Raw genomic sequence first — 115,343 nt, forward strand, 5'->3', positions numbered from 1 at the left:
TTTCACAACTAATTTGAACGTTTGAATATTGTCACAAGCATCAACTACATCAGCATATTTAAAGTCAATTTCATGTTGACCAGGTGCTACTTCATGATGTGAAGCTTCCACTTCAAAGCCTAAACTTTCTAACTCTAAAACAATATCACGGCGACAATTTTCACCTAAATCGGTTGGTGCAAAATCAAAATAGCCACCTTTATCATTCAAGTCAGTGGTAATTTCACCATTCTCATCTAATTTAAATAGGAAAAATTCTGGTTCTGGTCCTAAGTTAAAAGAAGTAAAGCCTAATTCTTTCATATCTGCTAAGGCGCGTTTTAAATTACCGCGGGGATCTCCGGCAAAAGGGGTACCATCAGGATTGTAAATATCACAAATTAAGCGCGCAACTTTTCCATGGTCGCTTTCCCACGGAAAAATCATCCATGTAGATAGGTCAGGGTATAAATACATGTCACTTTCTTCGATACGAACGAATCCTTCAATGGATGACCCATCAAACATCATTTTATTATCTAATACTTTATCTAGCTGACTCACAGGAACTTCAACATTTTTAATTGTTCCCATAATGTCGGTAAACATTAGTCGTAAAAAACGTACGTTTTCCTCTTCTGCAATATGTTTAATCTCTTCTGCCGTTTTGGCTTTTCTTGTCATCGGTCTGATCCCCATCCTTCATTTTTATTGGCTGCTGAAACGTTAAAGCCTTGGTACATTCGATTGGAACGGATTTTGCTGAGTAAGTCCTCCTTGCGAAAGGATTTCGTCGTATAAAATCTGACGAACATCTGCATCGGTTAACGGACGAGTTGCCTCGGCGGTGTTTTTTTGTTCCTCTAATTTCATTTCATACACACGCTTAATCCCTGCCATGTTCAATCCATCAGATAAATAATCTTTAATTTCTAACAAAACATCAATATCATTTAAAGAATACATGCGTCGGTTGCCCTCACTACGTTCTGGATGAATCAATCCCTGTTCTTCATAGTAGCGAATTTGTCGAGCGGTCAAATCCGTTAGTTTCATAACTGTACCAATTGGAAAAACTGACATGGAACGGCGTAACTCTTTTTCTCTCATCTCCATCCTCCTCTCTTAGTTATTTCTTAGAATAACAATAGAATGACAAATTGTCAAGAACTTATGTTAGATTTTCTAACATAAAACAAAAAACCTGATAAATATGGACTTTTCCATCTTTTCACGGCTGATTTTCTCCTACTAATCAAAAAAATAGAAATGATTTGTTTTTACAAATCATTTCTAATCAACTTACCATTTTTTATTCTTTTTCGGATTCAGCCAACCATTTAGACTTTTTTTTCGCAAAGCCTTTCACGATATACCGATTTTCATTTTCAGTATATTCTTCTGAAATCATTAGTGTCATCCGGCGAAGTTCACTTAATAGTTGTCCGTCAGTTGGGCTAATTTCTAATTGATAAGGCTCGAGTAATTCCATCATTTGGGCACGGATAGCTTGAACCAGTCGTTCTTTATCTTCAGAAATTTTAGTTGAGATCAATACATTGGGAAATAAGGTTGGGACAAATTCTTTACTGTCCACTTGATCTCTTTTATTATAAACCGTCAAGCACGGAATATTTTCCAACGCTAATTCTTTCATCAATGTTTGAACTGTGCGTTCATGTTGTAAACGATCTGGCGCACTTGCATCCACCACATGGAGCAGTAAATCCATCGTCCGACTTTCTTCCAATGTCGACTGAAAGGCTTCAATCAGCTGTGTTGGTAAATCTTGAATGAAGCCAACCGTATCGGTCAGCGTAACTTCCATGCCTTGAGGCAATTGCCATTTTTTGGTTAAAGGATCTAACGTTGCAAACAATTGATCCTCTGAATAAGTTCCTGCTGTTGTCAACATGTTGAGAATAGTTGATTTGCCAGCATTGGTATAACCAATCAAGCCAATTTGAAATAGTTCTGAATTTTGTCTTTTCTGGCGGCTTCGTTCACGATGAGCAGTGACTTCTTTTAACTCACGACGGATGCCTAAGATTTTATTCCGAATGTGGCGGCGGTCCGACTCTAATTTCGTTTCACCAGGCCCGCGTGTCCCAATACCTCCTCCAAGTCGGGACAACTGTTTTCCTTGGCCAGCCAAGCGAGGCAATAAATAATCCAATTGTGCTAATTCAACTTGTAACTTTCCTTCTTTGGAGCGCGCACGCAAAGCAAAGATATCCAAAATTAATTGTACACGATCAATTACTCGTACAGCTAACGCTTCAGATAACAGTTGATTTTGACGCGGTGTGAGCTCATGATTAAAAATCACAAGATCCGCTTCATAGGCATCTGTTAATTGAATTAATTCTTCCAATTTCCCCTTACCGATTACGGTTTGTCGATCGACTTGTGGTCGTTTTTGCGTTAAAACAAACACCACTTCTCCATTAGCGGTTTCCGTTAAATTCGCCAGTTCTTCCATTGATGCAGAAAATGTCTGATAATTTTTTTCCGTTTCAACTCCTACTAGAATCACTTTTTCATGAGTGGTCATCGCCTACTCACTCTCCTTCTGTTGTAGCCATTCCGCTACTTCTTTTTCCAACTTGGGCAAATCTGTTGGCTGCTGAACCAAATTCCACCAATGCGCAGCCATTCGATTTCTAAACCAAGTCAATTGACGTTTGGCATATCGCCGCGATTGCTGTTTGACTGTTTCAACCGCCATCTCTAATGATTGTTCACCAGAAAAATACGGGAAAAATTCTTTATAGCCAATACCTTGAGCTGCTTGTGCATGTGGTTGCTGAAACATCTGTTTTGCTTCTTCCAACAGCCCTTCTGTCATCATTTGATCCACCCGCTGATTAATACGCTCATACAATAAAGCGCGATCTGTTTCCAAACCTAACAAATAATAATCATAGAGACGAGCTGGTTTTTCCTTCGGGGTCAAAATACTATAACCGGTTTTATCAAAGACCTCTAACGCACGAATCACTTTTTTGCGATTATTAAAATGGATGCTGTTAGCCGCTAGAGGATCCTTTTGTTGTAATAACAGCCATAAGGCTTGATTCCCTTTTTCTTCCGCAAATAAATTGTACGTTTCTCTAATTTCAGGCGAGTCATCTATCTCACGACTTCCTAGTTGAAAATCATAAAGGAGTGATTGAATATACAAACCTGTTCCTCCAACGATAATTGGTAGTTTCCCTTTTTCAGTAATTTCTTTGATTTTTTGACGACCCTCTTTCTGAAAATCAGCGGCAGAATATGTTTCGCTGACTTCACGGCAATCAATTAAATAGTGAGGAATTCCTTCTTTTTCTGTTTCTGTGACTTTAGCGGTGCCAATGTCTAACGAGCGATAAACTTGCATGGAGTCACCGCTAATAATTTCACCATTAAATTTTTTTGCTAAAGCAATACTTAATGCTGTTTTCCCCACCGCAGTGGGTCCTACAATAACTAATACTTTCTCCAATTATGTTTCTCCTTCTTCTTGCCAATTTTGACGAGCAAATTTTGCTTCCTCAGGAAAATCAGTATGAACACCCGCCAATTTTAGCTGAAAACAATTTTCCATTTCTTCCATCCGATTAACAGTCCACGGCCGCAGCGGTTTGCCAATTGTGATAAGTTCTTTTTCATGAGCCAACACCCAAGACATTTTTGGATGTAAACTATCGACAAGCGCGAATGCCGGTCCCGCTTGACTTAAATCCTCTGCAGATTCATAAATAAAGGCAATTTCTGTCTTAGGATCAGCTTTTTTTAATTTAACTAAACTTGGAAAATAAAAACTGGAATATAAATAACGAAACGGCCAGTTTTTTTGCTTCATTTGTTGGACGATTTTTTTCTCAATTCCTTCATAATGGATAATATCGGTTTTAAGTTCAATATTCAAAAAACCATTGAATTGTTCTTCTACAAGACAATTTAAAACATCTTCCAATGTTGGAACACATTGAACAGAAGGATTTTTCTGAAACCAGCTTCCAGCATCTAGTTGTTTTAATTCGTTTAATGTTAACTGTTGGATTTCACCATGACCATCTGTCGTACGATCCACTGTTTCATCATGCATAACGATTAAATAACCATCTTTAGATAGGTGAACGTCTAATTCAATTCCTTCAGCACCAACACGAACAGCCTCTCTGAAAGCAATACACGTATTTTCAGGATGGGTGCCTTTACTTCCTCGATGTGCAATAATATCTGTCATGCTCTCACTCCAATCTTGTTTATTGTACCATTGGAGTGAGGTGGGTTCAAATAATGTAGAAAAAAGAAGCCTCTCACAAATGAGGGGCTTCTTTTTAAGATATAACAACTAACGCATTCCTGGAGCATTTTTTTCTGTAATATCAAAATTTACCGAATCAATAACTTTGTTAGTATTACTATCAATAATCACAAAGTTCAAACCTTTTTTATTTCTAGACATTTCTGTATCATTTATTTTTACAGAAGCAAATGTTTGATTTTCATAATTAGTATAACTTGAGAATACATCATAATTTAAAGCTTCAATTTTACCAGTTAGTCTCGATAATTCTGCATTTGTTTCAACTGTTTTATTATCTTTTGAAATCACTGCACTTAAAGTCCACGCATTGTTACCTTCGAATTTTACGTCTACCCCTAAGTCTTTTAAAAGCGACTCTTCCGCTTGTGAAAGATAGACTTGATTACCATAACCACTTAATAAAATAGTATATTGCGTATCAATTAATTTTTGTAAATAATCATTAAGATTAAAAATATTCATCAACTCTGGGTTTCCATTTCTATATATATTGTCCCAATCTTTTTCTGAAACACTTCGCACAGACTCCAAGCCATAATATTTTGCAACAGAACGATTAACTTGTGCATCTGAATTAGTTTTTACATGCGATAAATGATTAGAATAAGCTGAATATTTTGTTGTATTACTATATGATATATCTGGAAACACAGGATTGATATTTCCTTTTTTCTCTTGCTCAACTAAATAACTATATTGTTTTGTCAAATCCAATTTTGACAAGAATATATCACTTACACCAACCATTACGTTCATGAAGAATGTACATGCCAAAATCACATACAAAACACTGTAAATTGGAGAAAACCTGATATTTACTTTATAATTTGGCAGTGACATAGAAAAAGCGATAATCAAGAATAATACAGCCCCATAGTATGAACGTCCATAAGTTAATGCCGTTGGAGAGATGGCTAAAACTAGCATAGTAGCCATTCCAGAAACAAAATAAACAACACTTAGGTATACTCTTTTTTTATCTTGACTAATATAAGTATATAAAACAAGCAACAAAATCAGTATAACTAAAAATAATGATAAATTTTCTTTCATTTGTTCAAATATTGTAATGATTCCTGTCATGGCCTTTCTTGGTAAAGACCAAGTACTTCTAGCAAAATAAGTAGCGCGAATCTTATTTCCTGGTGCTAAAGCCATTAACGCCAAACCTATAGCATTACCAGCAACACCCGTGAACATCCATAAAGAAAGCTTTCGTTTTGTATAAAACTGCCAGCCAAGATACCCTAAAACGATAAGCAAAGCTCCTCCAGAGGTATTTTCATTACACCAACCAGCCAAAATTCCTAAAGCAAACATCAAAAAAATCATTAATTTTGTTTTCGTAAAGACGTGTTCTTCAATGATTTCTCTATGATACACATAAAGGAACGAAAGAATAATTAAACTTCCCCAAAGATAATTAGCTGAGCCTGTCTCCCACAAAAACACTTCTCCAAAGGCTGGGGTAAACAACCAAAATAGCACTTGAATAATAATAAATCTAAATGAATTATACTTTTCATCTTGCTTTTGTAAAGTAAGTCTATAAACTAAATATGTTACTATTGTGTATGCCAAAGCGTTAAAAACATTAAAAATTCCTTTTGGTAACAATAAAAATATTCTTGCAATTATATGGACCACTGAACGTCCGGTCCATGTCATGTATTGATTGTATTCATCTATCAGTATTGTCATCCAACTTTTCGTTTTATAAAGGTATTCGTAGTCATCTGCAAGTAATGGTGTTAAATTATTTAAAGTAAGCATCACCAAAAATGTAATAATAATTGAGCATATAAATATCTTCTTTTTATTTAATTTAACTTTCATCTCTGCTTACCTTCCGCTTTTAATTCATAATTAACATATTTATCCAAACCAGATTGAATACTATATTTCGGTTCATAACCAATGGCACGTAATTTAGATATATCCGCTAAGGAATCTTTGATGTCCCCAGCTCGTGCTTCTTTGTATTCAACTGGCAAAGTGACTTTCATAATATCATTTAAAGAAGAAATTAACTCATTTAAATCGGTTGCTTTCCCTGTTCCGACATTATACACTTCCCCAAGTGATTGGTCAGAATGAGCGACAAGATTCAACGCTTGAACCACGTCCTCAACAAAGACAAAATCACGGGATTGTTTTCCATCGCCAAAGATATTGAATGTCACTTCTTGATTGGCTAATAAGCGTTTGTAAGAGTCCATCACAATCGAAATAACGCCAGAATAAGGCGAATTAGGATTTTGGTTTGGCCCATAAACGTTAAAGAAGCGAACAGCGCTTGTTGGAACATCATATAAATGACAATAGTTTAAAACATATTTTTCAGAAGCAAATTTATCCACAGCATAAGGCGTTAACGGACGAATTACTGACTCTTCCTGTTTTGGTAAAGTTGGCTCATCGCCGTAAACCGCTGCAGAAGAAGCAAACACCAAACGTTTTAAATCTTTCTGGTATTTCCGAATTAATTCCAGTAATTGTAACACACTCTCAAAATTCACTTGGTGTGTTTCCACTGGACGTGCTACTGAATCTGCTACACTAGCAATCGCTGCTAAGTGAAAAATGTAATCGAACTGATACTCTTGTAGTACTTTTTCCATTAATTGTTGATCAGTCACGCTACCTTCAATGAACGTGATATTTTCAGATGCGTTTAAATTTTCAGTTTGGCCCATTGATAAATCATCAATGACCACAACTTGATTGTCTTTACTATAATAATTTGCTAAGGTTGAGCCGATAAAGCCGGCGCCGCCTGTGATTAAAAAGTTCCTCAAGTTTCCCACTCCAATTAAAATAATACATTAATTTTACCATTTTTAGATGTCAAAGACTACAGTTTGTTTTTTCAATAAAAAAGGAGAGAAAATAACGTTCTCAACCTTTTACTAAATATTTTAAATTCTTTGCGTTATTTACAAAGCTCTTATGAATGAATAAGAAATAGATAATATACACAATTGCATAAGAAATGAAACTATAAATACTACCGCCAAACCAAAGATTACTAAAGATAAACAATAATGTAACCAACGTTTCCAATGCAGTGCTATTTCCTATTTTAATATTCATATCTTTGCATAGAAAAATTTCCGCTAAATTACAACGAAATGCTAAACTTACTAATATCAATCCAACAGTTAAATTCAAGTTCCCAACAACGAAAATCACAAACAACGATAAGATTAACGACAAGGCAAGTGTCAATACGTTAACAAATAAAATTGTTTTTTCTTTTCTCAACGTTTTTAAATACGTGTTAATTAGTAAAGACATCCGGCCTTCATAAATAACTATAGGAAATAGAATTCCCATAAATTTCAAACTCTCGCTATATTCGGGTAACCACATACCTAAAACAAATTTGACGGGTACATATAACAGCAGAATTGCATACGTCAACGGAACAAAAACACCTCTTAATGTGACAAATAAAGACGGCAATCGCTCTTTATTTGTCCGTCTTAACAACGGAAACATTACAATTCCAACAGCATTAATAAAAGTTAAAAACATATTTGATAAACTTAAAGTAAAGGACAATTTACCAAAGGTTTCGATTGTCCAACGCTGTTGAACAAAAAAGCGAATGGTTCCCATTATTAGCATACTTGCTATACTACTGAGCATTAGTTTACTACCTATGTTAATATTATCAACTATTTCAGGAGTAACTTCCTTCAAACTCATCATGTTCACACGCAACATGTCTTTAACTCTAAACATTCCCCAAACCGTAATAATCAGTTTAGAAAGTATATCCATAATGATTAGCCAATAAAAATCTCGTCCTCCTAATGCAAAGTAAATTGCAATGAACAGGACATATAAATAGCGATCATTTCTGGATAATTGAGCATATTCCTTAATACGATTTGTTGACTGAAAAACATACAGAATAAACGTTTTTGCAATTGTAATTACTGAAACAATGGCCGTCAATATCAAAATAATCCCTTGATATTCTTTCGGCATGAAAAAGTAAGCCCAAAGAATGACAAAAGCAGAAATACAACATTCAAAAATCGCTAAATACCAGAATTGAGAACCGAGATTTCTTTTATCTAAATTTTCGTATTCTTCTCCCCCAATTTTTAAATAGATACCATCAATCCAGCCTAAGTGGAGAAATCCAACATATGAAGAATAAAAAACATAAAGTTGCCAATAACTGTATTCTGTAACGCCTAACAACTTAGGGACAAATAAATTTAAGAGAACCGAAATACCCAACGTTGCAAAATTTGCAGCCACAGTATAATAAAGGTTTTTAGCCACCATTTTTGCTTTTGAATTCATAGCATTATGCTCACTTTCTAATTTTATATTTCATGATATGGTAGATATCTGTGCTAAAATAAAACTTGTGATGATACTTAAAAAAGGCACATAGACTCGGGATTATTTTTTTTCTTTCTAATAAAGAAACTCGCATATTCAACTCTTTAATCAAATTTGAAAGAACTTTGTCTTTATATTCAAATTCTTCAACATGTGGTTGATTATTTAAATAATTCTTTGCAGCCTCTGTACGCTGTAATCTCCGGCGTAAAGTATTCAATCTTTCCTCAAAGTGATTTTGTTTCTTAGCTAAATCAATTTCTTTTTTAAAGGAACTTTGTCCATGTTTACGCCATCTAATTAATTCTTCCCTAACAATATAGAGCCCATCACTTAATAAAGAACTTCCCCACATCGCCATATCATGTACAGGATTTTCCATTTCAGATGCGTATAGATTAACATTGGCAATGAAGCTCTTTCTAATTGCATATACACATCCCGGGCGACGTAAAAATAAATTGTTCTCATTAAATATAATCTGTTCTGCTTTTTGATTAGGCAATTTAACTGAATCAATTTTTTTTAATTCCTCTGCTAATCCCCCAGGTTCTACTAATTCAGTATAATCACTTACTAAAACTTTAACATCAGTGTTTGCAAAAGCTTCACACATCACTTCAATTTTAGATGCATCCCAAATATCGTCTTGATCACACGTAAAAACAATTTCTTTAGTAGCAGCATTCAATAGATTAAAGAAATTTTTGCGCCAACCTAAATTTTCCGTGTTGATTTTCAAATGCCACGTTTCACCTAATTTATTTTCAGAAATAAAGTTCTCAATTATTTTAACTGTAGAATCTGTAGAGCAGTCATCCCAAATTAATACTTCATCAATTTTTTTCGACTGATTTTTTAAGGAATCCAACTGTTCTAAGATATTTTTTTCTCCATTATAGGTAGCCATAACAACAGTTGCTGTATATTGCTGCTTCATTTAAGTACGCCTTCTTTCTAAAAAACCTATAAATAATCTTTATTTTTGGTAAAAATCATAGGGATGATGAGTGATTCTTTCTTCTACTGGAGGCATTTCCATATAATCTCCATAACGTAAAGTTAAAAATTGTTTTCGGTTTTTAATGGCCATAAATTTATGTCCTTCAAACTCTACATCCTCATATTCCAAAAACCATTCATTAGGAAATACACCCCAATCTATATGAATCCATTCTAGATAACCACAATGTTTTGTTGCTCCAAATGGGGTTTTTTTTGCCTCTGTTTGATATACATCACGCCAATATTGATTGTTTCCTACTTTTTTCACTTTAAAATGATTAGGATAACGAGTTATTAATTTTATTAATGCCTTACTAAGATGAAAACTTCGTGCATAGCTTAAACCTAAAGTATCCATTAAGTTTAACCGATACTGTTCCGTTATCTTTCTTAGTTCATTTCTCTCCTTTTGAGTATCAGGGATACCATCAATTGGAAAAATATCTACAAAAACTCCTAAGTCCTTATCTTCTCCACCAAAATATTGTTTGGAATGAGCTACAGTATTAGGATCAACTAACTTTGCAAAAGGATAACGAAAATGTTTCCGTGTTTCAAAAGAAAGTAATTGATAGTTAGAATCGTTTTTAAGGATTTTAATTAACAATTCATAATCTGGCCTTGGCATAACTATATCAATATCATCATCCCAAGGAATAAAACCTTTATGACGTTCTACACCAATCAATGTTCCATAAAATAATGTATAATGCAAGTTGTTAGATCGACAAATATTATCGATATACACTAATATTTCAACAGCCTTCGCCTGAACCTCTTTTAACGTAAGTTTTTGCATGATATTACTCTCCTACTTATATAATAATCAATTGTATAGTAGAAAAAATGAGCATCATTGCTCATTTCCTCTAATCAAATCATTTTCCATGTCAGTGCGATACTGAATTTTACCTAAGTATAACCAAAAGATAACTGTTGCAAAACGTCTTGTTAAAATGACTTCAGTTATCAGTAATCCAGAAATTAAAATGACTAACACAATTTGGTTATCTAACACAAAATCCATATAATTTTTAATTCGAACGCTAAACAGCAATTTAGCAGAGTTAAACATTTTAGATAGCAAGAAAATTAGAAATACAATTGTACCTGAAATCCCTGTAGCTGCTAATAAATAGAAGAAAAAACTATGCGGTGTTTGAGCTGTCTTAGCAATATGAGATTGAGGCAATTTATCTTTAGCTATATCTGCAAAACCTTTTGGAGAAGTGCCAAATATAGGATTTAATTTCATTAAATCTATCGCACTTTGCCAAAGAGCAAATCGACTATTTGAAATATCATCTTTCCCCTCAACATCTGGTCTCTTAGTAGTAATTTTCTTATTTCCTAGAATTTCATTTTCTTTATTATCTAAAACTTTTGGTACTTCAATATTCACTGAATTTGCAGTAGCAATATACCCTTTTTCTATTAACTGTAAGCCCCCGAAAACAATAGCACCACAGAAAAAAGAAACTAATACTGCTTGCACAACTTTTTTTATAACTGCTTTGGATGTATTTTTTTGAAAGAACCAAATTGTAAAGAACATCCCGAAAATTACCATTGAAATCAACTGAATAACTCCTGATCTTGATCCAGACAATGCTACATAACTAAATTGTAGAAAAATCACCATTGCACAAACCACTTTTAACCATTTGCTATTGGTATTAATAAAATTCCGCACGCCAACCAAAATACAAACTAATGAGATGGTACATGCATAGTTAGGCTCCACAAAAACACCATATAATCGATTTTCAAAAAAACCGATTCTCATTCCGTAATACAAAGACTCTACTGGTTTTGAAAAGCTGATTCGCGCAAAAAATAAGTATAACCCAACGATGACTAATGCGGTCCAAACAATTAAAAGTACATACTCAAAAGCTTTAAAAACAGATTTATCATTCGAACGCCCTACTTCGTAAACGGAAAAGAAAAAGATACATTGCCAAATGATCAACTTAATGTTCTCTGAAAAAGCATACGTATGATTAATAAATGTTGTTAAAAATAAAATTCCTATAAAAGCAATTAGCCAGTATTCTATTCTTCTTTGTTTTTTTTCTATAAAAATTGGCAAGAAGTGACATATGAAGTAAACACCTGACAATAGCATAATTATCAAGGTAAATAATGAATCTATTTTTGTTGGTAAAGTCGAATAAATGCTAACCATTCGACAAATTAGAACTAACTCAAAAAAAACAATATATGGTATAGCTATCCTTTTTTCTATTTTTTGCATCTGCTGTGATAAATTAATAATCATCATATCCTCCAATTATTTAAAACAACTTTTAGATTACAACTTGTTAATCTATTGTTTTTTCTATATATTTTCTTTTCAATTTAATTGGTATTTTATAAAAAGGAAGACCAAACATAAGTAAAATCATTGATAGTTTACGACTTTTTGTAAAAACTTTATTTTTCATAATAAAAATAAAGTTTTCCCGAAGATAGCGAACAATTTGTTTCGTTTCTTTTTTCTTCGGAGCATTACTAATCAAAATTTTATCTAATACTAAAAAATTCGCAAAACAAACTCTTTGATGGGCAGCTTCTTCTATAACTGCTCCCTTACCTTTCAATTTAAGTTCATTTTTCTCCCAAGCTTCTATAAACTCAAATTGTTTATCTGAAAACATTTCTGTATTAATGCTACCCATTCGATGATAATAGTAATATTTTTGCGTTGAATCAATAGAGACTTTCTGACATTTAGATAACAAATCTACTATAATAAATGAATCTTCATGATACTTTCCTTTAGGATATCTTAAATCCTCAAAGAGTTTTCGTCTATATAACTTATTTACAGCATGTACGGAAATAATGTTTCCTTGTAAAATTAACAATAATGCTTCTTCTCTAGAAAAAGTTCCCTGTATTAAACTTTTTACAACAGGCTCTTTCCCCTCATAGACATCATAAATACCACAGATTGATAAATCGGCATCTTCTTTTACGATATTTGTATATAATAGTTCATACATATCATCTGCAATGTAATCATCACTATCTACGAAACCTAAATACTCACCTGTTGCTATTTCAATTCCAGCATTACGAGCATCGCTTAGCCCACCATTTTCTTTATGGATAACTTTTACCCGTTGATCTTGTTCAGCAAACTGATCACACATTGCTCCAGAACTGTCTGGAGAGCCATCGTCCACCAGAATTAATTCAAAGTCAGTAAACGTTTGAGCTAAAATAGAGCGTACACATTTTTCTAAATATTTTTCTACATTGTATACAGGAACAATAATACTAATTTTGGGCATATCAATTTCCGCTACCTTCTAAAATTTTAATTGTATGTTTTAATGGTTCTTCCATACTGTCGTACAGTGGCCGCCAACCTAATGCGTAGATTTTTTGATTGTCTAGTAGTGCTTTTGTTGCTTTAGAAAACCCTTGTTTTTCTTGGGCGGTGGCTTCTCCATGAATCACTTTTGTTCCAGCCACATTGGCTAATGTTTCCGCAAAAGTACGTAACGTAATATCGCAATGTTCGTTTGAAACATTGTAAGCTTCCCCTTTTTGCCCTTTAACTAATAAAAACAGAAGAGCAGATACAATATCTGCAACATATGCATAAGAATATAGTTGGGTCCCTGCACTTTTTAACACAATGTTTTCTTTATGGACTGCATTCATAATAAATTGAGAAGAAGCTTTACTATCCGAAAGTAACATCGTAGGCCCGAAAGTACGACTAATTCTTGGAATAACAACATCAATACCATATTTCTGAATATAGGCTTGACATAATGATTCACTTGCTCTTTTTCCTTCGGGATAACCGGCCCGTAGCGTGTTACAGTCAATATAGCCGCAATAGTCTTCCGTAAATTTATCAAGATCTCCACGATTTTCTCCATAGATTTCAACAGTTGATAAAAATAACACCTTTTCACTATTCGCTTTGACCGCATAATCTAAAATATGCTGCGTACCAGCAATATTGGTCATAATCGTTCCAATTGGATCACTGGCATATGATTTAGGATGTGTATTACTAGCACAATGCAACACATAGTCACAAGCTTCTGCTATCTGAATTTCTTCTGTGACATCTCCGATAACTATATGGAATAACGGATCTTCTAGATAACTAGTAAATCGCTCTTCTAAACGCGACAATGTTCGTCCCATCGCCCAGATCGAAATATTCGCATTTCTCGTTTTATTTTGGTACATAAGCACATCAATTAAAAAGGTCCCAATCATGCCTGAAGCACCAGTTATAAAAACAGATTTATTAGTTACTTTAGTCCAATCTGGTGTCTTCTCTAAAACTCGTTCAACGTCTGATAAATAATTATCGTCTGTAAATAACATGGTATCCCTCCACTACTCTTCTTTCATTTTCAAGAAGCCTTTAAATAACTGTAAGTCATCTTGTGTGGTTAACTTAATGTTTTTATCTGAGCCTAAAGCAAAATACAATGTTTCGCCTAAATCCACCATCATAGTATTTGTGTATGACGATTCAGAAATACCAATATTCTCACGGAATGCTTTTTCGTAAGCCCAAGTTAATTTTTCAAATTTATAGGCTTGTGGTGTTGACACGCGACGTAATGTTTCACGATTAATATATTGTCGAGTTGTTTCCTCAGTTTCTTTTACAAAAATTTGTTCATTATATGGCAACGAAGTCACTGCATTGCCGTATTCTTGACACTTAACAATTACATCAGATAAAACTAATTCATCAACTAATGGACGAATTCCGTCATGGATAACAATAGTATCTTCTGGGTTTGAATGTTCTTTTAAGAAATTAACCCCATTGTTAATTGATTCTTGACCAGAATTTCCCCCTGGGATAATCCATTGTAATTTGTCAATATGGTACTCTTTTGCATAGGCATCTAGTGTTTGTTCCCAACCTTTTTTACACACAACTAAGATTCGATCAATGAGTGGATGCTTTTGAAAAGATTCCAATGTGTAAATAATGATTGGCTTTTCCTCTACCATAATAAATTGTTTAGGAATCTCCTGCCCCATTCGTTTACCGACCCCACCGGCAATAATTAAAGCTGTAATCATTTGATACAAAATCCTTTCTCTAACTAGTCAACAACTAGTTTTATTTCAATTTTGTTTAACTTATATATTCATCAACACAGCCAAAACTGCATTCAATCTTTTACATTTTCTCATAACTAACAGTAAGTTTCAATAATTTATCGTAGACCTTAATCGAACTGTAAATATTGGCGGTGTTTTATTTTATATATTTTAATAGTCTTAGGCTTTATCGTATTTCTTTTTTTATTTAGATATTGATTGAATAAAAAGATGATTGTTATGCTTTTCATCAATTTTAACAACACTTTTAGCCCCTTTATAAATAGCGAAAATTTTTGACCAATAAAATCTTTTTCTCTATAAAAAAACACCTTTGTCGAACTCGTATAAAAATAAGTCCAACAAAGATGTCAATATATAGTTAACCTTTCAAATATTCTCTTTACTTTAATAATCAATAAGGTTGTTTATTGGCGGATAGCTTAACCCACTTTTGCTACATACCACTTATTAGCAGTTAAATACCCTTGTTTCGTCTTTAACCTTGGTATACCATTGTTTGTATATTCGATTGCTTCAACTTCAACAATCGTATTCTTCTTAACAGCCTGTCCTTTTTTAGTAAACTCAGTATTATTGTAGAAACAATCATCAATTAAGAGCTTAACTTTTTTTGGATTAGTGATAAAGTAATTGTTATTGGCATTTCCAGCAGCTGTCACATAGTTTTTATTTGCAGTAAGATATCCTCCTTCTGTCTTCAAGCGAGGAACACCTTTAGAGGAATACTCAATGCCCTTAACTGGAACAACAGTCCCAGATGATAAGGTTCTGCTACCATTACGAAACTCTACATCAGTATATAGTTTATCTGACACTCGCATAATAATTTGGTGCGGATTTTCAGTAAAGTAATTATCTGAATTTGATACCAATTTTGTAACATATGATTTGTTAGCAGTTATATAACCTTTGGCAGTCTTTAATCTAGGTAATCCGTTTTCGGTATAATCAACACTTAAAACTTTGATTAATGTATCTTTAGAAACAGACTCACCTTTTTTACTGAAATTTACATCTTGATAATAATAATCATTTGTTTTCATAACTACATACTCTGGATAATCATATAGATAATCTTTGATGTTTGGCACAACTTTTTGTGCATAACTTTTATTAGCCGTTAAATAACCATTTTGGGTAATCAAACGAGGAACTTGATTTTCACGGTACTCGATTCCCACAACAGGAACTAAACTTCCCTTGGAAACAGCTGCTCCTTTATATAAGAAGTCTGAATCCCCATAAAAATTATCACTATTTTTCATAATAATTTGCCCTGGATTAACCGTATGATAGTTAGCAATCCAAGATCCAGTAGCTACTACATAGTTCTTGTTAGCCGTGAAATAATACCCATTTGCCATCTTCAATCTAGGAATTCCTGATTTTGTTTTCTCAATAGCAGTTACTTTTAAAACACTGCCTGCAGATACTTTATTTGCTTTTGTCTTGAATTCTACATCTTTGTAATAGGTATCTTCATTTCTAGTAATTACTTGTCCAGGATTAGATGTGTAGTAAGTATCTTCTAATCCTTTATATTGTTCAACTATATTTTTATTTGCAGTCAAATATCCTTTCGCTGTTTTCAATCGAAATATACCGCTTTGAGTATAAGCTAAATCTTCAACTTCTACTATTGTTCCCTTCGAAACCTTAGACAACCTTTGCTTAAATTCTGGATCAGCATAGAAATAATCATCGCTTTTCAAACGAACTTTTTTAGGATTTGTCGTAAAATACAAATCAATATTGCTTTGTGCCGCTAATACATAATCTTTATTTGCTGTTAAATAACCTTGGTCTGTGACCAATCGAGGAATTCCTGCTGAACTATATTCAATCCCCTTAATGGTAACTAGTGTATTTTTTTTAACTCGCCAACCAGGAGTTCTAAACGCTACATCTTGGTAAAAAGTATCGTCATTTTTCATGATCACTCGACCTGGATTAGTTGTGTAATACTTACTTAAGTCAGGCCCACTACTATTACCCATATTTAAAAAATTACTATAGGTCATGGAAATATCAAACGGACGCCCTTCATAATTAGCTAAACCAGGGAAATACATTTGCGAAGACCATTGCCAAGCACCATGGTCATTATTCCACTGCATGGAACTATCTGGAGTATATGGATATTGCGCTACCCATACTCTGTCTCTTCCGAAGGCGGAGGTGTCGATATAGCCATTTGTTAACCACCATTTGCCAACATACAACGCATCATTTTTATACCCTAGTGCCTTTAATTGCTGGTTAAACGCAACAGAATTAGCATGGGCGTTTCGCCCATTGTTTGTAAGCGTTGGATCTTCCGCATCATTAAACATTATGGTATTTTTATCTAAGCCAGAGTTAGCCGCCGCCTGAGCAAAATATCTTGCTTCATCTTGTGCTGTCGCAGCAGAGACATACATACTATAGTGATATGCTGAAACTTTTAAGCCCGCAGCTTTGGCATTTCTAATTTGGCCCGCAGCATATGGATTAACATACCAAGTTCCTTCTGTCAATTTAACCGAGACACCTGTTACACCATAGCTTTTAATTTTTTGATATTCAGCTACTGAAATGTCTCCATTCCAACTAGAAACGTCAATAAAATTCTTGCCAGGCAAATTAGGATCATTCGCATAGACGTTCGCAACTGTTGCTCGCGCTACCCTAGAAGAAATGCCGTTTTTCATAGCATATGTTCCTTTTTTATGGTTCGTTCCTTCACGTGCTGCTTCTTGATAATCCGCTTCATCTTGGTCAATGGTCTTTTTTTCTACTTCAGAGCTTTGTGATGCTTCTGTTTTCCTATCTGTTGTGTTTGTTTCTGAAACAGAAGAATGTTCTTCCGTTGTACTATTTGTTGAAGAATCAAGAGACTCTTCTTTTGTGCTTGAAGCAGAACTATCTCTTTCAGAGGTATTTTCTTCTGTAACAGAAGATGTATCCTCCGTTGAATTAGTCGTTGTTTCTGACGTAGCTTGAGTGACCAAGCCAGTCTCCCCCGTTGTTTCTGTTTTTACAAGCTCTTCTCCTGATGCAATCACACTAAAACTATTTAATAATACGGTACAAATTAACATACCTGAAATGATTTTTTTCATGAAACTCTCCTTATATATTTAATAATATGTATCTTTCTTAAACACTTGCCATTCGCTCTCAAAAATGTGTATCCTATAACCTTCAACTAATTGTTTTCACATTTTAAAACTAACACCAATTATTATCTCATACCTTTATTTCAAATTCAATTACGCTTTTTTAACATTCCTATATCAATTTTTTACTTTTAAATGGTAAAAAGATGAAAACAGATCTTTAATCGATTGTTTTCATCTTTTATTTATTTTTTAAGATATTCTGTGTACGATTTTTTAGTATCAACAATTAGCGCTTCATGATGGGGTTGGCGATCTTCCTCTGGTGGCAATTGCATATAATCCCCAAAAACCTCTGTTAAGTAGCGCTTGTAGCCCACTGGTATTGGCATTTTTGTATCTTCAAATGGAACAAAAATAGCAGATTTAAAATCTTCCAAATGATAAATATTACCCATGTAGCGTGGTCCGACACATAATTCTGTAACATAAGGAGTGGAGCCGAAGGAATACTTAGTCATTCTTTTTTCAGCAAAGCGCCAAATATGATAGCGAACCTTTTTCGATGGAAAGATATTCAATAATACCCGACTCCCCGTTGCTAAAATGCCACCATGTTTTTCTGGTACCACTTGTGAACAGAATAAAGCATAAATTAATGCCCAAATTTTTTGTTTCTTCCTTTGAAAATTTCCTTTTGGCGCACCATCTAAAGGAAAAATATCGATAGGAATACCATGAGGAATCGCTAATCCATCTTGATAGGTTTTAATAAACGTTGTCTGTGCATCCCTAATTGTCATAAATGAATTATGATCATTATAAGTTTTTGAAGCAACTAACAATGGATAACATTCTGTATCTGCATATTTAGGCCAAAGCACTTTCAATTTTTCATAATCTGGTCTTGGCATAAAGAAATCTAAGTCATCATCCCATGGAATAAAACCTTGACTGCGGATTGCTCCGATACAACCGCCTCCACAAAAATAACAGGTTAGATTATGTTCTTCACAAAAAGCCACAAAATATTTTGACATGCGTAAAACGACTTGTTGAATTTCTACTAATTGCGTCTGTGTTGTTTGTTCCACTTTTCCTTTTCCTCCCTATTCATTCTTTGCATATTTAAATGTTGTATAGAATAAAAAACGCATTAAGTAGAATGAACTTTTAATAACTGAAAACTGTTCATTTTGACGCAAAATTTTCCAAACCCAACTGATTGTATTCCATTTGTTAGAAGATGTAGAGGTGGTTAGCTTACGATAAATGGCTAATTTTTCGTTAATAAAATAGACCGTATTTATTTCTTTCAAAATGTTTAACCAAGTAGCATAGTCTTCATGTTTTAAATCCGGCATTAAATGGCGTTTAAGCAGATTAGATTCGACTACGACTGTTAAGCAGCCGATAGTATTTGTTTTTAAAAGATCTTGATAGGTTTGTGGTCCCTCACTAAAATTACGCTCATGAGTAATGTTGCCATTTTCATTACATACAAAATAAGAACTACATGTAAATAAAAGTTTTTTTTCTTCCATCCACTTGACTTGAACTTCTAATTTATTAGGAAGCCATAAATCATCACTATCTAAAAAGGCAATATATTGTCCCTTTGAAGCTTCAATTCCTTTATTTCTGGTCTTTGCAATGCCCATGTTCTGTTCATTTTTCAGTAAAAAGATTCTTGAATCTTTTTCCATAAAGGCAAGTGCAATATCAATAGAATCATCTTTACTTCCATCATCAATGAGTAATAATTCCCAATTCTGATAGGTTTGTTCCAGAACGCTTTCAATAGATTTTGATAAAAATTTGCCAGCATTGTACATGGGCATAATAATTGAAACAAGTGCTGTTTCCATTTGTTCACTCCTCGTTGCATTTTATGTAAGAATGTAACAGTTTATATTATCGCATAGCTCTTTTATTATTTCAACGTTCCTTGTTTCCAAAAAAAGTTTGAGACATAAGCTTAAATAACTTATGTCTCAAACTTTTAACGGTAAATTCTAATAGCATTCTCTTTACAATAATCCATCGTCAATTCTTCACGTTCTTCAGACTCATCCAATCCTCTTGATGATACTTTATCAAAGAGAATTTTGATGGTTTGAAGCAGAATTTTCATATCCAATAGCAATGAATAATTCTTGATGTACAGTAAATCAAAGTTCAATTTACTATTGTAGTCAGAAGCATACTTCCCATAAACTTGGGCATAGCCGGTAATCCCCGCACGTACATTGTGACGTAAATAGTAATTCGGGTTTTCCTGATTAAATTGATCAACAAAGAATGGTCGTTCAGGACGTGGTCCGACAATGGACATATCCCCGCGAATAACATTGATTAGTTGTGGCAACTCATCAATACGTAAAGCACGCAAGTATTTACCAACTGTAGTGACGCGACTGTCGTTACTTGTAGATAAGACTGGACCTGATTTTGCTTCCGCTGTTGCCGACATCGTTCTAAATTTTAAAATCGAGAACTCACGTTGATCTAATGTAATCCGAGTTTGTTTGTAAATCACTGGTCCCGGTGAGGTTGCTTTGACTAAAATCGCTGCAATAAGCATTAAGGGTGAGGTAATCACAAATAGGCAAACAGAGACTAAAATATCGAATAAACGTTTAATAAAATTCTCTTCTGGTTGAATTTCAAAATTTGAGACTTCGATAATACTTTCATCTTCAAAGTTCATCATGTTTGGTTTTAACATAATTAGATTTTCAAAACTTGTATCTAAAAAGATTTTTTTCTTGTGTTTGACAATTAATTGATACAATTTTACTTTTTCGTTCTCATCAACATTACTTGAAATATAAACAATATCGATTTCATCGATAATTTTTTTTAAGTTTTCATAGTAATTGCTGACAACAACGCTCGTTACTTTATGCTTGTTATTTTTATCAGACATAAAGTTTTGAATTGACCGCATAACTTGATTTTCTTTACCTAGTAAAACAACTTTTCGCTCATTGCTGACCTTTAAGTAAAGATAATAAACAAGAATTCGCCAAAGACTTAGAACAATAATTCCGATTATAAAGGAATATCCTAAAACAGAACGCGGGAACGTAAACCAACGTCCGGCAAATGTCACAATCATAATCGTTAAAGTCATTAAAATTTGACCAATCACCGTGACAAAAATGATGTCACTAATTTTGCGATTATAAAAAATATACGAACCTAACAACAAATTCAAAAAGATAAAAAAGATTGAAATGTAAATTGCAGATTTTTCATAAGCCACAAAGTTAAATGAAGGAATTTCTCGGCCAAATTTCACCATAAACCCTAAGATGATTGATAAATTATAGAGCAAAACGTCTGCTAAAATAATTACAATTCGTCTTGCATTACTCCATTCACTTTTTGATGTCATTAAAAACTTCCTCTCTTCACTTCCAGTAATTACATTATTTGTAATAACATGCAACCCCTATATTACCATAATGTCAGCGGACAAGAAAGTTCTATAGGATGAAAATTATCTGCGATGTCTTTGGACACGACTTAATTCTTCAGGTTGGTCCCAGCCCTCTTCGTCAACAGGTGCTATCGGGCGCTCTTCATTGCTAACAGGACTTGTTTGTTTCACTCGTTTTCTTCTTTTAGGTGTCGTTGGTCTTTCATGTCTTCCTCGTTTTTTCTCTGGCCGGAAGTAGAAGGCTAGCCCAAGGAAACTATAAACAATCGGCATCCAATGAGGCGCTAATAAAATATCTTCCATAAATGAATGAATCCAGATTAAAAGGAAGCCTAAAAGTAAACTAACTTGCAAACGATCCAATGTTTTTTTGCGGAAACCAATCAATAAAATCATACTGACTAAAAAACCAAATAAAATCAGATAGCCAATGACACCAAAATTACTTAACGTAAATAGAAAAGCATTATGTGTCCCCAGCGGTTTCCATGAGGCCACAAAAGGCTCCATACCGACTTTAATATGTTGAGGATCAGATAACCATTTAGCAAAAAACTCATGCCAAATTCGTTCTCTTCCTGTAAATAAATCAACAGTATCCGATTCCGCACATAAGTAAAATAACAATGGTCCCAATGCAGCTACTCCGACAAAACCAAACAGCCAAACTTTCGAACGTTGCAAGAAACGTTTTGGTAAAAGATTATCCACCAGAATAAAACCAACTAAAATGGCAAAAGAGGTTTTTGATTGACTGACCCATGTACCTAAAACACCACCAATGTATACAGGTAAAAGCAGCAGGTTAAAAACCTTATTTCTATATGCTTTGATCAAACTACTGGCCATCATTGTTGAAAACATCAACGTTGCACCAATCGTATTGGTATTAATCCAAATACTTTCTAGTTTATTTGATTCTTTAAAAATTTCGTCTGCTGGAATCAACTGTGGCAACTCCACGGACATCCGATACAAAGTCGCACTCAAAGCAACTAAAGAGACAATTAATAAAAATGTTTGATCCACACGGTCAAAGACACAAACTTTAAAACAAAGGACCAACAAAATAATTAAAGGAATCATTGTATCTGTTTGCATTGTGCTATGACGGATTGATTCCGTAAAGTGAAACAAGAGCCAGGTGGCTAACGCCAACGCAACGGTTAGCCAGTCAATAAATTTTAATTTCGTACAATTTAATAGCAGTACAAGTATTACTGCTATTAATAATAAAATTGAACTATTGGCATACATATATTTTGTGACTGGCGCATCAATTCCTACGACCCACATCGTATACGAGCCGATCATTGTTACTAATAAAATAAGTCGACCGATTCTATTCAATACTTTTCCCATATTCAAACCTCATTCCATGAATGAATCACTAGTCGTTTATTCGATAAATATATGCCCCGTTCTGATCAGGTCCATATAATTTTTCAAAATGAATCGTTGGTGTGTCTAACGGTTCTAATGGTTTATAAACGACCGCATATTTAATCCCATATTCTTTTAATTTTTCTGGAGATAAACGAGCAATAATCGCATCTTTTTGCATCAACTCTAAAACAGGGGCCTGATTTCCTACTTCAACATTGATGTGCGCATAGCGATTATAAATAAATGTGTCTTTTCCTTTTGGATCTAATGGTTTCCAAGCCTCTAAGTCAGGTGTAAAAGCAACACCGTTAAATGTATGCACACCTAACATTGGCAAATAGCCATACATCAAGCGTTCGCCCACCCACAATTGGTTGGGGTCTTTTTTGTTAATTTCTTCCACTTCTACCGCTAATTTTTTACTATAGACAGCAGAAACGCCTCGAGAAATCGGATTAACAAAGGCACCAGAAACCATAATGATTCCTAATAAGACAAGGACAAATAACGTGCGCCAACGTTTAAATAAAGCAACAATTAAAACGGTAGCGACAACTAAGACACCAATGATGTCCATTCGTGTAACGTATAACCGTAAATTGCCCGTATATAAAACAAAGAAATACAGAACAACATTTAATCCTAGCGCCCCTAACCAGGCCATCATTGGAATTTTTGCTTGGCGATTCCATAAATAATCGATGAACCATAAACTTAACAACACAGCGGCAAACCCGAAGGATAACATCGCCCGTTGTTCTGGCACATAAGACCACAATGTCAACTTAGCAAAAATTGTTGGAAATTGCACGCTCATCCAAACTAAGTTAAATAAACAATACACGAATAAGACAAAACCGTAAATGTTTTCTTTGATTTTTTTATAAAAAATAAATGGTGAGAGCGGCAAAATAACAAAAAATAATTGATAAAAACTACTGATTTCCGAATTATTGGAATATGGAACATCTTGAAACGGCATTTTCCAATTTGTTAAAAATAACAAAATATCGCGTTTAGGCATATCGCCACCTAAACTTACCCGTTTTCCTGGATAAGCGGTATCCATTACTGCTTTTAAGGAATCCAATGAGCCATATAGCGATCCGCCAACAATAATCGCCGTCATCAAGAGTGCCCCACCTATCAGGACCCCATCCCACTTATCCAACTTAATTTTTTTACGAAATTCTAAAAAGAATAAAATTAAAAATAATAAAATCAAATAACCAAGTGGTACTTGTAACGCAGGATAAATAACTAAAACAAATCCTGAGGCCATAATAACAGCCGTTATCGCACAAATGACACGACGTCGAACACTACTATGATAATAGAAATAATTATAAATTCCCACTAAAAAACCTAAGCCAAAAAATACTAAATCTCCAACTGGCGAGACAAACCACCATTGAAGGGCCGAAGAAAACGGAATCCAAACACTTGCTAACAAAGCTAAATATTTATTCCGCCGTGTGACGATCAAGCCAATTTCAAAAGAAAATAAAATTAAGCCAATTAATTTAAGATTCCAATACCATGATAAGCCATATTCTTTGCCTAATAGTACATAGCCCCACGTAAAAGGTTTCGCTAACGTGGCCAAATTCCACGCTGGTGAATTATAGCCTACCACCATGTCTTGCCCATTTAACGTAATCACATCATTATGTGTTTTCAAACCTGTTTGTGTTTGTGAGAGGCTAAATGGGGTTTGAACGAGCCATTCATCCGAGCGAACACCTCTTGGTTCACCAGCAATTAATGAACTTTTTTGACCATCCGCATATTCAGAAACATACGCATCCCACATGTTTAATGAACTACCATGGACTTTAAAGGCGACCAGTAAAATAAAAATGACTGCCGCTAGCAGATAGCGCCAGCGTAACAAATGATCAACCAAGCGAGCACTCTGCTCAGCTTGGTTGCGTAATGGTTGTTTTTCTTTTCTTGTAGTTAGTTGTTGTTCCATCTTTTCGCTCCATTTCGTCATCCGCAATTGCATCTAGTCAATTCGTAATGAAAAGTTGGGAATATCCCTTGTCAGATTAGGATTATAAAATGGATCATTTTCAATTAAAGGTCCCCATTTTTCTTCCATCATCACTTTTTCTTGTTCAAAACGTTTTTTCTTTTTGCCTTTATCATCATATCCACGAGTTTGAGATTCAAAATGATAAAGCTCTGCTTCATGAAGCCAGACATTGTCACGTCCTAAAGCTTGGACTTTCAAGCATAAATCAACATCATTGAAAGCTACGGTAAACGCTTCTTCAAAACCACCAACTGCATCAAAATCTGCTTTTTTCATAAGTAAGCATGCGGCAGTTACTGCTGAATAATTAACATTAATAGCTAACCGACCAAAATAGCCTAAGTCACCATGGGGATAACCATAATGACCATGTCCAGCGACACCACCTAATCCTAAAATAACGCCTGCGTGTTGGACCGTATTATTTGGATACAATAATTTCGCACCTACACAGCCAATCCGTTCTTGCTGAGCAAATGAAACCATCAAGGTTAACCAATTCTCTGTAATCACTTCGGTATCATTATTTAAAAATAATAAATACTCTCCGTGCGCTTTTTTCGCTGCACGATTGTTAATAGTTGAGAAATTGAATGGAATATCGATTGATTCAACGAAAAAGCGACCAGGTAATTGTTGTTCAAATTCTGCATATAATTCGTGCATTTTTGGATCTGTACTTCCATTGTCAGCCATAATAATCTCGTAATTTTGGTAGGTTGTTTTTTCAATAATCGATGAAACACAACGTTGTACGTCTTTATAGCCATTTTTAGTTGGAATAATAATTGAGACTAACTTTTCAGATTCAATGTCATAATAAACATCGTATAAGCCATTCGCCGCCCCATGCGTTGCATGACCATTAATTCCTCGACGAACGAGCGCATCTTGCACGGCTCTTAGCCCCGCTTCAAAAGCATAACCTTTGGAGCCTTGATCCACTGCTGTTGAGGTTGGCAGCATCCGCCAATAGTAAAGAACTTTTGGAATATGTTTGATGCGTTCTTTTGTCGTTTTTTCAGTAAATCTTAAGACTAAATCGTAGTCTTGAGAACCTTCGTAACCTTTTCGAAAGCCGCCAATTTCTTCTAGAATACTCCGACGATACACGCCTAAATGCGAAATGTAATTCGTTCCTAAAAGTAAATCAGGTGACCAATCTGGTTTAAAGGCTGGATCAGAACGATTTCCATCCATGTCAATCTTATCTTCATCACTATAAATTAAATCCAGTTCTGGGTTTTCATTCAGCACTTTAACCACTTCATAAAAAGCATTGATCGCTAATTCATCATCGTTGTCTAGTAAGGCGACAAATTCTCCGGTAGCAATCGCTAAAGCAGAGTTGGTTGCTTCGGAAATATGACCATTTTGTTCACGAAAGACGACCCGAATTCGCTCATCCAATTGCTGGTACTCTGTTAAAATCTTTTTGACATTAGGATCTGTTGAGGCGTCATCGGCCATACATAATTCCCAGTTAGTATAGACTTGATTCAAAATAGAATCAATGCACAACCGAAGCCATTTTTCTTCAACATTATACACTGGCATCGCAATGGAAATTTTAGGCTGATAATGAAATGTTGCGATTTCTTGCGTCATCGCTTCTATGTCTAGTACTTCATTTCTAGCTAACCAGTTAGGATACGAAGCTTGATTTCTTAGTTTCTCAATTTTCGCTCGTTGAATGGTATGAGAAATACCATTTTTAGCCATATACTTAAATCCTTTTTTGGCTTTTATCCAAAGACGAGTTACTTTATCTTCTGTCCCTGGAATCACTGGATATTTTTTATTCAAGGGAAAATCCACCGTTATAACATGTGCTGATGATTGAAAATGAAAAGGGAGTACTTTTTTTTGTTTAATTCCTTCAAGTGTAACAACAAAGCCAGCTTCAATCGCAGGCTCTGTTTGATAAATTTGATTAACATCTTCACGTAAAACGCGCTGAATGTTATAAGCGGACACTTGGTTTTCATTATTAATTGTGAAAGTTGGGCTTTCTTTAGTGATTGTATCTAACGCCCAACCTGTAATGGTTAAATTATTTGTTGTTTTGTCGCGATAGATACTATCAAAGATCACCTTAATGTCTTCATTCATGTGCATTCTCCTTATAGATGTTTCGGATTTCGGTAGGGATCAACTAAAGCTTCCGCGGTCCATTTTTCCGCAAGTTCTTTATAAGATCCTTTTTTATCATGGTTTTGCATTTTTTCGTCTGCTTTCAAAATTGCATAGGACACATATACATTTCGTTTACCAGCGCTAGCAAATTGTAACGATAAATCGACACCCATCCATTCTTTTCCTAAGCTTTCGTTAATTCCTTCTAAATTTAGGTAAAGTTGTTTGTTGAATAGTAAGCAGTCTTCAGTTGCTGCTTGAATATTTCTTGGTAAAGCAATTCTGTAATAGTAACCTAAGCTTTTACCAGGGGTTCCTTTTTCAGGATAAAGTAATCGACCTTTGTCTGTATCAACTGATACTCCCACTGTTTCCACGCGATAGCGTGCGTCAACTACGCGGCCAGTCACTAAACCAGAGGTCTCTTGTTGACCAATGTTCATTAACTCTTTTAACCAATCATTTTTCGTTGGTACCAATCCAGCATTTAATAAAGCCACATATTCTCCCTTAGCAGCTTGAATCATGCCATGACGAGTTTCTGTTGAAACATAACGAAGACGGTCATTTTGGATATTTATTTGATTCTCGAAGCGTGCAGGCAATAGAATTTCATAATTTGTATAGGCAGTTTTTTCTAATAATTGACGTAAGTAGCTACTCATATTCTCTGTATCATTCGTAATAATCAATGATACCATCGGCACATGATCATAAAGATAGTTAATTTTATAGGAACCATAAAATTCGGCAATCTCTACTTGTGCTTTTAAGCCACGGCGTTCCGTCGCCGCTTGAACCGCTTTTTGACCAGCCACATAGGCGTAACCTTTGCTTTCAGGGTTTAGAGCAGTCGATGATTCAATGGCACGCCAATGATACATCATACCAGGAATGTGCTTGATTTTCGTTGCTTGTTCCGTTGCTCGCAATACGAAATCATAGTCTTGAGCGCCGTTATATGCTGAGTTCAATCCGCCTACTTTTTCTAATAAATCACGTTTCACAACAACAAAGTGTGTAATGTAATTATGATTTAAAATCAGTTCTGGATTCCAGTCCGATTTGTAAAACGCGTTGAAGCGACGACCATTTTCTGTAATTTTATCTTCATCAGTATAAAGAAAATCAATCGTTGGGTCTGTATTTAAAGCTTTGACCACTTCATATAATGCTTGTGGCGCTAATTCATCATCGTTATCCATGAAACCAATAAAATCGCCAGTAGCAATCGACAAAGCTGAGTTAGTTGCTTCTGAAATATGTCCGTTTTCTTCGCGATAAATAACTTTGATTCGTTGATCTAGTTCTTTATATTTTTCTAGCATTGGCTTAATATGTTCGCTTGGCGATGCATCATCTGCTAAACATAACTCCCAATTTTCATAGTACTGATTTTGTAAAGAAGAGACGCACGCTGCAAGCCATTTTTCTTCGACATTATAAACAGGCACAGCGACAGAAATTTTAGGCTGAAATTGGAACGTTTTAATTTCCGCTAAAACTGCCTCCACGTCAACAGGGGCTTCTGCTTTTTCTTGTCGTTTAAAGTACCACTTCACTGAGCCCATCAAACCACGTGTCTGAATCGAACGCCATGCTCGATCAAATTTCGTGCCTGGTTGAACCATGTTTGGACGCTCCACCACGTATTGAACCTTCTGGCCTGATTTGGTGTCAATGTTTAACGTGTAGGCTGGTAAATCTTCTGGATCTTTAATCGTAATTACAAAACCATAATCTTGATCGCCTTCTAATTCAAACATATCAATAACATCACGACGGTATTCTGTTTCCACCGTATAAGTGACTGATTCACTAGCTTCTGCAATGCTGAATCTTAGCGGATAATTTGTTTGTTTGTCATACGCCCACCCTCTGATAACAGAAACGTTATTTTCTACATCGCGAGCAATATCATCGATGGTTAAATTAATCATTTTATCAAATTTAGTTAACGTGATTCGTTTATATTTTCCAGTAGGCATAGGGGCAGTCTCCGTCTGTTTATTCATTTCTTCTAAAAATTGATTTCTTTCATCTAACAGTGCATGAATAAAGGTATTTTCACGTTCTGAATAGTTGCCTTCAAAGAAATAATCAATGTCTACTGTCAGGTCTTTGCCTGCCATTTGTGCATCGGTTACTTCGATTACAGGTACTTGCGTATCTAAGAAATAATAGATATTCTCTTGTACCAGAAAAGCATTCGTGGCTGCGACTGGGACTGTCTCGCCGTCTATCGTCATGGATAATTTAACAATTGCCCCCGTTAAACTTGGGAATAATTTTATCAGTTGGACGTCTTCTGGTATCTTCAGTTGGAACTGTTTTGTTTCAGGTTTTTGTAAATCAACTGGTTGATCCAACTCAGTCTCTTTTTCTTCGCCGCAATTAATTAAAATATGAACGTTTTTTTCATTGTATGAATTTACTGGTGTCACTCGCTCTGGCTGTTCTACTGGTTCAGCAGTCAAGGCAAAAAAGTACTGATACACTTCGCCAAAGGGACGCGCTTTAAAAGCTGCTTGCACTTCTACAGGTAACGCTTCATACGTCGTAGGAATTTCGTTGTAGCCAACTTGATTAAATGTAAAATCTTCTTTGGCAATGTATAAACCAACTTCTGCAAAAACTTTTTCAAATCCTTCTTGTAAATAGAATGATTTATGCGTAGCATCCAACAGCCCAGTTTCATTCCACGTTAAACGATTATTAAATAAATCAATTAAGACCGAATTATGCGCCAAATTAGGGAAAGTGATTAAGATTTGACCGCCTGGTTTTAAAAACGGTTTGACTTTTGCTAAGGCGCTTTGAGGATTCATTAAATGTTCCAACACATCTGCAAAAACGATATAATCAAACGTCTTACCAGCAAAGTATTCGACCCAATCATTTTCATCAATATTGCCATAAAAGGCATCTGTTGAAAATTGACTGACATGATCATAAAGTTCTTTGTCTAATTCAACAATTGAGACCTGGCACTTTTTTTCTTCCATCAAATAGCTAGTCATTCGCCCATTACCTGGACCAAATTCCAAGACATCACTATTTTCTTTGATTTGTGCTACGATTTTCCCAACACTGGTACTCTCGTCTGTTTCCATTTCAAAATCATACTTCATCTTTTGTCGTATCCTTCCATTTATGATCTAAGATGACAATTCCTTCTCCGGCATAACGACCGGTAATAAACATCGTCACGTATTTTGTTTTGTAGACTAATGGGACTGTTGCATGTTCCTCAAAGAAAGCAATATCAAAATAATATTCACCTGTTAATAATGACATTTTTTCATATTCTAAATAAAAAACATTCCGTCCTTTTTTCCAAGGAATTTGCACGCCATCTAACAACGTATTTAAGCCACAGACATAATGATTGTCCACTGTTCGAATAGCGACCCCACAAACAGGCTTCTTAATTTGGTCATTTTTGACAGTATATTCAATTTTTACAATCACTTTTTCATCTTGCGTTACCATTTCTAATGGTTCATAATCCGCATTTAAAAGTTCCGCATGATCCACTTCAATAATATCTGGTGTTGGGGTTTCATCTTTCATGGTCGCTTCGCGGTCAACCGTTTTAATTGATTTCTTTTTCAAAAAGTTTTCGTAGTTGGTCGTCACGTCCATCGTATCTCCATATTCAACGACTTTCCCGTGTTGCAACCAAAAAGTTCTGTCACAAAAACGACGAATGGAGTTTACATCGTGAGAAACAAATAAAATTGTTTTACCAGAATTTTTAATTTCCGTAAATTTTTCCATACATTTTAATTGAAACTCTAAATCCCCGACAGCCAACGCTTCATCGACAATTAAAATATCGGGATCCACGTTAATGGCTACCGCAAAAGCCAAGCGGACAAACATACCACTAGAGTACGTTTTAACTGGTTGATACAAATGATCGCCGATGTCAGCAAAATCAATGACATCTTGGACACGCTCTTCCATCTCTTCTCGGGAAAAACCCAAGACCATTCCATTTAAGAAAATATTTTCATATCCTGAATATTCAGGGTTGAAACCTGAACCTAATTCAAGCAACGCTGAAATTTTCCCATTAATCACCATGGACCCGGAGGTTGGTGTTAGTACTCCTGTAATAATTTTTAACATGGTTGATTTCCCAGAGCCATTTTCGCCGACAAAACCAATCATCTCGCCTTTTTTAATTTGCATCGTGACATCGTCTAACGCATAAAACAAATCGTGGTAGGATTTTTTGGTTGGACTAAGCGCTTCTTTAAACCGATCGGACGGCTTTTTATACATGTTGTATGTTTTGGTAATATGTTGGATATCGATTGCATATTCTGACATGTCGTTCTCTCCTTATAGTACATCTGAAAAATGTGGTTTTAAGCGTCTAAACACGGTTGAGCCAATTAATAGTAAAACAATAGTAACTCCCCAGAAATATAAGCTATATTGCCAATGTTCCCAGAACCATGCACCACCTAAATAAGATTCGCGGTATCCTTGAACAATATAATATAATGGATTGATTTTTAAGATTGTCGCAATCATTCCAGTTGGTTGCCATAAAATTGGCAATGTCCACATAACTGTTTGCATAATGATATTGATAAATTGCATAATATCAGGTAAAAATGGTTGTGTTGAAGCAGTAATCCACGTAATTGCTGTTAAAAAGACTAATAAACAAGCTAAGTAGTAAATTAATTGCAAACTGTACAGACTTGGGTAATAACCGTTAGCTGTAGTAATTACAAAACCAATTAGAATGAAAAACAAGTGGGTGTACAAGTTCGATAAAATTTTAGATGTTGGTAAAATTTGTACATTAAACACGACTTTTTTAACTAAATAACTATATTCACGAAACACATTCGTGGCTGATAATAACGAATCTGAAAAGAAGAACCAAGGTACCATCCCTGTTACTAAATAGACAATGAATGGCATATTGTCGCCAGCTCTAGAACGAAGGCCTACAGAAAAGACAAACCAATACGTCAAAACAGTTACTAATGGCGTTAAAAACGCCCAGACAATTCCTAGTGCTGAACCAGCATACTTGGCCTTAAAATCATTAAATGAAAATTGTAATAACAATTTTTTGTTCTGAAAAATATTCTTGAAAATTGAAAATGTTTCTTTAAACATATACTTATTCCTTCCGTAATAAACTATTTTTATCTAAAATTTTTGGATACAAAAATGCCATTTTAAACAACATTTCTATTTTATCGATAAACGCCTAGCTTTTCAATAGTAGACCCCTTTTTATAAAGAAAAATTTAACTGATTTCGCTATATTAAAAAATCTTGTCCAATTTTTAGGAGATTATGCTACAATAATGGAGGTCTTGCATTTTTTTGCACGGAAATTATTTTTGAGAGAAGGGAAATTATGGTTCTTTTTATTATTTACGTATTTCTGTCTTCTGCTGGTCTGGTCTTATTTAAACTAGGTTCTAGCAGTTTGAACATCCAACTCCAACAAACAATCTTTTCAATGAATATCTCACTTATATCTTTATTAGGTTTATTTTGTTATTTAATTAGTTTTATTTTATGGATGTTAATTATTAGTCGTTCCGATGTTTCTTACATTGTTCCTTTAGGCGTTGCCTGTACAAACATCGCTATTTTAATTGCTTCAAATCTTATTCTAAAAGAGACAATCACAACGAATGCCCTTATTGGTGCTGTGGTTATTATTGTCGGCATTGTGATTATGAATCTTAAATAAAACAACAAAGACCTTAAACTCCAACTTAAGGTCTTTGTTGTTTTATTTAATATAGATTTTTAAGCCAATAAAACTGTCTCAGTTCACTTAATTTAATGATAATATAACTAAAAACAATTAACAAAAAAACTTGTACAATATATGTTTTAAAGTTATCGTACGTTAACTTTTGAATCCCTAATTGACTAGCTGCATAAAATAGTAAATATTTTATCGGATTTTGCGCTAAATAAATAATAATACTAGATTTTCTTAAAAAGTCACTTCCAGGAATACGTATATTTTCTAAATTAAAACTTAAAATAACCACTAACACAGCAACTATTGGTAACGTAAAATAATTTTGTGCATCATAAAAAACACCTAATTGTTGCGCAAATTTCACTTCCTTTAGTCCTACATAAGAAAAAATAACAATACCTAAAACTAAGAATAAATTATTTAAAGGTTTTTCAAATACATAGTTTGCTAAAAAATAGCCTATAATCACATAACAAATCGTAGAAATCATCGAAAAAGATATAGAACCATAAAAAGGCACTTGTTTAATCCATTCAATGTCAAAGTACCACTTACCATAAGTAGAAGTAAATACTCCTATCAGAAAGCTAACAATTCCAATTGTTAATAATACTTTCTCACCAAAATAACTTCGGATGTAATAAATAATAAATACACTCATTACTAATGCGATTAAATACCAAGAAACACCTATTCTGGGGACATAGCCTAATAATATGCTCAGTATAAATGATATTTTTCCTCTTAAATCCATTTCCCCTTTAACAAAATTCATAATAGATACGATAAAGAAGGGAATGTAAAAGATCAACCACGAAAGATATACTTTTAAGATTCTTTTTATATAATTGAATAGTATTTTTTTATCTTTTTCTTTTTCTCTAAAAGAAATTTTTTTAAACAAAAAATATCCAGATACTATGAAAAAAAACGGAACAGAAAAGCGGGCTAATATTTTCAAATCACTACCCAAAATAGATTTAGAGGGAAAGGTATGAATTCCAACTACACTTAATGCAGCAATAAATTTGAAGGCATCCAATACATCATTGTTTTTAGTCATTTTTCCCCTCTCTATTCTCCCATTTTTCTTCAGATTTCATGATAGATAATTCTTGCAATAATGTTTTAATACGATTTTCGTGTTTTGAAATCAACACAGAATTTTTAATTTCCATGATTAAAAGGACAATCACCGCAGCTGATAATAAGAAGTTTGATGTTGTTTCAAACCCAAAGGCCATTGCTAACCATTCTGCCACATGCGGGAAAATAGCAAAAATAATTAAGACAATTGAGATTAATAACCAAATCAAAGCATTTTTTAGGAGAAAAATATTTTTATTAATCCCTCGAATAATGTATAAGAAAAAGCCAATTGCAAATAAAAATAAAGCTAGCCATAACACGGTTGGTAGCATTAATCTCCCTCCTTCATAAAGGCAGCAATCAGAATTGCTGAGCCGACTTCCAGCATATACTTCACAGAAGCCAAGGCACGAATCGAAGAAACACCACCAAGCCGTTCCATCATATTGACAGGTCTTTCAACAATCACAAAACGTTTTTTAATTAAGTGAACAATCGATTCTGGCTCAGGATAATTTGTCGGATAACGCTTTGCAAAAAAAGCAATCACTTTCCGATTTCCTGCTCGATACCCTGAAGTCACATCATAAATTGTTTTACCAGAAGCCATTCGAATGCAAAAAGATAACAAACGAATACCAAAACGGCGCATTTTCGTACTTTGAAAAGCCGCTTCGTTTCCAGGAATGAAACGAGAGCCAATCGAAAAATCACATTTACCCTCTGCTAATGGTTCCAGTAAAATAGGTAAACTATTGATATCATGTTGACCATCACCATCAAACTGAACCGCAACATCATACTCATTTTCTAAGGCATATTTATAGCCGGTCTGTACCGCCCCGCCAATACCTAAATTCAACACTAAATGAATGGCATTAATTTGGTTGGCTTCTAAAATTTGTTTGGTTCCATCTGTCGAGCCATCATTAATTACCACATAATCCAATTCATGTTGAAAATGCGTAACTTCCTGTTTAAATGTTTCAATGGAAGCAATCGTCCGCAAAATGTTTTCTTCCTCATTGTAAGCAGGAATGATTAAAAGTACCTTCATAAAGAGAAACACCTTTCCACTTTTTCTCTAACAAAACCCCTCACTTACACAAGACAATTTATTGTTGAACATTTTCTAACATTTGTGCTAAGGCTTCTTGCCAAGTAGGAATTTTAAAGCCTAACGCTTCTGTTTTACTTAAATCCATGACAGAATATTGTGGTCTTTGCGCCTTTTGTGGAAATTGAGTTGAATCCACTGGCAGTACTTCCACTTCAGTATCTTTTAAAATTTCTTTAGCAAACTGATACCAGCTACAGCTGTTTTCATTAGACAAATGATAAACACCAAATGGCGCTTTTTCTGCAATAACAAATGCCATAAATTCGGCTAACGTTCTTGTCCAAGTTGGGCGGCCAAACTGATCGTCCACTACCGTTAGTTGGTCTCTTGTTTCCGCTAATTTTTGCATGGTAAAGACAAAGTTATGACCGTATTGACCAAATACCCATGATGTTCGAATAATATAATAGTCGTCCAGGATTTCTTGGACCGCTTGTTCACCTAATAACTTCGTCCGACCATACTCATTTAAAGGATTCGGTTGATCATCAATCGCATAGACGCCTTCTTTTTTAGTTCCATCAAAAATATAATCTGTACTTACGTAAACAAGTGTCGCCCCCACTGCTTTAGCAGCTTCTGCAACATGACGTGTGCCATCTACATTCACTTTTTCATCTAATTCCTTGCCTTCGTCTTCTGCTTTATCAACAGCTGTATAAGCAGCACAATGATAAATGACGCTTGGTTGAATTTCTTTCACTTTTGCCAACGTACTATCCGCATCAGTAATATCTAATTCTGTGGAATCCGTTGAAACATACTCAATTCCTTGTTCGTCTAATAGGTGACGTAATTCTGTGCCCAATTGGCCATTTCCACCAGTAATTAAAATCATTTTTTTCGCTCCTTCTTGAAAAAAAGGCAGGGCAAAGTAGCTTTTGTACTTTGCCATCGCCTTTCGACTGTTATCTCACATGTCAGAAAAAATTACTGACCATTTTGTGCATATTTTGCTTCAACAGCTTCTTTATCTGCACGCCACCAATCTTCATTTTCTGTATACCACTTGATTGTTTCTGCCAAGCCTTCACGGAAATTCGTGAATTCTGGTTCCCAACCTAATTCTTCGCGTAATCTGGTTGAATCAATCGCATAACGTAAGTCATGTCCTGCACGATCGTTGACATGCTCATAGGCATCAACGGGTTGTCCCATTAATTCTAAAATTAATTCCATCACTGTTTTATTGTCTTCTTCACCATCGGCTCCAATTAAATACGTTTCGCCAATTTGCCCTTTTGTTAAAATTGCCCAAACAGCCGAAGAATGGTCGTTTGTATGAATCCAGTCACGAACATTTTTACCAGCACCATAAAGTTTTGGTGTAATGCCACTTAAGACATTGGTAATTTGACGAGGAATAAATTTTTCAATATGTTGATATGGACCATAGTTATTTGAACAGTTTGAAATTGTTGCTTGTAAGTTAAAAGAACGGACCCACGCTTTGACTAACAAGTCAGATCCTGCTTTTGTTGAAGAATAAGGGCTTGAAGGATTGTAAGGCGTTTCGGCAGTGAATTTTTCCCCTTCGCCTTCTCCATGTCCTGGTAAATCTTCTCTTAAAGGTAAATCGCCATAAACTTCATCAGTCGATACATGGTGGTAACGAACATTGTTTTTACGACAAGCTTCGATCAATGTGTACGTCCCAATCAGATTGGTTTGTACAAATGGGAATGGGTCGTTTAATGAGTTGTCGTTATGCGATTCAGCAGCATAGTGAACAACCGCATCTGTTTCAGCGACTAAACGATTAACTAATTCAGCATCAGCGATATCTCCTACGACTAATTCCACGCGATCACTCGGTAGACCTTCAAGATTTTTTTCATTTCCTGCATACGTTAATTTATCTAATACAGTTACATGAACTTCTGGATGATTCTTTACAACATAATGAACAAAATTTGAGCCGATAAAACCAGCTCCACCTGTTACGATGATTTTTTTCATAATTGAAACTCTCCTACTTTTTTCTTAAATTTCGCCATAGATAAACGGATTTTCCGCTTCAAATTCTTTTAAGGTTGGATGTTTTTGATCCTTTTCTGACGTAATCGCTTTTTCTGGCGCAATTGGCCAATCAATAGCTAACGCTGGATCGTTAAAAGCAATACCGCCGTCTGCTGCCGCATTGTAGTAATTGTCACACTTGTACATAAAATTCACGTTCGGTGTCAAGGTGACAAAACCATGAGCAAAACCTTTTGGTACTAAAAGCTGACGGTGATTATGTTCTGATAAAATGTAGCCTTCCCATTGACCATAGGTTGGACTCCCTTTACGAATATCAACAATCACATCTAATACCGCACCTGTTACAACGCGAATTAGTTTTGTTTGCGCAGCTTCGCCTTTTTGAAAATGCAATCCACGCAAGACACCTGCTTCTGTTGATAATGAATGATTATCTTGGACAAAGTCAAAGTCTAATCCATGTTCTGCAAATTTAGCTTTGGAATAACTTTCTGTAAAAAAGCCACGATGATCACCGAAAACATCCATTTCGATAATTTTGACATCTTGTAATTTTGTATCAATAACTTTCACGTTTCTTCGCTCCTATTCTGCTGCTAAACGTAGCAAGTATTGGCCGTAGCCATTTTTCTTCAATGGTTGTGCCAATTCTACCAATTGTTCTTTTGTAATATAGCCCATTCGATAAGCAATTTCTTCCAAACAAGCGACTTTTAAATTTTGACGTTTTTCAATTGTTTCAATAAATGTTGACGCTTCTAATAAGGATTCGTGTGTGCCTGTATCTAACCAAGCAAAGCCACGGCCCATTACCTCAACAGAAAGTTTATTTTTTTCAAGGTAGACTTTATTAACGTCTGTTATTTCTAATTCCCCACGTTCTGACGGTTTGATCCCTTTCGCAATTTCAACCACTTCATTGTCGTAAAAATACAAACCTGTCACTGCGTAATTTGACTTCGGTTGTGCTGGTTTTTCTTCAATAGAAAGCGCCCGCATCTCTTCATCAAATTCTACCACGCCGAAACGCTCTGGATCATTTACATGGTAACCAAAGACTGTTGCCCCTGATTCTTTAGAAGCCGCTCGTTGCAACATTTTTGATAAGCCGCCACCATAATAAATATTGTCCCCTAAAACTAAGCAGACACTGTCATCACCAATAAATTCTTCACCAATAATAAATGCTTGCGCCAAACCATCTGGGCTTTCTTGTACCGCGTATTCGATATGAATGCCTAAATCATGGCCATCGCCGAATAAGCTTTCAAAACGTGGTGTATCTTCTGGTGTAGAGATAATCAAAATTTCATTAATTCCCGCCAACATTAACGTTGACATTGGGTAATAAATCATTGGTTTGTCGTAAATTGGCATTAATTGTTTTGATGTTGCTTTTGTTAGCGGATATAAGCGTGTCCCGCTTCCGCCTGCTAAAATAATTCCTTTCATGAACAATCTCCTTAAATACTTCTATTTTTAGTTTCTATAAAACCAAATATCCTTCCCTATTATCGCATTAAGCATAGGGTTTGTCATGTTTTTTACGTAAATTTTACAAATCTGTAAAAGTTTAGCGTTGTTCCTTTAAACGCTGATGTAAAGCTTTTAATAAATTCACACGCCAATTTAATTTTTGTTGGAAACTTGTTTTGGTAATAATAGGGCTGACATTCGCTCCATGTCTTCGGTAAAGCACTAATGGTTCTTTAATGAGACCCGTTTGCTTTTTCCGTGCAGCTAATAAGCCAATCCACATATCATGCATAGGAACTTCTGGCGGAATGGGTAAAATGACGTTTTTCATCTCTTGACGAAAGGCCATACCTGCCCCAATATAGCCACTTTTTATCGCATTTCGCCAAAATCCTGGTTTGACTTTTCGAAACTTAAAATAAGAGGGATTGGTAACTTCTAAATCCGCATCAACAATTTTCAAGTCACTAATAACCACTTGGATGTCAGGGTGCGCTTCAAAATATTCTGTCACCGTCGTTACTTTATTTGGCAACCAAACATCATCTTGATCTGCTAAAAATATCACTTCGCCTTTCGTATGCGTAAGCGCAAATGCAAAATTAGCAATCACTCCTTGCCCTGGACCTTGTAACAATTGAATTTGGGGATAATTCGCTGCATACGTCCTCAAAATTTCCAACGTATGATCAGTAGAACCATCATCTGAAATAATTAGTTCATCTTCTTCACTGACTTGTAAAAGAATACTATCTAATTGTTCCGCGAGATATTTTTCTCCATTATATGTCGCAATACAAACTGAGATCATAGATTATCCTTTCATTAACTTGAGAAATTCTGCCAATGTTTGCCGCCAAATTTGGCGATTTTTGACAGTTAAAAATTGCTTACTACTGCGTAAAAATAAATGGCGTCGATGATGGGAAAACTTTTCTTGATCATATCGACGATAAAATAACGTTTCTGCTTCAATAATAGAGCGATAACGTTGAGGACTCATTGTACGATAATCTAAAACAGACAATTCTTGTTTTAGGTGGATTGGTAAGACTTCAATCTTTTTATTGGCTTGATTCAATTGATAAAAGAACCAATGATCTAAATAGTCCAAAGGAAATTCTTCCGAAAATCCTTCCAACCAGCGCAGTGTTTCTGCCGTAATGACTGTACCAGAATTGATAGCCATCAACGGTTGGTTGGCTATCCCTGCTGTTGGCTTTGCTCCTTTAAGTCCAACATATTGATCACTATAAACTGGCGAAATTTGTTGTCCATTTGCTTCTACAATTGGAACATAGACTGCCACAGTCGGATCTAACGGCATGATGATCAACGTATCAAAATAAGAAGCTGGCACTTCTGTGTCTTGGTCAAGGAGCAACAATAATTCACATTGATTCGTTTGACTAAAAGCAATCGCTTCATTATAAGCGGTCGCTAGGCCTGGATTATCAGGATTATGTCGATAAGTAACATTTTGTTGTAAAAATAATGCATCTTCTTGAGGAAGTGGGCTGTTGTCATAAATAAATAAGTGCAATTCGGGGTGATCTACCACTTCTTTTAATAACAAATAATTCGGCGTATCAGCCATTTTCATTTGATATAAGACGATGACTACCGCTAATCTTTGACTCATTAAAAGAACCTCCAGCCCCATTTGTTAAAAAATTTTCCCATTGATTGCATAAAGATTTTAAACAATTTTCGACTTTTATGGGCGCCCTTTTCATACATGTGAACAACCGTTTCAAAAGGCGTATAGAGAATCCGATAGCCTGCTTTGCCAAAGCGTAAACATAAATCGTTGTCTTCAAAGTACATGAAGAAACGTTCATCGAACCCACCAATTTCAACGAATTTTTCACGATCAATCAACATAAAACAACCTGAGCCCATTTTAATATCCGTTGTTTCTGTATCCGACAAATCGCGACATTCATAAATGCTCAAACGTTTATCAAAAATTTTCTTTACAAATTGAAAGGGAATAAAACGTAACATATAATCGAAGACATCTAATTTTTGACGAACTAAATATTGCGTCGTGCCATCTTCATTTAACACTTTAGGGCTAACGACTGCAATGTTCTTATCTATTTTGATACGGTCTAATAGACGATCAAGCACGTCTTTAGTAACCAAAACATCGGGATTAAAAATAATTGCATACTTTGTCGAAGCATTGAATAACACTTGATTATGACCATGACCAAACCCTTGATTTTCTTCAGCGCGATGGATAGTAATAAATGGTTCATATGTTGTTAATTTTTCAAGATACGCTGTTTCAGAATGATTGTCATAGATATGAATATCATAGATACTATCAGTACCCAGTTCGGCTTTTAATTGGTCTAGTACATTAAAAATGTAACGACTATTATAAGTGACAATCGAGATTGTTACCATTTCTTGCATGCTCATTTCTCCTTACTACTGAAACATCGTCTTAAAAAAAAAGCATATGTTTCACACATATACTTTTTTAAGTTTAATGGAATTATATCATAGGTTTACGCTCTCGCAAAGCAACCTAAAGATTTCTTTACTTTCTCTTAGAATGCTTGCCAAGTCGCTTTTTCATTTGCTCCTGACGATATTCACGATTCCCTAAAATCCGTAACAAATACATCAACGGTTGATGTCCTTCGCCAACTAGACCGATTAGTTCAATGAATAGTTCTAAGCCAATTAAACAAAAGACAATTAATAAAATTGATGCTACTGTACTTGAATAGCTGAACAATAAAGAGACAAAGGAAAAAACTAACGCTAATGCATAAATAGTCATGACCGCCCCTTTATGGGTAAAACCTAAAGATAACAAGCGGTGATGCAAATGCATTTTATCTGCTGAGGAAATGGGCTTCTTGTTCAATAGCCGTCGAATAATTGCATAAACCGTATCCGTAATTGGCACACCTAAAATCACCATTGGCGTAATTACCGTAATAAACGTAGCATTTTTCAAGCCCTGTAACGACATTACTGCAATCATAAACCCGAGGAATAACGCCCCGGTATCTCCTAGAAATATTTTAGCCGGATAAAAATTGTATGGGAAAAATCCCGCAATGCTCGCAACTAAAATAAAAATAACAATTGGGATATAGACCGTTTTAGCATGTAGGAAAAAATACCCTGTAATACCAATCGTGGTTAATCCAATAATGGATACGCCTGATGCTAAACCATCCAAACCATCAATTAAATTTACTGCATTCGTAATCGCTAAAATCCACAATAAAGTTAGTGGTAAACTAAACCAGCGCAAATCAATCATTCCAACAACTGGCAACGTCACAAAATCTATCCGAATTCCAGCAACAAAATAAATAACTAATGCTGCTAACAAAATACCGATTGTTTTTTTCATTGGAGTAATTTCTTTAATATCATCAATGAGGCCTGTCAAAACAACCATTCCACCAGCCAAAATAATCGGCCAAATATAATCTTGTGGGATAATCGAACGAAAAATCAATAAACATGAACTAGCAAAAGCAATGTAGATTGCAAGTCCTCCTGCTGTAGGCATATTTTTGGTATTGATTCGTCGCTCTCCTGGTGCATCATAGGCGCCAATCCGAAACGCTAGAAGCTTAACAAGTGGTGTTAATAGCAAAGATAAGATAAATGTCATAAATAAACGTATCAAAACTTCATAAATAAATAGTGACATAGTCGAACCCACTTTCTTCTCGTTCAGGGTATATTATACCGTAAACTGAAGCATTTACAAGCTGAAACATGTGTTCTGGCAACGGTTTAGACTTTTTTAAAGAAATCCATTTATTTTTTCTTTTTAAACCATCTAAACAAGCGTTGTTCAAAACTTGGTTGTTTTTTTTCTTTATCTCCAGATAAGTATTCATCGACGACAGCGTTGACAATTGCTCCTAAAATAATAATCGTGGCAGCAAAATTCAACCATAACATCAAGATGATAAAACTCCCAATGATTTGATAACTTGCGATTCTAGAACTAAAATATTTTACGTACAAACCAAAAATTTGTGATAATAGCATCCAACCGACTGTCGAAAAAATAGCCCCTGGCAAAATAGAACGTAACGATAATTTCCGATTAGGAACGACCGCATAAATCAAACACATAATCACTAATAAAACAACGGTCGTTAACGGCCATTTTAACGCTTGGAAAGTATCGATCACAGACGTTGAGTAATGGAAAATTGGTTGCAGTAATTCAATAATGTACTGACCCAGACCTAAAATTACTACTACACCAACAATCGCTACCATAAATAACAAAATAACTAAAAATGAGACCACTCTTACGAGAATAAAATTTTTCCTTTGTTCGACACCAAAAGCTTTATTCATCGCGTTTTGTAGTGCATTAATACTTTGACTGGCACTCCAAAATGCTGCTAAAGCGGAAACAGAAAGCAACCCGCCTGAACGTTGAGTCAGTAGTGAACGAATCGCTGGTTCTAAGTTCTTATAAACATCTTTCGGAATCGCCTCTGCAATATAAGGCAACACAGAATTAGGGTCGATTCTTAAATAAGGTAAGACATTACCTACCGCAATCAGTAATGGAAACAGCGAGAGTAATAAATAATAGGCAACAACCACTGAGCTGTTGCCTATTTCGGCTGTGACCATGTGACTTTGCGTTGTCTCAATAAAACGCATCAAAGATTGATTCTTTTTGATGTTGTCGAGAAACTTCATCACACACTCTCCTTATTAATAAGTCAATTCTTCGCCTTGTGACGTTAAGATTCTTGGACCTTCTTTCGTAATCGCTAATGAATGTTCATATTGACAACTTAGACCGCCATCTTCAGTATAAGCAGTCCAACCATTTGGGTCCATTTTCATGCGCCAAGTTCCTGTGTTAACCATTGGCTCAATGGTAATAACCATTCCCTCTTTTAAACGTAGTCCTTTACCTGCTTCACCATAGTGAGGAATCATTGGACTTTCATGGATAGTTGGGCCAATGCCGTGGCCTACAAAGTCGCGAACAACCCCATAGCCTTCTCCTTCTACATACGTTTGAATTGCATGACCAATGTCGCCAATTCTATTTCCTACTTGTGCTTGTTCAATCCCAAGATATAGCGCTTTTTTGGTTACTTCCATCAAGCGATCAATTTCAGGTGTTGATTCACCCACGACATAAGACCAGCATGAATCAGAGATTGCGCCCTTTAAGTCGACACACATATCTACTTTGATTAGGTCGCCATCTTTTAATACTTTTTTACGAGGAAATCCGTGGCAGATTTCGTCGTTGATGCTACAACAAGTAGCATATTTGTAACCTTCATAGCCAATTTGAGCCGCCACGCCACCATGACTTTCAATAAAGTCTCTCACAAATACTTCAATATCCCAGCTTGTAATGCCAGGTTTAATAAACGTCCGTAAATGACGGTGAACATCCGCTAATAATTCCCCTGATTCATCCATCATTTCAATTTCTCGTGGTGATTTTAATGTAATCATACTATCTCTCCTAAACTTGTTTCATTCAAATTATTTTATCACATTTTTTGCAAAAAAGATTGTTCAAACACCAATTTTCAAAAAGTACCTTAATAAAAGCACTCGCTAGTCTTTTATAAGAAATGCGCATCTGCTATAATAAGTGACAGAATTGTATGAGGGGGAAGAAAGTTTATGACGTTAGCTAAAATTGTGTATGCAAGCATGACTGGGAATACAGAAGAAATTGCCGACATTGTTGCAGAAGCATTTGAAGATTTAGAATTAGAGGTCGAAATTGATGAGTGTACGCAAGTCGATGCCGCTGATTTTGAAGAGGCCGATATCTGTGTAGTAGCTACATATACGTATGGCGATGGCGATTTACCTGATGAAATTGTCGACTTTTATGAAGACTTACAAGAGATTGATTTATCAGGAAAAATCTTCGGCGTTTGTGGTTCAGGAGACACGTTTTATGATGATTTTTGTAAATCGGTGGACGACTTCGAAGCAGTCTTTACTCAAATTGGGGCAAAAAAAGGCGCCGACAGCGTTAAAGTTGATTTAGCCGCTGAAGAAGACGACATCCAACGTTTAGAAGAATTTGCGAAAAAATTAGCAACTGCCGCAGAATAACTACGTTGAAATAAATAAAATAAACACCAGAAAAAAATGGCTAGTTCCCATTTTTCTCTGGTGTTTTGATATTCCTAATTTAAAAATAAAATACTGTAATTTAAAGCTGCCGCAAAAGTAACCCAAAGAATATAAGGAATCATCAACCAGCCACGCGTTATTAATTTATAACGCAAGTAGTCCCACTGTTGAACTATTAATAATAGCCATAACAATGAGATATCAATCACAGATAATAAATTATTTTGTAAAGAAAAAAAGAAAAATGTCCAGAAAAAATTCGCAATAAATTGTAAAATAAATAGCGTAATCATCCGTTTTTTCTGTTGTTTATTTGGATGAACTAAGATGAAATAAAAAGTAATGCCCATAAAAATATACAACACCAACCACACTGGTCCAAATAACCAGCCTGGCGGAGCAAAACTTGGTAATCTCAACGCTTGATAATATTCTCTCGCATTTACTGAAAATAAGCCCGACAAGAGCCCTAGTCCGGTAATTCCTACAATACTTAGCCATAAACGCTTATCTTTCACTCGGTTCATGTTTTTTGCCCCTTTCTATTTCTCTTCTTTACTGTAGCATGGTTGCGAATAATCTACCATTAATACACTTAACAAAAAAAGACCGTTCTTTTAAGAAACAGTCTTTTGCTGTAACCTCACAGAAGTTATCAGCATGAGGTTACACTTTTTTTAATTTTTATAGGTCAATATCAATTGGTTCATCTCGTTCAAGAATTGCTTCAATACTATCTTTCATTAAATGAATGATTTGTTCTTCTGAAGGATGGATAATTCCAGAAGTCATCAATGCAGCCACACCAGTAGCGACCACCCATGTTCCCATGTGTAAAGAGTCAATTTGAACATCGTTTAAATTAGCATACTCAGGATCAGCTTTTACCGCTTCAGTAAAATAGTGATAAGAGAATTCTTGCATTTTTTTGCCGCCACCATATTCTTCTAAATAAAGCGCACGGTATAACTTACTTTCACTTGTCGCAAAATGAATATAGTTTAAAGCCAAATCAACAATTGTATTCCCGGTATGTTTTACTGGAAATACTTCTTTCGCTAAGTATTTATGAATTTTTTGGAATAAAGCATCGCGTAAATCATCCATGTTTTTAAATTCCAAATAAATCGGTTGGGTGGAACATTTCATTTTATTAGCAATATTACGTGCAGTGAACTTCGAAAATCCTTCAGTGGCGACTACTTCATAGGCAGCTGTTAAAATCTGCTCTTTCGTAATGGTTTTTTTTCTTGCCATAATTCCCTATCCCCTTTATTCATTCATATACAACGCTTCCAAATAAATGCTTATGGTTATTGTAACACGATTTTTCTATTATGCAAAATTAGAACAACTCTTTGTACAAAAGTTCACTGAGCGGGAGCACGACAACTTTTACCCCGACTTAAAATAACAGTTGATAAAGGCTTTATTTCGTTGAGTTCCCTGCTCTTCCGTGTTATGATATGAGCAGTCATTACCCATCAAAATGAAGGAGGAATCACGAATGACCTTAGAGAATTTTAATGAAAATCTAAAGAAATATGCACGTTTAATTGCTGAAACGGGTGTCAATGTTCAGGACAATCATACGGTTGTTTTACAAATCAGTGTTGATCAAGCGCCCCTTGCCCGCTTAATTACGGAAGAAGCTTATCGCTTAGGTGCGGCCGAAGTAATTGTTCAATGGAGCGACGAAACCATTCAACGTGAATTTTTAGCTCATGCTGCAACTGATCGTATTGAAAATGTTCCTCAATATAAAATTGATCAAACCGATGATTGGATTGCCAAAGGCGCAAGCCGAATTAGCGTGGTTTCTTCTAATCCTGATGCATTAGCTGGCGTGGATGCACAACGTGTAGCAGCTTTCCAAGCGGCTAATGGGAAAGCATTGGTCAACCTACGAAAAGCAACGCAAGCCAACAAAGTAAGTTGGACTGTTGTAGCGGCTGCTAGTGAAGGTTGGGCAGCTAAAGTCTTTCCAGAATTAGCAACAAGTGAAGAACAAGTTGATGCACTTTGGAATGAAATTTTCAAAACAACACGAATTTATGAAGAAAACCCAGTCATTGCTTGGGATATCCATGATAAAAAATTACAAGAAAAAGCGGCTGAATTAAACGAACAACAATTTACTGCTTTACACTACACAGCTCCTGGGACAGATTTAACGATTGGTTTGCCTAAAAACCATTTATGGGAAGGCGCTGGTAGTTATAACGCGCGTGGAGAAGAATTCATGGCTAATATGCCAACAGAAGAAGTTTTCACCGCCCCAGATAGTCGCCGCGTTGATGGTTATGTCTCTAGTACAAAACCACTAAGTTATGCTGGCACAATCATTTCGGGCATGAAATTTACATTTAAAGATGGAAAAGTTGTTGACTTCTCAGCTGAACAAGGCGAAGAAGCATTGAAAAATCTCTTAGCTATTGATGAAGGTGCCAAACACTTAGGAGAAGTTGCTTTAGTACCAGACCCTTCACCAATTTCACAATCCGGTTTGATTTTTTATAATACATTGTTTGATGAAAATGCCTCTAATCATTTAGCCTTTGGTTCGGCCTATGCCTTCAACTTACAAGGCGGCACGGAGATGAGCGAAGAAGAATTAGCTGAAGCTGGTTTAAATCGTAGCCAAACACATGTGGACTTTATGGTAGGATCTGACAAAATGAATATTGATGGCATTAAGGAAGACGGGACGATTGTTCCAGTTTTTAGAAATGGCGATTGGGCATAGTCCTACCAAATGTTGAAACCAAAGTTTTTAGCTCCAAGAAATAAGAAGAAACTGCTTTTATTCAGTAGGTTCTTTTAAAATTTAGAAAGTGAGGCCTAAGTTGCAGCGATTTAGGCCTCACTTTCTTATGCTAAAAAATCAATTGCATTCGAAGGACCTTTAACGTTATAATCAAATTGAAAGCGGATTCTTTTGCACGATATAAGTTTACTTTTAAATAAAAGAATTTTTTTCAAAAAAGTAGAATTGGAGAATTAACATGGGATTATTTGATGGATTATTAGGAAATGCAACACAAAATAATAATGAAACAGCTGAAAAAGAATTACGGGATGTTTTAATCCCTAACGAAAAAGTAGATATGGCCTTCACTTTAGTAAGAGATTTAATTGTCTTTACAGATAAACGCTTAATTTTAGTCGATAAACAAGGAATTACAGGTAAAAAAGTTGATTATAAATCGATTCCCTACAAATCTATTTCACGCTTTTCTGTTGAAACTAGTGGACATTTCGACCTAGATGCAGAACTAAAGATATGGATTTCAAGTGCTGAGTTACCTTCAGTAAGTCTTCAATTTAGAAAAGATAAAGATATTGTTGCTATTCAACAAGCTTTAGCAGCTGCTGTATTATCTTGAATACACAAAAAAAGACAGGAAAGCGACCAACTTTCCTGTCTTTTTAATTTTAGATAAAATAAAAAAGGCTTCTCAGCCTTGATACGTTCCTTATTCAATCAGACACATGGCGGCACTTGCTTAGTGCTGCTTCCTTCCGGATCTGACACAATTCACTAGCCCGCCATTGTCCTAGCCTTTCGGCAAAACCTAGTATAACGTATTTTTATTCTTTTGACTAGTCTTTCTTTTGATTTTTTAAAAGTTTCTCTTCTTTTTTCTTTGCCCGTAACTTTTTAAAGAACTGAACTAGCAATAAGCGACACTCTTCTTCTAAAACGCCTGCTTCGACATAGGCCACATGATTGAAGCGTTCATCTTCTAATAAATTCATCAATGTGCCAGCAGTGCCTGCTTTAGGATCAGTTGCGCCATAATAAACTTCTGGAATTCGTGCCAAAAGCATCGCCCCACTACACATTGGACAAGGCTCTAAAGTTACAAATAATTGGGTTTCTTCTAGACGCCAATTTTCTATCCCGCGACACGCTTCTTGGATTGCATACATTTCTGCATGCGCCGTTGCTTCTTGCCGTGCTTCTCTCAGATTATGCCCGCGGCCAATAATTTCCCCTTGCCGAACAATTACAGCTCCAATAGGCACCTCAGCCAAACCTTCTGCTTTTTTCGCTTCTGCAATGGCTTCTCGCATAAAAAATTCTTTTTCTTCTTGTGTTAACGTTGTTTCTTTTTTTCCCAATTAATTTCCACCTTTCGGCTTTTTCCCACTAAACTTCTGTCTTGCTTCATGGTACAATAAATCAGTGAGGTGTGTCTATGATTATTGAAAATTTATCTCAGCTTTATCCCAAAGGCTATTTATCAAAAACAATTGGTTCCGAAGCCACCTATTCAATTCCTGTTGACGACCAATTTTTCATTGTGAATAAAGCTTTCTTAAGTATTAAAGAACAGCATTTGTTGGAAGCGCTTTTCCCAATTTCTGAAAACCCAACAATTACTGGTAACCATCCTTGGTTCAGTTACTTATTTCAACAGGCAAAATTACCTGCCGAAGGGACCTTTCGTATGTTGCAAATTCAAACGAATGTCACAAAAGAATTACAAGCTGAATGGCAATTTAATTTAACAAAGATGTTTCCAGATACAGTTGATTGTTTCAGTCCAAGTAATAATATGTATATTTTAGTTGAAGAACAGTCAAAAAATACCTTTCAACAAGAAGAAATTCAAGGGATCTTTTTAACATTAGATACAGACTTTGATTGCACTAGTGCTGTATTTGTTGGCAATTTTTATTCCTCTGAAGACATTCTCCGGCGTTGTTTCCATGAAGAACAACGTATTTTTTCAGAAGAACTTAATTCCTCTAGTCGGACGACTGTTTTTAGTTTAACTGATGTTGCCCTCCACTATTTTACCAAGGAAGCCATGAGCCAAAATGTACTTGTTGAGTATTATCGTCGTTTATTAAATAAAGACACCGATATTCAGCCAATCATCAGCGCTTTATGGAAAAATCAAGGCAATATCAGCTCCACTGCAAAAGATTTATTTATGCATCGAAATACTTTACACTATCGGTTGGAAAAGTTTTTTGAACAAACTGGCTTATCTTTAAAAAAAATGGATGATTTAATCTTTTGTTATTTGTTATTAAGAAAGTAGTACGTCCATTTTTTACTCGTATGTTTTTTATTCCCAATTAGAAAGTAGGCGTTCCAATGAAAATTACCGCATATGTCGCTAGTGCATTTAGTAAAAACCACGAAGGTGGCAACAAAGCAGGCGTTGTTTTTATGACACAGCCCTTAACGAGAACCCAAAAAATGGCCATCGCCAAAGAACTAGGATTTGCAGAAACTGCTTTTATTTCAGACTCAAAGATTGCTGATTTCCGCCTTGAATATTTTACACCAAAAGAAGAAGTCGACTTATGTGGCCACGCGACAATTGGCGCTTTCACCATTATGAAGCACTTAAATAAATTATTGCAAACAGCATATACAATCGAAACGAACAGCGGTTTGCTCGCAATCACGGCTAACGGTGAACAACTATTTATGGAACAAACTGTCCCAACTTTTTATGATACGCTCACTTTAGAAGAATTGAGCGGCTGCTTTGATTTAAACGCAGTGGCAACTGCTTTTCCTATCCAGATTGTGTCAACGGGCCTAAAAGATATTTTGGTTCCCATTAAAAATGCGCAATTATTACAGGATTTACAACCAAACTTTGAAAAAATTAAGTTACTTAGTCAAAAGTATGGAGTTATTGGGATGCATCTTTTTGCTTTGTCTGAAGAAAATATCATTTGTAGGAATTTTGCACCCCTTTATGATATCGATGAAGAAGCCGCTACTGGTACATCAAATGGTGCGTTAGCTTGTTATCTGCACCATCACCAAATTTTACAAAAAACCAATTACACCTTTGCCCAAGGTTATACCTTAAACGCTCCTTCAGAAGTCTTAGTGCGTTTGAACACTACATCCCAAAAGACAATTGATCAAGTTCTAGTTGGTGGCAGAGGCTATTATGTTGAAACAAAAGAATTATTTTTATAAAAAAAAGATGGCCTAGGCCATCTTTTTTACTTCATTGCATCTTCAATAAATGTGAAAAAGCGTTCTTTTAAAGAATCTGTATTGTCTTTAACTTTTTCGCCATATTCAGCTAATTTTGAACCGCCATCTTTCACACGATCCACAACATTTAAAACAGAATCTAATTCATCATCGGATAAATCATCGACAATCGATAATAATTTTTGGTTTCCATCAAATTTATCGTCTACAAACTTTTTAACTTTATAACGATTGGAAACATGAGATACCTTCTTAATAATTTTTTCAGAAGCGATGACTGCAACAGAGACACTTGCAACTGCAGCAATGCTTAAACCGATACCAATTTTTGTTGATGCTTTCATTTCCTTCAGCTCCTCTGTTATTTTCTACTTTAATCATAACATATTATTACTTTTATGCGTAATAGAAAGACCTTTACTAGCACTTAGTCTCGTCGGTTATTGCCACCAAATAAAATAACCAAACGTAAAAGTTGTAAAAAGGTCGAAAGCGCCGCTGCTACGTAGGTAAGTGCAGCTGCAAAAAGAACTTTTCTGGCCATTGGGACTTCTTCTTCTGTTAATAACCCACCTTCAGAAAGAATACTTAATGCACGTCTAGACGCATTAAACTCCACCGGTAAAGTCACCAATTGAAAAATCAAGGCTAATGAAAAAGCCAAAATTCCAATGTTGATTAATGTTTGATTCCAACTAAATAAAACACCAAGCAAAATTAGTGGAAAGGAAATGGTTGAACCGATGTTGGCAACTGGAACAATAGCTGCACGAAGACGTAAAGGCACATAGTTCGTATGATCTTGTACCGCATGTCCGCATTCATGAGCCGCCACGCCAATAGCCGCGACCGATGTCGATTGAGCAGTGGCTTCGGATAAGCTCAACATTTTGTTTCCAGAATTATAATTGTCGGTTAAATCACCCGCAATTTGCTGAACTCCAACATCATTAATTTGTTCTTTTTGTAAAATATATTGTGCTGCCTGCGTGCCTGTAACATGTTTACTGCTTCGTACTTGATCATATTTACGAAAGGTACTGTTAACATATGCGGAGGCCGCACCAGAAATCGCAATTCCGATAATTACCAATATATAGGTTGGATCGATTCCAAAATAAAAGGGCATCATTGTCCTCTACCTCCATCTTTTTTTCTTTATTGTAGCATGATAGTGAAAAAAAGGGAGCGACAAACGTTGTCTTTTGTTTAAAAAAATGATGAATTTTTCAAGAAAGTGCCGAAACTAACAAAATTGTCACTCAATTAACGGAAAAAAATATGGCAAATTTCCTAAAAAAAAGGCATACTATTCCTTGAGGTGAGGAAAATGAAAACATTACTAAAAATATTAATTCCCATAGTCATTTTAGCCGGTGGTAGCTGGGGCGTTTATAATTACTATTACGGTGGAGAAGCCTATTATACACAAATCACAACATCTGGTGAAAAGAAAGATGAAAAAACAAATTCTGGTGAAGCAATGACCATTTATTACTATCAACAACCTGCGTTTAATAAAAACGGTGAAGAAAAAACCGTGGAATTAAACGAATCCCGTGATCAACCTTTGCGTATGAAAGCCTATCTAAAATTGAAAGTTAATCCCCGTAAAGGCGTGATCAGCTGGAATGAAGTGACAGAAAAAGAAGTCCCTGAAAAAGCTTTAGAAAAATTAAAATAAAGAAAAAACCGTTGGCAAGCGACCAACGGTTTTTTCTTTATAATTGATTACTAATTTTTTCGATATTTTTTAGCATAATGGACACTGTGCCATCTGGATTATTAACAAATTCAATTAAATCGCCATTGCGGTAAACATCTAACGGAACAATTAATTCAATACCGTTATCCATTTTTAACTTTTGTTTGCCAAATTTCTTTTCAGAAATTTCGCGAGATTCTCTGACTGGCGGTGTTTTGTCGACAAATTTCGACTCATTCACTTCTTCTTGGTAAGCTAATTTAGCTGATACATTTTCTTTAAACACTTGTTCAGCAATTTGCTCATTGTCAATCGTTCCCGTTTCCTCAATGCTATCATATACCGCTTCTTTTACAGAAGCCATTAGTTCAAACTCATCTTCGTTAAATTTCTTTCCAATGCGTTTGACTGCCTTTTTAATTTCTTTGATATTTTCTTCCATGGAAGGTGCCGCTTGCGTCTCAATCACTTTTTCAGAGAAATACCAGATTTTTTCTCCTGAAAATTCATATCTTTTCTCTAGTAATTCAAACGCTAATGTATCTAAGTCAACCGTAATCCCTTCATCTGGTTTTTGTGATTTTGAAGACAAAATTGCTCGATTGATAATCAGTTTGTTATAAACGGATTCTTCTTCATAGTCGACGTAATGCGTGTAACTTTCTTTATAGTTTAATTTAATCATTGCGACATGTAACACCGTATCTAATTCATATAAAATGAACAAAATATCAGCACTAGGCGCATCTTCGCTTCCTGAATAAACATCATACCAATGTTGGGTAACTTCTTGGCTTTTCTTCACAAAATCACTAGGAATCCCACGTAACGTATCAACAAAGGAACTATTTTCCGCCAATGTTCCAGTCTTTGTTTGTGCAGTCGAAAGTTTTGAAATTTTTGCAGTTAAATACGTTCGAATATACTCAGTCGTTAAATCTAGTTCCTTTTCAGAGAAAACCGGCGTCCCAGTTTCTCGATCAATAATGTGTAAAATTGCTTTTTTTAAATAAATATCCATTTTTACGCTCTCCTTTTCTCAACCTTTTTAGTCTAACTGAAAGAGAGAAAAAAGCCAATAGTTTCTATAAAAAGAAGAAGAATTCGTAGACAAATGTCTACGAATTCTTCTTAACTTCAAAAAGCGATTACCCTTCTTCGCTGTATAACATCCCTGTTGCTTCATCAACTGGATCGACTTTATTAAAGATGCCTTTCTTTCTGAAAATATAAGTTAAGCCCATTGGTACGATAATCGCAATCACCATTGCGACTAAAAACGGCAAGTAATATTGTGGCACAATAGATAAAATTCCTGGCAAGCCACCGACGCCGATACTTGTCGCACGAACGCCCATTAAAGTGGCAAACATTCCGGCCATTGCCGAACCAATCATGCCCGCAACAAATGGATAAACATATTTTAAGTTGATCCCAAACATCGCTGGTTCAGTCACACCTAGGTAACAAGAAATCATCGCTGGAATCGAAACTTGTTCTTCTTTTTTATTTCCACGATGCATAAAGATAACCGCTAAAACAGCTGAACCTTGTGCAATATTTGATAGAGCAATCATTGGCCATAAGTTGGTTGACTGAAAGTCAGCAATCAACTGTAAATCAATCGCATTACTCATATGATGCAACCCAGTGATGACTAATGGTGCGTACATAAAGCCAAAGACGGCGCCAAATAACCAATTAAATGTTGACGTTAATCCTGCATTTACAATATCAGAAACCCAACTACCAATCGTCCAACCGATTGGTCCTAAAATGACATGTGCAGCCAATACTGTTGGTACTAAAGCAAACAATGGGACAAAAATCATTGAAATTGCTTGAGGAATCACTTTTCTAAAGAAAATTTCAAGATAGGCAAGCAAGAAGCCGGCTAACATAGCTGGGATAACTTGCGCTTGATAACCAATCATGTTAACTTGAGCAAACCCAAAATCCCAGAAAGGAATTTCTGCTGCTTTAGTCGTCGCAACTGAATAAGCATTCAGAAGTTGTGGTGAGACTAATGTAATCCCTAGGACAATCCCCAAGATTTGTGTGGTTCCCATTTTCTTCGTAATACTCCACGTAATCCCAACTGGCAAGAAGTGGAAAATTGCTTCGCCGATTAACCATAAGAATGAATTGACTCCATTCCAAAATTGAGAAACTTCCACGATTGTTTGACCATCAAGAAAGCCAAATGGAACCCCTTCCAAAATATTGCGGAATCCTAAAATCAATCCCCCGATAACAAGTGCAGGAATTAATGGTGTAAAAATCTCAGCTAAAACAGAAACAACTCGTTGAACAGGACTCAAATTACTTTTGGCAGCTGCTTTCCCTTCTTCTTTTGAAACCCCTTCTAAACCGGAAATTGCAGAAAAATCATTATAAAATTGTGGGACTTCATTCCCAATAATTACTTGAAACTGTCCAGCATTTGTAAAGGTTCCTTTTACAGAAGGAATATCTTCAATCACAGGTACATCCGCTTTTTTTGGATCTTTTAATACAAAACGCATTCGAGTTGCACAATGAGAAACAGCTGAAATATTTTCTTTGCCTCCTACTGCTTTCAACAACTGCTGTGCATCGCTTTGAAACTTACCCATTTTACATTCTCCTCTCAAACTTGTATATACAATTAAGTTGTATATACATCATACTTGATTATTCTTTTTTTGGCAAGCGCTTTCTTTCAAAAAAATAATTTTATTTTTTTACAAATCCCTTGTCTTTTCTTAAAGAGTCAAACAGAACGCTTTTTTAGCTGCTTCTTTATTGCTATACTACAGAGGGAAAAAACGAAAAGGAGTATGAAAAATGTTTTTTAAAGAAATTCATCACGTGGCAATCAATGCCTCAAATTATCAAGCAACTAAAAATTTTTATGTCGAAAAGTTGGGCTTTGAAGTTCTTCGCGAAAATCATCGTCCCGAAAAAAACGATATTAAATTAGATTTAAAATTAGGCAGCCAAGAATTGGAAATTTTTATTTCTGATCAATTTCCCGCTCGCCCCTCTTATCCTGAAGCTTTAGGATTACGTCATTTAGCTTTTAAAGTTGAACATATTGAAGAAGTGATTGCTTTTTTAAATGAGCAAGGAATTGAAACAGAACCGCTACGAGTAGATGATTTTACGGGTGAAAAAATGACCTTCTTTTTTGATCCAGATGGACTACCTTTAGAACTTCATGAATAATAAATAAAGGAGAGAAACAAAATGAAAGATACCTTTCGCTTAGAAAACCAGACGATTTATTTTGGTACAGAACGGGCAATTTCAGCCAGCCCTCAAACGATTTGGCGCTACCTGACTGAGACAGACAAGCTAAAACAATGGTTTCCAGAATTAGAAATTGGTGAATTAGGTGTTAACGGGTTTTGGCGGTTTATTCTGCCCGATTTTGAAGAAACAATGCCTTTCACTGACTATGCAGAGGAAAAATATCTGGGCGTGACTTGGGATACTGGTATCATCTATTTTGACTTAAAAGAACAAGCACCTCATCAGACCCTGTTAGTCTTTTCAGAATCTCTCCCAGAAAATTTTACAACACCTCGCCATAAAGATATCGCTGGTTGGTCAATTGTTCTCAACCGCTTGAAGCAAGTAGTTGAAACCCCTGATGCAGCACCAGAAAAAATAGATTTTCCGCAAATAGAAAATCATTACTTGGAAAAATTAACGAATTTAGAAAATTAAAAAGTGTGGCACAACGGGTAAATCACCCTCTGTGCCACACTTTTTAAAAACGTAAAATACGCTGATAAACAAATAAACCTAAATCAATTAAGCAAACAACAAAAATTGCCAATAATACAAAAGAGACCCGCAACTCTGCGGCGTACATCCCTCGTAAACTAATTGTTGCCAAACATAACCCAAAAATCGTTGCCATTGTCACTTGTAACACGGTTCCTGGTTTTAGGGCATAAACAAAAATGCCAATCAAACTAGAAACAATGAGGTGTGTCAGTGGCAATTGAAGCCAATTGACAACAAACAGACTAAGGAAACATCCTAAAAGAGTCCCCCAAAAACGTGTCTTAATACGCGTGTTCATTTCTGCTTTCACTGGATGCAAGAGTAGAAAAACATTCATCGGAATCCAAATTATTTTAATGCCTCCTACACTCCACATTAAAATAAAACTCAGTGTAATGGTGAAACTCATACGAATAGCTAAACGAAATCGTTGCACCCTTTCGTCAGGACTTTCTAAAAATTGTTTGAAACTTGTAATCCCAAAAAAAATCTGTTGTAAGTCGTGCCAGAAATTAATAACTGCCAATTTTTGTTGCTTCATATTTAATTGAATGCTTTTAAAAAAACGAACATGGCCCCTACTCTTTAAGCTAGTTAGCTGACGTAATCCTGTTTGCCACCAAGCGTTTAATGTTAAAGCCAATAAAAAAAGACCAATTAAAAAGGCCACAACTTGAGATTGCATCAAAAATGTATTTCCTTTAACCTGGATTAACTGACAAAACGTAAACATCATCAAATAACTATGATACCGCATCGGTGTCGCAGATGAATAAAATAAATAAACAATTAAAAATGTCACACTACTATTTAAAATAATAGACCAGCTAAAGGAACTACTAGCTATAAATGCTAAAAAACTGATCACAAATTGCCTGATACTCATTTTGAGCAGCGCTACAAACGAATAATCTTTTTTATAGTTAATTTTAAACATAATAGTAAATACAGGCACCATAATTAAATAGCTTGGGGAAAATAAAAAATCCAATGTATAAAAACTAACCAAAAAAAAGGCGATGACTGGGAAAATGGCCCAAACATACGCAAAAAATTGCTGACTTTTTGTACTAAAAAAATAAATAACAATCACTCCAATATCGATTCCTTATCCATTGTAACATGCTTGTCAATTCCCTCTTCAAATTGAATATACCAATTCGTTAAAAATAAATAAAAAAGCGAATAAATACGCTTTCATTTCTTGTTTTTTGTGCTATAATCAGCCTATATGATATATCATTTAAAACAAAGGAGCTACTTTCATGAATATTCAAGCGATTGATACGCGACACGGAACTGCCAACCAACATAGTTTTTCAAATGGAAATTGTCTACCCTATACTGGCGTGCCATTTGGGATGAACTTTTACGCCCCGCAAACAACTGACCAAAAAGGCAGCTGGTGGTTTCATCCAGAAGATCGAACATTTCAAGGCTATCGAGTAACGCATCAACCAAGTCCTTGGATGGGTGATTTTAGTCATTTATTAATGACCCCTGTCAGTGGTTCATTGTCGGAACTTTCTTTATTCCATGCCCAAAGTTCTTATCGTCCAGAAGAAAGCCTTTTTTCTCCTGTCGAAATTAACTTAACTCAATTACGCTATCAAATAACTTCTCAATTAATCCCAAGCATGTATGGTGGTATCTTAACCATTGATTATCAACAAAAAGATAATCACTTACTACTAACTCTGCCTGGACGTTATCAAGTAAAACAATTAGATGACCATCAAGTGGCTGTAAAAGTCATCAACTATTCTGGTTGTGAAGATCCAGATTTTAGTTTTTATTTTGTGCTTCATTTTGAACAGCCTTTAACCAAATGGTTTGCCCCTTCTTCAGGTGAAGATGGCAAAATCCTTCTTTCTTTTGGAAATATTGCTCAACAAGTTGTTCATTTTAGTAGTTCATTTATTTCTGAAAAACAAGCGCAGTTAAATTTAGCGCGAGAAATCTCTTTGCGTTCTACTGAGATGCTGCAACAAGGAATCGCAGATTGGCATAATTATTTCGATCGCCTTAAAGTAACGCATGAAAACCCTGAACATACTAAAACGTTTTATCATACACTGTATCGAACATTCCTATTTCCGCAAACCTTTTATGAATTGGACGAAAATCAGCAGCCGATTCATTATGATACGTTCTCGCAAACGGTTCGTCCTGGTGTACTATATACCAATAATGGCTTTTGGGATACTTATAAAACGGTCTACCCATTGTTCTCACTAATTGCTCAAGAAAAATACGAAGAGATGCTAGAAGGCTTTTTAAATAGTTACAACGAAACAGGTTTCTTGCCAAAATGGTTATCTCCAGATGAGCGTGGTTTAATGCCCGGCACCTTGATTGACGCTGTCATTGCTGATGCCGCCGTGAAAAAGATTCGTCCTGACTTGATGCCTCAGTTCCTAGAAGCGATGAAAAAAGGCGCTACACAACAAAGCGAACGAGAAAATTATGGACGTCAAGGAACTCTGGATTATCTAAAATATGGCTATGTTCCTTCAACCTATCATGAATCTGTCAATCATACCTTAGATTATGCGTACAGCGATTTCTGTATTTCGCAAGTTGCAAAAACATTGAATGATTCAGAGACCGCAACGTTTTATCGTCAACAAGCCTTGAATTATCAACAACTTTTTAATCCTGAAACTGGCTTTATGCAAGCAAAGGATACTGAAGGCAATTTCCGTCCTGACTTTTTAGATATTCGTTGGGGCAAAGATTACGCCGAAGGAAGTGCTTGGCAATCAAGTTTTGCGGTTTATCAAGATTTTGCAGGTTTGATTAAGCTATATGGTAGCGAGTTAGCTTTCGAAAAAAAATTAATTCAGCTATGCAATCAAGCGCCTAACTTTAACGTTGAAGGCTATGGTTTTGAAATTCATGAAATGAGTGAAATGGCGGCAATTGATTTTGGTCAATTAGCCATCTCAAATCAACCAAGTTTCCATTATCCGTTTCTATTCAGCTACATCGGCAAACCAGAGATGGCTCAACCACTTTTAAAACAACTAATGCAAACATTTGATGCTTCACCAACTGGCTATCCAGGTGATGAAGACAATGGCAGCATGTCTGCTTGGTATATTTTTAATAGCTTAGGCTTTTATCCCGTCACACCAGGAACTGGTGAATATGTAATCGGGATGCCTTTAGTCCAGACGGCGGAAGTAAAACTATCAAATGGTAAACAGTTAACCATTCAGACATCACCAAACAAAGTCCAACAACAATTTATTCATGAAATTCAGTTAAACCAAGAAAAACATACTGCGCCTTATTTTACTCATCAAGAACTATTAAATGGCGGGACTTTAGATTATCAATTAGGGATCGTCCCGAATCCACAAAACACAGCAGAACGACCGTTTTCATTAAGCACGGAAAAATAATAAAAAGAAAGATGTTCATAAAAATTGAACATCTTTCTTTTTATTCTTCGACACCTGCGTAATTTGATTGGTATTGCTCTCGAAATTCTTTTGGCGTAATTCCATTTAATTTTTTAAACATTTTTGAAAAATAGTTGGTATTGTTAAATCCTACTTTTTCTGAAATTTCGTTGATTGTATCATCCGTGTACAATAATAATTTCTGGGCATGCTTGGTACGCACTTGATTCAAATATTGAGAAAAACTCCGCTTGGTTTCTTTTTTAAAAATTTGGCCTAAATAACTAGGGTTCAAATGAAGCTCATCCGCCACCGTTTTTAAGTTTAATTCTTCTAAATAGCCTTGTTCAATTCTTTCTACAGCTTGGCTAACACTTTCTGAATATTTTTTTATTTTAGGTTTATTTTTCACTTCTGCCAAGACTTGCTGCATTAACGCATACAGTGTATTAAGATTGTTGCTGGCTCGAATTTCTTCCACGATTTTTTCATAGTTTTCTTCTAACACAGTTGGATACTGACGGGAAATATCTGAAAAAAGTAAGAAGACTACATAGCGTACATATTCTGGCGTAGCGTGTTGTTGACTTAACTGATTGAAAATAGCATCTAATTCCCGTTGAATGGTCTGCATATCCCCAATCATCAAGGCTTGGTTAAACGCTAGGAAAGTAAAATCTTCTGCCGAACGATTCATTTGTTCTTTTTGATTATTTGGCAGAAATTCTTGATAAAACGTTTCAATTGCTTGCAACTGTTTTACTTTCTCATAACTTTCATAAACCGTTTCCCATTCATTGACAGATTCCCCTACAAAAATCTGACCTTGACCAGCTAGAATCGCTTCAATTTCACGAATAAATAAGAACGCTTCTTGTCTGGCCCCTTTATAGATAAGTAACAATTGGTGGTACGTACTCATCCAACTTTCAATGAATAACAGTTGGCCTTTTTTCATAAATAGTTCCTTGATTGTTTCTAAAAATGACATCTCAGCTTCAACCAATAAAACGGTAAAATCACCTGGTTTTATAGTCGCAAATTGCTGCATTAACTCTTCGTATTCCCCTTCGCTGATTTCATCATTAAGCCAACGCATCAAGCCATTTTCTAGATATAGACGCACGCGGGCATGGGATTTTTTTTGTTGGTCCAATTCTATTTTAATTCTCTGGATATTGGCTAATAGTTCTTGTTTATTGACTGGTTTCAAAAGATAATCTTGGACCTGCAAAGCCATGCCTTTTTTGACGTAATCAAACTCTTGATAACCTGATAAAATTAAACTAATAAATTGATGTCCTTTTTTCTTTGCTTGCTCAATTAATTCGATCCCGCTCATTTCTGGCATCGTAATATCTGTTAATAAAACATCAATGGATTCTGTTTCTAAAAAAGCCAATGCTTCTTGCGCACTACGCGCTGTTTTAACAATTTCAAAGCCTAACTCTTGCCAAGGAATAATCCATTTTAAGCCTTCTAAAATCATATATTCATCATCAACAAACATCACTCGATACATCTTTTCACCCCTTATGCTACAAACGAAAGACGAATTGTCGTCCCTTCTCCTTCTTTCCCTTCAATGGTTAAACCATAACTCTCCCCAAAAAAGCGTTGTAAACGTTCATGAACATTTCTTAACCCAATGGATTGTTCCGTGTCTATTTCTGTTTGATTTAAACGTTCGCGAATTTCCTCTAACCGATTGGCGGTGATTCCTTTTCCATTATCCACAACAGCCACAATAATTTTTTCGCCTTCTCGGTAGGCGTGGACCTTGATAGCATTGTCTTGTCGTTGATAGTCAATACCATGCACAAAATAATTTTCGACGAGCGGCTGAATGATGAACTTAGGAATTTCAACATCAGCAATTGTTTCTTCTATTTCGAACTTATAGGCAAATTGATCGGGATAACGCATTTGATACAAATACACATACTTTTCGCAAAATGAGATTTCCTCTGCCAAGGTCGTGGTTTTTTCTTGGTTAATATTATTCCTAAGTAACGTTGAAAAAGCATAGACAACATCAGCTAGTTCTTCTTGTTGCCGACTCAAGGCATACATGCGAATATATTCCAATGTATTATAAAGAAAATGAGGATTAATTTGCGACTGTAACGCTCTCATGTGGGCATCACGTTGCTTAATTTCTAAAGTATAAATATCGTGAATGTATTGATCTAAACTGTCTACCATAAAATTAATTGCGGAAGCAATATCATTCAACTCTTCCTGAACTTGATTCGTGTCAATTCGTTCTTTTAAATTGCCATCGCCAATGGCTCGTGTCGCTTCTAAAATTAATTGGACTTGTTGAGAATAGCGTTTAAATAGGCGGTTTAAGCCCACTAATAAAATAACAATCAAAAGTAACCCAATCCCTAAAATGGCCGCATAATTCATAAACAATTGTTGAAATAAGACTCGGCGGCTTGTTAATAAGAGAATGGTACTCCGGCCACTGCTTTCTATTTCCGTAATATCGTAGCGATTATGAAAAACCTGTTGAATGTCACTATCGGTGTGCATTCTTTTATCTAGTTGCCGCTCTTCTTCTTTGGTAAATTGCGCTTTTTCAGAAAAAATTTGATTCCCAGCACTATCATAGATAAACGCATTAATACCTGATTTTTTCAATAAGTCTGCTTGGTTGCCTAGCAATTCTTGACTTGAAAACACAGTGTACAATTCTCCCAGTGGTTGTCCTGTATAAGGATCGGAGATAATTCGCATTAGTTGAAAGCCATGTTTTTTAATTGATGACATATCCATTTTTTTTCCATTTGTAGCTGTGCGATTGGCGAACAAAACCTGATCAAATTCATCTAAGCGAATAATCACTTCTTCTAAGTCAGGAAAGGTGCTAAATAATGTACTTAAATTATTTCCAAAGTGGGTACTGACCCGATCTTCCGACCATTGACTGTAAGTATAGTCAAAATACTCAGGAGGAGAAAGTTCCATATATTTTCGCATGTTTTCAATTTTACTTGCAGAGCCAGCTAATTCATTAATCATATTCGTCGCTGCATTATTTTTATTCGTTACATAGCTGTCAATTTGGGAAACGGCGTTATTTTTTTGTGAATCAATTGATAAGTTAATTGTATAAGTAACATAAACGCACAAAGCAGCCACCGTTAACAAAATAATACTTGTTAACAGTAGACTGTATTTTTGTACTAATCGATTTAATAAATATTTTTTTTTAAACAGTTTTTTGAAGATTCGCTTCATTTTGTTCCAACTTTCCATCAATAAACTGGCGATTTTTGCGCGTGACATAGGCACACCACATCATAATTAAGGCAAACGAAGCAAATAGTAGCAGTCCTTTCATTTTCCAAGTTAAAGCAACGATACTAATTACACCGAATAAGACTTTAAAAAATACACCGAGGTTTAAAAAGATACTGATAAATGAAAGCTTCATTAAATCAATAGTTGAGATAAAATAGCTTCCTTCATATAGTAGCATATAAATGTAAAAAATAACGAGTATTAGGGAAACAAAAAATAAAATAAATGTAATAATTAACCACATTATTCCGGTAAATTGAACGGCTAAATAAATATTATAAAAAACAAATCCTAAAGTGAAGAGAAAAAGTAAAAAATAACAGTTACTTCTTTTAAAATGTGCTTTCCATGATTCAAATGCTCGTTTAACGGTGATTGCTTGATAATTCATGCCCTCTTCCAAAATGAAATCAGTCATCATTTGGAGTGCTGGACCAACACCAAAAATAATCCCTCCAGCTAAACTAAATAAAACAAACAGTAAATTTAGTTTGATTACTGTCCAGGAAAGGTAAAACAACCGTTGAATCCCTGTACTTTCCATCTTCCTCTTCCTTTCTATTATGTAAAAGGCTAAGCCAAAAGCGCTCAGCTAATGCCTCAGCCTCCTGTGATTATTTTTGAGATTGGATATATTCGTCTAATTGTGTTTGCATTTCTTTTTGAACTTTATCCCAGCCAGCTGTTTTTAGGTCATCCATTAATTTTGGAAGTGTTTCTTCTGGATCAACAGTTCCTGTATTTAAGCTTGCTGCGTAACGGTTCATAACTGTAGCAACGTTAGTGATTTCAGTTTTCACTTTATCATTTACAAAAGTAAAACCAAGAATTGGTGAATCTTTTGCTTCTTCGATGCTCTTATCACGTTCTTTAACCATTTCTTCAGTGACAGATTCTTCTGGCCAAATGATTAAGTTGTTTCCTGTGTTCCAAGCACTCAAATGAGTTGTTGGTGTGTAATCTTTCAACAATTTCACACGATCATCGCCAACTTTTTCATATTGTTTGCCTTCTTCACCATAAACAAGTCCGTTTAACAATTCTGGATTGCTGTTTAATAAACCTAACAATTCAACAGATTTTTCTTTGTTTTTAGACGTGTTTGCAACAACATAGTTAGCCATTTGCGCTTGAGCTGTTGTTTTTAATGGTTCTGTTAGTGGACGAGAAACAAGTGGTTTGCCAGCAGCTTGTGTTAAGATTGTATCACCATAATCCATAGGTCCTTGTGTTTCTTGACGCATAAACCAAGTATTGGTATTTAAGTCATATGGTGTTGTACTTGTAGCAGCATCTGTTGGAATCAAGCCATCTTTATACCATTGATGCAAGACTTTTAAGTTATTAATCATGTCTTTGTCGGCATATTGGTTAATAATTTTTGGTGAGCCAGTATCAGTTGTTTTTACTGCAAATGGATATTGGTTACCAATAGGGAAGTCATAATTACCTGTTGCAAAGAATGTTTGGCCGATAGCAAAAGCAGCAATATTTGGTTCTTTTTTATGGAATTCTTTTAGAACTTCCGTTGCACTTTCATAACTACCATCGACTTTACTAATATCTAAATTGTATTTATCGACATATTCTTTATTAAAAGTTAAAACTTGTTGACCGTAAGAGTTACCTAAAATTGGAAACGCATACAGTTTTCCATTAATCGTATTTCCTTTAATATAGTTATCTGGCAATTGATCATAGGCTTCTTTGGCATATTTAGGTGCTAAATCAGTTAAATCAGCATAGGCGCCTTTTTGTGCATTCGTTGCATAATTTTGTGCTAATGAAATATCATAGCTTTCACCAGAAGCAACGATTGTTGACATTTTTTGGTCCCAATCGCCCCAACCAACAAATTCCATTTTTAATTTTGCCCCAATTTTTTTCTCGATAATTTTATTCGCATTATCGATTAATTGGTCATAATTATCTGGTTTGTCCCCAACACGATACATTAATAACGTTGGTGTACTATCATCACCTTTTGACGCTGCATCTTTTGAAGATTTACCGCACGCGCTTAGTCCTACAGCTAAAGCTGCTGCGCCAGCTACGGCTAATCCTTTTTGCCATTTTTTCATTCCTTATTTCCTCCTGTACAATTTTATTCTTTCACGCCGCCGATTGTTAAACCACCCACGAAATATTTTTGGAAGAATGGGTAAGTTAACGCAATTGGTAACGTAGATAAGACAACAATCGCCATTCGAGCCGATTCACTTGGTAGAACGCCTAAGCCTTCTTGTGCTGCTGCACCCATATCCGTACTTCTTGATAAGAACTCTAAGTTGTTTTGAATTTTCATCAATAAATACTGTAATGGTACCAAGGTATCTTTTTGAATGTAAAGTAACGCATTGAACCAATCGTTCCAATAACCCAAAGCCGCAAACAAACTAATTGTGGCAATCCCTGGAACGGCTAGTGGTAACACAATGCTGACAAAAATGCGCATTTCACTTGCGCCATCAATACGTGCCGATTCAATAATACTGTCAGGCACGGTTTTCTTGAAAAACGTTCGCATCACTAAAATATTAAATGGTCCTAAAGCTAAAGGCAAAATTAACGCCCAAATTGTATCTTTCAATTGCAATAAGTTTGTCATTACTAAATAGTTCGCAACCATCCCTGGTGAAAATAACATTGTAATTAACGCAAACAATGTAAAGAATTTTTTAAATGGAAAGTTGGAACGAGAAATGACATAGGCATATAATGACGTCATTGTTGCATTGACAATCGTCCCTGTCACCGTAATGAAGACCGTTACCCCTAAGGCATGAATAATGCGTTGACTCATTGCCCCTTGGAAAATGTAACGATAGGCCTCCAATGAAAATTCTTTTGGCCAAAACCGGTAGCCGTTTGCTGCTAATGATCCTTCACTTGTCAATGAAATCATAATAACAAAGAAAAACGGAACCACACAGGAAATAGCAAAAATAGCAATGACAATATTGAAAATCAAATTCGCTGTCGGGTTGAAGGATCGAACGTTAACGCTAGTGACTTTTTTCTTTTTCATAATCCTTCCTCCTAAAATAGTGCTGAATCTGGTTCAATTCGACGAACAACTAAATTCGCAATTAATAACAAACATGCCCCAACGACAGATTGATATAACGCTGCAGCTGCCGTCATGCCTACATCACCAGTAGCCGTTAAGCCATTGTAAATATAGGTATCTAACACACTTGTCACGTTGTAAAGCGCACCTGAGTTTCTTGGTACGATGTAGAACAAACCAAAGTCTGCTCTGAAGATACCGCCGATGTTTAAAATTAATAAAACAGACATCATTGGTAAAATTTGTGGAATCGTAACATTTTTTATTTGTTGCCATTTGTTGGCACCATCCACCATCGCTGCTTCATAGTATGTCGGATCAATCCCCATCACAGAAGCATAGTAGATAATACTGTTGTAGCCTAGACTCTTCCAAACATTTAGGAAGACAAAAATTACTGGCCACCAACGTGGATCTGCATACCAGTTAATCATTGTGCCGCCATTACCAGTAATCCATTGATTCAAAATCCCTTTATCTGGACTTAAAAAGGCATAAACAAAATAGTTAATAACCATCCAAGATAAGAAATATGGTAGCAATGACATCGTGTGATAAACTTTAACCAAGCGACGATTTCTTAATTCACTCATAATAATAGCAAAAGCAATCGCGAAGAATAAGTTAAAGGCTAAAAAGACGACATTGTACAAAATGGTGTTTCTAGTAATTAACCAAGCATCTTTTGACGCAAATAAAAATTTAAAGTTTTCAAAACCAACCCAAGGACTTTCTCTTAGACTAGCTAAGAAACCATCTGGTGAAATATGAAAATCTTTAAATGCGACCACATTGGCTAAGACTGGTATATAGAAGAAAAATATAAACCAGATAAATCCTGGTAACGCCATAAGGATTAAGGCCTTATAACGCCATACATTTTGAAAAAACCCGTTTTTCTTCTTCATTCGTTTCGCTCCTTTCATAAATATAATAGCGTTTTCATAATATCTTTTTAAGGAACAAATTATAGGATTTGAGAAACAAATTATAGATTTTGTGTCATTTTAAGGTAAAAATTTACCGAAATGACTGTTCTTTGTGAAAACGTTTATCTGATATTTTTTTTACAACTGTTTAAGAACCTTAAAAACAATTGGCTAAACCTCACTCATAAAGCGATTTTGCTAGCGTGTATTTGTTTTATAAAATCTGAGAACTTGATAGTTTCACAAAGGATATCCTCTAATTATTTTTGAGGAGGACTATTTTTGAATTTTATCCGTAAAAAACACTAGAGCAATTCGTTTAATTATAGTTTATTTTTTTGCAGTTTTAATGCAAGCTGGTTCTTTATTATTACTAGCTATTTCACTACTATTTTTCTATTTGCCTTTATGCACACACAATATGTTGGATTTCTTGTTATAAATCAAAAAGAGTTGACGACATAGGTCATTTTGACTTATGTCGTCAACTCTTAAATTTTCAGCTAATTAGTCGTTCTAAAACAATCGATTTTGTTTACTCCTCTTTTTCTTTGTTTCTCTTTATAACATAGAGAATTAATACAATTAAGATCAGTCCTACACCCAGATACGCAAATATTTTTTGAACTTTTTCTCCTGTTTTTGGTAAATAGGATGATTTAGACGTTTCTTTCTTGTTTATGGCAATTTCATTTTTACTATTTTTTGTAGGTTTGTTCTGGTCTGTAACAACTTTGTTTGTTTCCTTTTTATTTTTCGCTGGTTCTTCAGGCGTAATGGGCACTTCTGGTTCTTCTGGTGGATTGATGCCATCACCTACTTTGGCTTTGTTGAGAATTGTTTCGCCCGCTTTCGCTTCATCGTTAACGATCACTTTGAAACGAATACTCCGTTCTTTCGTATCGGTGATACTTGGGTATTCCGCTGTGATTGTGCCGTTGGCTTCTTTCAAGCTGGTTGGTTTTGGTTCATCACCGACACTTGTTAGGCTATCTTTGACATACGTCAGTCCTTTTGGTAGTTGGTCTGTGATAACTACTTTGTTTAGGACACCATTTTCGATGGTGTTGCGGAAGCTAATTGTGTACTCGATAGTTTCGCCTAGTTTTGGTTTGGCGTTATTAACGGTTTTTGTTGCGGCTAGTTTGCCTTCTTTCGCTTCTGGTACCACCGGCACCTCTGGTTCTTCGGGCGGATTAACTGTGTCATCTACTTTGGCTTTGTTGAGAATTGTTTCGCCCGCTTTCGCTTCTTCGTTAACGATCACTTTGAAACGAATACTCCGTTCTTTCATATCGGTGATACTTGGGTATTCTGCTGTGATTGTGCCATTGGCTTCTGTCAAGCTGGTTGGTTTTGGTTCATCACCGACACTTGTTAGGCTATCTTTGACATACGTCAGTCCTTTTGGTAGTTGGTCTGTGATAACTACTTTGTTTAGGACGCCGTTTTCGATGGTATTGCGGAAACTGATTGTGTACTCGATCGCTTCCCCTAGTTTTGGTTTAGCGTTATTAACGGTTTTTGTTGCTGTTAATTTGCCTTCTTTCGCTTCTGGTACCACCGGCACCTCTGGTTCTTCGGGCGGATTAACTGTGTCATCTACTTTGGCTTTGTTGAGAATTGTTTCGCCTGCCTTGGCTTCTTCGTTAACGATCACTTTGAAACGAATACTCCGCTCTTTTGTATCGGTGATACTTGGGTATTCCGCTGTGATTGTGCCGTTGATTTCTTTCAAGCTGGTTGGTTTTGGTTCATCACCGACACTTGTTAGGCTATCTTTGACATACGTCAGCCCTTTTGGTAGTTGGTCTGTGATAACTACTTTGTTTAGGACGCCGTTTTCGATGGTGTTGCGGAAGCTGATTGTGTACTCGATTTCTTCCCCTAATTTTGGTTTGGCGTTATTAACGGTTTTTGTTGCGGTTAATTTGCCTGCGTTCGTTTCTGGTACCACAGGCACCTCTGGTTCTTCGGGCGGATTAACTGTGTCATCTACTTTGGCTTTGTTGAGAATTGTTTCGCCTGCCTTAGCTTCTTCGTTAACGATCACTTTGAAACGAATACTCCGCTCTTTTGTATCAGTGATACTTGGGTATTCCGCTGTGATTGTGCCGTTGATTTCTTTCAAGCTGGTTGGTTTTGGTTCATCACCGACACTTGTTAGGCTATCTTTGACATACGTCAGTCCTTTTGGTAGTTGGTCTGTGATAACTACTTTGTTTAGGACGCCGTTTTCGATGGTATTGCGGAAGCTAATTGTGTACTCGATAGTTTCGCCTAGTTTTGGTTTAGCGTTATTAACGGTTTTTGTTGCGGCTAGTTTGCCTGCGTTCGTTTCTGGTACCACAGGCACCTCTGGTTCTTCTGGTGGATTAACTGTGTCATCTACTTTGGCTTTGTTGAGAATTGTTTCGCCCGCTTTGGCTTCTTCGTTAACGATCACTTTGAAGCGAATACTCCGTTCTTTCATATCGGTGATACTTGGGTATTCCGCTGTGATTGTGCCGTTGGTTTCTTTCAAGCTGGTTGGCTTTGGTTCATCACCAACACTTGTTAGGCTATCTTTGACATATGTCAGTCCTTTTGGCAGTTGGTCTGTGATAACTACTTTGTTTAGGATGCCGTTTTCGATAGTGTTGCGGAAGCTGATGGTGTATTCGATTTCTTCCCCTAGTTTTGGTTTGGCGTTATTAACGGTTTTTGTTGCGGTTAATTTGCCAGTTACTTGTTCGTCCGCAATTTTTGCTTCTACTATATTAGAAGTTTCGTTGACTTTTGCAGATGTTAAAATATCTACTGCCTCAACGGTTGCGCTATTAGGCACTAATTCATTTGCTTTTGCTCGTTCATTTATCCGCGCTTTAAATTCGTAAATTGTTTCAGCTGTATCAGCTTTGTAGCTACCTCCTTGTGTAGCAGTTGCACCATTGCCGACACGGACTATAATTTGTTTATTGGTTTCATCATATTCAGCTTGATCATCGCCTGAAGCATCCGTTTTTTCACCAGAATTTGGTCCACTAATAATTTTTAAAGAGCCTGGCAAATAATTTAAGCGACCATCTAGTGCATCCTTCGAGACTGAATTTATCGCTTCAGAATCAGCTTTTGTATTTTTTAGTGAGACACGATACGTGATTGTTTCACCAACTTTGTAAGTTTCTTTTGGTTCCACAATTTCTTTCTTAATTTCAAATTCAGGCGTTTCTGCGTTTACAGCAAAACCAATCGCATTCGTAGAATAATCGTCACCACTACTTGTTGTTCTAAAATTAATTTGGTTTTGTCCAGCATTTAAAACACCTTCGGGAATTGCCATACGATCGATATCAATATCTAAAAAATTAGGATGATCCGGCGCAAATTTCCCTGGATACTTGTCTACCATATGTTCATCGTTATCTGTCACAGTTGCGTTCATAGCATTGTTAACTGGATTGAGCGTGTTCGAAATATTTACCCAAGTTCCTGCGCTATTTTTAATTTGTGCGTTGTCTCCAGTCCAGTATTTATCTCCTTGAACAGTAAACCAGGTCACAATTGGATCAAGATTTCCTTGTTTTGCTGTTAAAAAGTTGCTCATAGTAAATTCATTATTGGTTCCAGCAGCATTACCACGTGCTCCATAGTAAATACTAAAAGCTCTTGACTTACTTGCCTGATCCTTTGTAACAACAAACAAACTCCAACCACTAAAGTTATAATATTGATATTGACCATTTAAACTACTTGTCATAGGAATATCTGCCAACGTATAACTCCCTGTCGCACTTTTATCCCCTTGTAAAATTGAAGTTACATCTGCATAATTAGAAAATCCAGTGTTATTGTACCCGAAACGTTGTCCTGGGTTTGTTGCATCTTGATCGATACGATGGTACCTTTGGGGCGAAACACGCTGTACGGTTCCATTTGGTGTAGTAAATTGAACTGGTGCACTAATTTCTTCATCAGAAAGATTTGTTCCGTAAGCAGGGCCTTTATATCTAGATGCACTCCAAAATAAGCCCGCCCAAGCAATCTCTTTTGCACCATTTAAATCAATATAAGCCCGACTAGAGTTATACGTATTTGGATCATTGTCAACATCTGCAAATTCTAAAGGAAAATTGTTAATTGCATAACCACTACTTGCTCCTCGTGTGTTTAAAAATGTTTGTGCAGCCGCCGTATTTTCATTCGCAATTTTTAAGTTGGTATTTCCCGTTGAAAAAAGTTCTCCTTTATGAACGCTTTGATAAATCGGTGTATTAAACCCCCGACCAGGTGTTGGTGGCACTAACGGACCAGTAGGTTGCGCCTTTAATGGAGGTTGCTCAGGACTTTCGGTAGCCTGCGTTAGTGCTGTCTCTTGAATACTTTCTATCGCCTTTCCTGCTTCAGGCTTTGTTTCGTTACTAGTAGTTGCGGTCATTTCATTTGTAGAAGAGGCTGTTTCGTTTGCCTGATTTTCTACTTTTGTTTCTGAAGTTTCCTGTTTTTCCTTCGAAACCGACTCTTTATCTGCTAGTATATCTTTACTAGGTAAATCAATTACTAGTGTTCCTTTTTCATTATCTTCTATTAGTACGCTGACCAATAACTTGTTCGACGCTTTTGTAGTTATTTGCCCATTTATGGTAATCTTTCTTGTCGAATTTGGTTGAAGGTTAAGCAGTTTAATATCGGTTGTTTGATCTTTCTCATTTGTTTCAACCTTTGCTTGTTCTTCTAAAGACGTAGGTCCTCGCTCTTCACTTAAAGTATCTAAAACAAATTTGATTGGACTATCATTGGTATTTTTTTGTTTTAAAATGAGATCTTTGATTGGTACATCTCGCGTATTTGTTACTTCGTAAGTGACCGTTTTAATATCTTCTTGAGACGATGTATCTTCTATTTTCCCTATTACTTTGAGCCCGTCTTTTTCAACAGTCTTCTCAGCATCACTTGTTACTTCTTGAGCAAATGCGTTCATCATTGGTAACAAATTTAAAATAAACAGCATGGTAATCATAAGGTAACTCACAAAATTTTTAACTGCTTTATTCATTTACATTCTCCTTCGTTCTTTTCATTTACTTAAACAAATCATCTTCAAACAACTTTTACAATTACTAATTGTTTCTCAACATCCACCTCCATAAAATACTTTTCAACCTTCAATTCTTTCTTTATTTAGCTACAACAACTTTTTTTTAACGTACGATTTTCCGTTTCTCCTTATAATCAAAAAGTAACACATTATATTAGCTAAAAAAAGAAAAAACCCGATATTTCAACAAAAAATCGTGAATTAAATAACACGTTTTATATGAAGCAAATATATTGACTTTCCCTAAAAAATTACAAACATAGGTAAGTTCTAGCTTTAAGAGTAATTTTTTTATTGTTTTCCCTTTAATAACATTCGTTCTAAATTGTTTTAAAAACTAAAACTTTTTTTCATGTAATTTTCATTACATTTACCAAAAAAAGAAACTAGCTTAGCTACATTTGCTATTGCTAGTTCCTTTTTTTAATTGTTTTACTTTTCCCCTAAAATTTCAATCCAACCATAATAATATTCAATATATTGGTTTTCCTCTTCTAGTTGTGTCAAGATATGCTCTCCGACAACGATGCCTGTTTCAAATCCTTGTTTTGCTAAACGCTTTTTTACTTCTTCGATATTATTCAAACGGGTATCTTGTGTATTGACTTTTAAAATAAAGCCTTTGTATTGGCTACTTGATTCTTTGAGCCAAATCACTTTATCTAAACTTTTTTTATTCACATGATTTGCCAAACAAATCCCATACGTCAGTTCATTGGATTCACTTAAATCCCCGTAAATACCTAAAGTTGAAATGTGTTCCATGTAAACTTTCATCTCTTCTGGATCCTCAATATCAACAACAACAATTTTATCAAAAGGAATTGGTTCATCTGAAAAAACCAATGTTTCTAAATCAATTAACGCATGTAAATGTAATTTTCTTTTCTTGATTTCTTTGTATTTATGTTGAAGCCTTTTTATTTCTTGCCCCAGTTGTTCTTCTGTTGCTTCCATGGTGGCATAGAGATCGGTAGGTGTCTTTTTATATAAATTCAACATATCTTTGATAGGAATCCCCATTTTTCGATAAAAATCAATATCATATATTTTGAACAAATCTTCTAAATCAAAGGTTCGATATCCGTTTTCTTCATTGCGTGTTGTACTAATCAACCCTTGCTCGTCCCAATAACGAATCGTGGACTTAGGGATATTTAACAACTCAGAAACATCTTTTATTGTGTAATTTTTTTCCATACTGTTCCCTCCATCAAAAAGTTTAGCATTTCTACTGTTGACATTCAAGTTACTTGAACGTGTACAATGACTCTTTGTAACAGCTAAAACGGTATTGTTTAAGGAGGAAATTTCATGAAATTAATGAAAGAGTTTATTAAAGAAAATAAATGGATTGTTCTTGCGACAACTTTAACCATCTGTTTGCAAATCGCAGGAACCCTTGGCGTCCCTAAATTAGTTGGCAAGTTGATTGATGTGGGCATCGTTAGCGGTGACCAACAAGTAATTAAAACGATTGGCATACAAATGTTTCTTGTGGCATTCATTGGAACAATTGCCGCAATTATTTCTAGCTATTTGTCTGCTTTAGTAGCTGCTAAATTTGGTTTTCAAGTTAGAGGATTGTTCTTTAAAAAATTTCAACAATTCTCGATGAAAAATGTTGATAAATTTGGTTCAAATTCTTTGCTAACTAGAATGACCAACGATGTAGATAATGTTCAAACAATGATTGTGCTGTTTTGCCAATTAATCTTTCCAGCGCCTATTATTAGTTTATTTGCCTTAGTGATGACATTTTCTTATTCAGTTTCACTCGCTTGGGTAACATTGGCTTCCATCGTATTTTACTTAGTCGTTGTTTATTTTTTAATGAAAAAAGGTACCCCTTTATCTTTAAAAATTCAACCAAAAATGGATCGAATTACTACGACTTTACGAGAGTTCTTTACTGGAATTAATATGATTCGTGCGTTCAATAATCAAGATTTTGAAGAGCAGCGAACCAATCAAACATTTAAAAATTATGCTGAACGCATGAGTAAAGTGAATCAAATCTTTGCTTGGATTACTCCCGTTGCCTTTTTATTAATGGGCGTTGTGTACGCCTCTATTTTGTGGTTTGGCGGTAATTTAGTTGCAGTAGGCACCCTACAAATTGGCACCGTTACAGCTGTGATTGAATATACGCTTCTAACTTTGGCCTACTTAATGATCGCGGCTATGGTATTAGTTGTCATTCCACGGTCCGTTGCTTCCTTGAATCGCTTGCAAGAAGTTTTGTCAGAAGAAATTGAAATTAGCGATCCTCATACTGAGGCAACCATTGCTTATCATCCTGAGAAAGCCTTGATTTGCTTCGATCACGTCACGTTTCAATACACAGAAACAGCTGATCCTGTTTTAGAAAATGTTAGTTTTGTCATTCCTAAAGGAAAAACAACGGCGATTGTTGGTGCAACTGGCGCTGGTAAAAGTACTTTAGTTAAGTTACTTTTACGAATAAATGAGGTCACAGCCGGCACGATTAGCTATTCTGGCACAGATATCCGCTCATTATCTCAGCAAACGATTCGCCAAGTCATCAGTTATGTGCCACAAAAAGCCTTTCTTTTCAGTGGGACAATCTTATCAAACTTATTAATGGGAAATGCCAAAGCAACTACAGAAGAAATAAGAACGGCACTAGAAATTTCACAATCTTCTGAATTTATCGATTCCTTACCACAAGGGATTGAAAGTTTCGTAGCACAAGGCGGGTCCAACTATTCTGGTGGTCAAAAACAAAGAATGTGTATTGCACGAGCCTTAATCAAACCGGCAGACGTTTATATTTTCGATGATAGCTTTTCCGCATTAGATTACAAAACTGATGCCGCTCTACGTGCCGCTTTACATGCACAAATGTCGGACAAAACTTTACTCATTGTTGCTCAACGGTTAAGTACAATCATGAACGCTGACAACATTATCGTCCTAGATGAAGGAAGGATTGTTGGTCAAGGCACCCACGCTGATTTACTTACCACTAATAGCTATTACCAAGACTTTGCTAAATCGCAAGGTATCTTACCCAAGTAATTAAAGAAAGGATGTGACTGCTTGAAAGAAAGTTTTCTTTTCAAGCCATACAATGAAAAAAACAATGAATCTTCAAAGCTTTAAACGTTTCTGGAAAATGATTAAACCTGAGCATCCAATCTTTTATGGTCTAATGATCTGCAGTTTAATTGGAAACTTATTAATTGTTGCCATGACCTATATTATGGCAATCGGGATTGATAACCTCTTAGAAGCTATCAAGCGTGTCGGGCTCAAAGGTATGACACTTCCTTTAGTTGAAGAAGCGCTCTTAGGTCCCGTCTTACTTTTAATTCTCTTTTCAATCATTAGTAGTATCACTTCTTTTATTCAGGAACGAGCAATGGCTTCTTTAAGCGAACGGGTTACTTTAAGAATTAGAAAAGAAGTGACAAAAAAGTTTAAAACTTTACCAATGGCCTTCTTTGACAATCACCAAGTGGGCGATATCATTAGTCGTTCAACAACTGGCTTAAACCAATTGTCACAAGTTCTTTTAACAGGCATCAACCAATTTTTCACTTCCGTCGTGACTATCCTTTTTGCAGGAATCATGTTGTTCTATATTGATGCAAAATTAACCATTTTAGTGTTGCTCCTAATTGGCGGCAGTACTTTCATGACGACAAAAATCGCGAATAAAAACAAGGTGTTTGCTGATCAAAGTCAAGCTGAATTAGGTCAATTAAATAATAAGATGGAAGAATATTTAGCAGGAAATTTGGTCACAAAAACCTTTAATCAACAACAAAATGCTGAAAAAACAATTGATGCTGTTAATCAACAACATTATCGTGCCTTTAAAAAAGCACAGTTTCTAAATTTTGCGATTTATCCAGCTATTCGTTTTATTAATCAGTTGGCTTTTATTATTAGTGCTATCTTAGGCGCAATGCTCGTTTTATCTGGTGGTATTACGATTGGTTTCTTGCAAGCGTATTTGCAATATATCAACCAAATTTCTGAGCCGATTTCTACCGCTTCTTATGTCATTAACTCAATTCAAGCAGCGATGGCTTCCATTGATCGGATTTTTGTTATCTTAGATGAAGCTGATGAACAGCCAGAAGCAACTCATTTAGAAACTATTTCTTCTCCTAAAGGAGCCATTGAATTTAAAAATGTTCAATTTGGCTACACACCAGAAAAAATTTTAATGAAGAATGTTGATTTTTCTGTTCAACCGAAAAAAACAGTGGCTATTGTAGGACCCACCGGCGCTGGTAAAACAACATTAGTTAACTTATTAATGCGTTTCTATGAAATAAATCAAGGCGCCATTACTTTTGATGGGATTGATATTACGAAACTTTCTCGACAAAATCTAAGAAATTTATTTGGCATGGTTTTACAAAACACTTGGCTATTTGAAGGAACCGTAGCAGATAATATTGCCTATGGAAAAAAAGATGCTTCTCGTGAAGAAATAATTGAAGCAGCTAAAATTGCTCAATGTGATCATTTTATTCGGACCCTTCCTCAAGGATATGACACAATTATTTCTAGCGAAAATGGTGCATTATCACAAGGGCAACAACAGTTATTAACCATCGCCCGAATCATTTTAGCAAATCCGCCCGTTGTTATTCTCGATGAAGCAACTTCGAGTGTGGACACACGAACAGAAGCCCATATTCAAAAAGCGATGGAAACTGTCACAGAAAATCGAACAAGCTTTGTTATCGCTCATCGATTATCCACGATTGAAAATGCTGATTTAATTTTAGTGATGAAAAATGGCGATATTATTGAAAAAGGAACGCATCAGGAACTATTACAAACTCCGACTCTTTACGCCAGCTTATATAATAGTCAATTTCAAACCACTTAAAAAGAACTGGAACAAGTCATTCTTCTTTTGACTTGTTCCAGTTCTTTTATTGCTTAGAAATATTGAATTCCCATCGCTTTTTTGACTTCTGTTAAGGTTTGTGCTGCCACTTTTTCAGCAGCAAGACTTCCTTTATGCAACATTTCCATAATCGCTTCTGGATTTTTAGCCAGCTCTTCACGACGTCGACGAATCGGTGCGAGTTCTTCTTCTAGGACATCAATTAAGTAACGTTTAATTTTCACATCTCCTAAACCGCCATGGCGATAGTGCTCTTTTAATTCTTCAATATATTCTTTATTTTTCCCAAAAACATCCAAGTAAGTAAAGACCATATTTCCTTCAACTTGTCCTGGGTCCTCTATACGAATATGATTTGGATCGGTATACATACTCATTACTTTTTTCTGTACCACTTCAGCTGGATCTGAAAGATAAATACCATTGCCTAAAGACTTACTCATTTTTCCGTTGCCATCAATTCCTGGCAAGCGTCCCATGCCTTTTGGTGGTAACACAGCTTCCGGTCTAACTAAAACTTCACCGTACGTCTGATTAAAACTATGCACAATTTCTTGCGCTTGTTCCAACATTGGTTTTTGATCTTCCCCAACCGGGACTAAATTCGCTTGAAAGGCAGTAATATCAGCTGCTTGTGAAACGGGATATATAAAGAATCCTGTCGGAACACCTTCCCCAAATTTTTTTTGCTCAATTTCTGCTTTGACCGTTGGATTCCGACGAACACGTGACGTGGTCACTAAATTTAGATAGTACATTGTTAATTCAGCTAACTGTGGAATTTGCGATTGGATAAAAATTGTTGTTTTCGTAGGGTCTAAACCAACTGCTAAATAGTCCAAAGCAACTTCTAAAACATTGGCTGAAACTTTTTCGGGATTTTTTGCATTATCTGTCAATGCTTGTAAATCTGCAATCATGACAAATAATTGATTTGTAGGGTCTGCTTGCATTTCTACTCGTTTTTTTAAGGAACCTACGTAATGTCCTAGGTGCAATTTACCAGTTGGACGATCACCTGTTAAGATAGTATTCATTGTCTACACACCTTTATCGTTTACTTTCATTTATTATTTTACCTTGTTTTAAAAAGAATGAATAGTAGGCAATAGAATATTTATTGATTCTAGATAATCGAAGAGACTAGAAAGATTGCAAGGTACAGCAATTCTTGTTCCAGCCTCTTCAAACAGTTTATTTATTTTGTGACTTTAATTGAAAATTGTGCAGTCACTATCGGTAAAACTTTGCTTGTTACTTTGATTTGATAATTTCCTGCAGCAGTCGTTGCTTCTGTCCTAATCAGACCGTTTTCATCTACACTTACTGTATTGCCAGCATCTGGTGTAACCAACTCATACGTTACTTGCGAGCTCCAAGCATCCGTTTCTGTGTGCGGCGCTTGACCAATCACTTTAGATTGAATTTGATAATTTTCGCCTGATTTTATAGTGGCTGTTTCTGTAGCAAATTGAATTCTTTCAGGAATCGCATGAGTTTGCACGACTTGGAAGATTTTTCGTTCATCGGGATTCGCAATTCCTATTTTTTCTTCTACTGCAGCAGGGAACTGGTAAGTACCTGGCGGGCTACTTGGCGAATAATTACTAACATCGTCATCCCAAGAAATAACCTTCAATTTCGTTTCGCTACCATCATCTAATTTTGCAATTACTTCAGTTGGCAAATTCAGTTCGCCTCGCGAGGTGCCTGTTAGTCGATCCAGCGTAGGCAATTCCTTGAATCCAACAATATGTTTAGCGGTGACTTTTACATTGGCAATAATTGGCAGTGAAACACCTGCTGCTCGTCCTACAACAGTGAATATTCCTTCTTTTTGATAAGAAGATGCTGGAACTTCTGACCAATTGACAGTCACTTCTCGTTGTGAACCATCCGAATAAAAAATAGTTGTTTTTTCTGGTAGATTAGGGGCTTGACCCGCTTCTGTCGCAACCTCAATCGACTCATGTTTGACTTCGAAAACATTCGATAAAACAATTTTAGGAGCTAAACTATCCTCTGTTAGCTGTTGACCAGTTGGCAAGGTCAATTTGCCTGCTAAAAAGTCTTGATAGGCCTTTTGTGCGCCTTCTTTTGAAAAAGCATCAAACCCAGCATTATCAGAATCATAACCAGGCAAACGACTGTCTGTAATCGCTAATAAGAAACTTAACTTGGCTGGAATTTTCTCACCACTTTGAATTAGCTTCCGTAGATAGTTACTAATATCAATAGAGATTGTATTTTGATTATTCATAATTGAACTATTTGTAAAAGATTGTCGAGCAATAAATTCTTCATTTGGTACATTTAAATTATTTGGACCATTGTTCCAAGTAATGGTGTTACTCATCCAATTAGTATCTGTTCCATAAACATCTACTTGGAACTGCGTATTTTTCAAACGTTCATCATTTGTATTTCCAGCACCATTCCACGCATCATAACGCATCACATTTAGTTCTAAATTGGCACTTTTTAGTGATTGATAGTTCTTCAATTCTTGTGTATCAATTTCAACGTAAATCCGGCGATTATACCCCGCAGAACTAGCATTTTTTAATTTTAATGCGTAATTGCCCGTATAGTTTACTCCATAAGGATATTTATAGGCGTCTCCTGAACTAATGGCAGCGGTACCGCCTGCTATAGCAGAGTATGCTCGGTTACCATCACTCTTTTGAACATAGGCAGTTTGAGCTGTTTTTAGTTTAACGGTGTCTTTTCCTTCACCAAGTTCACCCTCAAAAGAGACCTTGGCTGTTACTTTGACAGCATCTATCGGTAAGCCGATAACTGTTGCTGCAACTTCAACTGTGCCTGCTGTATTAATTTTTTCTTGAGGGATTGCTTCCCATTGTAACTTAAATTCTTTTTTGCCTGTCGCAACCACTTCTTCATTAACGACTTCTTCGTACGTTAATTCAACTTGCTCTGGCAAATTAGGATACACACCTGTTGCCGAACTAATTTCTAACACTTGATTTTGATAACGAATACTTTTTTCAATTGTGGATGCTTGTTGCGCACCAATATCTAAAAATTTATTTTTCAAGCTATTTCCAAAGAAGTCTTCGGCCGCACTGTTCACTTCCGACAAGCCTTTACCAATCGCTGGAGAGGTTTCTTTTAATCGAAACATTTGTGCTCGCTGACGTAAGCGTTCTTTAGAAGTAAATTCAACCACATTATCTTTTGTTGGTTTCAATGTCGTAAATTCTTGCTCTGCCAACTCTTTCACTTTTTCAGGGTTATCTGTGATTTCTAATTGTGGTTTTTCAAAAATGTTTCCACTTGATACTAATTTTTCAACAGTTGCACCACTTTTTTCTGTAGCAATTTCTTTTGGCCAAATAACATTATTTTTGAAATATTTTTCTGGATTATCGACCATTTTACGTTCAATTGGTTGTGTCCCATTTGTTGGATAATTAGATAAGAATTTTAATTGTCCGGTACCTTCTTTGTATAAAATATTATTGTAAAAATTGGCTACTGTACCACTGTTGTCAGAACTATTTCCTTCACCAAATAATGATGTTGAAATACCGTCGCCAACATAAATCGTATTATTGTGGATAGTTGGCATTGCCGCTCCATCATTTTTCACCCAATAATGGAAAATGCTTTGTTCTTTATAATTGTAGCCACCAGCTCCGCCTGGATTGTCTTTACCTGTTCCTCGGTTACCACCGCCGTCATTAGCTGAGATATTGTACCGAATAACCGAATTTTTTTGATCAGACATAAGCAATAAAAAGCCGCCAGTATTATGATGTGAATAGTTATATTGATAAATAACATTGTTTGACTGCATGTCCACATCATAAGCTTCAGCATCGTTAAATCCATATTTGATTCCGTATACTTCGTTATATTGGAACAGTCCGTCATCTACAGACATTGCCCAAACGCCCGCGTAATTTTGTGTACCATAATCGGCATTGCACATTCGGACAGCAACATTTCCTTCGACGACACCGCCACTTTTGGCTTCTGACAAGACAATCCCGTCGCCAGCAATATCTTCTAAATAGTTATTACGAATCGTAATATTAGAAAACGTTTTGTAGAAAGTGTTGCCTCTTGAGGTATCTGAATCAGCTTTTGTTCGAATTCCTTCAAGTCCCACTCGTTGAATCACATTATTTTCAATCAAAATATCATTAAATCCAGTCGTTGTTCGATGATCATTGGCTGCCGTTACTACATTGCCATTCTCATCAAACCAACTTCCTAAAACAATAATTCCACCTACCGCTTTTAATCGTTTGGTTGCAGTATTCCCACTTAGATTCAAATAATATTCTGTTTGAACATCATGAACATAGTTATTCCTTATCGTGACACTATTGAACGTTCGATTTTGTTCATATCCTAGTACTAATATCCCCGCTCTTTGAGCATCTCCTGGTTTCTTATAGCCTTCGAGATTATCTAGCTCTGGTGTATTTGTCACTTCTAAATTTGAAATATTCCAATATTCTTGGTTCACTAACTGCACGGCCCCTGAGATTGCACGTTTGAAAGTCCCTGTGCTGTAGGTGCCACCACCGTTAATAATCGGACGCCGCGTTGTTTCAAAAATGGTTTCTCCTTTGTCATTCGTATCATAAAAATCAATGACAATCTTTTGTGCCGCTGTCCCATTCCCTTTTGGATGCAACAATTGGTTATTCCAGGTACTTTGCGCATTCAGCAAAAGATGGTCGCCTGGCTGAAACTCCGTCTGATTCACTTTTTCAAAATCACGCCAAGCACTGGCTGGCGACTGCCCATCATTGGCATTATTTCCTCCTTCCCCATCCACATAGTAGGTCGTTCCATTTTGAGCGACACCTACTGAACGAAAAAGTAACGGTTGATCACTCACTGTTTCCCCATAAGCAGGAAGACTAAATAATTGAAGCTGGGAAAAAACAAGCAAAATAGAAAGGAAGATGGTTACACTTTTAAAATACGCTTTTTTTCTCATTTTCTGCTCCTTAACTGTTTTTATTTTGATAATTTTGAAAAAACTTTTCTCTGTCTTTCTCCAACAAGTCTACTTTGGTTGCTTGTTGATACGTAGCTAATTTCTCTTTGTAACATGTGTTGATATAGGCATTTTTGCCAAATTGTGGTGCTTCTTCAAACTGTAAAAGTTGCCCTCCTTCCTTATTAAAAATATAAAAGTATTGGTTTTCGTGGTATCCTTTCACCACGGTACCAACAGCTTTTTCACTAAGAATCTCCCCAACAGACAACGAATAAATATCCTCTTTTTGGATTTCTGCACTCTTCAATTGATACGATTCAATAACAAGATTAGGTAATTTATTTTGCCACTCCAATAACGTCTCCTCATAAGATAGATTCGGAGAGATTGCTTCGGCTATTTTTTCTAATTCTGCTTGCTTACCTGAAAAATTTGGAATTTCAATTGCTTCAACAAAGTAATCGGTCTTTTTATATTTATCATCCAATTGCTCAAAGGCCTGCCGCAATTCTTTTTGCGTTGGCTTTTCTTTCTCCATTAATTTCTCTTTTATTTGGTCCTGTAATTGTTGATCTTTTGCATCTAAAAATTGCCAGAGCGTTAAACTGCTCTTTTGGTCTTGCCATTCTTTTTTTTCTTGCCCAAATGTTTGTGAGTGGGCTATTTCTAACTCCGTTGCCAGCTGTTTAATCATTTTATGTTGTACTAAATCCTCCGTTGCAACCTTCAGTAGTTCCTGAGTGGGTGATTTTCCGTTATACGTTTTGCGCCAGAAATTTTTCCCAAACGAAGTTAAATTATTCTGATCAGAGAATTGCTTCGCTACACGATTCATATTTTTATCGCCATAAACAATTAATTCTTCGACTTGGATTGCTTCGTTATTAATCATACTTTGCTGGCTGGTAGTAAAAATAACGAGCACAAAAATAGCACCTATCAAAAAGCTACTTAAAATAATTATTTTTTTCTTCATTCGTTCGCTCCCTCCACTTTAATAAACAAGGCAAGAACAAAATAAGCAATCCCACCTTCATTCATTTTCCTGAAAATCGAGATTACTTATTATGTAAAAATTATTTATTCTTTTTTTGCTTTTCATGCAATTTCCCAGTATTTAAATAAATAATCCCTAGGAACAGGACAGGGGTTACAACAAACCCAAACTGTGGCTTCAAAAACATCATTGCAAACATTGAGAATAGTAAAAAAACATTTAGACAGCTGACATACCATTTCCGCAGTCCATAGTAAATTGAAATCCGAAACACATCTTTAAAAGAAGCCTGCGGGTTTCGTACTTGAAAATACCAAGCATTCAGCATAATAGCTAACCCAAAAATTAGCAGAAGGACCATCAATGGAATAAACCATTTACCAATCGTTGTTTTGGCAAAAAAGAATATATCTGTCACACTGATGATGCTACTTCCTAAGCCTAGCAAGCTGATAAGAAAGCCTCTTAACCCAAACTGACGAAACTTTTGGAAAAAAGTTTTAAATGGATCCAGCTCCTTTTCTTCTTTAAAAGTATCGATTAAGCCTAAAAGTGCAATCATCCCTGCCCCCATCGGCAACAACGTTACTACAAAAAGTGGGAGGTTTCGTGGATCAATGTCTAAGCTAATCACCGCTATGAAAAAAGGAATGTTCACTAAGAGAAGCCCTAGATTACCGATAAATAAAATGTAAAGCCAGCGAAAAATTTTCATATAGATATTATTATCAAAGGTTTGCTTAGTAAACATTCAAACTTCCTCCTAATTCTTCATTCCAGATGTAGCAATACCTTCAACAAAGTATTTTTGCATTGCTAAAAAGACAATCCCTACTGGTAAAATAGAAACCACTGATGCGGCCATGATTAAGGCATATTCAGCATCAAATAAACCGACGAACATTTTCAAACCTAACTGAATCGTTTTATTCTCAGTAGAAGATAAATAAATGAAAGGTCCCATATAGTCATTCCATGTATTCACAAAAGTAATAATCGTGAGACTGGCTAAAGCTGGTTTGGTTAATGGTAAAATAATTTTCCAATAAATTCCCCACTCACTTAACCCATCAATCCGTGCACTTTCACATAGTGAATCTGGAATACTACTGTAATATTGTTTCAGTAAAAAGACCCCAAATGCATTAAATGCTTGTAATAAAACAAGTGACCATAATGTATCAGTCAAACCTAGTTGACGCATCATAATAAATTGTGGAATCATATACGATTGCCAAGGAATAGCAATTGTTGCGATGTACGTAATAAAAAGTGTATCTCTTCCTCTAAAATTCATTTTTGAAAAGCCATATGCTGCAAAACTTGAAGTAAATAGTTGAATAATTGTAATCACAATACTTAAAAATAACGTATTTTTAAAGAAAGTTAACAATGGAATGCGTTCCCAAATAACGGAATAGTTTTCTGGATGCCAACTTTTAGGAATCCATTGAATTGGAATGGTGAAAACTTCATTGTTTGTTTTAAATGATGCTGAAACCATCCAAATGAAAGGCACCAAAGTAATTAACGCAAGTAAAGTTAAGAGAATGATTACAAGGATCCCACCAGGTGTGACTTTTTCTGCTTTTTTCGTTTTTGCTTTTCGAGTATTTTCTTTTTTTGAAAAAGTTGCTTCCATCTTTTCTCCTCCTAAACTTTCTCTTGATGTTGATTCCATTTAAATTGAGCCACAGTAATCGCTAGAACGATGACGAATAAGACCATCGCAATGGCTGATGCATAACCAAAATTAAATTTGACAAAGGCTTCATTGTAAATTTCATAAACTAACACATTCGTTGCACGTCCTGGTCCACCACCAGTCATAACTTGAACTAAGTCAAACACTTTGAAACAGTTAATTACAAGCATGATAGTCACGAAAAAGGTCGTTGGTCGTAATGAAGGTAAGGTAACATTTAAAAATTGATTCCATTTACCCGCGCCATCCATTGACGCTGCTTCATATAATTCTCTTGGCACACTTTGTAAACCAGCTAAATACAAAATCATATAATACCCCATAAAGCGCCACACACTAACGATGATAATTGCTGGTAAAGCCCAAGTAGAACTAGATGTCCAGCCAGGAGGATTTTCAATAAATAATTTCAAAAATTGATTAATTGGTCCCATCGTTGGATGAAATAGCATATTCCAAACGACCGCAATCGCAACTAATGACGTTACATAAGGAAAGAAAAAAGCCGTTCTAAAAAATTTCATCCCTCTAATTTTACGATTCAACAAAATTGCTAGTCCTAATGAGCAAATCAATGTTAACGGAACAACACCAATCGTATAGATAAACGTTTGTTTTAACGAAATCCAAAACGTATCATCATGAATCATTTTGGTGAAATTTTTCATTCCGACAAATTCAGGAGTTGAAAAAGAATCCCAACTCATAAAAGCTAAAATCAGTGAACAGATAACCGGGATTAAAGTGAAGAGGAAAAAGCCAATAAAGTTTGGTGCGATAAAAGATAACGCAGTCCACGTATTTTTTCGTCTCAATTTATTTGCTGTTTTTGTTTTTGAAGTAATTTCCATAATTGTATTCTGTTAAGTGAACTTAACAGGCCCTCCTTCCAAACTCAAGCTACATTCTTTATTTAAAAAAATAAGCTGAAATTCATTGTAGGTTACTCATTTCAGCTTATTTTTTTCATCAATCTTTTGTGTTTTTGCAGGAAATAATAGTTAGTCTATCTCTGCTTTGACACGTTTTTCCATGTTAGCAATACCATCTTTTGGTTTTTCGTCGCCGACCATAATTAAATCATGTTCTTCTTGTAATACTTTATCAATTGCGGCACCGTTTTTATCAGATGGAAATTCTAAATTAATTGTATCTGGGTTAAAGGCTTTTTGTGAGACTTCATCTGAAGGCATTCCTTTTCTTGCAAAGTAGATTTTGTCAATTTCATCTGTTTTATAAGAAGGAACCACTCCTACTTCTGCTAAAAGTTTTGCACCTTCTTTACCTGAAGCAAAGTCTAAGAATTTTTGAGCAGCTTTTTGTTTTTTACTGTTTTTATTAATTGCAAAACTTGTTGGTGAGCCAAAGGTAGTTGCTTTGCCTTTTTCTTGTTGTGGTATTTCGGCAATCCCCCATTCGACATTTGTTTTGCCATCATCAATGTTGGTTAATAAAGTCCCCATGTACCAGCTACCCATGTACATCATCGCCGCTTTTGAATTTTCAAATTGTGATTGATACGTTACTTTTGTTGATTTTGCTGTTCCAAAATCCATTTGTGATTGATCTTTTTGCATTCTCAATGCGCGATCATAATAAGTTTCCATATAATTGTATTTTGGTTCAATCAAATTGGCATTGTTTTGAGCAGCAGCAATCGCTTGAACGGTTGAGCGCCAAGTATGTTGATAGGCACCATATACTTGTTCTTCTGGTTTAGATAATTTTTTCGCTAATGCTTCATATTCGTCCCAAGTCAAGTTATCGGGATAGGCAATTCCGGCTTCATCAAACATTTTTTTATTGTAATACAATACCCAGAAATCTGTACGATAAGGCTGAGCATAGGTTTTACCATCGATTTCATACATCTCGTAACTTGCTTTGGCAGGTGCGATATCTAAATCTTTAACGTGATCGGTTAAATCCACCAATTGATTGCGTAGCGCGTAATTAGAATATGAAAGTAAGTTTTTCATGGTTAAAATATCCGTCGTATCTCCTGATGAAAGCATCGTTGTTACTTTTGTGTCATAATCATCTGAAGCAATGTCCACCGGTTCAATAGTGATATCAGGATTTTCCGCTTCAAAAGCTCTGAATAATTTCTCAAATTCTGGGGTCGTGTCATAATTCCAAGTAGTTACTGTTAATTTTGTTTTGCCATCTTCACTCTTTTCAGTTGCTTTCTTTTCACTTGAACCACCACATGCTGTTAAAGTTACTGCCGCCACCGCTAACAACGCTGCCGCTGTTAAGCCTTTTTTCCAAAATTTCATTTGTACTACCTCCGCTATTTATTATTTTTTAGGAGTTTTCCTCCATGAATTACCAAAAAGAATACCAGCTTTTCGCCAAACGAGTTAACGCTTCCAAATAAAAGTAGTCGCCCCAAATCATGCATTCATCGACTCCTGTATTTGTTTTTTTATCATAGACACCATGAAGCAATAGGCCGTTCGACTCTGGTCGTAAAACCGTTGTATACTTTTCCGCTAATGCTTGTAATAGTTCTAGCGCAACCTTTTCATAATAGCCATGTTTTTCATCATTTAATGGAAGCTGACGAGATAATTCTAGTAAGCCACATGCAGCAATTGCAGCAGATGAGCTATCACGTTCTTCTTCACTCCCTTCATTGAAAATTAAATCCCAGTAACAGATTTTGTCCTCTGGTAATTCTTGAATAAAGTAATCAGCAACATTTTTGGCTGTTTCCAGAAAACTACTATCTCCTGTATATAAATAACTTAACGTAAAGCCGTAAATTCCCCAGGCTTGGCCGCGAGCCCAACAAGAATCATCTGAATATCCTTGCTGTGTCTTTCCGTACAAGGCTTCGCCCGTTTCCGTATCAAAATAATACGTATGGAACGTGGTGTGATTTTCTCGCACAATATATTTTTGTGTTTGTTTCGCATGATTGTAGGCAGCTTCATAATACTCTTGCTTGCCAGTCATTTTTGCTGCAAAGTATAATAATGGTAAGTTCATTAAACAATCAATAATCATTCTGCCTCGTTGCTCTGGATCGTCTAAATTCCCCCAAGCTTGAATAATCTTGGCTTTTGGTGAATAACGTTTCATTAATAAGTCCGCAGCTTGCAAGGCCATTTCTTTTGAGGCCTCATGACCATTGACTTGATAATCGGCAATGGCTGTTAAAATATACAAAAAGCCTATATCATGTGTTTCCAGCTCAATTTGTTCATCCAAGCGATGTTGAAAAGAAGCCATCTGTGTGGTAATCACTTCATCGAACTCTGTTGAATTTGTTAATTCCTTTGCTAAAAATAACATTCCTGGCCAAAAGCTGGCCGTCCAGTCAATATTTTCTTCAGGATAATAAATTTGATTTAAACTTGCCGCGGGTGGAACTAATTCTTTAAATGTCTCTAAATTTCCTCGAACTTTGTTTAAAGCAAAACTGATTTGCTTCGGCAACCACTCAATCTGTCCATTTTCTGTCATTGTGTATTTCTCCCCCTAATTCCCCAAAATTACAACTTTTTCTTCAACTAAAAGCTGATTTTCTTTTAACCTAACTTTAACTGGCTCAATTTGTTCATTCGGTAGTACGCCTGTCACCAATGAAATTAAAAGATGTTTCCCTTTCGACAAGTTTGCTTTCAAATATGGCAACTCCGTTAACGGATAAAGTAAATTTGTATTCGGTTCTGTTCGAATAATCGCAGCTTCAGAAAAGCCGTTGATATTTTCTACTTTTGACACACCTTTTGCATTTTTTACCTCAGCCATTTGATCAGAAACGCAAGTGACCTTTTCATCGAAGAGCGGGATTGAGAAGCCGCCTTCATAAGCCACTAATGCACGTTGTGTCTCAATTTCGTGGATCCGTAAATGCTGGCCTTCTAATGGTACAATTGTCGTTTTGATTGCTACATCGGACCAAGGATGCCATTGATGAATGATACGATCATCAAGAATTTCGTACTGATCATCTAATCCTTTCGTGCGGAAATAATGGTCGTCTTCAGCTAAAGCCAAGCAATTATCATAAGCACCTTCGTAATACCAATAATCACTCTTTATAGTACTGAAACCAAAATGGGAAGAATAAACAAATTTACTATATTTATCATGCGCATGAGCTTGATAATTAATAAATTGTCCCGCTGGAAACATTAAACCATGTGTCCCTGCATCATTTACTTGATAGTAGTTCCGACTTTCTGGTGAAGGTAAGTGTTTTTCTGGAAAACTAATAGGCTGTGTTTCTGCTTGCCAATAAGGATGATCTTTTGGAACCGCTAACAAAATGAATGTTTTAAAGGCCCAATAAGGTGAACCAGGACCATTATAGCCTTCGGCAAAGACCATATTTTGATAATCATAACCTACCGACAATAATCCATCTGTTGTAAAAATATCTTTGTTCATCCATTGATGAAGATGTCGGCTGATTAGACCTTTGATCTCACCCCACGGCAATGCTTCAACATCTGCAAAAACTAAGGCACTAAAAAATGACACTTGAGCAAAACGATACGTTAAGCTACGTCCGAAAGGAATCGCTTCTCCTGGCTGAGTAAACCAATATTTAAACTCTTGCGCGAACAAAGTTGCTCGTTCCTTCATAATAGCCACTCTTGCGGTATCTTCCGGGGCAAAACGACAATACAATAAACTATAATAATGAATAGCGAAAGAAACATAATAATCAACTTGTGTCTCGACTCCGTCATAATACCAACCATTACCGACATAAAAACGATCAATTACAGCCAAATCAACAGCAATCTGTTCTTTTGAATATGGCATTTCACAATGTTTCATCGCTAAATTCAGCAACACTCTAAAGAAATGCCAATTATTTGGCGGAATAATGTTTTCATTGGCTTGTATCAGCCAACTGTGTAAATTGTTTTGCTGTTCTTTTGTTAATTGGTCCCACGTTTTTTCTTTGTTTAACAAAAGAAATGTACTTAATGCTGCCATCTCAACAATCAATTGATCATAATCTTTTGTTTTTCCCCAATAAGATGAACTCTCAGGATCGGTTCCTTCGATAATTCCCGTTAGAAAGTCATTCAAATACTCACTTTCATTTTGCGTTACATAAGGACCTAGTCCCCATAATGGTCGTAAAAATGCCTCCGCATCACGTGTTCCTTTAGAATAAACTGTCCCGTGTGTCCCTAAATCCAGATGACCTTGATATTCTCGATCAAAAAACAATTCCAGTGGCGCTAATAAATCTTCAAATCCTTCTGCAACTTCTTCGTATGTTTCAAAAGGATTCTGTCTAATTCGTGGCTGAATCATGATTCTCCTCACTTTCAATTAATGTCCCTTTCAAAAAGCCGTAATATTCTCCGTAAACTGTCACTTCGTCACCAATCTTCAATTTTTTCTTTTGCTCATTAAAAACTTGATATTTACTAGAACCACTTTTCAAAATAAAACGATCACCTTTTTTTATTAAACTGGAACGACTGTCACTCTCAACAATCTCCCCTTTCAAAGAAATATATTCATTTAAACGAACGTCACCATTTTGTAATTCTGTTTCTGAATAAGACTGTGCCGTTTCCTTTAGATTTTGAAGAGACTCTTCATCAAATTCTTTTTCACCGGATTTACAACCTGTTAAAGCAAGTAAAATTAGTAAAAAAAGTGAAAATCTTTTCACTAAACCACCTTCTCCATCGAATTAAAGCGCTTTCTTTGACTTTATAGTATATTTTTTTAGTCAAAAAATCAATAGTTTTTGCTAAAAAAAAGTAAAAAAAGCTTTTTCTTGCTTTTTTTTACTAAAAAGAAATATACTATATGCTATAATAGTACTTGAGAAGGAGGCATTTAGAATGGCAACTATCACAGATATCGCAAAAGTCGCGAATGTTTCAATTTCAACTGTATCGCGAGTTCTGAACTATGATCCAAACTTATCCGTTACAGAGGAAACCAAGCGAAAAATTTTTGAAGCAGCAGAAACCCTGAATTATACGAAATATAAAACTAAAAATAAAAACAAACAGCAGGAGCAACTGACACCTAACCTTTCCGTACAAACAGCTCCGCAAGAGCCTTCGATTGCCGTCGTTCAGTGGCGTTCAGATGACGAAGAACTAACGGATATTTACTATATGTCGATTCGTTTAGGCGCTGAAAAACGGGCCGAAGAGTTAGGTTACAATATTCTAAAAGTTTCTCAATTGGAACAACATAACCTTCAAGGGATTGATGGCATTTTGGCAATTGGTAAATTCACTCAAAAGACGTTACAAGAGTTGCAGCAACTGCATCCCAATCTTTGTGTAATTGGCAGTAATTTCCCCCTAGAAGAATTTGATTCTGTAAATACTGATTTTTATCAAGCAACCGAGATTGCCTTAACCCATCTTTTGGAATTGGGCCACGAAAAAATTGCCTTTATTGGTGCCGAAGAAAGCGAAAATATGTATGGTTTCCGTCGTTATAAAACACCGACAACCAACGCTTATCTTGACATTATGCAGCATTATCACTTGTTTAACGAAGATTATTTTATCTTAAAAGAAAATGGCATGTTGGATGTCAAAACGGGGGAACAATTGACAGAAGAAGCGTTAGAAAAATGGGGGAATGATTTGCCTACTGCGATTCTTGCTTATAATGACGCCTTTGCAATCGGTGTGATACATACGTTAGCCGCACACGGTATAAAGGTTCCTGAAGAAATTAGTGTCATGGGGATCAATGATATCTCTATTTCTCAATATGTCTCACCACCGCTATCCTCTGTCCATGCCTTTACTGAAGAAATGGGCGAGACAGGCATTAATTTATTGCACAAACGAATTCAAATGCCTAGCATTCCTCGTAGAGTCCTGTTAAACACAGAATTGGTTGTCCGCCAATCGACAACTAGCCCACGCCAGAAATAAAAAATAAGGACCGCTCCTATAAAGGAACCGTCCTTATTTTTTATTTGTTTTGACCAAATAATTCAATTTGTGTTAATGCTGGAAATGGTGATGGTTCATCTGCTTGAATTAACTCTGTTAGTATCACCCACTCCACTGCCCGTTTCGCAAAGGTAAAGCTCTGGCGTTGCTCAGTCTTAACAGTTTTAAAAACTTCATGTGTACCGTCGGAAAATTTTAAAGTCACTTGTTGCCAATAATTATCATGGGGAAAGTCCGCTCGTAATGTTAAGATCACTTTATCCAACAAGACTTCACGCCCAAATTCAATTTTTAATGCGGCATCTAATTGCTGATTAATCCCCCATGATTGATAAGGATACGGCCCATGATAAAGATTAGCAAAGGTACCGTCAATCGCATTGCAAGCAAAAAAAGTGGCATCATTTCGCGTTTCCACGTTGGCAGATGCATGAGGATACGCACCAGTAAAATGTTGTAAATCATGTGGATTTAACGCCCAATTACGATAACTCTTAATTTCTTCTTTCGTGGCAATACGCACACTTATATAAGGTTTCTTGGTTTCAAAACGATACGCTGCTCGCGCTTCGATAGCGTTTTCATTTTTTATGATTGGAAACGTCCATTTTTGTTCTGGAACATAAATTAAACTGCTATCGAGCGTAGCATCTAACTTCACCATTAAATAAGTATTGGGCGTATCTAAACAAACTTGAATCACATCGCCGTCTTGTAATTGACAATCCCGAGCAGCTAAACAAACAAAATCTTTCCCTGTAATAGTTAACTCTTTCAAAGAATCTGAATCATCTATCTTAGCTTTTCTAATTTCTTGTTCTTGATTTAAAATCGATAATGAAATACACGTCATATGCTTCCCTCCTAGTTTTACCTTTATTATATATTATTTTAGTAAATTAATCTATTTTTTACTAAAATAATAACTTTAGCTTTATTTCTATAAAAGTATTTGATATTCACTATAAAACGTAAGATTTTTATTCTGCTCTTTTTGAACACAATAAAAAAGCAAGACATCAACGAAAGTTGACTGATGCCCCACTCTCTAAATCTTACTTTTCGATACTTGCGAGTATCTTCTCTGTGTTCATATAACGAAAATCTTCTTGATCGATAAAAACAACCTGCCCCTGACAGCCTTCTAAATATTTTTCCACTTTTTCTTTGACACGAGCGACTTGTGGGGTCAACATTAACACATCATACTCTTTATAACCAAGTTTTTCCTCAATCCGACAAACAGGCGCATAATCTAAATCATAAGATAACTCTTTTTCCCTAATTACTTCAAGTAATTTTGAAACTAACAGCGATGCACTAATTCCTGTCTCACAAATAATCAATATGTTTTTGCTCATAAACTTCTCCTCATTCATGAAATATTTTTATCTAGCAAATCCGATTGGTGAAAATGCTGCATAGGTTAGGATAACCACGACAACTAATATACTTGCGACGAGTTTTGTATGTTTCCAAGGTTCAATATTTACTTTCGTATCAAAAGAATTTAAAACAAATTCGCCATCTGGTTTTATTTTAGAAACCACTATTAAAATAAGAATATCTAAGAAGAAGAGCAGGCTTAAGACATATAAAAAATGGATATCTTTCAAAAATACTTTTGATAGCGCATACAAAACAATGTGGATAGCAATTGTCATTTTTGCTCCAAAAGCAGTTGCTTTTTTGGAATAAAATGCAAAAAGTATAATCACTAACAACGGCATATTGTATAATCCATTAAACTCTTGAACAAATTGATACAATCCAGCTGGTGCAAAAGAAATAAACGGTGCAACGATAATTGAAATAATCCCTACAATAACTGTAACTGTTTTTCCCGCACGAGCAATTTGTTTGTCATCTGCTTTCTTATTGATAATTGGTTTGTAAAAATCTAGCGAAAATAGAGTGGAGGTTGCATTTAAAGCTCCCGCAAAGGAAGATAAAATTGCTCCAAAAATAACTGCAGCAAAAATGCCGAAAAGCATTTTTGGTAAAACTTCAGTTACTAAATATGGATATGCGTTATCAGGATTGGACATCAACGCATCCCCAAAAAGATTTCTTGCAACAATTCCTGGAAATACTAAGAATAATGCGCCAAACACTTTGAAAATCCCCACTAAAAAAGCCCCTTTTTGTGCTTCTGCTAAATTTTTTCCTGAAAGTGCTTTTTGAACAATCATCTGATTGGTACACCAGAAATACAAATTATTAAACAACATCCCTGTAAATAATGTTGGCCATGGTACAACAGCAGAATCAATTGCACCTACAGAGTTCAGTAACCATGGTGTGTTTTCAACAACCTGTTCAATCCCACCAATAAAACTGCCATCACCCAGTTTCATTAAACCTAGTATTGGAACCAACAAACCACAAACCAATAAACCAACGCCATAAATCGAATCGCTATTGGCACTTAAAGATAGGCCGCCAATCAGCAGATAAAGAATCCCAACAATACCAATCACCATCGCCACGAGAATGATTGCGACAATAGGTTCGACACCCAGCAGCTCATCAATATGAAAAATCTTATTGAATACTAGTGATCCAGAATAAAGAACTACTGGTAAAAAAGAAATCATATAGGTAACAATAAACAAGATTGAAATAATTCGTTTTGTAACTGTATCATAACGAATTTCAATGAAATCTGAAACCGTATTAATACCGTATTTAAAATATTTTGGTAAAAAAATGACTGCCAATGCGACAATTGCAATTGCAGCAGTTACTTCCCAAGCCATTACTTCCATTCCTGCATGATAGCTTTGACCGTTTTGTCCAACAATTTGCTCTGTGGATAGGTTGGTCATAATAATTGTCCCAGCAATCGGTAAGGCTGTTAAGCTTCGGCCACCCATGAAGAAACCTTCTGATCCAGAAGTATCTACACTTCTGGATCGAGAATAGGCAAAAATCCATACGCAGATGACAATTACTAGGAAACTGATTATTGAAAATAGATTCATTGTCTAGCTCCTTCTCGATTAGATTAAAGATTGGTGACCTTTCGGATATAGTTTCGTGCTTTGACGGCATATTCAAACGGATTGGCTTTGGCAGGATCTTGTTCCGCTTCAACCACAATCCAACCTTCATAGCCACTCTCTTCGATTGCTGACCAAATTGGTTTGAAATCAATCATACCATCCCCAGGGACTGTAAAGACGCCTTTTTTCACGGCCTTTAAGAAGCTATCTTCTTCTGTTCTGACTTCCTCTGCCATTTGTTGGCGAATATCTTTGAAGTGAATGTGTTTAATCCGGTCTTGATAGCGCTGATAGATTGCGATTGGATCTTCTCCTGAGAAGACAAGATGGCCAGTGTCAAACAATAATTTAACTTTTGTCGGATCCGTCATTTTCATTAATCGATCGATTTCTTCAGTCGTTTGGACTCCTGTCCCCATATGATGATGGTAAACAATCTCCATACCTTTTTCATGTGCCAAGTCTCCTAGTTTTTCTAATCCTTCAGCTAGTTTTTGCCACTCTTCATCAGAAAAAATTGGTTTCTCATTAAAAACAGGAGCCGTCATAATTCCTTGTATGCTGTGTCCTTGTTCAGCCACAACAATAACCTTAGCATCCATTGCATGTAAAAAATCTCGATGTTTTTTGAAGTCTTCCGCGGTTTCTTCGAAAGGTTTTGTTGTTAAAAATGTACTAAACCAGGCACTCGCTACTTTTAGTCCACGAATATCTAAATATTGTTTTAAAACCTGTGGATCTTTTGGATACTTGTTGCCAATCTCCGTACCTTTGAATCCAGCTAGCGCCATCTCACTAACGCATTGTTCAAACGTATTTTCGCTTCCTAGCTCTGGCATATCATCATTTGTCCATGCAATCGGCGCAATAGCTAGTTGAATTTGTTTCGCCATTATGTCACTCTCCTACTTCATTTATAGTTGTACCAAACGATTCGTATCAAATGATTCTTGACAAGCTAATGCAATTTTTGTTGATTGTAGACCATCTTCTGCATTAACTGCTGGTTGACGTTTTTCTTGAATACAGGAAATAAATTCTTGTGCTTCTCGAATGAACGCTTCTCTAAATCTTTCTGGAAAGTTTTGAGAGCAAGGTCGCACAATCCCTTGATTATTCATAACAGTCACTAAATTTTTTTCAGGTACTTGCGCTACTCGTAATATCCCTTTGGTGCCCATGATTTCTGTTTCGACATGGTAACCATGTGTAGCATTTCTTCCAGCAACTAGTAAAGCCATTGTTTTATCTTTAAGACTCATCATAGCTGCTCCGGTTTCCAATTCACCGACTTGATCTAATTCTGGATATGCAGCATTTTTACCAATTGCCCAAACTTGTTCTACCTCTTGACCAGTAAACCAACGAACCAAATCAATATCGTGAATCGCCATATCTAGAAATAAACCGCCACTATCATTGTTCATTGCAAACTTAACGAAGCTTTCCAGTCCATCACTCGGATCAATTCCATAACAACGGATTAACGTGACTTCCCCAATTTCCCCGTCTTCTACCATTTTTTTCGCATACTGATAAGATTCATCGTAACGGCGCATGAAACCTAACATAAATACTTGCTCGGGATATTTTTCAATAACCCCTTGTGTTTTTTTTATGTCCTCAATTTCAATTCCCAATGGTTTTTCAGTAAATACGTGTTTCCCATTTTCCATAGCTAAACGGACTTGTTCACAGTGGAATCCTGAAGGTGAAACAATAAAAACGGCATCAATTACAGCGCTTTGAACCATTTCTTCATAACTAGAAAACGTATACTTAACACCTAACTCCTTCTGTGCAAATGCTAATTCTGATTCAACTAAACTACAGGCGGCCGTAAGCTCACAGCCACTAACAGCAGAAGATAAATTTTTTGCGTGTACCTTGCCTAATCTACCTAGTCCTACGATTCCTACTCTAATATTTTCCACAAAACCCCTCCTTTTTTTAAGAATTATTTGGTATATAACGCTGGTTGTTCATCTATTTCAATCATTACTTTTTCCCCTGACTCACGAGACTCATGACAAGCCATCATTGTGATTGCTGCCACGTAGCCATCCCAAGCAGTTGGACCAACAAGTTTATCGTTTTTAATTGAATCAACCCATAACTTAAATTCGTAATCATACGCATCTAAAAAACGCGTTTGCCAGTCGGGCGAAATTGGTGTGTAATTTTTCTCCGCAGCTTTAATTTTGGTATAGGCTGGATCCGTCATTCCGACTTCTGCCGTTTCAAAAACTACGTCACACTTAATGTCGTAGCCAAAACGACAATTAACAAAAATTTCTAAATCAATTGTTACACCTGATTTCGTCTGGAAAATCAATAATTGAGGATCATGTAAATCTGCATGTGTATGGCTGGTTTTCTTTGGTAAAATCATTTGCACTGAGGCATAATCTTCGTCTAATAGCCAACGAAGAACATCGATTTCATGGATTGCAGTATTACTGATTGCCATTGGCGTCTTATAATTTTCATCAGCGCTTGGATTTCTATGCGCACAATGGAGCATCAGCGCTTCACCATACTGTTTTGATTCAATTGCTTCTTTCAACTCAATGTAGCCACGATCGTATCGACGCATGAAGCCCACCTGTACCAATTTTTTACCATAAGCGACTTCTGCATCTACAATTCGGCGACATCCTGCGGCATCCATTGCTAATGGTTTTTCGCAGAATACGTATTTTCCATGCTTGATTGCTTCCAAGACATATTTTTCGTGTGTTGGGTCCCAGGAAGTAACAACAACAACTTCCACTTCTTCAGAAGCAATTAATTCTTCGCCTGTTTTGAAAAATTGAGCCCCAATCTCCTCAGCAATTTTGCTTGCCGCTTCAACATTAATATCTGATACTGCTGTTACAAAAGCGCCTTGTGTCTTGTGATTAATTCTGTTAATATGTTCGATTCCAATCGCCCCTGTACCAATTACGCCTACTTTTACTTTCAATTATTTGTCCTCCGATTTCTTTATTTTATGCGTATTATGTATACGCTTACAATTTAATTTAGTCAATCATTATTTTCAGAAAGTCCTGTCTTACATTTGTACTAACAAAAGATACTTTCACCGCTTTAATCATAGAATCTTCGAAGCTCCTTTGACAGAGCTTCGAAGTAAAACTAGTTTATTTCGCTAGGAGCGTATCGAGCGGTCACAACTTTTCGATGTGTATAAAATTCTACACTGTCTTTTCCATTGGCGTGTAAGTCACCATAGAAAGAGTGTTTCCAGCCGGAAAAAGCAAACCAAGCCATTGGTGCTGGTACACCTAAGTTGATGCCTAACATTCCTGCATCAACATTCTCTCTAAAGTAACGGATAGCTGAAGCATTACTCGTATAGAGACATGAACCGTTAGCAAATTCTGATTGATTGGTCAGTGTAACTGCTGCTTCTAGATTTTTCACTCGAACAATTGAGGCAACGGGTGCAAAAATTTCATCTTGCCAAATCTTCATGTCCATCGTGACACGATCAAAGATCGTAGGTCCCACGAAGTAGCCTTTTTCAGGAATATTTTCACGGCCATCTAACAATAAGTCCGCTCCTTCATCAATACCTTTTTGAATGTAATCAAATGTTCGTTGCTGCGCCTCTTTTCGAATCACGGGGCCTAAAAAGACTCCTTCTTCCAGACCATTTCCAATTTTTATCGTCTGTGCTGCAGCCTTAAATTTTTCAACGAATTGATCTGCAATAGTTTCTTCTACAACGATCACCGAAGCGGCCATACAGCGTTCACCCGCTGATCCAAAAGAGCCACCGATAATGTCTTTTACTGCACGATCAAGGTTGGCATCTTTTAAAACGATGACATGATTTTTTGCGCCAGTTAATGCCTGGACTCGTTTCAGATTTTTTGTTCCTTCTTTATAGACATATTCACCAACATTTTTTGAGCCCACAAAGCTAATTCCTTTTACTAATGGATCACGCAATAAAGTATTAACAACATCGTGTGCCCCATAGACAACATTAAAGACGCCACTTGGAAATCCTGCTTCTTCTATTAATTCAACAATTTTTTCCATCAATAATGGCGTTTTTTCGGAAGGCTTCAGCACCACCGTATTCCCTGCTGCTAACGCCATTGGGAAAATCCAAAACGGTACCATCATCGGAAAATTGAAAGGAGTAATTCCCCCAACAACACCGATGGGATAACGGTAATTGGTAATTTCAATATCTGTAGCCGCTGTGGATAGAGAATCACCCATTATTAAATTCGTAATGCTCGCTGCGTGCTCGACATTTTCAATCCCTCGCTGAACCTCACCTAATGATTCTGACAAAGATTTTCCATTTTCAAGCGTAATTAATCGTGCTAGCTCTTCTTTATTCGTCATCAATAAATGATGCAATTTGAAAAGATAGCGGCCACGAACTGGAACACTTACTTTTTTCCATGTTTGAAAAGCCTCATCCGCTACTCTAATTGCTTCTGCAGTTTCTGCTTCACTAGATAATGGAACATTTACTAATGCTTCTTCTGTTGCCGGATTGACCACTTCTTCAAATTCAGTGGCTGTACTTGTTACCCAGCGGCCACCTATATAATTCTTTAAAAATCGAGTCATTTATTTTCCTCCTAAAAAAGTCTACTTATTTTTTTATTTCTAATTGTTAGTCAATTCGTTCCGATTTAAAATCCACTCGTGTTTTTTCTCGTTATGAAACTTCCAAATTCGTTCAGGTCCTGCCATCACATTTAAATAATAAGAGGTGTAGCCATCTGGCACGCCGACAGGATGATATCCCTTAGGTACCTCCACAACATTTTGATGCTCTACAGTCATCGTTTCATCTATAGAGCCATCCTCTGTATATACTCGTTGGAAAACAAATCCTTGCTCTGGATTCAGCTCATGATAATACGTCTCTTCTAAATAAGATTCGTCAGGTAAATTTTCTTGGTCATGTTTGTGTGGTGGATAGCTAGAAAAGTTACCACCTTCAGTGTAGACTTCAACCACCAACAAACTACTGGCAGTATCGACATTGTCTGGTAAAATGTTATGCACTAGTCGTTTATTCTGATATATCCCTCGTTTTTCAACCGTATTTTCCTCAGCGGTAATCACGTGCACTGGTAACGTTTTTTTAGCTGGCGAATAACAAAGGGCCAAACGAACAGTATCAGAAGTTGCTATTAGTTCAAACGACGTTTTTGCTGGGATATAGATACTATCTGTCGGAATTTTTTCAAAAACAGAGGTTCGTTTACCTAAATTCTCGTACCATTTATCGTCCACCTTAACATTGATTTTGCCAGTTAATACGACGATACAAACTTCCAGTTCATTACCAGCTTCTTGATACATTGCTCCATTATCTAATTCAAGAACTTGAAACTCAATATACTGTAAATCAGTGTTGTTTTTTCGAATATTTTGAACTTGTCGAACACCGGGAGCTAGTTCTTTTATCAACGGTTGATGTTTCAATGTTTTTTTCAATTCATTCGCTCCTAACTTTTTGGTTGTATGACGAATACCTAATATTTTCTAGCAGTTGCAAGTTTTTCTTTTTTAACTTGGTATGCTTCTTGAATCGCTGGTTTTTCTGATACTTCAGCAACACCGACATTCCACCAACTACCATCGTAACCAGCAGTCATCGTTTTAGGAAGAACATTTATTTCAATCAATGTCGATTGCGTTTGGTTTTTCGCGTCGACAATCGCCTGTTTTAGTTCTTCAATCGAATGGACTTGATACGCTTTGGCACCATATCCTTCAGCGATTTTAGCATAATTGATATTCATAATTTCGCCTTTTGTATTTCTAAATTCCGTCCCTTGACTTACGCCGCCATTCTCCATTTGCAGATTATTAATGCATCCGAACCCAGAATTATTGAACAGAACAATATTGATTTTTTTGTCATATTGTAATGCAGAGACCAGTTCGCTATGCAACATCAAAAAACTACCGTCACCGACTAATGCGTAAACCTCTTGATCAGGATTAGCAAGACGTACCCCCATTGCACCAGCAATTTCATAGCCCATACAAGAATAGCCATACTCTAAATGATAAGTATTTTCCTTTACAGGATTCCACAATCGTTGCATATCTCCTGGTAATGACCCTGCCGAACCAATCACAATCGCATCATCTTCGACAAAATCATTCAGATGAACGAAAACCTCTGTTTGTGTCAGAGTTGTATTCAAAGAATCAGAATAATCATTTAAAATATCCTGTGTAAAGTGGTTTTTGATTTCCGGATCAAAACCTTTCCGTTTAAAATGAGTTGTTTTTAATCGTTCCCGCTCTTTCACCCATTCGTTCTTCAGTTCAGTGATTTTTTCACCATAAGCCGTTCGATATCCTTCTATCATTGGCAGAATTCCTTCTAAGGTTGCTCGAGCATCTCCCACAATTTGAAACGCTTCCATTTTGTAAGTCTGTGGTCGACTTACGTTAATATTTATCATTTTTGATTGTTCAAAATTAAAAATACTTTTTGATGCAGTGGTAAAATCCGTATAACGCGTGCCAATTCCAATAATCAAATCCGCTTGCTGAACAGCTTTATTAGCAGCCGAGGTACCTAAAATTCCCAAGCCCCCAAGATTATTTTCAAATTCCCATGAAACAGTTGATTTACCAGCATGTGTTTCAACCAAAGGTATCTGATGAACTTGAGAAATTTTCTGAAGGCTCTCACCTGCTTCTGAATACTTGCAGCCGCCCCCCACAATAATTACTGGGTGTTTACTATCCTTTATCAAGTGACTAGCTGTTTCAAGCTCACGAATTGTCGGCATCCGTCGATCGATATAATGAACTCTTTTTCTAAAAAACTCTACTGGATAATCATAGGCTTCTGACTCAACATCTTGTGGCAAACAAATGGTGGCAGGTCCTGTAGTTGCAGGATTGGTCATAACTTCAAATGCTCGTAGCAATGCTGACATCAGTTGTTCTGGCCGATTAATACGATCCCAATAGCGAGAAACCGCTTGGAAAGCATCGTTGGTAGAAAAAGTTACACTTGATTCATGTTCCAACTGCTGTAATACGGGATCTGGTTGCCGAGTAGCAAACGTATCTGCTGGCAGAAACAATACAGGTATATTATTAGCAAAGGCGGTTCCAGCAGCAGTCAATAAATTAGCTGAACCTGGACCAGCAGACGCTGAAACTGCGAATATTTTCTTACGTAAACTTTGTCTAGCAAAAGCGATAGCAGCATGAGCCATCCCTTGTTCGTTTTTTCCACTGTAACTTTTTAAATGTCCCGGATCTTGTTCTAACGCTTGACCAATCCCTAAAACATTCCCATGACCATATACATGAAAGATTCCTTCCACATAAGGTGTTTCTTTTCCATCAATGCTGATATATTGTTGATTCAAAAATTTTAATAATGCTTGTGCTGTCGTTAAACGAATCGTCTTTTCCATTTTATCCACCTTAAATCCTGGCGATCATTTCGCCGTATATTTCCTTCTCCAGTTTAATGAACTCTTTTACTTCTTGCGTCGTTGGTAAAGAATCTGAGCAATTGTTACTTTTGACCATCATCGAAGCTTCCGCTGAGCCAAACTCCAAGCAATCGATAATTTCCCAACCTTCAAATAAACCATATAAAAATCCAGCTGCATAGCCATCACCGCCACCAAATCCCTTGCGTGCCTCCACTGGAAATGGTTTAATTGAAAACTGTTGTTGATCTGCTGTATAAGCTGTTGAGCCTTTCATCCCGTGTTTAATAACGACTATTTGAGCGCCAAAATTATGCCAAAAAATAGCGCTTTCATTATCTGTCATATTTGGTTGAATCAATCTTTCAGTTAAATCAAATTCTTCTCTCGAGCCCATAATAATATCTGATTCTTTCGCAACTATTGAATAATAAATAGCGATTTCATCCACATTTTTCCAATTATATTCTCGATAGTCGATATCAAAAATAATTTTGACGTTGTTTTTTTTCGCTAACATCACAGCTTTTAACACGGCTTCTCTTGAAGGGCTTTCCGCCAAAGCAGTCCCTGAAATTAATAAGGCTTTTGAACGTTTCAAATAATCTTCATCGATATCTTCGACACTTAGTTGTAAATCCGCAGCTTGGTTCCGATACATTAAAATACTACTTTCTTTAGGCGATAGCATTTCTGTAAAAGTCAGACCCAACTTTTCGCCATGCTGCGCTTTACTTATCTGAGAAGTATCAATGCCTTGCTCATTAAAATAATCAATAACATATTCTCCGAACTGGTCATCGGATACTTTCCCAATGAAACCAGCTTTCATCCCATGTTTGGTGATACCCACGGAAATATTTGCAGGAGAACCTCCCACAAACTTTTCAAACATATGAACATTTTTTAAAGGCTTAAATTCTTCTTTAACTTGCTCATTATAGGCAGGGTTAAAATCGATAGCCACTCTACCTAAAAGAACTAGATCAAATTCTTTTGATTGATCAAAGCTAATATAACTCATAGATCCACCTCTTCTTCGTTCTTCTATTATTTACAAACGAATTATAGCACGCTTTCAAAATGCGTGCAACATTAAATTAGCACATTTTTTGCGTGCATTTTAAAAGAACGCAAAAAAAGAAGCATGAATTGCTTTACAGCAAGCTTCACACTTCTGTTAAAGATTATATTTTGTTTTAATAATGATATCTGTAAATAACATCTCTTCTGTCATAATTTTATTGTTCTGTAGTTGATTCGCTAATAATAGCAAAGAACGATAGCCCTGCGTAAAACCATCTTGATCAATTAGAAAATCAACTTGATTTTTTTTCAGCATCTCGATATTTTTCTCAGTTAAATCATAGATAATCACATACGGTCTGTCTTTACCTGCCCTTTTTTTCAACACACGAGCAATTCCTGCTTGACCTCCTGAAAACACAACGACGCCTTTTAAATTAGTATAGTTCTCTAATGTGTCACTTAAAATCTTTTCGACTTCATCGCTCGAATCAAAACTGCTTTGAACACCTGTTAATTTCAATTGTGGAAATGACTGTTTCAATTCTTCAACAAAACCAGCAACTCGTAAACTATTCACACTATTTCCAAAATATCCAGTAATAGCTAGGACATCTCCCTCTCCTTTTGTCAACATTCCTAATAATCCAGCAGCTGTCTTCCCGCTTTTAAAGTTATCCATTCCGACAAAGCATTGACGTTTACTACCAACAATGTCCGAATTGAATGTGATGACCTTAATGCCTTGTTCCGTAAGCTGATTGATTTTTTCCCTAATCGCCACACTATCAACTGGCATGATGGCAATTCCTTTTACACCAAGTTCTAACAAGCGTTCAAGTGCCTGTAACTGCGCCGCTTCATCGACCCCGTCTATTTCCTCTAAAAAGCAATCGATATTTCTTTTTTTTAGATCACCTATAACTGCTTGTAAACCTGATCGAATTGGAATCATAAAAGAAGATTTTGCCAATTGTGTCACAACACCTAATTTGATTGGTTCTTCTTTGGCCATCTTTTTTTTCTTCGGAACATAGTTCATTTCTTTCGCTATTGTTTTAATTTTTTCAGCAACCTCAGGATTGATTCGGCCGCGATTATTTAATGCTCGATCCACAGTTCCCCTAGATACTCCTGCTTTTTCAGCAATTTCTTTTATTGTTCCAGCCATTTGTTCTCTCCTTATTTACTTGATTTGCAAAATTATTTTGATTATTTATAAGCTTTCGTATGTATATTCTATCACAATATAAAAAAGCACGCAATTTTGCGTGTTTTATTTTAAAATGTAGTTTACTTTAATTTATATTTTCAAAAAAAGCACCTCAGCTCAGACTGAGGTACTTTTTTGATAAGTTATTTTTTCTGATCATCTTCATCCATTTTCAGAACCGCCATAAAGGCTTCTTGAGGAACTTCCACGGATCCAATTTGTTTCATCCGTTTCTTCCCTTCTTTTTGTTTCTCTAACAATTTACGTTTACGAGAAACATCGCCACCATAGCATTTAGCCAGTACGTTTTTGCGTAAGGCTTTAATATCTGAACGAGCCACAATTTTTTGACCAATCGCCGCTTGAACTGGGACTTCAAACTGTTGACGTGGAATTAGTTTTTTCAGTTTCTCAACAATCGCTTTACCACGCTCAAATGCGAAATCTCGGTGAACAATAAAGCTTAAAGCATCCACTTTTTCAGCATTTAATAGAATATCCATTTTCACTAGGCGGCTGGTACGATAGCCAGCCATTTCGTAATCTAAGGATGCATAGCCCTTTGTACTTGATTTCAATTTATCGAAAAAGTCAAACACGATTTCAGATAACGGAATTTCATAAACTACGTTTACACGATAATCGTCTAAGTAATCCATTGTAATGAATTCGCCACGTTTACGTTGTGATAATTCCATTACTGCTCCTACATAATCGTTTGGCACCATGATTTGCGCTTTAACATAAGGTTCTTCCACAGATTCAATCGTTACTGGTTCTGGAAATTCAGCTGGGTTGTCAACAACAACGGTTGTTCCGTCAGTTTTATTAACGTGATAGATTACAGACGGTGCTGTTGTAATTAACTCTAAATTAAATTCTCGTTCCAAACGTTCCTGAACAACATCCATGTGCAGCAAACCTAAGAAACCACAACGGAAACCAAACCCTAAAGCTTGCGATGTTTCCGGTTCAAATTGTAACGCCGCATCATTTAATTGTAATTTTTCTAATGCTTCCCGTAAATCGTTGTAGCGCGACGTATCAATTGGATATAAACCACAATAAACCATTGGATTCATTTTGCGGTAGCCTGGTAGTGCTTCTGCTGCTGGATTGTCGGCCAAAGTCACTGTATCCCCGACCCGTGTATCTTGAACCGTTTTAATGCTAGCGGTGATATAACCCACATCACCAACCATTAAATAATCACGAGCAATTGGTTTCGGTGAAAAAACGCCGACTTCTGTTACATCAAACGTTTTACCGTTACTCATCATTTGGATTTTATCCCCAGGACGAACGACACCGTCAATTACACGGATGTTTAAAACGACCCCCCGATAACTATCGTAAATAGAGTCAAAAATCAAAGCCTTTAAAGGAGCCTCAATATCGCCTGATGGAGCTGGTACATACTCCACCACTTGTTCTAAAATATCTTCAATCCCAATCCCTGCTTTTGCACTTGCTAAAACAGCTTCCGATGCATCAATTCCAATTACGTCTTCAATCTCTGTCCGAACACGCTCTGGATCAGCGGCGGGTAAATCAATTTTATTAATAACAGGTAAAATTTCTAAGTCATTATCCAATGCCAAATAGACATTTGCTAGCGTTTGCGCTTCAATTCCTTGCGCCGCATCAACAACTAGAACAGCCCCTTCACAAGCTGCCAAGCTACGAGAAACTTCATAGGTGAAATCGACATGCCCTGGTGTGTCAATCAAATGGAAAGTATAGGTTTCACCATCTTTAGCTGTATAGTTTAATTCAATTGCGTTTAATTTGATGGTAATGCCGCGTTCTCTCTCTAAATCCATTGAATCAAGTAATTGATCTTGCATTTCTCGACTGCTAACTGTATTTGTTTTTTCCAAAATCCGGTCGGCTAAAGTTGACTTTCCATGGTCAATGTGGGCAATGATCGAGAAATTACGAATTTTCTCTTGTCTTGCTTTCATTTCTTTATTGTTCATTTTTTGCCTCATTTCTTTTAAGAAAAGCTAGCTCCCTGCTAGCTTCATCAATCAATTGTTATATTTTAGTTGCCTTTTTTATCAAATTATCATGTTTAAAGGTCTAGGATAATCAGCACTTTTCATTATACCAATTTTTGAAGAAGATTTAAAGCACTTCCCTTTTATTCTTTTGGTTTCGAAAGGCTAACAGAGTTTCGAAAAATTTGGTATACTAAAAACAGTAAATTTATTGGAGATGGAAAAATGGATGAACAAGAATTTCGAAAGCAACTGACCTTAAAGCCTGTTGAGGAAGAACACATTGATCAATTTAATGAACTTCTTTCCTATGTTTTTCAAGTGACTGAAGCAGATATTGAAGAAAGTGGTTTTGAAAATAAACGCGCATTTATCAAATCAAAACAACCGATTTTAGAACTTTCAAAAGTATTTGGCTGGTTTCACGAAAATCAATTAATTTCACAAATTGCTATCTATCCATGCGAAGTCAATATCCATGGCGCTTTATATAAAATGGGCGGCGTTACTGGTGTCGGTACCTATCCTGAATATGCCAACCACGGTTTAATGAAAGACTTAATTCAAACGGCATTAGAAGAAATGCGCCAAGATAAACAGTGGATTTCTTATCTTTTCCCTTACAACATTCCTTATTACCGACGTAAAGGTTGGGAAATCATGTCCGACAAGTTATCTTTTAAAATTCGGGATACGCAATTACCAAAAACCGTTCCTGTTCCAGGAATGATTGAACGGTTAGCTGTCGATCACCCAGATGTCTTTGATGTCTATGCGCGATTCGCTCGTCAAAATCACGGCGCGCTCATTCGTAGTGCCTTCAACTGGGAAGAATATTGGCGTTTCGAAAACGAGGAAGAACGGACTGCTGCTGTCTATTATGGTGCCAATCAAGAACCTTTAGGAGTACTTTTCTATTGGGTGGCCGATGAGGTATTTCATATTAAGGAAATGTTTTACTTGAACCAAGAAGCCCGAAATGGCTTGTGGAATTTTATTACTGCGCATTTTTCGATGGTTTATTGGGTCAAGGGCGATATCTATAAAAACGAACCACTAGCCTTTCTTTTAGAAGACAGCCAAATTAAAGAAAGCATTGAACCCTATTATATGGCTCGAATTGTTGATGTCAAAGCCTTTTTAGAAAATTTTCCTTTTGAAAGTACGGCTAAGCCCTTCCATTTTGTCGTTAAAGATCCTGTTGCTGAGTGGAATAATGGTATTTTTGGCTTAATTTGGGATGAAAATGATCAAGTAACCATTACGGATGAACCTCTAGGCACCGCCGTTCACTTAGATATTCAAACACTAACTTGTTTAGTCATGAATTACCGACGCCCTTCGTACTTACATCGAATTGAGCGCATTGATACAGATAAAGAAACTTTAAATTCTTTGGAACGGATTTTTCCTGACCAAGAAGCTTATTTTAGTGATTATTTCTAAACCCTTGGATTGGAGACAGACAAATGACAAAAATTTATTTTGCAGGACCTTTATTTTCGCAAGCTGACTTACGTTATAATGCCTATTTAGTCGAACAAATTCGACAATTGGATAAAACAATCGATCTTTATTTACCACAAGAAAATGCGGCGATTAACGACAAATCTGCTTATGCCGATAGTAAAATGATTGCCTTAGCAGATACAGAAAACGTCCTTGCTAGCGACTTATTGGTTGCTTTATTAGACGGTCCAACCATTGATGCGGGCGTAGCTTCCGAAATTGGTGTTGCTTATGCCAAAGGAATTCCGGTGGTTGCCCTTTACACAGACAGCCGCCAACAAGGTGCTGATAATCACCAAAAGCTTGACGCTTTGAGCGAAGTCGCTGAAAATCAATTCCATTATTTAAACCTTTATACAGTTGGTTTGATTAAATTGAATGGTCGGGTTGTTTCTTCAGAAGAGGATTTGTTGGAAGAAATTAAGCAACGATTGTCATAATAAAAAAAGAACGAGCGAATTCGCTCGTTCTTTTTTTATACTTCTTCTATTGGTTCATTTTCAAAAACTAATTGATTGTCTAATAGACTAATCGTGACTTTTGTTTTTGGCATTACTCGTCCAGAAACAATTTCTTTTGCTAATGGTGTTTCGACTTCGCGAGTAATGAAACGTTTTAACGGACGAGCTCCATAAGCTGGCTCATACCCATTTTCGGCAATCCATGTTTTAGCTTCATCAGTGATTTCCAACACAATTTCTTGTTGCTCTAAACGATGAGCAAGTTGTGCGGTCATTTTACCAATGATTCCTTTCACATTATCCAAGCTTAATGGTGTAAATAAAATAGTATCATCAATTCTGTTTAAGAACTCTGGTTTAAAGTGTCCTTTTAGAATATTCATGACTTGATTTTCAACTTCTTCTGGAATTGTTCCTTCAGGTGTCACACCTTCCAATAAAAGCTGAGAGCCGATGTTACTTGTCATAATTAAAACCGTATTTTTAAAATCAACGACCCGACCTTTAGAATCTGTCAAACGACCATCATCTAAAACTTGTAATAAGATATTAAAGACATCTGGGTGCGCTTTTTCAATTTCGTCTAATAAGACAATTGTATAAGGGTTTCGACGAACAGCTTCTGTTAACTGGCCACCTTCTTCATAACCAATATAGCCTGGAGGGGCACCAACCAAACGAGACACGGCATGTTTTTCCATGTATTCACTCATGTCAATCCGTACCATATGATCTTCAGAATCAAACAAATCTTCAGCTAAAGCTTTAGCAAGTTCTGTTTTACCAACACCAGTTGGTCCTAGGAAAAGGAACGAACCGAGTGGGCGATTTGGATCTTGTAAGCCTGCTCTTGAACGAATCACCGCATCACTAACAGCATCGACGGCTTCATCTTGACCAATCACACGTTTGTGTAATGTTTCATTCAGTTTCATTAATTTTTCTCGTTCGCCTTCAACTAATTTTGTCACAGGAATGCCGGTTAAACGACCGACCACTTGCGCAATTTCGTTTTCAGTAACCGATTCTTGTACCATTTTGACGTTATCTTTAGCGTTCTTTTCTTCCAATTCTTTCAATTCATGTTCTAATTGTGGAATTGTTCCATGACGCAAAACAGCAGCTCGTTCTAAATCATAATTATTTTCAGCATCTTCTAATTCGTGTTTTGCTTTATCAATCTCTGCACGTTTGTTGGAAACCGCATTAACTTCTTCTTTTTCCGTTTCCCATTGCATTTTCATTGAGTTGGCTTCTTCACGCAAATCTGCTAATTCTTCTTGCAAGTTGGCTAACCGTTTTTTACTTGCATCATCTGATTCTTTTTTCAAGGCCGCTTCTTCAATTTCTAGTTGCATTAACCGACGTGTTACTTGATCGAGCTCTGTTGGCATCGAATTCATTTCCACTCGAATCGTTGCGCTTGCTTCATCGACTAAGTCAATCGCTTTATCTGGTAAGAAACGATCAGTAATATAGCGATCGGATAAAGTAGCGGCAGCAACTAAAGCATTGTCATGAATATTCACGCCGTGGTGAATTTCAAATCGTTCTTTTAAGCCACGCAAAATAGAAATTGTATCTTCTACTGTTGGTTCTTTGACTAATACTTTTTGGAAACGACGTTCTAAGGCTTTATCTTTTTCCATATATTGGCGATATTCATCAAGCGTTGTGGCACCGATTAAATGCAATTCACCACGTGCTAGCATCGGTTTTAATAAATTCCCGGCGTCCATACTGCCTTCAGTTTTACCAGCTCCGACGATATTATGAATTTCATCAATGAATAAAATGATTTTGCCATCACTTTTTTTCACTTCTTTTAAAACAGCTTTTAACCGTTCTTCAAATTCGCCACGGAATTTTGCTCCCGCAATTAAGGCACCCATATCTAAAGAAAAAATGGTTTTATCTTTTAAGTTTTCGGGAACATCTTTACGAACGATTCGTTGTGCTAATCCTTCAACAATCGCTGTTTTACCAACACCTGGTTCACCAATTAAGACTGGATTATTTTTAGTTTTTCTTGATAAAATCCGAATAACGTCACGAATTTCTTCGTCACGACCAATGATTGGATCTTGTTTTCCTGCTTTTACTTGTTGTACTAAGTCAACACCGTATTTTTCTAGTGCTTTATATTGTTCTTCCTGGTTTTGAGAAGTCACACGATCTCCTCCTCTCATCTCTTCAATATTTTTTCTTAACTCTTTTTCCGTAATGCCTTGTTGCATTAAATATTTTGTTAAACGATAATTTTTCAATTTCATTAAAGCTAAAAGTACAATTTCGGTTGATAAAAATTCATCTTGGAATTCTTCTCGAAGTGAATCAGCTTCTTGCAATAAATGGAACAAATTTTGACTTAAATTTTGACCATATTGCACATTACCGCCCGCCACACTTGGATATTCATCTAACGCGTTATCTACTTCTCGTTCAAATGCGTCAACATCTAAACCAGCATCTGTGTAAAAATTACGTCCAAAATGGTTTGGTTGAAGAAAAATTTTCCATAAATGTGCGATATCAATTTCTTGATGTTGCCGTGTCACCGCAACTTTTTGAGCTTCAGCAATCGCCTCTTGAAGCGTGGTTGTCATTTTTTCAATATTCATAAACGATCCCTCCCGTTTATTATTTTGTCTTTTTTATTTTAACATTCTTTACAATTATTATTATCCGACTTTTGATGGATTTCTTCAAAAGTTAAGGTATTTGTAAACCTTATAAATTTATTATACCCCATTGGTCAGTAAAGGTCAATAAATTAATTGACCTTTTTTGACCTTTTTGATAAAAAAAACCTAAAACAACTAAATATCACTGTTTTAGGGCTTTTTCGCAATCACAACTAGTTTGACCAACTCTTTATTGCTTTGATTTATTAAAAATAAAGTTTTAACGTAAGATACTTTTTATCGGCATAGCTAACCAAAATAGCCAAACTGGTTATCGCTAAAAATAATTCGTACTCATAACCACTAAAACCACTTGCCAAACCAAAAGAAAAAATAGCTCCGACTAAAACTGCTATGAATCCTACTGATACCAAAGGAATTAAAAAGCCAATAATCATAAATAATCCACCAATTAATTCAATTGCTGCTACACCATAAACAAAAAGACTTGGCAAACCAATACTAGCAAAAAACGCTAAAGTATCTTCCAATGACGTTACTTTCATCACTCCATGAATTAGCATCGTCACCCCTAGCCAAATTCTAATCACTTGAATGCCTCGCTGTTGTTTATCCATACTTCTCCTCCTTTGTTTGCATTAAATAGTTAATGTAACTATTTAAGTTACATTATAAAGGATAAATCGAAAAAAGTATAGAAAAAAACAAACGTATTTAACAATACGTTTGTTTTTTTATCCTTCAGTTTATAACATTATAAGAGAAAAGCGAGAAGAATCATGCTTCTTCTCGCTTTCTTTTTATCCTAAACCAACACGTTCAAAAATCGTGTCAACATTTTTTAAATGATAATGGTAATCAAAGGCATCATCTAGCTCTTCTTTTGATAAGACAGATGTAATTTTTTCATCCGCATCTAGCAACGGACGGAACGCCGTTTGATGATCCCATGCGTAAGCTGTTTTTGGTTGGACCAGATCATACGCTTCTTCACGTGTCATGCCATGATCAATCAATTTTAACAAGACACGTTGGCTATAAATTAGTCCATAGGTCGCATCCATGTTACGTTTCATATTTTCTGGGAAGACCGTTAAGTTTTTGACAATATTACCAAAACGATTCAACATGTAATTTAGTAAAATCGTCGTATCGGGAATAATAATCCGTTCAGCAGACGAGTGAGAAATATCTCGTTCATGCCATAAACTCACATTTTCAAAGGCAGTAATGACATGACCACGAATCACACGTGCCAAACCAGTCATATTTTCAGAACCAATTGGATTCCGTTTATGCGGCATTGCCGAAGATCCTTTTTGTCCTTTTGCAAAAAATTCTTCTACTTCACGCGTTTCTGATTTTTGTAGACCACGAATTTCTGTTGCAAATTTTTCAATACTTGTCGCAATTAATGCCATGGCAGAAACATATTCTGCATGTAAATCACGTGGTAAAACTTGTGTCGAAATCTCTTGAGCACGGATCCCCAAATGTTCGCAAACATATTCTTCAACAAATGGTGAAATATTGGCAAAGGTACCTACGGCTCCACTGATTTTACCCGCTTCAACACCTTTGGCTGCATGTTCAAAACGTTCAATGTTGCGTTTCATTTCAGAATACCACAACGCTAATTTCAAACCAAATGTAGTCGGTTCTGCATGAACACCATGCGTTCTTCCCATCATGACCGTATGTTTATACTCTTTGGCTTTGGCTCCGACAATCTCCGTAAATGTTTGTAAATCTTTCCGTAAAATATCATTCGCCTGTTTCAATAGATAACCATAGGCAGTATCCACAACATCTGTGCTGGTTAACCCATAGTGTACCCATTTTCGCTCTTCACCAAGCGTTTCTGAAACGGCACGAGTAAAAGCGACAACATCATGACGTGTTTCTGCTTCAATTTCTAAAATACGTGCAACATCAAATGATGCATTTTCTCGGATTTTTTGTACATCTTCTTTAGGAATTTCGCCAAGTTCTGCCCAAGCTTCATCCGCCAAAATTTCAACTTCTAGCCATGCCTTGTAGCGGTTCTCATCTGTCCAAATTGCGCCCATTTCGGGTCTTGTATAACGATCAATCATTGTACCTTATCCCCTCTTTACTCCTCAATTTTTGAAAAATAATTACGACCAAATCTTTGTTTCTTTAATTTCTTCCAGTGTTTCATCGATTTCTTTGGTTAATATAGTAATATGCCCCATCGCTCGTTGCGCTTTTGCTTCACTGTGGCCATAATAGTGGAAATGCCAATCTGGATGTTCATTAATAATGTCCATCGTTTCATAGGCTTCATTCCCAAGTACATTGACCGTGATCGCTTCAGACAACAGTTGAATCGTTGGCATTGGCCAATTACATAAACCACGAATATGCGTATCATATTGGCTAAAAGAACAAGCATCTATAGAAAAATTCCCTGCATCTTCTGGACGAGGTAAAATTTTATTTACATAAATCCCGCCTGTTTCTGTATAAAACATTTCAATTGAAAGGGTGCCGACTAAACCAACTGCTTTAGCAATCACCTTAGCAATTCGTTGCAACTCGCCACTGACTTCGTCATCAATTCGGGCTGGCGCAATCGTTTCATGTAGCTTACGCTCTTTTTTAATTGTTTCCACAACTGGAAATGTCGCAAATTCGCCACGACCATTACCAGAAATCAGAACAGATAATTCTTTTTCGTAAGGAATCCAAGCTTCCAAGACACAGGTTCCTTCTCTTAGAAGATTCATGGATGGCGCTAAGTCTGAAGTACTATGTAGTACATAACGACCTTCCCCTCGCGTGTTCTTCAAGATACACGGGTAGCCAATGCCATCAATTGCTTCTTGAATATCAGTCGGACTAACAATCGTTGCATAAGGTGCAATCACAATATTATTATCTTCCAAGAAACTTTTTTCCATTAAGCGATCTTGCGTAATCGCTAAAATGTCTGTTCCTTGTGGTATATTCGCTAAATGTTGAATCGCTGTTAACGCATCAACATCTGCATGTTCAAATTCATACGTAATCACTTGGGCACGTTTTGCCAATTTCTCTAACGCTTCAGGATCATTATATGCTCCTAATAATTGCCAATCGGCAACTTGTGCAGCAGGACAATCAATTTGTGGATCTAGCACACCCACTCGAAACCCCATTTCTCTTGCACTAAGGGCCATCATTTTTGCTAAATGTCCGCCACCAATGATACCAATCACTTGACCAGGTAATAGTGGTTTATCCAAGTTCATCACAACTTTCCATCACAGTTTTATCCTTAAAATCCTTCTGCGGTTTCTCGTCGCAGTCTAGCCTTTAAGAGTGCTCTTTTTACATGATACAAGGAAAAAGGCTCAACTTCAAGTGCCAGCAGTGTTTCCATTAGGTTTTCTCATCAGAATTTATTAACATACTTTAGGATAAAACAGCGGTAACTTACCACTCGTCTCTTTGTAACCAAGCTTTTTTCTCTTTTTCTCTTCAGATTGATGAAAACATTAAATTTTTCTAAACGATGATTAGGTCAAAAAAGTATGAAAGAAAAGCCACCTGACCTTATCTATCATACTTTTTTGAAACTATTCGTTACTTTCTGAGGTTTCTTTTAAACCATTGAATAAAAGATTTAAAATAATTGCGGTAATGCTGCTCATGACAATTCCATTACCAGTAAACATGCTAACAGTTTCTGGTACTTTATTAAAGAGCGTCGGCATAATATTAAAGCCTAAACCAAAGCCAATCGAGATGGCAATAATTAATAAATTTTTGTCATTTGAGTAGTCAACTTTTGACAACATGCGCATTCCTTGGACAGCCACCATTCCAAACATAACCAGCATTCCGCCGCCTAAAACTGGCTCTGGGATAATTTGGGCCATCGCACCAATTTTTGGTAATAAGCCTAAAATAATTAAGAAAAAAGCAGAAAAATAAATTGGTCGACGTGTTTTGATCCCAGATAATTGAACTAACCCGACATTTTGAGAGAAACCTGTATAAGGAAACGTATTAAAAATTCCCCCTAAAATGACGGCTAAACCTTCTGCATGATACCCACGACGTAAATCATCTTCGCCAATTTTCTTCCCTGTAATATCTCCTAAGGCAAAATAAACACCTGTTGATTCAACCATACTAACAATTGAAATAATAATCATCAACACAATAGAAGAAAGATCAAACGTTGGTTTGCCAAAATAAAATGGCTGTGGAAAATGAAACCACGTAGCTTGACTAACAGGAGACAAATCCACTAATCCCAGAAACGCAGCTAAAATTGTGCCGCCGACTAGGCCGATTAACACGGCAATTGACTTGATAAAGCCACGTCCCCAAACTTGCACAACAATGATTAAGGCAATTGTTACAAATGCGAGGAGCAAGTTTTTAGGATCACCAAAACTTTTGTCCGTTGCTAAGCCGCCACCCATTTTTTCAACAGCAACAGGAATTAAGGTCAAACCAATAACTGTAATGACTGTACCGGTGACTAAAGGCGGAAATAGACGTTTAATTTTTGAGAAAAATCCTGCAATAAGAACGACAAAAATGCCCGAAGCAATAATTGAACCGTAAATTGCCCCAACCCCTTTGTTCGTACCAATCATGATTAAAGGCGCAACTGCTTGAATGGCACAACCTAAAACGACTGGCAAGCCAATCCCAAAAAACTTATTCACCGTTAATTGTAAAAGTGTCGCAACACCGCACATAAAAATATCGATTGAAATTAAATACGTCATTTGTTGCGAATCAAAATTCAAGCCGGTTCCGATTAATAAAGGTACGGCAACTGCCCCAGCGTACATCGCTAATAAATGTTGCAATCCTAAAACGGCGGCTTTTCCATTTGAT

The 115,343-nt window shown here is 36.1% G+C and carries 95 protein-coding genes and 1 other RNA gene (2 of these 96 running past the window's edge); 15 read left to right on the plus strand and 81 right to left on the minus strand.

What is annotated here, in order from left to right; genetic code table 11:
• The 24 genes from glnA to IGL32_RS08555 all read right to left on the minus strand — a co-directional run.
• Positions 1 to 663, minus strand: the 5' end (the start) of a protein-coding gene (gene glnA / locus IGL32_RS08440; RefSeq protein ID WP_002356929.1) for a type I glutamate--ammonia ligase. Its footprint begins 678 nt before the window's first position; only the first 663 of its 1,341 coding nucleotides appear in the window; the start codon lies at positions 661 to 663; the stop codon falls past the left edge of the window.
• 42 nt (positions 664 to 705) lie between these two features.
• Complete coding sequence (locus IGL32_RS08445) at positions 706 to 1,089, minus strand: MerR family transcriptional regulator (protein ID WP_002388239.1); 384 nt, start codon at positions 1,087 to 1,089, stop codon at positions 706 to 708.
• Positions 1,090 to 1,291: 202 nt separating this feature from the next.
• Positions 1,292 to 2,533, minus strand: a complete 1,242-nt coding sequence (gene hflX, locus IGL32_RS08450; protein ID WP_430600033.1) for a GTPase HflX — start codon at positions 2,531 to 2,533, stop codon at positions 1,292 to 1,294.
• A 3-nt stretch (positions 2,534 to 2,536) separates the two neighbouring features.
• Positions 2,537 to 3,466, minus strand: a complete 930-nt coding sequence (gene miaA, locus IGL32_RS08455; protein ID WP_002366931.1) for a tRNA (adenosine(37)-N6)-dimethylallyltransferase MiaA — start codon at positions 3,464 to 3,466, stop codon at positions 2,537 to 2,539.
• On the minus strand, positions 3,467 to 4,213 hold the full coding sequence (locus IGL32_RS08460; RefSeq protein WP_002379601.1) for a glycerophosphodiester phosphodiesterase: 747 nt from the start codon (positions 4,211 to 4,213) through the stop codon (positions 3,467 to 3,469).
• A gap of 108 nt (positions 4,214 to 4,321) precedes the next feature.
• On the minus strand, positions 4,322 to 6,133 hold the full coding sequence (locus tag IGL32_RS08465; protein ID WP_085454823.1) for a DUF3329 domain-containing protein: 1,812 nt from the start codon (positions 6,131 to 6,133) through the stop codon (positions 4,322 to 4,324).
• Positions 6,130 to 7,104: a GDP-mannose 4,6-dehydratase gene (locus tag IGL32_RS08470; RefSeq protein ID WP_033593143.1), complete on the minus strand. Its 975-nt coding sequence runs from the start codon at positions 7,102 to 7,104 to the stop codon at positions 6,130 to 6,132. Before IGL32_RS08470 ends, IGL32_RS08465 begins: the two co-directional genes overlap by 4 nt.
• Before the next feature lie 91 nt (positions 7,105 to 7,195).
• Entirely contained in the window at positions 7,196 to 8,617 is a 1,422-nt protein-coding gene (locus IGL32_RS08475) for a lipopolysaccharide biosynthesis protein (RefSeq protein WP_002380514.1), read from the minus strand.
• Between the two features lie 10 nt (positions 8,618 to 8,627).
• Positions 8,628 to 9,599: a glycosyltransferase family 2 protein gene (locus tag IGL32_RS08480; protein ID WP_085443937.1), complete on the minus strand. Its 972-nt coding sequence runs from the start codon at positions 9,597 to 9,599 to the stop codon at positions 8,628 to 8,630.
• Between the two features lie 39 nt (positions 9,600 to 9,638).
• Positions 9,639 to 10,463, minus strand: a complete 825-nt coding sequence (locus tag IGL32_RS08485; RefSeq protein ID WP_085443936.1) for a LicD family protein — start codon at positions 10,461 to 10,463, stop codon at positions 9,639 to 9,641.
• Between the two features lie 54 nt (positions 10,464 to 10,517).
• Complete coding sequence (locus IGL32_RS08490) at positions 10,518 to 11,948, minus strand: O-antigen ligase family protein (RefSeq protein ID WP_002379606.1); 1,431 nt, start codon at positions 11,946 to 11,948, stop codon at positions 10,518 to 10,520.
• A 40-nt stretch (positions 11,949 to 11,988) separates the two neighbouring features.
• Positions 11,989 to 12,963 carry a glycosyltransferase family 2 protein gene (locus tag IGL32_RS08495; RefSeq protein ID WP_002379607.1) on the minus strand — a complete coding sequence of 325 codons (975 nt, stop codon included), beginning with the start codon at positions 12,961 to 12,963 and terminating at the stop codon, positions 11,989 to 11,991.
• Position 12,964: 1 nt separating this feature from the next.
• Entirely contained in the window at positions 12,965 to 14,023 is a 1,059-nt protein-coding gene (locus IGL32_RS08500; RefSeq protein ID WP_002378507.1) for an NAD-dependent epimerase/dehydratase family protein, read from the minus strand.
• Positions 14,024 to 14,035: 12 nt separating this feature from the next.
• Positions 14,036 to 14,740, minus strand: coding sequence for an IspD/TarI family cytidylyltransferase (locus IGL32_RS08505; protein WP_002378508.1), 705 nt, complete (start codon positions 14,738 to 14,740; stop codon positions 14,036 to 14,038).
• Positions 14,741 to 15,204: 464 nt separating this feature from the next.
• The gene (locus IGL32_RS08510; protein ID WP_002379608.1) at positions 15,205 to 17,886 is read right to left on the minus strand and encodes a DUF5776 domain-containing protein; all 2,682 of its coding nucleotides are present in this window, start codon (positions 17,884 to 17,886) and stop codon (positions 15,205 to 15,207) included.
• Positions 17,887 to 18,128: 242 nt separating this feature from the next.
• On the minus strand, positions 18,129 to 18,977 hold the full coding sequence (locus tag IGL32_RS08515; protein ID WP_002379609.1) for a LicD family protein: 849 nt from the start codon (positions 18,975 to 18,977) through the stop codon (positions 18,129 to 18,131).
• 15 nt (positions 18,978 to 18,992) lie between these two features.
• Positions 18,993 to 19,751 carry a glycosyltransferase family 2 protein gene (locus IGL32_RS08520; RefSeq protein ID WP_002379610.1) on the minus strand — a complete coding sequence of 253 codons (759 nt, stop codon included), beginning with the start codon at positions 19,749 to 19,751 and terminating at the stop codon, positions 18,993 to 18,995.
• Positions 19,752 to 19,885: 134 nt separating this feature from the next.
• Positions 19,886 to 21,283, minus strand: a complete 1,398-nt coding sequence (locus tag IGL32_RS08525; RefSeq protein WP_002384306.1) for a sugar transferase — start codon at positions 21,281 to 21,283, stop codon at positions 19,886 to 19,888.
• A 105-nt stretch (positions 21,284 to 21,388) separates the two neighbouring features.
• Positions 21,389 to 22,690: an EpaQ family protein gene (locus IGL32_RS08530; protein ID WP_010825374.1), complete on the minus strand. Its 1,302-nt coding sequence runs from the start codon at positions 22,688 to 22,690 to the stop codon at positions 21,389 to 21,391.
• 28 nt (positions 22,691 to 22,718) lie between these two features.
• A complete protein-coding gene (locus IGL32_RS08535) occupies positions 22,719 to 24,722 on the minus strand; it encodes a DUF7657 domain-containing protein (RefSeq protein ID WP_016615227.1) in 2,004 nt (667 codons plus the stop codon).
• Positions 24,723 to 26,864 carry a glycosyltransferase family 2 protein gene (locus IGL32_RS08540; RefSeq protein ID WP_002378512.1) on the minus strand — a complete coding sequence of 714 codons (2,142 nt, stop codon included), beginning with the start codon at positions 26,862 to 26,864 and terminating at the stop codon, positions 24,723 to 24,725.
• 11 nt (positions 26,865 to 26,875) lie between these two features.
• On the minus strand, positions 26,876 to 30,019 hold the full coding sequence (locus IGL32_RS08545) for a glycosyltransferase (RefSeq protein WP_085443818.1): 3,144 nt from the start codon (positions 30,017 to 30,019) through the stop codon (positions 26,876 to 26,878).
• Positions 30,009 to 31,226, minus strand: coding sequence for an ABC transporter ATP-binding protein (locus tag IGL32_RS08550; protein WP_002356901.1), 1,218 nt, complete (start codon positions 31,224 to 31,226; stop codon positions 30,009 to 30,011). The genes IGL32_RS08545 and IGL32_RS08550 overlap by 11 nt, the downstream gene beginning before the upstream one ends.
• 12 nt (positions 31,227 to 31,238) lie before the next feature.
• Positions 31,239 to 32,033, minus strand: coding sequence for an ABC transporter permease (locus IGL32_RS08555; RefSeq protein ID WP_002356900.1), 795 nt, complete (start codon positions 32,031 to 32,033; stop codon positions 31,239 to 31,241).
• Between the two features lie 247 nt (positions 32,034 to 32,280).
• Here IGL32_RS08555 and IGL32_RS08560 point away from each other — a divergent pair, with 247 nt between their 5' ends.
• A complete protein-coding gene (locus tag IGL32_RS08560) occupies positions 32,281 to 32,622 on the plus strand; it encodes an EamA family transporter (RefSeq protein ID WP_002356899.1) in 342 nt (113 codons plus the stop codon).
• Between the two features lie 46 nt (positions 32,623 to 32,668).
• Here the strand turns inward: IGL32_RS08560 and IGL32_RS08565 are convergent, their stop codons facing one another.
• From IGL32_RS08565 to map, 13 genes are all read right to left on the minus strand, one after another.
• The gene (locus tag IGL32_RS08565) at positions 32,669 to 33,706 is read right to left on the minus strand and encodes an acyltransferase family protein (RefSeq protein ID WP_002359901.1); all 1,038 of its coding nucleotides are present in this window, start codon (positions 33,704 to 33,706) and stop codon (positions 32,669 to 32,671) included.
• Entirely contained in the window at positions 33,699 to 34,064 is a 366-nt protein-coding gene (locus tag IGL32_RS08570) for a DUF2304 domain-containing protein (RefSeq protein ID WP_002359899.1), read from the minus strand. The genes IGL32_RS08565 and IGL32_RS08570 overlap by 8 nt, the downstream gene beginning before the upstream one ends.
• Positions 34,064 to 34,789, minus strand: a complete 726-nt coding sequence (locus IGL32_RS08575; RefSeq protein ID WP_002366952.1) for a glycosyltransferase family 2 protein — start codon at positions 34,787 to 34,789, stop codon at positions 34,064 to 34,066. The genes IGL32_RS08570 and IGL32_RS08575 overlap by 1 nt, the downstream gene beginning before the upstream one ends.
• Before the next feature lie 58 nt (positions 34,790 to 34,847).
• Entirely contained in the window at positions 34,848 to 35,690 is an 843-nt protein-coding gene (gene rfbD / locus IGL32_RS08580) for a dTDP-4-dehydrorhamnose reductase (RefSeq protein WP_002356895.1), read from the minus strand.
• Positions 35,691 to 35,782: 92 nt separating this feature from the next.
• Positions 35,783 to 36,811, minus strand: a complete 1,029-nt coding sequence (gene rfbB / locus IGL32_RS08585) for a dTDP-glucose 4,6-dehydratase (protein ID WP_002359895.1) — start codon at positions 36,809 to 36,811, stop codon at positions 35,783 to 35,785.
• 24 nt (positions 36,812 to 36,835) lie between these two features.
• Entirely contained in the window at positions 36,836 to 37,408 is a 573-nt protein-coding gene (gene rfbC, locus IGL32_RS08590; RefSeq protein WP_002356893.1) for a dTDP-4-dehydrorhamnose 3,5-epimerase, read from the minus strand.
• 12 nt (positions 37,409 to 37,420) lie between these two features.
• Positions 37,421 to 38,287 carry a glucose-1-phosphate thymidylyltransferase RfbA gene (rfbA, locus tag IGL32_RS08595; protein ID WP_002364387.1) on the minus strand — a complete coding sequence of 289 codons (867 nt, stop codon included), beginning with the start codon at positions 38,285 to 38,287 and terminating at the stop codon, positions 37,421 to 37,423.
• A 121-nt stretch (positions 38,288 to 38,408) separates the two neighbouring features.
• A complete protein-coding gene (locus IGL32_RS08600; RefSeq protein ID WP_010825380.1) occupies positions 38,409 to 39,122 on the minus strand; it encodes a glycosyltransferase family 2 protein in 714 nt (237 codons plus the stop codon).
• 3 nt (positions 39,123 to 39,125) lie between these two features.
• On the minus strand, positions 39,126 to 39,953 hold the full coding sequence (locus IGL32_RS08605) for a glycosyltransferase (protein WP_002370382.1): 828 nt from the start codon (positions 39,951 to 39,953) through the stop codon (positions 39,126 to 39,128).
• The gene (locus IGL32_RS08610) at positions 39,953 to 40,741 is read right to left on the minus strand and encodes a glycosyltransferase family 2 protein (RefSeq protein ID WP_002359892.1); all 789 of its coding nucleotides are present in this window, start codon (positions 40,739 to 40,741) and stop codon (positions 39,953 to 39,955) included. Before IGL32_RS08610 ends, IGL32_RS08605 begins: the two co-directional genes overlap by 1 nt.
• 121 nt (positions 40,742 to 40,862) lie before the next feature.
• Positions 40,863 to 41,999 (minus strand): MraY family glycosyltransferase, encoded by a 1,137-nt coding sequence (locus IGL32_RS08615; protein WP_002366956.1) that lies wholly within the window; start codon positions 41,997 to 41,999, stop codon positions 40,863 to 40,865.
• A 110-nt stretch (positions 42,000 to 42,109) separates the two neighbouring features.
• Entirely contained in the window at positions 42,110 to 43,018 is a 909-nt protein-coding gene (locus tag IGL32_RS08620; protein ID WP_002383768.1) for a YihY/virulence factor BrkB family protein, read from the minus strand.
• Between the two features lie 15 nt (positions 43,019 to 43,033).
• Complete coding sequence (gene map, locus IGL32_RS08625; protein WP_002356886.1) at positions 43,034 to 43,798, minus strand: type I methionyl aminopeptidase; 765 nt, start codon at positions 43,796 to 43,798, stop codon at positions 43,034 to 43,036.
• 174 nt (positions 43,799 to 43,972) lie between these two features.
• Between map and IGL32_RS08630 the strand changes: the two genes are divergently transcribed.
• Positions 43,973 to 44,416, plus strand: a complete 444-nt coding sequence (locus tag IGL32_RS08630) for a flavodoxin (RefSeq protein ID WP_002356885.1) — start codon at positions 43,973 to 43,975, stop codon at positions 44,414 to 44,416.
• Between the two features lie 74 nt (positions 44,417 to 44,490).
• Here IGL32_RS08630 and IGL32_RS08635 read toward each other — a convergent pair whose 3' ends face one another.
• Positions 44,491 to 44,964 carry a TspO/MBR family protein gene (locus IGL32_RS08635; protein ID WP_002356884.1) on the minus strand — a complete coding sequence of 158 codons (474 nt, stop codon included), beginning with the start codon at positions 44,962 to 44,964 and terminating at the stop codon, positions 44,491 to 44,493.
• Between the two features lie 157 nt (positions 44,965 to 45,121).
• Positions 45,122 to 45,694 (minus strand): TetR/AcrR family transcriptional regulator, encoded by a 573-nt coding sequence (locus IGL32_RS08640; RefSeq protein WP_002356883.1) that lies wholly within the window; start codon positions 45,692 to 45,694, stop codon positions 45,122 to 45,124.
• A gap of 250 nt (positions 45,695 to 45,944) precedes the next feature.
• On the opposite strand from IGL32_RS08640, the gene IGL32_RS08645 reads away from it, so the two are divergent.
• On the plus strand, positions 45,945 to 47,183 hold the full coding sequence (locus IGL32_RS08645) for an aminopeptidase (RefSeq protein WP_002362125.1): 1,239 nt from the start codon (positions 45,945 to 45,947) through the stop codon (positions 47,181 to 47,183).
• Between the two features lie 259 nt (positions 47,184 to 47,442).
• Positions 47,443 to 47,823: a PH domain-containing protein gene (locus IGL32_RS08650; RefSeq protein WP_002356881.1), complete on the plus strand. Its 381-nt coding sequence runs from the start codon at positions 47,443 to 47,445 to the stop codon at positions 47,821 to 47,823.
• A 91-nt stretch (positions 47,824 to 47,914) separates the two neighbouring features.
• Here IGL32_RS08650 and ffs read toward each other — a convergent pair.
• Together ffs and tadA are read right to left on the minus strand one after the other, a co-directional pair.
• An RNA gene (gene ffs / locus IGL32_RS08655) (signal recognition particle sRNA small type) lies at positions 47,915 to 48,001 on the minus strand.
• Between the two features lie 39 nt (positions 48,002 to 48,040).
• Positions 48,041 to 48,562, minus strand: a complete 522-nt coding sequence (gene tadA, locus IGL32_RS08660; protein ID WP_002362126.1) for a tRNA adenosine(34) deaminase TadA — start codon at positions 48,560 to 48,562, stop codon at positions 48,041 to 48,043.
• 77 nt (positions 48,563 to 48,639) lie between these two features.
• Between tadA and IGL32_RS08665 the strand changes: the two genes are divergently transcribed.
• Positions 48,640 to 49,491 carry a PucR family transcriptional regulator gene (locus IGL32_RS08665; RefSeq protein ID WP_002383772.1) on the plus strand — a complete coding sequence of 284 codons (852 nt, stop codon included), beginning with the start codon at positions 48,640 to 48,642 and terminating at the stop codon, positions 49,489 to 49,491.
• A 56-nt stretch (positions 49,492 to 49,547) separates the two neighbouring features.
• A complete protein-coding gene (locus IGL32_RS08670; protein WP_002372093.1) occupies positions 49,548 to 50,393 on the plus strand; it encodes a PhzF family phenazine biosynthesis protein in 846 nt (281 codons plus the stop codon).
• A 26-nt stretch (positions 50,394 to 50,419) separates the two neighbouring features.
• Here IGL32_RS08670 and IGL32_RS08675 read toward each other — a convergent pair whose 3' ends face one another.
• Both IGL32_RS08675 and IGL32_RS08680 read right to left on the minus strand, forming a co-directional pair.
• Positions 50,420 to 50,758 carry a hypothetical protein gene (locus tag IGL32_RS08675; RefSeq protein WP_002356871.1) on the minus strand — a complete coding sequence of 113 codons (339 nt, stop codon included), beginning with the start codon at positions 50,756 to 50,758 and terminating at the stop codon, positions 50,420 to 50,422.
• A gap of 83 nt (positions 50,759 to 50,841) precedes the next feature.
• Positions 50,842 to 51,546, minus strand: a complete 705-nt coding sequence (locus IGL32_RS08680; RefSeq protein WP_002383773.1) for a zinc metallopeptidase — start codon at positions 51,544 to 51,546, stop codon at positions 50,842 to 50,844.
• 198 nt (positions 51,547 to 51,744) lie between these two features.
• Here IGL32_RS08680 and IGL32_RS08685 point away from each other — a divergent pair, with 198 nt between their 5' ends.
• The gene (locus IGL32_RS08685) at positions 51,745 to 52,098 is read left to right on the plus strand and encodes a YxeA family protein (protein ID WP_002387247.1); all 354 of its coding nucleotides are present in this window, start codon (positions 51,745 to 51,747) and stop codon (positions 52,096 to 52,098) included.
• Positions 52,099 to 52,135: 37 nt separating this feature from the next.
• On the opposite strand, the gene IGL32_RS08690 is transcribed toward IGL32_RS08685, so the two are convergent.
• Together IGL32_RS08690 and treP are read right to left on the minus strand one after the other, a co-directional pair.
• On the minus strand, positions 52,136 to 53,140 hold the full coding sequence (locus IGL32_RS08690) for a nucleoid-associated protein (protein WP_002356866.1): 1,005 nt from the start codon (positions 53,138 to 53,140) through the stop codon (positions 52,136 to 52,138).
• A gap of 127 nt (positions 53,141 to 53,267) precedes the next feature.
• The gene (gene treP / locus IGL32_RS08695; RefSeq protein ID WP_002388267.1) at positions 53,268 to 54,734 is read right to left on the minus strand and encodes a PTS system trehalose-specific EIIBC component; all 1,467 of its coding nucleotides are present in this window, start codon (positions 54,732 to 54,734) and stop codon (positions 53,268 to 53,270) included.
• Positions 54,735 to 54,945: 211 nt separating this feature from the next.
• On the opposite strand from treP, the gene gloA2 reads away from it, so the two are divergent.
• Complete coding sequence (gloA2, locus tag IGL32_RS08700) at positions 54,946 to 55,326, plus strand: SMU1112c/YaeR family gloxylase I-like metalloprotein (protein WP_002356864.1); 381 nt, start codon at positions 54,946 to 54,948, stop codon at positions 55,324 to 55,326.
• A gap of 21 nt (positions 55,327 to 55,347) precedes the next feature.
• On the plus strand, positions 55,348 to 55,830 hold the full coding sequence (locus IGL32_RS08705; protein ID WP_002356863.1) for an SRPBCC family protein: 483 nt from the start codon (positions 55,348 to 55,350) through the stop codon (positions 55,828 to 55,830).
• A 43-nt stretch (positions 55,831 to 55,873) separates the two neighbouring features.
• Here the strand turns inward: IGL32_RS08705 and IGL32_RS08710 are convergent, their stop codons facing one another.
• Entirely contained in the window at positions 55,874 to 56,986 is a 1,113-nt protein-coding gene (locus IGL32_RS08710) for an FUSC family protein (protein WP_002383778.1), read from the minus strand.
• A gap of 172 nt (positions 56,987 to 57,158) precedes the next feature.
• On the opposite strand from IGL32_RS08710, the gene IGL32_RS08715 reads away from it, so the two are divergent.
• Positions 57,159 to 59,300: a GH92 family glycosyl hydrolase gene (locus IGL32_RS08715; protein ID WP_002374433.1), complete on the plus strand. Its 2,142-nt coding sequence runs from the start codon at positions 57,159 to 57,161 to the stop codon at positions 59,298 to 59,300.
• Positions 59,301 to 59,340: 40 nt separating this feature from the next.
• Here the strand turns inward: IGL32_RS08715 and IGL32_RS08720 are convergent, their stop codons facing one another.
• The 8 genes from IGL32_RS08720 to IGL32_RS08755 all read right to left on the minus strand — a co-directional run bounded on the left by IGL32_RS08720 (position 59,341) and on the right by IGL32_RS08755 (position 72,933).
• Complete coding sequence (locus IGL32_RS08720; protein WP_002387242.1) at positions 59,341 to 60,822, minus strand: response regulator transcription factor; 1,482 nt, start codon at positions 60,820 to 60,822, stop codon at positions 59,341 to 59,343.
• Positions 60,823 to 60,833: 11 nt separating this feature from the next.
• On the minus strand, positions 60,834 to 62,564 hold the full coding sequence (locus tag IGL32_RS08725) for a sensor histidine kinase (protein ID WP_002387241.1): 1,731 nt from the start codon (positions 62,562 to 62,564) through the stop codon (positions 60,834 to 60,836).
• A complete protein-coding gene (locus IGL32_RS08730; RefSeq protein WP_002362905.1) occupies positions 62,518 to 63,153 on the minus strand; it encodes a YesL family protein in 636 nt (211 codons plus the stop codon). The genes IGL32_RS08725 and IGL32_RS08730 overlap by 47 nt, the downstream gene beginning before the upstream one ends.
• Positions 63,154 to 63,223: 70 nt before the next feature.
• A complete protein-coding gene (locus IGL32_RS08735; protein WP_002370392.1) occupies positions 63,224 to 64,690 on the minus strand; it encodes an ABC transporter substrate-binding protein in 1,467 nt (488 codons plus the stop codon).
• A 23-nt stretch (positions 64,691 to 64,713) separates the two neighbouring features.
• A complete protein-coding gene (locus tag IGL32_RS08740; protein ID WP_002359877.1) occupies positions 64,714 to 65,637 on the minus strand; it encodes a carbohydrate ABC transporter permease in 924 nt (307 codons plus the stop codon).
• An 11-nt stretch (positions 65,638 to 65,648) separates the two neighbouring features.
• Positions 65,649 to 66,605, minus strand: a complete 957-nt coding sequence (locus IGL32_RS08745) for an ABC transporter permease (protein WP_002356852.1) — start codon at positions 66,603 to 66,605, stop codon at positions 65,649 to 65,651.
• Between the two features lie 538 nt (positions 66,606 to 67,143).
• Positions 67,144 to 71,643 (minus strand): isopeptide-forming domain-containing fimbrial protein, encoded by a 4,500-nt coding sequence (locus IGL32_RS08750; protein WP_115354549.1) that lies wholly within the window; start codon positions 71,641 to 71,643, stop codon positions 67,144 to 67,146.
• Positions 71,644 to 72,117: 474 nt separating this feature from the next.
• Positions 72,118 to 72,933, minus strand: coding sequence for a MerR family transcriptional regulator (locus IGL32_RS08755; protein ID WP_002383586.1), 816 nt, complete (start codon positions 72,931 to 72,933; stop codon positions 72,118 to 72,120).
• A gap of 66 nt (positions 72,934 to 72,999) precedes the next feature.
• Between IGL32_RS08755 and IGL32_RS08760 the strand changes: the two genes are divergently transcribed.
• Together IGL32_RS08760 and IGL32_RS08765 are read left to right on the plus strand one after the other, a co-directional pair.
• Positions 73,000 to 74,727, plus strand: a complete 1,728-nt coding sequence (locus IGL32_RS08760; RefSeq protein WP_002359874.1) for an ABC transporter ATP-binding protein — start codon at positions 73,000 to 73,002, stop codon at positions 74,725 to 74,727.
• Positions 74,728 to 74,779: 52 nt separating this feature from the next.
• Positions 74,780 to 76,558 carry an ABC transporter ATP-binding protein gene (locus IGL32_RS08765; protein ID WP_085443777.1) on the plus strand — a complete coding sequence of 593 codons (1,779 nt, stop codon included), beginning with the start codon at positions 74,780 to 74,782 and terminating at the stop codon, positions 76,556 to 76,558.
• Positions 76,559 to 76,611: 53 nt separating this feature from the next.
• On the opposite strand, the gene trpS is transcribed toward IGL32_RS08765, so the two are convergent.
• From trpS to IGL32_RS08815, 10 genes are all read right to left on the minus strand, one after another.
• On the minus strand, positions 76,612 to 77,616 hold the full coding sequence (gene trpS / locus IGL32_RS08770; RefSeq protein ID WP_002362895.1) for a tryptophan--tRNA ligase: 1,005 nt from the start codon (positions 77,614 to 77,616) through the stop codon (positions 76,612 to 76,614).
• Between the two features lie 161 nt (positions 77,617 to 77,777).
• Positions 77,778 to 81,557 carry an Ig-like domain-containing protein gene (locus IGL32_RS08775; protein WP_002379622.1) on the minus strand — a complete coding sequence of 1,260 codons (3,780 nt, stop codon included), beginning with the start codon at positions 81,555 to 81,557 and terminating at the stop codon, positions 77,778 to 77,780.
• A 10-nt stretch (positions 81,558 to 81,567) separates the two neighbouring features.
• On the minus strand, positions 81,568 to 82,536 hold the full coding sequence (locus IGL32_RS08780) for a hypothetical protein (protein WP_002369004.1): 969 nt from the start codon (positions 82,534 to 82,536) through the stop codon (positions 81,568 to 81,570).
• 100 nt (positions 82,537 to 82,636) lie between these two features.
• Positions 82,637 to 83,308, minus strand: coding sequence for a hypothetical protein (locus IGL32_RS08785; protein ID WP_002389950.1), 672 nt, complete (start codon positions 83,306 to 83,308; stop codon positions 82,637 to 82,639).
• Positions 83,309 to 83,320: 12 nt separating this feature from the next.
• Positions 83,321 to 84,238 carry a carbohydrate ABC transporter permease gene (locus tag IGL32_RS08790; RefSeq protein ID WP_002383582.1) on the minus strand — a complete coding sequence of 306 codons (918 nt, stop codon included), beginning with the start codon at positions 84,236 to 84,238 and terminating at the stop codon, positions 83,321 to 83,323.
• Entirely contained in the window at positions 84,211 to 85,113 is a 903-nt protein-coding gene (locus IGL32_RS08795) for a carbohydrate ABC transporter permease (protein ID WP_142425666.1), read from the minus strand. The genes IGL32_RS08790 and IGL32_RS08795 overlap by 28 nt, the downstream gene beginning before the upstream one ends.
• A gap of 150 nt (positions 85,114 to 85,263) precedes the next feature.
• Positions 85,264 to 86,541: an ABC transporter substrate-binding protein gene (locus tag IGL32_RS08800; RefSeq protein ID WP_002356838.1), complete on the minus strand. Its 1,278-nt coding sequence runs from the start codon at positions 86,539 to 86,541 to the stop codon at positions 85,264 to 85,266.
• A gap of 49 nt (positions 86,542 to 86,590) precedes the next feature.
• Complete coding sequence (locus IGL32_RS08805) at positions 86,591 to 87,733, minus strand: glycoside hydrolase family 88 protein (RefSeq protein WP_002356837.1); 1,143 nt, start codon at positions 87,731 to 87,733, stop codon at positions 86,591 to 86,593.
• Positions 87,734 to 87,748: 15 nt separating this feature from the next.
• Entirely contained in the window at positions 87,749 to 89,548 is a 1,800-nt protein-coding gene (locus tag IGL32_RS08810) for a DUF2264 domain-containing protein (protein ID WP_002359866.1), read from the minus strand.
• Positions 89,529 to 89,915, minus strand: a complete 387-nt coding sequence (locus IGL32_RS08815) for a hypothetical protein (RefSeq protein ID WP_002356835.1) — start codon at positions 89,913 to 89,915, stop codon at positions 89,529 to 89,531. The genes IGL32_RS08810 and IGL32_RS08815 overlap by 20 nt, the downstream gene beginning before the upstream one ends.
• 175 nt (positions 89,916 to 90,090) lie before the next feature.
• Here IGL32_RS08815 and IGL32_RS08820 point away from each other — a divergent pair, with 175 nt between their 5' ends.
• Positions 90,091 to 91,152 (plus strand): LacI family DNA-binding transcriptional regulator, encoded by a 1,062-nt coding sequence (locus tag IGL32_RS08820; RefSeq protein WP_002356832.1) that lies wholly within the window; start codon positions 90,091 to 90,093, stop codon positions 91,150 to 91,152.
• Positions 91,153 to 91,192: 40 nt separating this feature from the next.
• On the opposite strand, the gene IGL32_RS08825 is transcribed toward IGL32_RS08820, so the two are convergent.
• From IGL32_RS08825 to lepA, 12 genes are all read right to left on the minus strand, one after another.
• A complete protein-coding gene (locus tag IGL32_RS08825) occupies positions 91,193 to 92,026 on the minus strand; it encodes a hypothetical protein (RefSeq protein ID WP_002366981.1) in 834 nt (277 codons plus the stop codon).
• Between the two features lie 202 nt (positions 92,027 to 92,228).
• Complete coding sequence (locus IGL32_RS08830; protein WP_156210252.1) at positions 92,229 to 92,552, minus strand: PTS sugar transporter subunit IIB; 324 nt, start codon at positions 92,550 to 92,552, stop codon at positions 92,229 to 92,231.
• Positions 92,553 to 92,561: 9 nt separating this feature from the next.
• Entirely contained in the window at positions 92,562 to 94,157 is a 1,596-nt protein-coding gene (locus tag IGL32_RS08835; protein WP_002356828.1) for a solute:sodium symporter family transporter, read from the minus strand.
• A 23-nt stretch (positions 94,158 to 94,180) separates the two neighbouring features.
• Positions 94,181 to 95,071, minus strand: a complete 891-nt coding sequence (gene iolE / locus IGL32_RS08840; RefSeq protein ID WP_156210251.1) for a myo-inosose-2 dehydratase — start codon at positions 95,069 to 95,071, stop codon at positions 94,181 to 94,183.
• A gap of 21 nt (positions 95,072 to 95,092) precedes the next feature.
• The gene (gene iolG, locus IGL32_RS08845) at positions 95,093 to 96,112 is read right to left on the minus strand and encodes an inositol 2-dehydrogenase (protein ID WP_002366983.1); all 1,020 of its coding nucleotides are present in this window, start codon (positions 96,110 to 96,112) and stop codon (positions 95,093 to 95,095) included.
• 23 nt (positions 96,113 to 96,135) lie between these two features.
• Positions 96,136 to 97,143, minus strand: coding sequence for a Gfo/Idh/MocA family protein (locus tag IGL32_RS08850; RefSeq protein ID WP_002356824.1), 1,008 nt, complete (start codon positions 97,141 to 97,143; stop codon positions 96,136 to 96,138).
• A gap of 173 nt (positions 97,144 to 97,316) precedes the next feature.
• Complete coding sequence (locus tag IGL32_RS08855) at positions 97,317 to 98,774, minus strand: CoA-acylating methylmalonate-semialdehyde dehydrogenase (RefSeq protein WP_002362150.1); 1,458 nt, start codon at positions 98,772 to 98,774, stop codon at positions 97,317 to 97,319.
• A 39-nt stretch (positions 98,775 to 98,813) separates the two neighbouring features.
• Positions 98,814 to 99,653 (minus strand): 5-deoxy-glucuronate isomerase, encoded by an 840-nt coding sequence (iolB, locus tag IGL32_RS08860; protein WP_002379629.1) that lies wholly within the window; start codon positions 99,651 to 99,653, stop codon positions 98,814 to 98,816.
• Positions 99,654 to 99,691: 38 nt separating this feature from the next.
• Positions 99,692 to 101,608, minus strand: coding sequence for a 3D-(3,5/4)-trihydroxycyclohexane-1,2-dione acylhydrolase (decyclizing) (gene iolD, locus IGL32_RS08865; protein WP_010717672.1), 1,917 nt, complete (start codon positions 101,606 to 101,608; stop codon positions 99,692 to 99,694).
• Between the two features lie 10 nt (positions 101,609 to 101,618).
• Positions 101,619 to 102,653, minus strand: a complete 1,035-nt coding sequence (gene iolC, locus IGL32_RS08870; RefSeq protein WP_010717673.1) for a 5-dehydro-2-deoxygluconokinase — start codon at positions 102,651 to 102,653, stop codon at positions 101,619 to 101,621.
• A 156-nt stretch (positions 102,654 to 102,809) separates the two neighbouring features.
• On the minus strand, positions 102,810 to 103,826 hold the full coding sequence (locus tag IGL32_RS08875) for a LacI family DNA-binding transcriptional regulator (RefSeq protein ID WP_002385780.1): 1,017 nt from the start codon (positions 103,824 to 103,826) through the stop codon (positions 102,810 to 102,812).
• Between the two features lie 185 nt (positions 103,827 to 104,011).
• Positions 104,012 to 105,847: a translation elongation factor 4 gene (gene lepA / locus IGL32_RS08880; RefSeq protein WP_002362155.1), complete on the minus strand. Its 1,836-nt coding sequence runs from the start codon at positions 105,845 to 105,847 to the stop codon at positions 104,012 to 104,014.
• A gap of 246 nt (positions 105,848 to 106,093) precedes the next feature.
• Between lepA and IGL32_RS08885 the strand changes: the two genes are divergently transcribed.
• Both IGL32_RS08885 and IGL32_RS08890 read left to right on the plus strand, forming a co-directional pair.
• Entirely contained in the window at positions 106,094 to 107,314 is a 1,221-nt protein-coding gene (locus IGL32_RS08885; protein WP_002356813.1) for a GNAT family N-acetyltransferase, read from the plus strand.
• 23 nt (positions 107,315 to 107,337) lie between these two features.
• On the plus strand, positions 107,338 to 107,817 hold the full coding sequence (locus tag IGL32_RS08890; protein ID WP_002362885.1) for a nucleoside 2-deoxyribosyltransferase: 480 nt from the start codon (positions 107,338 to 107,340) through the stop codon (positions 107,815 to 107,817).
• Positions 107,818 to 107,852: 35 nt separating this feature from the next.
• Here IGL32_RS08890 and clpB read toward each other — a convergent pair whose 3' ends face one another.
• The 5 genes from clpB to IGL32_RS08915 form a co-directional block, all read right to left on the minus strand.
• Entirely contained in the window at positions 107,853 to 110,459 is a 2,607-nt protein-coding gene (clpB, locus tag IGL32_RS08895; RefSeq protein WP_002362158.1) for an ATP-dependent chaperone ClpB, read from the minus strand.
• A gap of 269 nt (positions 110,460 to 110,728) precedes the next feature.
• The gene (locus tag IGL32_RS08900) at positions 110,729 to 111,100 is read right to left on the minus strand and encodes a DoxX family protein (RefSeq protein ID WP_002359784.1); all 372 of its coding nucleotides are present in this window, start codon (positions 111,098 to 111,100) and stop codon (positions 110,729 to 110,731) included.
• A 183-nt stretch (positions 111,101 to 111,283) separates the two neighbouring features.
• Positions 111,284 to 112,579, minus strand: a complete 1,296-nt coding sequence (gene purB, locus IGL32_RS08905) for an adenylosuccinate lyase (RefSeq protein WP_002356808.1) — start codon at positions 112,577 to 112,579, stop codon at positions 111,284 to 111,286.
• A 42-nt stretch (positions 112,580 to 112,621) separates the two neighbouring features.
• On the minus strand, positions 112,622 to 113,737 hold the full coding sequence (gene purK / locus IGL32_RS08910; protein WP_010713224.1) for a 5-(carboxyamino)imidazole ribonucleotide synthase: 1,116 nt from the start codon (positions 113,735 to 113,737) through the stop codon (positions 112,622 to 112,624).
• Between the two features lie 327 nt (positions 113,738 to 114,064).
• Positions 114,065 to 115,343 carry the 3' portion of a nucleobase:cation symporter-2 family protein gene (locus IGL32_RS08915; protein WP_010712654.1) on the minus strand. It continues 41 nt past the right edge of the window, so only the last 1,279 of its 1,320 coding nucleotides appear in the window; its start codon lies off the right edge, out of view; it ends in the stop codon at positions 114,065 to 114,067.

The sequence above is a fragment of the Enterococcus sp. AZ035 genome (genome assembly GCF_050548325.1).
Taxonomy (GTDB): Bacteria; Bacillota; Bacilli; order Lactobacillales; family Enterococcaceae; genus Enterococcus; species Enterococcus faecalis.

Excerpts from the sequence above, each read along its gene's own strand:
- purB (WP_002356808.1), bottom strand. The coding sequence starts at position 112,579 with ATGATTGATCGTTATACAAGACCCGAAATGGGCGCAATTTGGACAGAT.
- IGL32_RS08800 (WP_002356838.1), bottom strand. The coding sequence starts at position 86,541 with ATGAAATTTTGGAAAAAAGGCTTAACAGCGGCAGCGTTGTTAGCGGTG.
- IGL32_RS08500 (WP_002378507.1), bottom strand. The coding sequence starts at position 14,023 with ATGTTATTTACAGACGATAATTATTTATCAGACGTTGAACGAGTTTTA.
- IGL32_RS08480 (WP_085443937.1), bottom strand. The coding sequence starts at position 9,599 with ATGAAGCAGCAATATACAGCAACTGTTGTTATGGCTACCTATAATGGA.
- trpS (WP_002362895.1), bottom strand. The coding sequence starts at position 77,616 with ATGAATACTATCTTAACAGGTGATCGTCCAACTGGTAAATTGCACCTA.
- IGL32_RS08465 (WP_085454823.1), bottom strand. The coding sequence starts at position 6,133 with ATGAAAGTTAAATTAAATAAAAAGAAGATATTTATATGCTCAATTATT.
- IGL32_RS08540 (WP_002378512.1), bottom strand. The coding sequence starts at position 26,864 with ATGAATGAAGACATTAAGGTGATCTTTGATAGTATCTATCGCGACAAA.
- IGL32_RS08670 (WP_002372093.1), top strand. The coding sequence starts at position 49,548 with ATGAAAATTACCGCATATGTCGCTAGTGCATTTAGTAAAAACCACGAA.
- IGL32_RS08740 (WP_002359877.1), bottom strand. The coding sequence starts at position 65,637 with ATGAAAAAGAAAAAAGTCACTAGCGTTAACGTTCGATCCTTCAACCCG.
- IGL32_RS08790 (WP_002383582.1), bottom strand. The coding sequence starts at position 84,238 with ATGGAATCAACATCAAGAGAAAGTTTAGGAGGAGAAAAGATGGAAGCA.
- IGL32_RS08490 (WP_002379606.1), bottom strand. The coding sequence starts at position 11,948 with ATGATGATTATTAATTTATCACAGCAGATGCAAAAAATAGAAAAAAGG.
- iolE (WP_156210251.1), bottom strand. The coding sequence starts at position 95,071 with ATGGCGAAACAAATTCAACTAGCTATTGCGCCGATTGCATGGACAAAT.
- purK (WP_010713224.1), bottom strand. The coding sequence starts at position 113,737 with ATGAACTTGGATAAACCACTATTACCTGGTCAAGTGATTGGTATCATT.
- IGL32_RS08630 (WP_002356885.1), top strand. The coding sequence starts at position 43,973 with ATGACGTTAGCTAAAATTGTGTATGCAAGCATGACTGGGAATACAGAA.
- IGL32_RS08805 (WP_002356837.1), bottom strand. The coding sequence starts at position 87,733 with ATGACAGAAAATGGACAGATTGAGTGGTTGCCGAAGCAAATCAGTTTT.
- IGL32_RS08830 (WP_156210252.1), bottom strand. The coding sequence starts at position 92,552 with ATGAATGAGGAGAAGTTTATGAGCAAAAACATATTGATTATTTGTGAG.
- IGL32_RS08495 (WP_002379607.1), bottom strand. The coding sequence starts at position 12,963 with ATGCCCAAAATTAGTATTATTGTTCCTGTATACAATGTAGAAAAATAT.
- rfbA (WP_002364387.1), bottom strand. The coding sequence starts at position 38,287 with ATGAAAGGAATTATTTTAGCAGGCGGAAGCGGGACACGCTTATATCCG.
- IGL32_RS08475 (WP_002380514.1), bottom strand. The coding sequence starts at position 8,617 with ATGAATTCAAAAGCAAAAATGGTGGCTAAAAACCTTTATTATACTGTG.
- lepA (WP_002362155.1), bottom strand. The coding sequence starts at position 105,847 with ATGAACAATAAAGAAATGAAAGCAAGACAAGAGAAAATTCGTAATTTC.
- IGL32_RS08460 (WP_002379601.1), bottom strand. The coding sequence starts at position 4,213 with ATGACAGATATTATTGCACATCGAGGAAGTAAAGGCACCCATCCTGAA.
- IGL32_RS08785 (WP_002389950.1), bottom strand. The coding sequence starts at position 83,308 with ATGTTTACTAAGCAAACCTTTGATAATAATATCTATATGAAAATTTTT.
- IGL32_RS08685 (WP_002387247.1), top strand. The coding sequence starts at position 51,745 with ATGAAAACATTACTAAAAATATTAATTCCCATAGTCATTTTAGCCGGT.
- IGL32_RS08795 (WP_142425666.1), bottom strand. The coding sequence starts at position 85,113 with ATGGAAATTACTTCAAAAACAAAAACAGCAAATAAATTGAGACGAAAA.
- IGL32_RS08485 (WP_085443936.1), bottom strand. The coding sequence starts at position 10,463 with ATGCAAAAACTTACGTTAAAAGAGGTTCAGGCGAAGGCTGTTGAAATA.
- IGL32_RS08570 (WP_002359899.1), bottom strand. The coding sequence starts at position 34,064 with ATGCTACCAACCGTGTTATGGCTAGCTTTATTTTTATTTGCAATTGGC.
- IGL32_RS08560 (WP_002356899.1), top strand. The coding sequence starts at position 32,281 with ATGGTTCTTTTTATTATTTACGTATTTCTGTCTTCTGCTGGTCTGGTC.
- IGL32_RS08545 (WP_085443818.1), bottom strand. The coding sequence starts at position 30,019 with ATGAAGTATGATTTTGAAATGGAAACAGACGAGAGTACCAGTGTTGGG.
- rfbD (WP_002356895.1), bottom strand. The coding sequence starts at position 35,690 with ATGATTTTAATTACTGGTGGAAATGGCCAATTGGGCACAGAATTACGT.
- IGL32_RS08885 (WP_002356813.1), top strand. The coding sequence starts at position 106,094 with ATGGATGAACAAGAATTTCGAAAGCAACTGACCTTAAAGCCTGTTGAG.
- IGL32_RS08890 (WP_002362885.1), top strand. The coding sequence starts at position 107,338 with ATGACAAAAATTTATTTTGCAGGACCTTTATTTTCGCAAGCTGACTTA.
- IGL32_RS08535 (WP_016615227.1), bottom strand. The coding sequence starts at position 24,722 with ATGCAATTGCGGATGACGAAATGGAGCGAAAAGATGGAACAACAACTA.
- IGL32_RS08525 (WP_002384306.1), bottom strand. The coding sequence starts at position 21,283 with ATGACATCAAAAAGTGAATGGAGTAATGCAAGACGAATTGTAATTATT.
- IGL32_RS08610 (WP_002359892.1), bottom strand. The coding sequence starts at position 40,741 with ATGAGCATGCAAGAAATGGTAACAATCTCGATTGTCACTTATAATAGT.
- iolD (WP_010717672.1), bottom strand. The coding sequence starts at position 101,608 with ATGGAAAAGACGATTCGTTTAACGACAGCACAAGCATTATTAAAATTT.
- IGL32_RS08505 (WP_002378508.1), bottom strand. The coding sequence starts at position 14,740 with ATGATTACAGCTTTAATTATTGCCGGTGGGGTCGGTAAACGAATGGGG.
- IGL32_RS08640 (WP_002356883.1), bottom strand. The coding sequence starts at position 45,694 with ATGGCAAGAAAAAAAACCATTACGAAAGAGCAGATTTTAACAGCTGCC.
- gloA2 (WP_002356864.1), top strand. The coding sequence starts at position 54,946 with ATGTTTTTTAAAGAAATTCATCACGTGGCAATCAATGCCTCAAATTAT.
- IGL32_RS08550 (WP_002356901.1), bottom strand. The coding sequence starts at position 31,226 with ATGTCAGAATATGCAATCGATATCCAACATATTACCAAAACATACAAC.
- IGL32_RS08510 (WP_002379608.1), bottom strand. The coding sequence starts at position 17,886 with ATGAAAAAAATCATTTCAGGTATGTTAATTTGTACCGTATTATTAAAT.
- IGL32_RS08445 (WP_002388239.1), bottom strand. The coding sequence starts at position 1,089 with ATGAGAGAAAAAGAGTTACGCCGTTCCATGTCAGTTTTTCCAATTGGT.
- IGL32_RS08635 (WP_002356884.1), bottom strand. The coding sequence starts at position 44,964 with ATGAACCGAGTGAAAGATAAGCGTTTATGGCTAAGTATTGTAGGAATT.
- hflX (WP_430600033.1), bottom strand. The coding sequence starts at position 2,533 with ATGACCACTCATGAAAAAGTGATTCTAGTAGGAGTTGAAACGGAAAAA.
- IGL32_RS08575 (WP_002366952.1), bottom strand. The coding sequence starts at position 34,789 with ATGAAGGTACTTTTAATCATTCCTGCTTACAATGAGGAAGAAAACATT.
- IGL32_RS08855 (WP_002362150.1), bottom strand. The coding sequence starts at position 98,774 with ATGACTCGATTTTTAAAGAATTATATAGGTGGCCGCTGGGTAACAAGT.
- IGL32_RS08875 (WP_002385780.1), bottom strand. The coding sequence starts at position 103,826 with ATGGCTGGAACAATAAAAGAAATTGCTGAAAAAGCAGGAGTATCTAGG.
- IGL32_RS08645 (WP_002362125.1), top strand. The coding sequence starts at position 45,945 with ATGACCTTAGAGAATTTTAATGAAAATCTAAAGAAATATGCACGTTTA.
- IGL32_RS08720 (WP_002387242.1), bottom strand. The coding sequence starts at position 60,822 with ATGTATCGAGTGATGTTTGTTGATGATGAATATATGATTTTAGAAGGC.
- IGL32_RS08620 (WP_002383768.1), bottom strand. The coding sequence starts at position 43,018 with ATGAAGTTTCTCGACAACATCAAAAAGAATCAATCTTTGATGCGTTTT.
- IGL32_RS08835 (WP_002356828.1), bottom strand. The coding sequence starts at position 94,157 with ATGAATCTATTTTCAATAATCAGTTTCCTAGTAATTGTCATCTGCGTA.
- IGL32_RS08825 (WP_002366981.1), bottom strand. The coding sequence starts at position 92,026 with ATGACGTGTATTTCATTATCGATTTTAAATCAAGAACAAGAAATTAGA.
- IGL32_RS08730 (WP_002362905.1), bottom strand. The coding sequence starts at position 63,153 with ATGGAAAGTACAGGGATTCAACGGTTGTTTTACCTTTCCTGGACAGTA.
- map (WP_002356886.1), bottom strand. The coding sequence starts at position 43,798 with ATGATTACATTAAAATCACCACGAGAAATTGAAATGATGGATGAATCA.
- IGL32_RS08565 (WP_002359901.1), bottom strand. The coding sequence starts at position 33,706 with ATGACTAAAAACAATGATGTATTGGATGCCTTCAAATTTATTGCTGCA.
- IGL32_RS08705 (WP_002356863.1), top strand. The coding sequence starts at position 55,348 with ATGAAAGATACCTTTCGCTTAGAAAACCAGACGATTTATTTTGGTACA.
- IGL32_RS08750 (WP_115354549.1), bottom strand. The coding sequence starts at position 71,643 with ATGAATAAAGCAGTTAAAAATTTTGTGAGTTACCTTATGATTACCATG.
- IGL32_RS08810 (WP_002359866.1), bottom strand. The coding sequence starts at position 89,548 with ATGATTCAGCCACGAATTAGACAGAATCCTTTTGAAACATACGAAGAA.
- clpB (WP_002362158.1), bottom strand. The coding sequence starts at position 110,459 with ATGAATATTGAAAAAATGACAACCACGCTTCAAGAGGCGATTGCTGAA.
- IGL32_RS08605 (WP_002370382.1), bottom strand. The coding sequence starts at position 39,953 with ATGAGTCAAAGATTAGCGGTAGTCATCGTCTTATATCAAATGAAAATG.
- IGL32_RS08600 (WP_010825380.1), bottom strand. The coding sequence starts at position 39,122 with ATGATCTCAGTTTGTATTGCGACATATAATGGAGAAAAATATCTCGCG.
- IGL32_RS08665 (WP_002383772.1), top strand. The coding sequence starts at position 48,640 with ATGATTATTGAAAATTTATCTCAGCTTTATCCCAAAGGCTATTTATCA.
- IGL32_RS08725 (WP_002387241.1), bottom strand. The coding sequence starts at position 62,564 with ATGGAAAGTTGGAACAAAATGAAGCGAATCTTCAAAAAACTGTTTAAA.
- IGL32_RS08690 (WP_002356866.1), bottom strand. The coding sequence starts at position 53,140 with ATGGATATTTATTTAAAAAAAGCAATTTTACACATTATTGATCGAGAA.
- IGL32_RS08680 (WP_002383773.1), bottom strand. The coding sequence starts at position 51,546 with ATGATGCCCTTTTATTTTGGAATCGATCCAACCTATATATTGGTAATT.
- treP (WP_002388267.1), bottom strand. The coding sequence starts at position 54,734 with ATGGGTAAGTTTCAAAGCGATGCACAGCAGTTGTTGAAAGCAGTAGGA.
- IGL32_RS08530 (WP_010825374.1), bottom strand. The coding sequence starts at position 22,690 with ATGGGAAAAGTATTGAATAGAATCGGTCGACTTATTTTATTAGTAACA.
- IGL32_RS08780 (WP_002369004.1), bottom strand. The coding sequence starts at position 82,536 with ATGAAGAAAAAAATAATTATTTTAAGTAGCTTTTTGATAGGTGCTATT.
- IGL32_RS08745 (WP_002356852.1), bottom strand. The coding sequence starts at position 66,605 with ATGAAAGGAGCGAAACGAATGAAGAAGAAAAACGGGTTTTTTCAAAAT.
- rfbB (WP_002359895.1), bottom strand. The coding sequence starts at position 36,811 with ATGAAAAAAATCATCGTAACAGGTGGAGCTGGTTTTATCGGCTCAAAT.
- IGL32_RS08760 (WP_002359874.1), top strand. The coding sequence starts at position 73,000 with ATGAAATTAATGAAAGAGTTTATTAAAGAAAATAAATGGATTGTTCTT.
- IGL32_RS08900 (WP_002359784.1), bottom strand. The coding sequence starts at position 111,100 with ATGGATAAACAACAGCGAGGCATTCAAGTGATTAGAATTTGGCTAGGG.
- IGL32_RS08820 (WP_002356832.1), top strand. The coding sequence starts at position 90,091 with ATGGCAACTATCACAGATATCGCAAAAGTCGCGAATGTTTCAATTTCA.
- IGL32_RS08520 (WP_002379610.1), bottom strand. The coding sequence starts at position 19,751 with ATGGAAACAGCACTTGTTTCAATTATTATGCCCATGTACAATGCTGGC.
- IGL32_RS08715 (WP_002374433.1), top strand. The coding sequence starts at position 57,159 with ATGAATATTCAAGCGATTGATACGCGACACGGAACTGCCAACCAACAT.
- iolC (WP_010717673.1), bottom strand. The coding sequence starts at position 102,653 with ATGAGTTATATTAGCTTTGATCAATCAAAAGAATTTGATCTAGTTCTT.
- IGL32_RS08615 (WP_002366956.1), bottom strand. The coding sequence starts at position 41,999 with ATGTCACTATTTATTTATGAAGTTTTGATACGTTTATTTATGACATTT.
- IGL32_RS08735 (WP_002370392.1), bottom strand. The coding sequence starts at position 64,690 with ATGAAAAAATGGCAAAAAGGATTAGCCGTAGCTGGCGCAGCAGCTTTA.
- IGL32_RS08555 (WP_002356900.1), bottom strand. The coding sequence starts at position 32,033 with ATGTTTAAAGAAACATTTTCAATTTTCAAGAATATTTTTCAGAACAAA.
- IGL32_RS08765 (WP_085443777.1), top strand. The coding sequence starts at position 74,780 with ATGAAAAAAACAATGAATCTTCAAAGCTTTAAACGTTTCTGGAAAATG.
- IGL32_RS08675 (WP_002356871.1), bottom strand. The coding sequence starts at position 50,758 with ATGAAAGCATCAACAAAAATTGGTATCGGTTTAAGCATTGCTGCAGTT.
- IGL32_RS08650 (WP_002356881.1), top strand. The coding sequence starts at position 47,443 with ATGGGATTATTTGATGGATTATTAGGAAATGCAACACAAAATAATAAT.
- IGL32_RS08775 (WP_002379622.1), bottom strand. The coding sequence starts at position 81,557 with ATGAGAAAAAAAGCGTATTTTAAAAGTGTAACCATCTTCCTTTCTATT.